The sequence below is a fragment of the Mesorhizobium sp. 1M-11 genome (assembly GCF_001303895.1).
Classification (GTDB): Bacteria; Pseudomonadota; Alphaproteobacteria; order Rhizobiales; family Rhizobiaceae; genus Mesorhizobium.
The window spans coordinates 57,672-146,944 of record NZ_LJSD01000009.1 but is presented as its reverse complement, the minus strand read 5'-3'; the positions used below and the strand labels follow the sequence as shown (position 1 = coordinate 146,944).

The 89,273-nt window shown below is 63.0% G+C and carries 80 protein-coding genes, 1 pseudogene and 1 riboswitch (1 of these 82 only partly in view); of the genes and pseudogenes, 47 read left to right on the top strand and 34 right to left on the bottom strand.

Going from position 1 to position 89,273, the window contains the following annotated elements; all coding sequences use genetic code 11:
* Positions 1 to 1,900: pseudogene (locus AO692_RS03720) on the bottom strand (imelysin family protein); the annotation flags it as partial.
* 440 nt (positions 1,901 to 2,340) lie between these two features.
* Here AO692_RS03720 and AO692_RS03715 point away from each other — a divergent pair.
* The 6 genes from AO692_RS03715 to AO692_RS03690 all read left to right on the top strand — a co-directional run bounded on the left by AO692_RS03715 (position 2,341) and on the right by AO692_RS03690 (position 10,986).
* On the top strand, positions 2,341 to 2,808 hold the full coding sequence (locus AO692_RS03715; protein ID WP_054308693.1) for a MerR family DNA-binding transcriptional regulator: 468 nt from the start codon (positions 2,341 to 2,343) through the stop codon (positions 2,806 to 2,808).
* 596 nt (positions 2,809 to 3,404) lie between these two features.
* Positions 3,405 to 5,201, top strand: coding sequence for an acyl-CoA dehydrogenase C-terminal domain-containing protein (locus AO692_RS03710; RefSeq protein WP_054308692.1), 1,797 nt, complete (start codon positions 3,405 to 3,407; stop codon positions 5,199 to 5,201).
* A 264-nt stretch (positions 5,202 to 5,465) separates the two neighbouring features.
* On the top strand, positions 5,466 to 6,638 hold the full coding sequence (locus AO692_RS03705) for an acyl-CoA dehydrogenase family protein (RefSeq protein WP_082407201.1): 1,173 nt from the start codon (positions 5,466 to 5,468) through the stop codon (positions 6,636 to 6,638).
* A gap of 31 nt (positions 6,639 to 6,669) precedes the next feature.
* Positions 6,670 to 7,878 (top strand): acetyl-CoA C-acetyltransferase, encoded by a 1,209-nt coding sequence (locus tag AO692_RS03700; RefSeq protein WP_054308691.1) that lies wholly within the window; start codon positions 6,670 to 6,672, stop codon positions 7,876 to 7,878.
* A 193-nt stretch (positions 7,879 to 8,071) separates the two neighbouring features.
* Positions 8,072 to 10,291, top strand: a complete 2,220-nt coding sequence (locus AO692_RS03695; RefSeq protein WP_054308690.1) for a 3-hydroxyacyl-CoA dehydrogenase NAD-binding domain-containing protein — start codon at positions 8,072 to 8,074, stop codon at positions 10,289 to 10,291.
* 152 nt (positions 10,292 to 10,443) lie between these two features.
* Positions 10,444 to 10,986: a thioesterase family protein gene (locus AO692_RS03690; protein WP_054308689.1), complete on the top strand. Its 543-nt coding sequence runs from the start codon at positions 10,444 to 10,446 to the stop codon at positions 10,984 to 10,986.
* A gap of 59 nt (positions 10,987 to 11,045) precedes the next feature.
* Here AO692_RS03690 and AO692_RS03685 read toward each other — a convergent pair whose 3' ends face one another.
* A complete protein-coding gene (locus AO692_RS03685; RefSeq protein ID WP_054308688.1) occupies positions 11,046 to 11,855 on the bottom strand; it encodes an SRPBCC domain-containing protein in 810 nt (269 codons plus the stop codon).
* An 11-nt stretch (positions 11,856 to 11,866) separates the two neighbouring features.
* The gene (locus tag AO692_RS03680) at positions 11,867 to 12,451 is read right to left on the bottom strand and encodes a helix-turn-helix domain-containing protein (protein ID WP_054308687.1); all 585 of its coding nucleotides are present in this window, start codon (positions 12,449 to 12,451) and stop codon (positions 11,867 to 11,869) included.
* A 200-nt stretch (positions 12,452 to 12,651) separates the two neighbouring features.
* Here AO692_RS03680 and AO692_RS03675 point away from each other — a divergent pair, with 200 nt between their 5' ends.
* Entirely contained in the window at positions 12,652 to 13,290 is a 639-nt protein-coding gene (locus tag AO692_RS03675; protein ID WP_054308686.1) for a helix-turn-helix transcriptional regulator, read from the top strand.
* Between the two features lie 9 nt (positions 13,291 to 13,299).
* Positions 13,300 to 14,289 (top strand): thermonuclease family protein, encoded by a 990-nt coding sequence (locus AO692_RS03670; protein WP_200911702.1) that lies wholly within the window; start codon positions 13,300 to 13,302, stop codon positions 14,287 to 14,289.
* Here the strand turns inward: AO692_RS03670 and AO692_RS03665 are convergent.
* Both AO692_RS03665 and AO692_RS03660 read right to left on the bottom strand, forming a co-directional pair.
* Positions 14,252 to 15,904 carry a lysine--tRNA ligase gene (locus tag AO692_RS03665; protein WP_054308685.1) on the bottom strand — a complete coding sequence of 551 codons (1,653 nt, stop codon included), beginning with the start codon at positions 15,902 to 15,904 and terminating at the stop codon, positions 14,252 to 14,254. The genes AO692_RS03670 and AO692_RS03665 overlap by 38 nt on opposite strands.
* 224 nt (positions 15,905 to 16,128) lie before the next feature.
* On the bottom strand, positions 16,129 to 16,653 hold the full coding sequence (locus tag AO692_RS03660; RefSeq protein WP_054308684.1) for a DUF6428 family protein: 525 nt from the start codon (positions 16,651 to 16,653) through the stop codon (positions 16,129 to 16,131).
* A gap of 42 nt (positions 16,654 to 16,695) precedes the next feature.
* Between AO692_RS03660 and AO692_RS03655 the strand changes: the two genes are divergently transcribed.
* From AO692_RS03655 to AO692_RS03625, 7 genes are all read left to right on the top strand, one after another.
* Positions 16,696 to 17,049, top strand: coding sequence for a metalloregulator ArsR/SmtB family transcription factor (locus tag AO692_RS03655; protein WP_054308683.1), 354 nt, complete (start codon positions 16,696 to 16,698; stop codon positions 17,047 to 17,049).
* A 14-nt stretch (positions 17,050 to 17,063) separates the two neighbouring features.
* Entirely contained in the window at positions 17,064 to 18,125 is a 1,062-nt protein-coding gene (gene arsB / locus AO692_RS03650; RefSeq protein ID WP_054308682.1) for an ACR3 family arsenite efflux transporter, read from the top strand.
* On the top strand, positions 18,122 to 18,535 hold the full coding sequence (arsC, locus tag AO692_RS03645; protein WP_054308681.1) for an arsenate reductase (glutaredoxin): 414 nt from the start codon (positions 18,122 to 18,124) through the stop codon (positions 18,533 to 18,535). The genes arsB and arsC overlap by 4 nt, the downstream gene beginning before the upstream one ends.
* Before the next feature lie 2 nt (positions 18,536 to 18,537).
* Positions 18,538 to 19,242 (top strand): arsenical resistance protein ArsH, encoded by a 705-nt coding sequence (gene arsH, locus AO692_RS03640; RefSeq protein ID WP_054308680.1) that lies wholly within the window; start codon positions 18,538 to 18,540, stop codon positions 19,240 to 19,242.
* Positions 19,239 to 20,414, top strand: a complete 1,176-nt coding sequence (gene arsK / locus AO692_RS03635; protein WP_054308679.1) for an arsenite efflux MFS transporter ArsK — start codon at positions 19,239 to 19,241, stop codon at positions 20,412 to 20,414. Before arsH ends, arsK begins: the two co-directional genes overlap by 4 nt.
* 106 nt (positions 20,415 to 20,520) lie before the next feature.
* Positions 20,521 to 20,934 (top strand): tellurite resistance TerB family protein, encoded by a 414-nt coding sequence (locus AO692_RS03630; protein ID WP_054308678.1) that lies wholly within the window; start codon positions 20,521 to 20,523, stop codon positions 20,932 to 20,934.
* Positions 20,935 to 21,120: 186 nt separating this feature from the next.
* On the top strand, positions 21,121 to 21,993 hold the full coding sequence (locus tag AO692_RS03625) for a glyoxalase superfamily protein (protein WP_054308677.1): 873 nt from the start codon (positions 21,121 to 21,123) through the stop codon (positions 21,991 to 21,993).
* Positions 21,994 to 22,054: 61 nt separating this feature from the next.
* Here the strand turns inward: AO692_RS03625 and AO692_RS03620 are convergent, their stop codons facing one another.
* Positions 22,055 to 22,858 (bottom strand): transporter substrate-binding domain-containing protein, encoded by an 804-nt coding sequence (locus AO692_RS03620; protein WP_054308699.1) that lies wholly within the window; start codon positions 22,856 to 22,858, stop codon positions 22,055 to 22,057.
* Positions 22,859 to 23,014: 156 nt separating this feature from the next.
* Entirely contained in the window at positions 23,015 to 23,926 is a 912-nt protein-coding gene (gene ppk2, locus AO692_RS03615) for a polyphosphate kinase 2 (protein ID WP_054308676.1), read from the bottom strand.
* 199 nt (positions 23,927 to 24,125) lie between these two features.
* Between ppk2 and AO692_RS03610 the strand changes: the two genes are divergently transcribed.
* From AO692_RS03610 to AO692_RS03600, 3 genes are all read left to right on the top strand, one after another.
* Entirely contained in the window at positions 24,126 to 25,391 is a 1,266-nt protein-coding gene (locus AO692_RS03610; protein ID WP_054308675.1) for an ATP-binding protein, read from the top strand.
* 118 nt (positions 25,392 to 25,509) lie between these two features.
* The gene (gene phoU / locus AO692_RS03605) at positions 25,510 to 26,235 is read left to right on the top strand and encodes a phosphate signaling complex protein PhoU (RefSeq protein WP_054308674.1); all 726 of its coding nucleotides are present in this window, start codon (positions 25,510 to 25,512) and stop codon (positions 26,233 to 26,235) included.
* Between the two features lie 199 nt (positions 26,236 to 26,434).
* The gene (locus tag AO692_RS03600) at positions 26,435 to 27,442 is read left to right on the top strand and encodes a magnesium and cobalt transport protein CorA (RefSeq protein WP_054308673.1); all 1,008 of its coding nucleotides are present in this window, start codon (positions 26,435 to 26,437) and stop codon (positions 27,440 to 27,442) included.
* Between the two features lie 97 nt (positions 27,443 to 27,539).
* Here the strand turns inward: AO692_RS03600 and AO692_RS03595 are convergent, their stop codons facing one another.
* On the bottom strand, positions 27,540 to 28,070 hold the full coding sequence (locus AO692_RS03595; protein ID WP_054308672.1) for a GcrA family cell cycle regulator: 531 nt from the start codon (positions 28,068 to 28,070) through the stop codon (positions 27,540 to 27,542).
* 356 nt (positions 28,071 to 28,426) lie between these two features.
* Here AO692_RS03595 and AO692_RS03590 point away from each other — a divergent pair, with 356 nt between their 5' ends.
* The 3 genes from AO692_RS03590 (at position 28,427) to AO692_RS03580 (ending at position 31,768) form a co-directional block, all read left to right on the top strand.
* Entirely contained in the window at positions 28,427 to 29,623 is a 1,197-nt protein-coding gene (locus AO692_RS03590; RefSeq protein WP_054308671.1) for an aspartate aminotransferase family protein, read from the top strand.
* A gap of 13 nt (positions 29,624 to 29,636) precedes the next feature.
* A complete protein-coding gene (gene argF / locus AO692_RS03585; protein WP_054308670.1) occupies positions 29,637 to 30,548 on the top strand; it encodes an ornithine carbamoyltransferase in 912 nt (303 codons plus the stop codon).
* A gap of 218 nt (positions 30,549 to 30,766) precedes the next feature.
* On the top strand, positions 30,767 to 31,768 hold the full coding sequence (locus tag AO692_RS03580) for an Hsp33 family molecular chaperone (protein WP_054308669.1): 1,002 nt from the start codon (positions 30,767 to 30,769) through the stop codon (positions 31,766 to 31,768).
* An 85-nt stretch (positions 31,769 to 31,853) separates the two neighbouring features.
* Here the strand turns inward: AO692_RS03580 and AO692_RS03575 are convergent, their stop codons facing one another.
* The 3 genes from AO692_RS03575 to AO692_RS03565 form a co-directional block, all read right to left on the bottom strand.
* Positions 31,854 to 32,243, bottom strand: coding sequence for an RcnB family protein (locus AO692_RS03575; protein ID WP_054308668.1), 390 nt, complete (start codon positions 32,241 to 32,243; stop codon positions 31,854 to 31,856).
* Between the two features lie 197 nt (positions 32,244 to 32,440).
* On the bottom strand, positions 32,441 to 34,435 hold the full coding sequence (locus AO692_RS03570; protein WP_054308667.1) for a CocE/NonD family hydrolase: 1,995 nt from the start codon (positions 34,433 to 34,435) through the stop codon (positions 32,441 to 32,443).
* A 76-nt stretch (positions 34,436 to 34,511) separates the two neighbouring features.
* Positions 34,512 to 36,074, bottom strand: coding sequence for an ABC transporter substrate-binding protein (locus AO692_RS03565; RefSeq protein ID WP_054308666.1), 1,563 nt, complete (start codon positions 36,072 to 36,074; stop codon positions 34,512 to 34,514).
* Positions 36,075 to 36,283: 209 nt separating this feature from the next.
* Between AO692_RS03565 and AO692_RS03560 the strand changes: the two genes are divergently transcribed.
* The 3 genes from AO692_RS03560 (at position 36,284) to AO692_RS03545 (ending at position 38,816) form a co-directional block, all read left to right on the top strand.
* The gene (locus AO692_RS03560) at positions 36,284 to 37,093 is read left to right on the top strand and encodes a helix-turn-helix transcriptional regulator (protein ID WP_054308665.1); all 810 of its coding nucleotides are present in this window, start codon (positions 36,284 to 36,286) and stop codon (positions 37,091 to 37,093) included.
* A 295-nt stretch (positions 37,094 to 37,388) separates the two neighbouring features.
* Positions 37,389 to 38,120 carry a class I SAM-dependent methyltransferase gene (locus AO692_RS03550; protein ID WP_054308663.1) on the top strand — a complete coding sequence of 244 codons (732 nt, stop codon included), beginning with the start codon at positions 37,389 to 37,391 and terminating at the stop codon, positions 38,118 to 38,120.
* A 279-nt stretch (positions 38,121 to 38,399) separates the two neighbouring features.
* Entirely contained in the window at positions 38,400 to 38,816 is a 417-nt protein-coding gene (locus AO692_RS03545) for a hypothetical protein (RefSeq protein WP_054308662.1), read from the top strand.
* A gap of 63 nt (positions 38,817 to 38,879) precedes the next feature.
* Here the strand turns inward: AO692_RS03545 and AO692_RS03540 are convergent, their stop codons facing one another.
* Positions 38,880 to 39,464, bottom strand: a complete 585-nt coding sequence (locus tag AO692_RS03540) for a TetR/AcrR family transcriptional regulator (RefSeq protein WP_054308661.1) — start codon at positions 39,462 to 39,464, stop codon at positions 38,880 to 38,882.
* Between the two features lie 84 nt (positions 39,465 to 39,548).
* Between AO692_RS03540 and AO692_RS03535 the strand changes: the two genes are divergently transcribed.
* A complete protein-coding gene (locus AO692_RS03535; RefSeq protein ID WP_054308660.1) occupies positions 39,549 to 41,021 on the top strand; it encodes an MFS transporter in 1,473 nt (490 codons plus the stop codon).
* A 157-nt stretch (positions 41,022 to 41,178) separates the two neighbouring features.
* Here AO692_RS03535 and apaG read toward each other — a convergent pair whose 3' ends face one another.
* Positions 41,179 to 41,571, bottom strand: a complete 393-nt coding sequence (apaG, locus tag AO692_RS03530; RefSeq protein WP_054308659.1) for a Co2+/Mg2+ efflux protein ApaG — start codon at positions 41,569 to 41,571, stop codon at positions 41,179 to 41,181.
* A 290-nt stretch (positions 41,572 to 41,861) separates the two neighbouring features.
* Here apaG and AO692_RS03525 point away from each other — a divergent pair, with 290 nt between their 5' ends.
* Both AO692_RS03525 and AO692_RS03520 read left to right on the top strand, forming a co-directional pair.
* Positions 41,862 to 43,013: a glycosyltransferase gene (locus tag AO692_RS03525; RefSeq protein ID WP_054308658.1), complete on the top strand. Its 1,152-nt coding sequence runs from the start codon at positions 41,862 to 41,864 to the stop codon at positions 43,011 to 43,013.
* Positions 43,014 to 43,046: 33 nt separating this feature from the next.
* A complete protein-coding gene (locus AO692_RS03520) occupies positions 43,047 to 43,409 on the top strand; it encodes an MmcQ/YjbR family DNA-binding protein (RefSeq protein ID WP_082407200.1) in 363 nt (120 codons plus the stop codon).
* A gap of 351 nt (positions 43,410 to 43,760) precedes the next feature.
* Here the strand turns inward: AO692_RS03520 and AO692_RS03515 are convergent, their stop codons facing one another.
* Complete coding sequence (locus tag AO692_RS03515; protein WP_054308657.1) at positions 43,761 to 44,948, bottom strand: O-succinylhomoserine sulfhydrylase; 1,188 nt, start codon at positions 44,946 to 44,948, stop codon at positions 43,761 to 43,763.
* Positions 44,949 to 45,007: 59 nt separating this feature from the next.
* A riboswitch (SAM riboswitch) is annotated at positions 45,008 to 45,085 on the bottom strand.
* An 85-nt stretch (positions 45,086 to 45,170) separates the two neighbouring features.
* On the opposite strand from AO692_RS03515, the gene AO692_RS03510 reads away from it, so the two are divergent.
* Together AO692_RS03510 and AO692_RS03505 are read left to right on the top strand one after the other, a co-directional pair.
* The gene (locus AO692_RS03510; RefSeq protein WP_200911704.1) at positions 45,171 to 46,271 is read left to right on the top strand and encodes a 2'-deoxycytidine 5'-triphosphate deaminase; all 1,101 of its coding nucleotides are present in this window, start codon (positions 45,171 to 45,173) and stop codon (positions 46,269 to 46,271) included.
* 267 nt (positions 46,272 to 46,538) lie between these two features.
* The gene (locus AO692_RS03505; protein WP_244483247.1) at positions 46,539 to 47,267 is read left to right on the top strand and encodes an ABC transporter substrate-binding protein; all 729 of its coding nucleotides are present in this window, start codon (positions 46,539 to 46,541) and stop codon (positions 47,265 to 47,267) included.
* 95 nt (positions 47,268 to 47,362) lie between these two features.
* Here the strand turns inward: AO692_RS03505 and AO692_RS03500 are convergent, their stop codons facing one another.
* Positions 47,363 to 48,349, bottom strand: coding sequence for an MBL fold metallo-hydrolase (locus tag AO692_RS03500; RefSeq protein ID WP_054308654.1), 987 nt, complete (start codon positions 48,347 to 48,349; stop codon positions 47,363 to 47,365).
* A 293-nt stretch (positions 48,350 to 48,642) separates the two neighbouring features.
* Between AO692_RS03500 and AO692_RS03495 the strand changes: the two genes are divergently transcribed.
* Positions 48,643 to 48,930: a hypothetical protein gene (locus AO692_RS03495; protein WP_054308653.1), complete on the top strand. Its 288-nt coding sequence runs from the start codon at positions 48,643 to 48,645 to the stop codon at positions 48,928 to 48,930.
* Between the two features lie 171 nt (positions 48,931 to 49,101).
* Entirely contained in the window at positions 49,102 to 49,812 is a 711-nt protein-coding gene (locus AO692_RS03490; RefSeq protein WP_348271440.1) for a transporter substrate-binding domain-containing protein, read from the top strand.
* A 65-nt stretch (positions 49,813 to 49,877) separates the two neighbouring features.
* Here the strand turns inward: AO692_RS03490 and AO692_RS03485 are convergent, their stop codons facing one another.
* From AO692_RS03485 to AO692_RS03465, 5 genes are all read right to left on the bottom strand, one after another.
* Positions 49,878 to 51,878, bottom strand: coding sequence for a dipeptide ABC transporter ATP-binding protein (locus AO692_RS03485; protein ID WP_054308652.1), 2,001 nt, complete (start codon positions 51,876 to 51,878; stop codon positions 49,878 to 49,880).
* Between the two features lie 2 nt (positions 51,879 to 51,880).
* Positions 51,881 to 52,753, bottom strand: a complete 873-nt coding sequence (locus tag AO692_RS03480) for an ABC transporter permease (protein WP_054308651.1) — start codon at positions 52,751 to 52,753, stop codon at positions 51,881 to 51,883.
* Positions 52,753 to 53,703: an ABC transporter permease gene (locus AO692_RS03475; RefSeq protein ID WP_054308650.1), complete on the bottom strand. Its 951-nt coding sequence runs from the start codon at positions 53,701 to 53,703 to the stop codon at positions 52,753 to 52,755. Before AO692_RS03475 ends, AO692_RS03480 begins: the two co-directional genes overlap by 1 nt.
* Positions 53,700 to 54,365, bottom strand: coding sequence for a dimethylsulfonioproprionate lyase family protein (locus AO692_RS03470; protein ID WP_054308649.1), 666 nt, complete (start codon positions 54,363 to 54,365; stop codon positions 53,700 to 53,702). Before AO692_RS03470 ends, AO692_RS03475 begins: the two co-directional genes overlap by 4 nt.
* A 67-nt stretch (positions 54,366 to 54,432) precedes the next feature.
* On the bottom strand, positions 54,433 to 55,959 hold the full coding sequence (locus AO692_RS03465; RefSeq protein ID WP_054308648.1) for an ABC transporter substrate-binding protein: 1,527 nt from the start codon (positions 55,957 to 55,959) through the stop codon (positions 54,433 to 54,435).
* Positions 55,960 to 56,073: 114 nt separating this feature from the next.
* On the opposite strand from AO692_RS03465, the gene AO692_RS03460 reads away from it, so the two are divergent.
* On the top strand, positions 56,074 to 56,949 hold the full coding sequence (locus AO692_RS03460) for a LysR substrate-binding domain-containing protein (protein WP_054308647.1): 876 nt from the start codon (positions 56,074 to 56,076) through the stop codon (positions 56,947 to 56,949).
* A gap of 54 nt (positions 56,950 to 57,003) precedes the next feature.
* Here the strand turns inward: AO692_RS03460 and hutH are convergent, their stop codons facing one another.
* Positions 57,004 to 58,647, bottom strand: a complete 1,644-nt coding sequence (gene hutH, locus AO692_RS03455) for a histidine ammonia-lyase (protein ID WP_054308646.1) — start codon at positions 58,645 to 58,647, stop codon at positions 57,004 to 57,006.
* Between the two features lie 165 nt (positions 58,648 to 58,812).
* Between hutH and AO692_RS03450 the strand changes: the two genes are divergently transcribed.
* Together AO692_RS03450 and AO692_RS03445 are read left to right on the top strand one after the other, a co-directional pair.
* Complete coding sequence (locus AO692_RS03450; RefSeq protein WP_054308645.1) at positions 58,813 to 60,432, top strand: dihydroxyacetone kinase subunit DhaK; 1,620 nt, start codon at positions 58,813 to 58,815, stop codon at positions 60,430 to 60,432.
* A gap of 228 nt (positions 60,433 to 60,660) precedes the next feature.
* The gene (locus AO692_RS03445; protein WP_152979704.1) at positions 60,661 to 61,314 is read left to right on the top strand and encodes an alpha/beta fold hydrolase; all 654 of its coding nucleotides are present in this window, start codon (positions 60,661 to 60,663) and stop codon (positions 61,312 to 61,314) included.
* Between the two features lie 22 nt (positions 61,315 to 61,336).
* On the opposite strand, the gene araD1 is transcribed toward AO692_RS03445, so the two are convergent.
* From araD1 to chvE, 4 genes are all read right to left on the bottom strand, one after another.
* Complete coding sequence (gene araD1 / locus AO692_RS03440; RefSeq protein ID WP_054308643.1) at positions 61,337 to 62,329, bottom strand: AraD1 family protein; 993 nt, start codon at positions 62,327 to 62,329, stop codon at positions 61,337 to 61,339.
* Between the two features lie 208 nt (positions 62,330 to 62,537).
* A complete protein-coding gene (gene mmsB, locus AO692_RS03435) occupies positions 62,538 to 63,746 on the bottom strand; it encodes a multiple monosaccharide ABC transporter permease (protein ID WP_244483245.1) in 1,209 nt (402 codons plus the stop codon).
* Positions 63,747 to 63,793: 47 nt separating this feature from the next.
* Complete coding sequence (gene mmsA, locus AO692_RS03430; RefSeq protein ID WP_054308641.1) at positions 63,794 to 65,332, bottom strand: multiple monosaccharide ABC transporter ATP-binding protein; 1,539 nt, start codon at positions 65,330 to 65,332, stop codon at positions 63,794 to 63,796.
* 141 nt (positions 65,333 to 65,473) lie between these two features.
* Positions 65,474 to 66,544, bottom strand: coding sequence for a multiple monosaccharide ABC transporter substrate-binding protein (gene chvE, locus AO692_RS03425; RefSeq protein ID WP_054308640.1), 1,071 nt, complete (start codon positions 66,542 to 66,544; stop codon positions 65,474 to 65,476).
* A gap of 256 nt (positions 66,545 to 66,800) precedes the next feature.
* Here chvE and AO692_RS03420 point away from each other — a divergent pair, with 256 nt between their 5' ends.
* The 3 genes from AO692_RS03420 (at position 66,801) to AO692_RS03410 (ending at position 68,669) form a co-directional block, all read left to right on the top strand.
* A complete protein-coding gene (locus AO692_RS03420; RefSeq protein WP_054308639.1) occupies positions 66,801 to 67,766 on the top strand; it encodes a LysR family transcriptional regulator in 966 nt (321 codons plus the stop codon).
* 217 nt (positions 67,767 to 67,983) lie between these two features.
* On the top strand, positions 67,984 to 68,352 hold the full coding sequence (locus AO692_RS03415; RefSeq protein WP_054308638.1) for a hypothetical protein: 369 nt from the start codon (positions 67,984 to 67,986) through the stop codon (positions 68,350 to 68,352).
* 80 nt (positions 68,353 to 68,432) lie between these two features.
* Positions 68,433 to 68,669 carry a hypothetical protein gene (locus AO692_RS03410; RefSeq protein WP_054308637.1) on the top strand — a complete coding sequence of 79 codons (237 nt, stop codon included), beginning with the start codon at positions 68,433 to 68,435 and terminating at the stop codon, positions 68,667 to 68,669.
* A 39-nt stretch (positions 68,670 to 68,708) separates the two neighbouring features.
* On the opposite strand, the gene AO692_RS03405 is transcribed toward AO692_RS03410, so the two are convergent.
* A complete protein-coding gene (locus AO692_RS03405; protein ID WP_054308636.1) occupies positions 68,709 to 69,059 on the bottom strand; it encodes a hypothetical protein in 351 nt (116 codons plus the stop codon).
* Positions 69,060 to 69,648: 589 nt separating this feature from the next.
* Positions 69,649 to 70,620, bottom strand: a complete 972-nt coding sequence (locus tag AO692_RS03400) for an AraC family transcriptional regulator (protein ID WP_152979703.1) — start codon at positions 70,618 to 70,620, stop codon at positions 69,649 to 69,651.
* Positions 70,621 to 70,950: 330 nt separating this feature from the next.
* On the opposite strand from AO692_RS03400, the gene AO692_RS03395 reads away from it, so the two are divergent.
* Both AO692_RS03395 and AO692_RS03390 read left to right on the top strand, forming a co-directional pair.
* Positions 70,951 to 74,133 carry an autotransporter domain-containing protein gene (locus tag AO692_RS03395; RefSeq protein ID WP_054308634.1) on the top strand — a complete coding sequence of 1,061 codons (3,183 nt, stop codon included), beginning with the start codon at positions 70,951 to 70,953 and terminating at the stop codon, positions 74,131 to 74,133.
* A 3-nt stretch (positions 74,134 to 74,136) separates the two neighbouring features.
* Complete coding sequence (locus tag AO692_RS03390) at positions 74,137 to 74,823, top strand: hypothetical protein (RefSeq protein WP_054308633.1); 687 nt, start codon at positions 74,137 to 74,139, stop codon at positions 74,821 to 74,823.
* A 35-nt stretch (positions 74,824 to 74,858) separates the two neighbouring features.
* Here AO692_RS03390 and AO692_RS03385 read toward each other — a convergent pair whose 3' ends face one another.
* Both AO692_RS03385 and AO692_RS03380 read right to left on the bottom strand, forming a co-directional pair.
* Positions 74,859 to 75,089 carry a hypothetical protein gene (locus tag AO692_RS03385; protein WP_054308632.1) on the bottom strand — a complete coding sequence of 77 codons (231 nt, stop codon included), beginning with the start codon at positions 75,087 to 75,089 and terminating at the stop codon, positions 74,859 to 74,861.
* A gap of 120 nt (positions 75,090 to 75,209) precedes the next feature.
* On the bottom strand, positions 75,210 to 75,569 hold the full coding sequence (locus AO692_RS03380; RefSeq protein WP_152979702.1) for a hypothetical protein: 360 nt from the start codon (positions 75,567 to 75,569) through the stop codon (positions 75,210 to 75,212).
* 140 nt (positions 75,570 to 75,709) lie between these two features.
* Here AO692_RS03380 and AO692_RS03375 point away from each other — a divergent pair, with 140 nt between their 5' ends.
* Positions 75,710 to 76,087, top strand: a complete 378-nt coding sequence (locus AO692_RS03375) for a hypothetical protein (protein ID WP_152979701.1) — start codon at positions 75,710 to 75,712, stop codon at positions 76,085 to 76,087.
* On the opposite strand, the gene alaE is transcribed toward AO692_RS03375, so the two are convergent.
* The 3 genes from alaE to AO692_RS03360 form a co-directional block, all read right to left on the bottom strand.
* A complete protein-coding gene (gene alaE, locus AO692_RS03370) occupies positions 76,081 to 76,533 on the bottom strand; it encodes an L-alanine exporter AlaE (protein WP_152979700.1) in 453 nt (150 codons plus the stop codon). The genes AO692_RS03375 and alaE overlap by 7 nt on opposite strands.
* A gap of 70 nt (positions 76,534 to 76,603) precedes the next feature.
* On the bottom strand, positions 76,604 to 77,377 hold the full coding sequence (locus AO692_RS03365; protein ID WP_054308628.1) for a class I SAM-dependent methyltransferase: 774 nt from the start codon (positions 77,375 to 77,377) through the stop codon (positions 76,604 to 76,606).
* A gap of 30 nt (positions 77,378 to 77,407) precedes the next feature.
* A complete protein-coding gene (locus AO692_RS03360; protein WP_152979699.1) occupies positions 77,408 to 78,424 on the bottom strand; it encodes an AraC family transcriptional regulator in 1,017 nt (338 codons plus the stop codon).
* A 138-nt stretch (positions 78,425 to 78,562) separates the two neighbouring features.
* Here AO692_RS03360 and AO692_RS03355 point away from each other — a divergent pair, with 138 nt between their 5' ends.
* From AO692_RS03355 to AO692_RS03320, 7 genes are all read left to right on the top strand, one after another.
* A complete protein-coding gene (locus AO692_RS03355) occupies positions 78,563 to 79,423 on the top strand; it encodes a sugar phosphate isomerase/epimerase family protein (protein WP_054308626.1) in 861 nt (286 codons plus the stop codon).
* A complete protein-coding gene (locus AO692_RS03350) occupies positions 79,420 to 80,931 on the top strand; it encodes a sugar ABC transporter ATP-binding protein (protein WP_054308625.1) in 1,512 nt (503 codons plus the stop codon). Before AO692_RS03355 ends, AO692_RS03350 begins: the two co-directional genes overlap by 4 nt.
* Positions 80,928 to 81,905: an ABC transporter permease gene (locus tag AO692_RS03345; protein WP_054308624.1), complete on the top strand. Its 978-nt coding sequence runs from the start codon at positions 80,928 to 80,930 to the stop codon at positions 81,903 to 81,905. Before AO692_RS03350 ends, AO692_RS03345 begins: the two co-directional genes overlap by 4 nt.
* The gene (locus AO692_RS03340; RefSeq protein WP_054308623.1) at positions 81,902 to 82,879 is read left to right on the top strand and encodes an ABC transporter permease; all 978 of its coding nucleotides are present in this window, start codon (positions 81,902 to 81,904) and stop codon (positions 82,877 to 82,879) included. The genes AO692_RS03345 and AO692_RS03340 overlap by 4 nt, the downstream gene beginning before the upstream one ends.
* A gap of 57 nt (positions 82,880 to 82,936) precedes the next feature.
* Positions 82,937 to 84,067 carry an ABC transporter substrate-binding protein gene (locus tag AO692_RS03335; RefSeq protein ID WP_054308622.1) on the top strand — a complete coding sequence of 377 codons (1,131 nt, stop codon included), beginning with the start codon at positions 82,937 to 82,939 and terminating at the stop codon, positions 84,065 to 84,067.
* A gap of 316 nt (positions 84,068 to 84,383) precedes the next feature.
* Positions 84,384 to 84,620 (top strand): hypothetical protein, encoded by a 237-nt coding sequence (locus AO692_RS03330; RefSeq protein ID WP_054308621.1) that lies wholly within the window; start codon positions 84,384 to 84,386, stop codon positions 84,618 to 84,620.
* Between the two features lie 534 nt (positions 84,621 to 85,154).
* Complete coding sequence (locus tag AO692_RS03320) at positions 85,155 to 86,939, top strand: alpha/beta fold hydrolase (protein ID WP_161808037.1); 1,785 nt, start codon at positions 85,155 to 85,157, stop codon at positions 86,937 to 86,939.
* Position 86,940: 1 nt separating this feature from the next.
* On the opposite strand, the gene AO692_RS03315 is transcribed toward AO692_RS03320, so the two are convergent.
* Entirely contained in the window at positions 86,941 to 89,016 is a 2,076-nt protein-coding gene (locus AO692_RS03315) for a peptidase domain-containing ABC transporter (protein WP_082407195.1), read from the bottom strand.
* Positions 89,003 to 89,273: the final stretch of an HlyD family efflux transporter periplasmic adaptor subunit gene (locus AO692_RS03310; RefSeq protein WP_161808036.1), read on the bottom strand. Its footprint extends 932 nt past the window's final position; 271 of the gene's 1,203 nt are visible here — the last part of the coding sequence; its start codon lies off the right edge, out of view; it ends in the stop codon at positions 89,003 to 89,005. The genes AO692_RS03315 and AO692_RS03310 overlap by 14 nt, the downstream gene beginning before the upstream one ends.

The following is an 89,273-nucleotide window of genomic DNA, read 5'->3' as shown; positions in this document are numbered from 1 at the left end:
CCTTTATCGGCGGCGCCCAACCCGAGACCGAAAGCATAGTCTGCGAGATCGGCAGAACCAGAAAACTGGGACGCACGCTGATCTTGGGAGCTGCCAGCGGCGCGACGCCTTCCAGGGAACCGAGGCGATCGACGATCTTGAGCAGCGTGTCGTGGATGGCCTCAAAAGTCTTGGTGTTGCGCTCGTCGGAACGGCGGGTGAGGCCTTCCAGCGTCTTCAGATCGTCGGCCAGTCCGGCGACGGTCACCGTGTCGCTGTTCGACAGGCCGAGCGCGCGCACGGCGTTTTCCGCCGCCTGCCTTGCCGTCTCCAGGATGGTGTCGCGGTTGGTTGCGATCGATTCCTCGATCTTCTCGATGCGCGGGCCGATGTCTTCGAATTCGGGCAGCGGCGCGCCGGGGCGCGACAGGTGTGCCGAGAGACCGGAAACCTGCGCTTCGAGGCTGCGCAGAAGGTCGGGGTCGATACCGGCTGCCTGCACCGAGCGCGAGTCGAGACGGCTCGAAATGTCGTCGAGCCGGCTTTCCAGGCTGCGGATTGCGTCCTGGCCGGCGCTGTCGACGCCGCGGTTCTCCAGGCGCTGCGCCAGCGCGCTGAAACGGGCATCGATGGCATCCATGATGCCGGAATTGTCGGCATCGGGCGCGCGGCGGTCGAGGCGGTCGGCGACATCGTCCAGCCGGCGCTCGAGGTCGCGGAACAGCATATTGCCCTGCTGCATCGCGTCTTCCTGGCGACGTTCGATGATGCCCGACAGCGCTTCGAAGCGCTGCTCCAGCCCGTGGAAGAGATGATCCATCACTTCGCCGCGCGGGCGCTCGTCGGCCACTTCCTCGATCTGGCTGGCAAGGGCTGCGATGCGCTGTTCGATGCGCTCGAACGGGGCCGGATCGAAAGCACTCGACTGGGCGGCGACGGTGGAGGCGACGATGGCGCGCGAGATCTCGTCCAGACGCTCGTCGATCATGCCATAGACGTCGCCGCCGCGGCGGCCCTGCTGGCTGACAAAATGGTCGACGGCGCCGGCCAGTGTGCGAACCTTTTCTTCCAGCGAGCGCAGCGAGAGCGATTCCGGGAGCTTGTTGACGGCAGTACCGATCTGCTCGAGCCGTTCGGAAAGCGCGGTGACGTCGACGCCGTCACGCTTGCCGGCGCTGTCGTCGAAGCGGTTCTCGAAGGCCGACCAGCGGCGGTCGAATTCCTGCCAGCGACGGTCCACGGCCTGCACGCTTTCCTCGCGCGCCAGCGTGTCCATCGCGTTCCTGACCTGCTCCAATTCGAGCCTTAGAAGATTGACGCTCTTGTCGTCGCTCTTTTCCGCCAGGCCCCGGATGGCGCCCGACAGGCGTTCGAATTCGAGGCCGAGTTCGGCGCTGTCGCGGGAAGAGGGGGCTTCCTGCGCGACGCGCTGGATATCTTTGCGCAGGGCCTGGAACTCGCGCTGCAGGCCGGAGCTCATCTGCTGGCGCAATTCTTCGCGCAGGCCGCGCAACTCGCCGGCGATCTTGCTCACCATCGCGACCCCGTCTTCCTGGCCGCGCATGCGTTCGATGTCGCGGGCGATCGACTGATAGGGCCGCTCGGTTGCGGTACGCTGGCGGTAGGGGCGAGGCTCTTCGTAAGGGCGTTGATGGCCGCGGGCGCCTTCATGATCGCGCTCGCGTGGGCGCTGATCCTCGTAGGGGCGCTGGGCGTAGCGTGGGGCATCGTAAGAAGGGCGTTCCGCGTAAGGCTGGCTGCGGCCATAGCGAGGCTCTTCGTAGCGCGAAGGCTCTTCGCGGTTGCGTCCGAGCCGCTGCTCCAGCTCTTCCATCGACCGGTTGAGTTCTTCCAGCGAGGCATAGCCCCGGCGTTGCCGCCCGGCATTCAGATTATCGAGATAGGACCGCTTGTTGTTCATCGAGCGCCCGTTTTCGCAATTGGCTGGCCTTGGCCAGCGATTCCCCAAACCACCCCGTCGGGTCCGAAGGCGGCCTTGGCCAAGGGAAGGTTAGTTCCCGGACAGGCCCGCGCCTCGATGAAACCCGTGTGAAAAGCGAGACAGGATGGACACGGACCGACAGCCGCACCTTTCGCCCAACGTGGTAAACAACCCGTTAACCAAGCTTAAGAAGCTTCAGGATTCGTTGATGAAAAGCCGGTTCCGGAAATGCCAGGGCATGGCGTTACGGCACCCTACTTGCATTTCCCCAACGATATCGGTATATCCTTTACGTAAACGTAAGTTGTGCGATATCGCTTACGGATTTGTTGAAACCTGGAAACAGGCCCCCTCCGCCACAGGCGACGCCAGGCAGCAACGCCGCGTGCCACAGCCGGGGCCCACAACGGGAAATGTCGATGACTGTGCAGATGAACACCGCTGGCGGGGTTGCCGGCAACACCAACATTGTGTCGAACGAGCCGGCCGAAGAGCTGGTGCGGATCGGCGAAATGGCCAAGAAATACGGCGTGACGCTGCGCACGCTGCGTTTCTATGAAGACAAGGGCCTGCTGAAGCCCGAGCGCGACGGTGCGACCCGTCTCTACACGCATCGCGACCGCGTGCGCCTCAAGCTCATCCTGCTCGGCCGCAAGGTCGGCTTCTCGCTGCGCGAGGTCAAGCAGATGATGGACCTCTACGATCCGACCGGCACCAACACCAAGCAACTGCGCCTGGCGCTGGAAAAGTCGGAAAAACAGCTCGTGCGTCTGCAGAAGCAGCGCGCCCTGATCGACGACGCCATCAACGAGCTGAGCGGCGCGATAAATTCCGTCCGCCAGATGGTCGCGGAACGTGCGGCTGCGACCTCGGCTGCCGCGAACTGAACCCGGCAGGCGTTCGCGCCTGTCCCATGCCCACGCAACGAGAAGGCGCGTCGCTCCGGCGGCGCGTTTTTTCGTTTTGGGGCTGCCGGCTGGACTGTCAGAAGAGAGCCGTCGTATTTTTCGCAGCGACTTACCGGAACTGGGCGCCTGGGCCATTTGTCAGCGTTCCGGAATGGATCCCCGACACTCTTCGGTCGCTTCGCTCCCTACGAGGTCGAGGATGACGAGCTTTCCGTTGCCCAGCGCTAACCACGAACGCCTGCGTTATCACCAACGTCGGAGATTGGCCGAGACGCTCTTTACGTTCGTCATCCTCGACCTCGGAGCGACCGGAGGGAGCGGAGAGTGTCGGGATCCATTCCGGAACGCTGAAGGTGCAAGCTCGTATAGGCGGGATCGACAGGCGACAACTGTCGTGAGACTCTGCCAGACGATCGGATCTCTCCAACCTTCCCACGAAACCTTCCCAAAAAAGTGACCACTCGCGTAAATTGACGTTTACGCAAACGTCAATATTTGCTATCCAGATTCTACAGTCGGCCCGAAAGCCGTTTTGGTGCGGGCCTCGTCGCGTTGTTTTTGTGGAGGAAGACGCAATGCCGATCTATCAGGCGCCTGTCCGCGATACGTTGTTCGTGCTCAACGAGGTGCTCGGCTATGAGCGGTACAGCAATCTTCCCGGCTTTGCCGATGCGTCCCCCGATGTGCTCGAAGCCATTCTCGCCGAAGGCGCCAAACTGGCGGAAAACGTCATCCAGCCGACCAACCGCGTCGGCGACATGGAAGGCTGCGTGCGTCACGATGACGGCTCGGTGACGACGCCGAAAGGTTTCAAGGAAGCCTATCGCCAATATTGCGAAGGCGGCTGGATGGGCCTTGCCGCACCGGCCGAATATGGCGGCCAGGGCCTGCCTTACGCCGTGCACACGGCGGTCGCCGAATACATGGTCTCGGCCAACCTCGCGCTGCTGATGTATCCCGGCCTCACCCAGGGCGCGATCGCCGCTATCCTCACCCACGGCACCGAAGAGCAGAAAACCACCTTCGCGCCGAAGCTGATCGAAGGCGTGTGGACCGGCACGATGAACCTGACGGAGCCGCACTGCGGCACCGATCTCGGCCTGCTGCGCACCAAGGCGATGCCGAACGGCGACGGCACCTACAAGATTTCCGGCCAGAAGATCTTCATCTCGGCCGGCGAGCACGACATGTCCGACAACATCATCCATCTGGTGCTCGCCCGTATCGAGGGCGCGCCGGAAGGCGTGAAGGGCATCTCACTGTTCATCGTGCCCAAGCTCAAGCTCGATGCCGACGGCAATCCGGGCGAGCGCAACACGCTGTCCTGCGGCTCGATCGAGGAGAAGATGGGCATCCACGGCAATTCCACCTGCGTCATGAATTATGACGAGGCGGAAGGCGTCCTGCTCGGCGAGGCCAATGGCGGCCTGCGTGCTATGTTCACGATGATGAACGAGGCGCGTCTCGGCGTCGGCCTGCAGGGCCTGGCGCAGTCGGAGGTCGCCTACCAGAACGCCGTCGCCTACGCCAAGGAGCGTCTGCAGGGCCGTTCGATCTCGGGTGCCAAGTCGCCCGACAAGAAAGCCGATCCGATCATCGTGCACCCGGACATCCGCCGCAACCTGATGACCATGCGCGCCTTCAACGAGGCAGGTCGCGCGTTCACGCTGTGGACGGCGCTGAAGTCCGACATCGCCCACCGCTCGGGCGACGAGGCCGATCGCCAGGCAGCCGACGATTATATGGGCCTGATGACGCCGGTGGTGAAGGGCGTGCTCACCGACAAGGGGTTCGAGCATGCCGTGATGGCGCAGCAGGTCTTCGGCGGCCATGGCTATATCGAAGAGCACGGCATGAGCCAGTTCGTGCGCGATGCCCGCATCGCCATGATCTATGAAGGCGCCAACGGCATTCAGGCACTCGACCTCGTCGGCCGCAAGCTCGGCGCCAATGGCGGTCGCGCCATCCAGGCCTTCTTCAAGGAAGTCGGCGAGTTCTGCGAGGAAAACCGCGCCGACGAGAAGCTGACGCCCTTCACCAAGGCGTTGAAGAAGGGCCTCAACGACCTGCAGGCCGCCACCATGTGGCTGATGCAGAACGGCATGAAGAACCCCGACAACGCCGGTGCGGCTTCCACCGATTACCTGCATCTCTTCGGCCTCGTCACGCTCGGCTACATGTGGGGCCAGATGGCCAAGGTCGCGCAGGCCAGGCTTGCCGAAGGCGCCAACGGTTCGTCATCTTTCTATGACAACAAGCTGGTCACGGCCCGCTACTACATGGATCGCATCATGCCGGAGACGGCGGCGCATCTCGCCCGCATCTCGTCCGGCGCCGATTCCATGATGGCGCTGTCGGCCGACGCGTTCTGATGGTGGACGCCGGAGGCTTTCGGTTAGGGTAGGGTAATCGGATATGGTGCTAAGGCCCCCTCTCCGTCTCGGCTTCGCCGAGCCACCTCTCCCCCGCCTTCGGCAGGGGCGAGGAACCGCGGTTGCCACGCCGGCGCTTTTCCAGCTTGGGTTCCTCGCCCCCATGAAATGGGGGAGAGGTGGCTCGGCGAAGCCGAGACGGAGAGGGGGGCATAGCGCTACAGTCGACTACGTTCCCCTCGAGGGGAACGAAGGAGCCACTCGATGACCACCAACCCCGCCGACATCCTGTCCTTGCCGAGAGCCGGCTGGGCTGGCGACGAAGTTGCCATGCTCTACGACATGTCGACCCGCTTCCTCTCGGAAGAGATCGCGCCGCACTACGACGAATACGAGAAGAACGAGATCGTCGACCGTTCCGCCTGGGAAAAGGCCGGTGCCGCCGGCCTGCTCTGCGCCTCGATGCCGGAAGAATATGGCGGCTCCGGTGGCACCTACGCGCATGAAAGCGTGATCGCCGAGGCGCTCGGCCATGTCGGTGTCGACGGCTTCGGCATCGCGCTGCACAACGCCATCGTTGCCCCTTACATCCTGCATTACGGCTCGGAAGAGCAGAAGAAGAAGTGGCTGCCGAAGATGGCGACCGGCGAGCTGATCGGCGCCATCGCCATGACTGAGCCCGGCGCCGGCTCCGACCTGCAGGGCATCAAGACGCGGGCCGAGAAGGACGGCAACCAGTACAGGATCAATGGTTCCAAGACCTTCATCACCAATGGCCAGAACGCCAATCTCATCATCGTCGTCACCAAGACCGATCCGACCAAGGGTGCCAAGGGCACCTCGCTGATCGTCGTCGAGACCGACGAGGTCGAGGGTTTCACGCGCGGCCGCAATCTCGACAAGATCGGCCTCAAGGCCAACGATACCTCGGAACTCTTCTTCAACGACGTGCGTGTTCCGACCGCCAACCTGCTTGGCCATGAAGAAGGCCAGGGCTTCGTGCAGCTGATGCAGCAATTGCCGCAGGAGCGCCTGCTGATCGGCGCCCAGGCCATCGGCATGATCGAGCGCGCGCTCGCCATCACCGTCGACTACGTCAAGGACCGCAAGGCGTTCGGCAAGGCGGTGGTGGAATTCCAGAACACCCAGTTCAAGCTGGCCGAGCTGAAGACCGAGGCCACCATCGGCCGCGTCTTCTACAATGACTGCGTCAAGCGTCATCTCAATGGCGGGCTCGATCCGGTCACCGCCTCGATGGCCAAGTATTGGCTCTCCGACCTGCAGTGTAAGGTCGTCGACGAATGCCTGCAGCTGCATGGTGGCTATGGCTACATGAACGAATACCCGATCGCCCGCATGTACCGCGATGCCCGCGTGCAGCGCATCTATGGCGGCACCAACGAGATCATGAAGATGTTGATCGGCCGCTCGCTCTGAGCAGCCGGTCCAAATAGCAAGGAGCACGAATATGGCCGACGCTTATGTCTATGACGCCGTGCGCACGCCGCGCGGCAGGGGCAAGAAGGACGGATCCCTGCACGAGGTGCCGGCGGTGCGTCTTGGCGCCAAGGTGCTGGAAGCGCTGCGCGACCGCAACGAGCTCGACACCGGCGCGGTCGACGACATCATCTTCGGCTGCGTCGACCCCGTCGGCGAGGCCGGTTCGGTGATCCCGCGCGCCGCCGCCTTCGAGGCCGGCTACAACACCAAGGCGCCGGGCATGCAGCTGTCGCGTTTCTGCGCCAGCGGCCTCGACGCCATCAACCTGGGTGCGGCCAAGATCGCGCAGGGCGCTGACGACATCGTCATCGCCGGTGGCGTCGAATCGATGAGCCGCGTCGGCATGGGCGCCTCGGGCGGCGCCTGGTTCATGGATCCTTCGGTCGGCTTCCCGGGCTGGTTCGTGCCGCAAGGCATCTCGGCAGACCTCATCGCCACCAAGCACGGCTTCTCGCGCGACGACGTCGACGCCTATGCGGTGGAGAGCCAGAAGCGCGCCGCCAGTGCCTGGCAGAAGGGCTATTTCAAGAACTCGGTCGTGCCGATCAAGGACCAGAACGGCCTCACCATCCTCGACCATGACGAGCACATGCGGCCAACGACCGACATGCAGTCGCTGGCTTCGCTCAACCCGTCCTTCGTCATGCCCGGCGAAATGGGCGGCTTCGACGCGGTCGCCGTGCAGCGTTATCCGGAGCTGGAAGAGGTCAATCACGTCCACCATGCCGGCAATTCGTCGGGCATCGTCGATGGCGCCGCCGCCGTGCTGCTCGGCTCCAAGAAGGGCGGCAAGGCGATGGGTCTCAAGCCGCGCGCCCGCATCCGCGCCTTCGCCAACATCGGCTCCGAGCCTGCGATCATGCTGACCGGCCCGGTCGACGTCACCGAGAAGCTGTTGAAGCGCGCCAAGATGAAGCTGTCGGACATCGACCTGTTCGAACTGAACGAGGCCTTCGCCTCCGTCGTGCTGCGCTACATGCAGGCCTTCGACATCCCGCACGACAAGATCAACGTCAATGGCGGCGCCATTGCCATGGGCCATCCGCTCGGCGCTACCGGCGCCATGGTGTTCGGCACCGTGCTCGACGAGCTCGAGCGCCGCAACCTCAACACCGCCCTGGTGACGCTGTGCATCGGCGCCGGCATGGGCACCGCCACGATCATCGAGCGGGTGTAGCACCGCTTCCTTCTCCCCGTTCACGGGGAGAAGGTGCCCCGAAGGGTCGGATGAGGGGCAGAGCCCGCCTTTGAAGGTTCGTGCCGCCCCTCACTGTCCTGCCGGACATCTCTCCCCGTGAACGGGGAGAGAGATGCAGCTTCACCGTCGCGCTCATGCGTGGACGAAAACAGATTTCAAGGAGGGTACTCCAATGAGCTACAAGAACTTTTCGGTCGATATCGACGGCGACGGCATCGCGCTCGTCACCTGGGACATGCCGGGCCGTTCCATGAACGTGTTCACCGAAGAGGTGATGCGTGAACTCAACGCCATCATCGACCAGGTCGTGGCCGACGCCGCGGTCAAGGGCGCGGTCATCACTTCGGGCAAGGACAGCTTCTCCGGCGGCGCCGACCTGACCATGCTGCAGCAGATGCTGGGCCTCTTCGCCAAGGAAAAGGTGAAGGACCAGGAAAAGGCCACCCAGACGCTGTTCACGAATGTCGGCTTCATGACCGGCCTGTTCCGCAAGTTGGAAACCTGCGGCAAGCCGTGGGTGTCGGCCATAAACGGCACATGCATGGGCGGCGCCTTCGAGATGTCGCTGGCCTGCCATGGCCGCGTCGCCGCCGATTCCGACAAGGTCAAGATGGCGTTGCCTGAGGTGAAGGTCGGCATCTTCCCAGGCGCCGGCGGCACGCAGCGTGTGCCGAGGCTGACCGACACGCAAGGCGCGCTGGAGATGCTAACCTCCGGCAGGAACCTGACCGCGCAGAAGGCCAAGGCCATGGGGCTGGTGCACGAGATCGCCGAGCCGGCCAAGCTGGTCGAGACCGCCAAGGCGATGATCAGGAACGGCCTGAAGCCGGTGGCCCCCTGGGACGAGAAGGGTTTCAAGCTGCCGGGCGGCCCGGTCTATTCGGTTGCCGGCGCGAACCTGTGGCCGCCGGCCATCGCCATCCTGCGCCGCGAGACCTATGGCAACTATCCGGCCGCCATGGCGATCCTGAAATGCGTCTATGAAGGCCTGCTGGTGCCTTTCGACACCGCGCTGAAGATCGAGACCCGCTATTTCACCGAGATCCTGCAGAGCAAGGAAGCGGCGGCGATGATCCGCTCGCTGTTCGTATCGCTGCAGGAGCTCAACAAGGGCGCGCGCCGTCCCGAGGGCGTGCCGGATGCGAAGTTCAAGAAGATCGGCGTGCTGGGCGCCGGCTTCATGGGCGCCGGTATCGCCTATGTCACGGCCAAGGCCGGCATTCCGGTCGTCCTGCTCGACCGCGATATGCCGTCTGCCGAAAAGGGCAAGGCGCATTCCGATGCTCTGATCTCCGAGCAGGTCAAGAAGGGCCGCGCCAAGCCTGAGGAGAAGGAAAAGCTGCTGTCGCTGATCACGCCGACGGCCGACTATGCCGATCTCAACGGCTGCGATCTCGTCATCGAAGCGGTGTTCGAGGATTCGGAAGTCAAGAAGGCCGCCACCGAGAAGGCCGAGGCCGTGCTGAAGTCGTCGGCGATCTTCGCTTCCAACACTTCGACCATCCCGATCACCGCGCTGGCCAAGAACGCGTCGCGGCCGAAGAACTTCATCGGCCTGCACTTCTTCTCGCCGGTCGACAAGATGATGCTGGTCGAGATCATCCTCGGCAAGAAGACCGGCGACAAGGCGATCGCCACCGCGATCGACTATGTGCGCGCCATCAAGAAGACGCCGATCGTCGTCAACGACACGCGCGGCTTCTACGTCAACCGCTGCGTGCTGCGCTACATGTCGGAAGCCTTCCAGATGCTGATCGAAGGCATCCCGGCACCGATGATCGAGAACGCCGCCAAGGCAGCCGGCATGCCGGTCGGCCCGCTCGCTCTGACCGACGAGACGGCCATTGACCTCGCCCAGAAGATCATGAAGCAGACCATCCGCGACCTCGGCGAGAAGGCCGTCGACAAGGACCAGTTCGCGCTGATCAACACACTCGTCGACAAGCACGAGCGTCTCGGCCGCAAGAATGCCAAGGGCTTCTACGATTATCCGCCGAAGCCGGCCAAGAAGAAGCTGTGGCCGGGCCTGAAGGACCTCTATCCGCAGCTCGATCCCGACAAGGTCGACTATGAGGAGGTGCAGCAGCGCCTGCTGGTCACCATCGCGCTCGAAGCGGCACGCGTCATGGAAGAAGGCATCGTCACCGACCCGCGCGAAGCGGATGTCGGCTCGATCCTGGCGTTCGGCTTCGCTCCTTATACGGGCGGTGCGCTGTCCTACATCGACGGCATCGGCGCCAAGGCGTTCGTGAAGATCGCCAAGGGCCTGCAGAAGAAGTACGGCGCGCAGTTCAAGGCGCCGAAGCTGCTTCTCGACATGGCCGAGAAGGGCGAGACCTTCTACCAGCGCTTCGACCCCTATGCGAAGGGCGAGGTCAAGGCAGCGGCGTAAGCCGGAACAGCGTTCCTCGCCCCGTTTACGGGGAGAGGATGCCGGCAGGCAGGTGAGGGGCAGCACCTGCTTTGCGATTGTTGGAGCTGCCCCTCATCCGACCTTCGGGCCACCTTCTCCCCATGAACGGGGAGAAGGAAGGAAGTAACAGCATGTATGTCTGGGCACGTTTTGCGCGCATGGCGCTAACGGCGAAGTCGCGCGGTGCCTACCGCGTCGGAGATGAAAGCCGGCTCACGTTCCGCTGCCTGCCGACCGACATCGACTTCAACATCCATCTCAACAATGCGCGCTACATGATGCTGGCCGATCTCGGCCGCATCGACATCTTCATCCGTGCCGGGCTGATCGCGCTGGCCCGCAAACGCGGCTGGGCGCCGATGCTGGGCGGGCTGCAGACGGTTTATGTGCGCGAGATCAAGCTGTGGCGCAGTTTCCAGGTGCTGTCCTCGATCGAGACCTGGGACGGCACCCAGGTGCTGGGCAGCCATCGTTTCGTGCTGGAGAATGGCGAGACCGCCGCGCTCATGAAGACAACCGCCGGCGTCTATGACCGCAAGGCCCGGCATTTCGTCGACATCCAGGAACTGGTGCACGCGCTCGGCTATGACGCTTCTCCGCGTGCACCGACCGAAGCCGAGAGAGCCTTCATGGCTTCGCACCAGGGGTTGCGCGCGGCGGCGAAGGGCAGTTAGCGAGGCAATAGGGGAATGGGGGCAGTAAATTGCCCTGCTGCCTTACTGCCCGATTCTTTTCAATGCGGAGTCTGCCCGACGGTAGCGCGGAGCCAATCTTTCCATCTCCGTGCGCCCACCACGACGCGTTGCTCGGCGTCGTCACCATACAAATACAAGGTTATGCCGGCGTGGGTGGCATCTCCGAACCCATAGGTTCCGATCAACGCGATACCGGGCGATGGTTGTGTCAGGCGCAGGAGCACGTAACGCTCCTTGTCGCTCTGTTGCACGCGCTCGACAACGCCCGACAGTTGCTCTGGCGTTCGCGGAGCCGTCCTTGTCTCGCCGGCATCGGCGCCTGCTAGACCAAGGCTATCAACCAGACGCTTCCAGACATCAAGTTGGGGCGCTTTCACACTCGCCATGGTGGCGGACACAGCTGCTTTCTTGCCGGCGAAGAGCGAGAGGTAAAGACGCAAGACCTCGAAGAAACCGGGCCAGCCGCTCTCGAAGCCTTCGATCTGGTCGTCCCAGTCGTCAGTCGAAGCGAACAACGAATGGACCATGCGCACGACGCAGCGGTTTCCCGATCTGGCCGTCACCGTGATTTCTGTTGCAAGAGGTGGCGCGCCCTCGGCCCAGTCGCGTTCGACATAGCCGAACTGGAAGGGAGGTTCCCATAGGGTCACCTCTCCAGTGGATTCGCCATTCTCGCCCATGTCGAAACGGAGTGCACCGCCGACGCGCTCGTCGATGGTCGCCGGAGTGAACCAGGCCGTATAGCCGGGACCAGTTGCGATCGCCTGCCATACCTGCTCAGGCGTGCCGGGCACGCTCAACTCCATCTCGACCCAGCGCTTGCCCGTTTCGTCCTTCTTGATCGGCATCGAACTTCCTTTCAGGCGTCGCTGGGAGCGGGATAGGCCGCCACCACAAGCCGGTGCGGTCGTCCTCCGGGTGCCGTGTCGTCGTGATAGCGAGCCGCCAGCGCGGCGACCGTGTTGGTCAGATCGGCTGCGAAGGCGGCGCGATCGGCGGGTGATCGGAAATGGATGGTTGTGTCGATCGACAGGGTGGCAAGCCGCTTCCCCTTACCTTGGGCTCTGCGCCACAAATCTCCGACTTCGCGGATGGCACGCCCCGCGAGCGCGATGAGGTAGCCGGCCGAAAGCCGATCCTGATTCCGTGAAGGATCGGCTCCAATCGACCCCAGTGCTGCCGGGGAAATGAGATAAGACGAAGCGGTCGCGATCACCAGCCGCTCGGTAAGCCCACCCCACTGCCGTTCCTCGACCGGAACAACCAGTTTGTGCTCCTCCAGTGCGCGAAGGTGATAGTTCACCTTCTGACGTGTGAGACCCACCCGTACAGCCAGAGTTGCCGCGGAGGCGGGCTGCGTGAGTTCCGCCAGAAGCCGGGATCGGATCGGATCTAGGGCGGTTGTGGCCACAACAGCGGTTTCGATGACTTCCACTTCGATCATCACTGCAGATTAGCATTGACAAAAAAAATTGTCAATGCGGGATACGGCTGCAAACCGGCCATGCCATCCAGATGTCTTCGGTTTACGGAGCTGACGAGGGAGTGCTTGTCTGTCCATAAAGGCGGCTTGCGTCTGGACAGCACGGGGAGCCAAGGTTAGAACTCGGAAAGGTATTTTTTCCTGTTCGAAGGGAGCGAGCCGTGCTCTCGCATGATCGTGTCTGGGCCGCGATAGATGCCCTGGCGGAGCGCTATTCGCTGTCGGCCTCCGGGCTCGCCAGGCGCGCCGGCCTCGACTCCACGGCCTTCAACAAGTCGAAGCGGCAGTCGTCCGACGGACGCCCGCGCTGGCCATCGACCGAATCGCTGGCCAAGATCATGGAGGCGACGGGCGCGACGCTGGATGAATTCATGGGACTGATCCAGGACAGGCAGGCGCGTCCACGCGGTTCAGGTACTGGGGTGCCACTGGTCGGTTTCGCGCAGGCCGGCGCCGGTGGTTATTTCGACGATGCCGGCTTCCCTGTCGGGCAAGGCTGGGATCTGGTCGAATTGCCGGCGCAATCCACCGATACGGCTTACGCCTTGAAGGTCCAGGGCGATTCGATGCTACCGCTTTACCGCAATGGCGATGTTTTGATCGTGGAACCGGGTGCCACCGTGCGCCGGGGCGACCGCGTCGTCGTCAAGACCGGTTCCGGCGAAGTCATGGCCAAGGTGCTGGAGCGCCAGACGGCACGCACCATCTCGCTGCTCTCGCTCAATCCGGACCATCCCAACCGCGATCTGCCGATGATGGAAGTGGAATGGGTGGCCCGCATCGTCTGGGCAAGCCAGTAGGATGGCGGCGTGAGACCGCTTCCCGCAGTGCTTGCCGTGCTGGTGCTCGGTGCTTCCGCCGCGGCCATCGTTGCGGGAGGCCGCATCGCCACGGAAGGCAGCAAGGTCGAGATATCCGACGAAGACGTGCCGACGCTGGACATGCTGGGCGATCCTCCGGCTGTCGACGAGCCGGCCGGCAATGATGCCCCGCTTCCGCCAGAGCCGCAGCAGTCGGGCCAAACCGCCGCGCAGCCGGACCCGTCGCAGGCCGCACCCCAGCAAACCGATCAACTGCAAGCCATCCAGCAACAGGCGCAGGCCGCGTCGCGGACGATCGATCCGATGATGGCGGCGCCTCCGAGCGATCCGACCGCCTTGCAGCGCATCGAACCGCGCGCGCCGCTGAGCAAGCTTTCGCAGGCACAGCCGAAGAAGCTCGCCATGCCGGACAAATGGAAAGGCACGCCGCTCTACCAGCCGGTGGCGCCCGCTGCCGGCCGCATCGAGGCCAAGGGCTATTCGGTTGCCGTCTCGGGCGTCGATATCACGCCGGAGAACGAGACCTGTACCGATGAGGCCGGCAAATCATGGCCCTGCGGCATACGCGCCCGCTCGGCTTTCCGCGCCTTCGTCGGCCATCGCGCCGTCAACTGCGTCGTGCCGCCCGAGGGCGGGCGGGACCTGATCTCGGCTTCCTGCCGCATCGGCAAGGTCGATGTCGGCCAGTGGCTGGTTTCCAACGGCTGGGCGCGGCCCGTTGCCGGCGGTCCTTACGTGGAAGCAGGCGAAAAGGCGAAGACGGAGAAGAAGGGCATTTTCGGCAAGGCGCCGGAAATGACCGGCCTGCCGCCGGCACCGCCACCGGTCTCGGCACCCGCAGCGGTGCCGAGTTCCATCATCGACAGTTCCGGCCTGGTTGCCCCGCCGGCGATCAACAATCAGCCGCCAACTGGACCGGGCCAGGTTCCCGGTGGCGACCCTACGCTGCGAGCTTTCCCTCCAGCGCCTGGGCAATGAGCGCGCGCGTTTCGGCTATGCCGTAGAGTTCGGCAAACGAGCCGAAGCGCGGGCCACGTTCCTGGCCGATCAGCACCTGGTAGATCATCTGGAAGAAGGCCACCGACACGCCGGGGCCGCCTTCCGGGCTCTGCTTGCTGTGGTCCTGATAGCGCTCGATCTTGCGCGCGACGTTGAGCGCGCTGTTCTGGATCGCCTCGCCATTGGCGCCGGCAGGCAGCGCAGCCAGCGTATCCGAAAGCTTGGTCAGCGCCTCGCGCTCGACGTCGTCGGGGGCCCGATAGACCTTGGTCGGCTTCACGAAATCGTCGAAATAGCGGATCGCGTAGCCGGTCAGCTTGTCGAGTTCGGGATGCGTGGCCGGCGTCACACCCTGAGCGTGGCGCGAGATGAAACCCCACAGCACATCCTTGTTCTGGGCGTTCGAGGCGCTGACCAGATTGAGCAGCAGCGCGAACGACACCGGCAGGTCGATGGCCGGCGGGTTGCCATCATGCATGTGCCAGACCGGATTGCCGAGCCGCTCCTTCCACTCCTGGCGCGGATACGCCGAGAGGAAGGAATAATATTCGTCCACCGCCTTCGGGATGACGTCGAAATAGAGCTTCTTGGCCTGCCTTGGCCGCTGATACATGTAGAGGCCGAGGCTCTCGGTCGGCGCGAAGGTCAGCCACTCGTCGATGGTCAGGCCGTTGCCCTTCGACTTCGAGATCTTCTGGCCGTTCTCGTCGAGGAACAGTTCGTAGACGAAATGCTCCGGCGCGCGGCCGCCGAGGATGTTGCAGATCTTGTCGTAGACCACTGCATTGGTCTGGTGGTCCTTGCCGAACATCTCGAAATCGACGCCAAGCGCTGCCCAGCGCATTCCGAAATCCGGCTTCCACTGCATCTTCACCGCGCCGCCGGTCACTGGCAGCGTCGTCTCGGTGCCGTCCTCGTCGTCGAAGGTGATGGTGCCGGCCTTGGCGTCGACATGCTTCATCGGCACGTAGAGCACGCGGCCGCTCTTCGGCGAGATCGGCAGGAAGGGGCTATAGGTCGCCTGACGTTCTTCGCCCAGCGTCGGCAGCATCACCTTCATGATGGCGTCGTACTTCTCGGCGGCGCGCAGCAGCATCTCGTCGAAGCGGCCGGCCTTGTAATACTCCGTCGCGCTGGCGAACTCATAGTCGAAGCCGAACGTGTCGAGGAAACGCCGCAGCATCGTGTTGTTGTGGTCGCCGAAGCTCTTGTAGTCGCCGCCGAACGGGTTCGGCACGACAGTGAGCGGCATCTGAAGGTATGGTTCGAGCGCAGCGCGGTCCGGCACGTTTTCCGGGATCTTGCGCATGCCGTCCATGTCGTCGGAGAAGCAGAGCAGCTTGGTCTTCACCTCGCCCCTGGTCAGCACATGGAAGGCATGGCGCACCATGGTCGTGCGCGCCACCTCGCCGAAGGTGCCGATATGCGGCAGGCCGGACGGGCCGTAGCCTGTCTCGAACAGCACGGTCTCCGGGAACTCGCGGCCTTTGTAGCGTTCGACGATCTTTTTGGCTTCCTCGAACGGCCATGCTTTGCTCTCGACTGCGGCGGCAAGGAGTTCGGGATTGAGATCGATCGAATTGGATATGGCCATAACGGATGCCCTGAAACAAAGCCCGGCCACGGTGCCGGACGGCCTGCTCTAGAGCATGATCCCGCAAAGTTGAAGACTTTTCGGACCAAGATCATGCGCAAGGGGCTCCGTGACGCACCAGGTCGTCAACGATTTCGGGCATTTTCCTGGGCTGGGGCGACGTAACCTCCCTTTTCCCGCTAGGAGACAGTGGCTGCACCCAGCGGTGCGGGTGTCCAATCCGGTTACCCGCAGCATTGCGAGCTTGTCGGCCCGCAGCAGGAACTCATCGCCTGCTGTTCCGCCAACCAGCGGTCGCGTGGCTTGCAGCTTGCCGGTCGTGGCGACAGCTCGACGACGATCTCATCGGCGACCATCGAAGGGGTGGCTGCGCGGTGCAACTGCATCGGCTGGATTCCGTCGCTCACCTCGAAGGTCAGCCGGGCGCTGCGGTCGAGTGAAAGGTGGTCGGCGACCTTGCCGATGATGGCGGCGAACTTCCCGACCGTCATCTGCTCCGGCGCGTCGTCGACATCCCAGAGCTGCACGAAGATTTCCGTCCAGGCTTCCGGATTGGCGCCGCAGTCGAGGCCGGCGAAGTTCCCGGCCTTCACTTCGGTCACATGATAGCCCTTGCGCAGCGGCCGACCGCCATAGCGGAAGGTGAGGCGGCTGGACGGATGACCGCCAAGCGCCTCCAGCAAGTCACCGATCGTGATGTCGTCTGCGATTGCCGGCGCCGAAACATCGACGTTGCCAAGAGCGTTCATCTGCGCTAATCCTCATTTTGATATTTTTAGGATTATTGAAATATGGATGAACGTCAAGCCCTCGCGGCATTCGGAGCCTTGTCGCAGGAAACCAGGCTGCGCATCCTGCGCATGCTGGTGGTTGCTGGTCCCGACGGCATTGCCGCCGGAGCCATCGCCGGGAAGGCCGAAGTGTCGGCTTCCAACGTGTCTTTTCATCTGAAGGAACTCGAGCGGGCGGGATTGGCCACGGCCCGGCGCGATGCCCGCTCGATCATCTACAGCGCCGAATATGATGCATTGAGCGGCCTGATCCGCTTCCTCATGGAGGATTGCTGTGCGGGTCATCCGGAGGTCTGTGCGCCTGTCGTCACCGCAGCGTCTTGCTGCGCGCCAGCCAAAGACATCGTTCAATGAGAAGACCCTGACCGATGACAACATTCGAACGTTACCTGACCCTGTGGGTCGGCCTGTGCATCGTCGCCGGCGTCCTGCTCGGCCACCTCTTCCCCGGCCTGTTCCAATTCGTCGGCGCGGCCGAGATCGCCAGGGTCAATCTGCCGGTGGCGGCGCTGATCTGGCTGATGGTCGTGCCGATGCTGCTCAAGATCGATTTCGCGGCACTTGGGGAAGTCGGCCGCCACTGGCGCGGCATCGGGGTTACGCTGTTCATCAACTGGGCCGTCAAGCCGTTCTCGATGGCGCTGTTGGGCTGGCTGTTCATCGGCTGGCTGTTCCGGCCCTATCTACCGGTCGGTCAGATCGATTCCTACATTGCCGGCCTGATCATCCTGGCGGCCGCGCCCTGCACGGCCATGGTCTTCGTCTGGTCGAACCTGACCCGGGGCGAGCCGCATTTCACGCTGTCCCAGGTTGCCTTGAACGACGCCATCATGGTCGTCGCCTTTGCGCCGATCGTCGGCCTGTTGCTCGGCCTTTCGGCCATCACCGTGCCGTGGGGCACGCTGGTACTTTCCGTCGTTCTCTACATCGTCATTCCGGTGATCGTCGCCCAGCTGGTGCGCCGCCAGCTTCTGGCATCCGGCGGCCAGCCGTCCCTGGAGCGCCTGCTGAAGACGCTGCAGCCTCTGTCGCTGGCAGCGCTTTTGGCAACGCTGGTTTTGTTGTTCGGCTTCCAGGGCGAGCAGATCATAGCGCAGCCGCTGGTCATCGCGCTGCTGGCCGTACCGATCCTGATCCAGGTCTATTTCAATGCCGGGCTCGCCTATCTGCTCAACCGCGTCAGCGGCGAGCAGCATTGCGTGGCCGGTCCCTCGGCGCTGATCGGCGCTTCCAACTTCTTCGAGCTGGCGGTTGCCGCCGCCATCAGCCTGTTCGGCTTCAACTCCGGGGCGGCGCTCGCCACCGTCGTCGGCGTGCTGGTCGAGGTGCCGGTGATGCTCTCGGTCGTCTGGATCGTGAACCGCAGCAAAGGCTGGTACGAACGCGGTTTGAAAGTCGCGCGCACCATCGAAACGGAAAGAGTGCAATGACGGTCACCATCTATCACAATCCGGACTGCGGTACGTCCCGCAACACGCTGGCGATGATCGAGGCCAGCGGCGAGAAGCCGGTCATCCTCGAATACCTGGCCCACCCACCGTCGCGCGAAAGGCTGGTCGAGCTGCTCGCCTCAATGAAGATCACGCCGCGCCAGTTGCTGCGCGAGAAAGGCACGCCCTATGGCGAGCTCGGCCTGGGCGATCCGAAATGGTCGGACGATGAGCTGATCGACTTCATGCTGACGCACCCGATCCTCATCAACCGGCCGATCGTCGAGACGCCGAAGGGCACAGTGCTTTGTCGCCCATCGGAGGCGGTGCTCGATCTGCTCGACAACCCCGTTGCCGCCTTCACCAAGGAAGACGGCGAACATGTCGCCTACGAACGGAAGCCGCGCTGACGATGGATCTGCCCGGTCTTGACCGCGACTCCTTCCGTCTGCCGCGGCCAGACGCCTTGAGGGAGGCCTTTCCGGCGCACAAGCCGCGCATCCTGCTGCTTTACGGCTCGCTGCGCGACCGCTCCTACAGCCGGTTCCTTACCTTCGAAGCGCAGCGGCTGCTCGATGCCATGGGAGCGGAAACGCATGTCTATCACGCCAATGGCCTACCCTTGCCGGACGATGCCTTTGCCGATCATCCGAAGGTGCAGGAACTGCGCGAGGCCATGCTCTGGTCGGAAGGGCAGGTGTGGACCAGCCCGGAGCGGCATGGCGCGATGAGTGCGGTGATGAAGGCGCAGATTGACTGGATCCCTCTGCCCGGTGGCGCGATACGTCCGACACAGGGGCGGACCCTTGCCCTGATGCAGGTATCCGGAGGCTCGCAGTCCTTCAATGCCCTCAACCAGATGCGCGTCCTTGGCCGCTGGATGCGCATGGTCACCATCCCCAACCAGTCCTCGGTCGCCAAGGCGTGGCAGGAATTCGACGAAGCCGGGCGCATGAAGCCCTCCTCCTTCTATGATCGCGTCGTCGATGTGATGGAAGAATTGATGAAGTTCACGCTCCTTACCCGCGGCGTCACCGACCATCTGACCGATCGCTACAGCGAACGCAAGGAAAGCGCCCGGAAGCTGGGCCAGCGCGTCGGCCTGTCCTCGCAATGACGACTGCGCGGACGCCGTTCGCTGCTGTGGTGGCGCTCGGCGTCACGCAGATCATCGCCTATGGCACGCTGTATTACAGCTTCAGCATTCTGGCGCCGGATATGGCCCGCGACCTTGGCTGGTCCAGGGAGTGGGTGTTCGGTGCGCTGTCGGCCGCGCTTCTGGCTGGCGGTTTCGCCGCCCCCTGGTTCGGTCGCCTGATCGACCAATATGGCGCCGGGCGCATGATGTCGGCCGGCTCATTGCTGGCCGCGGCAGCACTTGCGGCCTGCGCTGCGGCTCCCAACGGTGGCGTCTTTGTGGCGGCATTGATTGCCTTGGAACTGGCTTCGAACCTCGTCCAGTATGGTGCGGCGTTTGCGCTTCTGGTGCAATTGCGCCCGCAGGTGGCGGCGCGCAGCATCACCTATCTCACCTTGATCGGCGGGTTTGCCTCCACCGTATTCTGGCCGATAACGACGGCGCTGCACCAGGTGCTGACATGGCAACAGGTCTATCTGGTCTTTGCCGCGCTCAATCTGGTCGTCTGCTTGCCATTGCATGGGTGGTTGTCCACCGGTCTGGCCCGCAGCCGGGCCATGGCTTCGGCGATGCCGGCGCCTGTCGTGGGACAATTGCCGGATGACAGGAAACGGATCGGCTTTGCCTTGATGGTCACCGGCTTTGCCCTGCAATCGCTGGTCGGCTCTGCCATTCTGGTGCACATGGTGCCGTTGCTCTCAGGCCTTGGCCTCGGGGCTTCGGCGGCACTCATCGGAACGTTGTTCGGACCCTCGCAGGTGGTAAGCCGCCTCATCAATATGGGGTTCGGCCGCAACCTGTCGCCGGTGATATTGGCGGTGATAGCCGCCACATTGATGCCGATTGGCGTGGCGGTGCTGGCTTGGACCGCGCCATCGGTCGCCGGTGCCATGGCATTCGCCATCCTGTTCGGCCTGGGCAATGGGCTGCTCAGCATCGTGTCGGGCACGCTGCCGCTTCATCTGTTCGGCAGCGAGGGCTATGGCAGGTTGCAAGGCAAGGTGAACTCGGCGCGACTGGTCGTTTCGGCAACCGCGCCCTTCGCGCTGGCGTTCGGTATGATCCGGATCGGTGTCGTCCCATCGCTTGCCATAGCCGTCATGGCCGGCGCGCTCGCCGTGCTGGCCTTCCTGATGATCCGTCGAGCCTGATCTGTCCTCAGCGCGCAGCATCGACGATTTCCGGCATCTCTCCTTGTTGCGGCCCTGCTTCGCTCTTAGCTTCAACCTGTCCAATGGCGAACCAAACGGAGACACGATGCCAGGCCTCAACCCGCACGAAGCCCTGATCCACCTGATGGTGATCACCTCGGCTTCCGACCGCGACATGACCGACGTGGAATTGGCGCGCATCGGCGACGTGGTCTCCTCATGGCCGGTCTTCGAGGACTTCAACCGCGGCAAGCTCGTTGCGATCGCGCAGAAATGCCAGAAGTTGCTGCATGAGAAGGATGGGCTGGACGGCGTGCTCGCCAAGGCGGCCAAGGCTTTGCCGGAACGGCTCCATGACACCGCCTATGCGGCTGCCTTCGAGGTCGCCGCCGTCGATCTCGAAATGCGAATGGAGGAAGTGCGTGTGCTGCAACTCATCCGCCGCGCGCTCGACCTCGACACGCTGACGGTCGCGGCCATCGAGCGTTCGGCCAAGGCAAGGCATCGTATGCTGACGTAAGCCTCGATGGCTTGACACAGCGGCCGCCACGGCTCAGCTTGAGTGAAGGTTGATACGACCTGCTGGTTGCACCCGCCAGGGTACGGTGAACGTATCGCGCCTCAGTGGCATTTCCTTTGCCCGAGCGACCAAGTCAGCAACGCAACCACCTGACGACCTTGGTTCGCTCATGCAAAGGACGTCTCCATGCGTGACTATCACGATGCAAAATCCATGGCCCAGACCCTGCGGGGCGCTTTGGGGTCAAAGGCAATCGCCATAAGCCATGGCGAAAGCCTGGAACTGGTTTCGAAGATGTTTGGATTCGCCGACTGGAACACCCTGTCGGCCAAACTGCAGGGTGAGCGCGAGCCATCGCGCAATGGCAATATCACCGAACCGGAGGTTCCGGTCGATGAGCGCGGCCGAAAGCTGGCAGAACAGGCCGTTCCACGGGTCGCCATCCCCTTCGACCCCAGGCGGTTCGATGAATTCGCAGGATATTACGAGCAGCATCCCGGCATTCTGTTCAAGATTTATCGCGAGGGCGGACGATACCTTTCCCAGATCACCGGCCAGGGTCCGGTGGAGATATACCCGGAAAACGAAACGAAATTTTTCGCCACCGTCGTCCAGGCCCAGATCAGCTTTGTGAAGGATGCCGGTGGCCGCGTGACCGAACTGATCCTCCACCAGAACGGCCTTGAGATGCCCTGGAAACGCATCGACAAGGCGGTCGCGGATCGTGCGGTTGCCGCACTCGAGGAGCGTATCAAGGAAAACAGACCACAGGCCGGATCGGAGGATGCGCTACGCCGCCTCATCGACGGCATCGTGTCGGGCCATCCGAATTATGACGAAATGGGAGACGAGTTGGCTCAAGCCACGCGCGAGCAACTGAGCAGTCTCCAGCAGCTGATCCGCACGAAGGGCGGTATCAAGTTCATCCGATTTGTCGGTGTCACCGATGCAGGCGACGACGTTTTTCACGTCGAACACGAGAATCGCCTGTTCCGGTGGAGCATTGGGCTCGATGCCGGTGGCAAAGTCGTCAGAAGCTGGGTGTCGTCCGGCGGATAATCCGTGCCTGGAAATGATGGCTGAGGATATCGATCGGAGCCCGATCCAACGCTCCGATCGATCAGTAGAAGCTCACCGGGAAATAGCGCAAATAGAGTTCGGCGAAGGTGCCCTTCAGCGCGATCTGCTGCAGCGCGTAGTCGAGCGCGGCGGTGAGATCCTTGTTGTCCGGCTTGACCGCGATCGCCAGGCCGGTGCCGAGATATTCCGGCGCGAGATAAGGTCCGCCGGCGAAGCGGCAGCAGTCGGCCGCATCCGTCCCAGCCAGCCAGAAGCCGAAGCGCATCCCGTCGCCAAAGGCGGCATCGACCTTGCCGGCCTTGACGTCGGCGAACAGGGCCTCCTCGGTCGGATAGGGAGCCGTCGTCACCATCGGGAAGTCGTCGCGCAACATGCGTTCATGCGCCGAGCTTGCCACGACGCCGACGCGCTTGCCCTTGAGCTTCTCATAAAGCGGTTCGCTCGCCGCCTTGGCCTTCGGCATGATGAAGCGTGCCGGAAACTGCAGGTAGGAGCGCGAGAAGGCGTATTTCTCCCGGTTCTCCGGCGTCACCGCAACGCCGGCCATGATCGCTTCGCCTTCGTCCTTGGCCAGCGCGCCGTCGAGCTCCGCCCAGGGCAGCGCCTGGATCTGGCATTTGTCGGCAATGGCAAGCTCGGCGCAGATGGCCCGCGCAAGATCGACGTGGAAGCCCGAAAGCTTTCCGGCGCTGTCCAGGAAGTTGAACGGCGGAAAATCGGTGGTGGTCAGGAAGCGCAGTCGCGGCAGTTGCGCAAGGTCGGGCTTGGGCAGCCGCTCATTGCCGTCCCAAAGCATCGGCGGCTGCGGCTCGGCTGCATGTGCGGCCGGGCCGAAAGCCAGCATCGCCAAAAAAGCCAAGGCGAGACAGCGCAATGTCAACTTGGAACTCCTATTAAGGGCAGTAGGGAATTAAGGCAGTAAGGCAGTGGAGCGTGAGGGCACAGCACATGCGCACGGTGTCCTATTCCCTTACTGCCTTAATCCCCTATTGCCCTAATCCTACTTCTTCACAAACCCCAACCCTTCCCCGATGATCTTCTTGTCTTCCTTGCCGATGACATCGAGGTCGCGGCCTTCATAGGGCAGGGTGAGCAGGATGCGGCGGATGACGGCGAGGCGTGCGCGGCGCTTGTCGTTGGCGCGCACGATGATCCAGGGCGCGTGTTTGGAGTGCGTGCGCTTGACCATCTCGTCGCGGGCCCTGGTGTAGTCATCCCATTTGTTCAGGCCGGCGATGTCGATGGGCGAGAATTTCCAGTTCTTCAGCGGGCTGTGGCGGCGGTCATGGAACCGTGAGAGCTGCGTCTCGCGGCCGATGTCGAGCCAGATCTTGAAGAAATGGATGCCGTCATTGACGATCATCTTTTCGAAATGCGGCACCTCGTCGAGGAAGTTCTCGTGCTGCTCGGGCGTGCAGAAACCCATCACCGGCTCGACGCCGGCGCGGTTGTACCAGGAGCGGTCGAATGAAACGAGCGCGCCGGCTGTGGGGAAATGGTTGACGTAGCGCTGGAAGTACCATTGTCCGATTTCGGTTTCGGTCGGCTTGGTCAATGCCACGTTGTGGGCACTGCGCGGGTTGAGGAACTGGTGCAGCGCGAAGATCGTGCCGCCCTTGCCGGCGGCGTCGCGTCCTTCGAACAGCGCCATCACCCTGTGGCCCGTCGCCTGCAGCCACGCCTGCGCCTTCACCAGCTCGATCTGCAATTGCTCCAGCGTTTCGTCATATTCCTCGCTCTTCAGTTTCTTGTCATACGGATAGCCGCCCGCCGACAGCTTGTTCTCTTCGATCCATACCGGCAGCTCCGGCGCATCGATGTCGAAGATGCGTTCCTTGCCGTTGACCAGGATCCTCAACGGTTCCGGGATCGGAATGCCGGCAACCGGGACGGCGGGCTTGTCTTTTTTCATCGATACGAACCTCTCCAACTTTCAAACTCATGCTATGGGGAGCCAGTAAAGGGGTCCAGCGGGAAGTTGGCACGAGAGCGTTTCCGTTTTTCACGAAAACGCCGAAACGCTCTATTCTTTGTTACGCAATTCCGGACGGAAAAACGTCACACACTTTTCCTGAAATTGCGGTAGGCCGCCCGGATGGATTGGAGTGCATATGAGCGACGTTACGGGTGAGGATCGCCGTTCCGGGACGAGCTTGCCGGTCAGGCTGTGGGAGGCGCGCTGGTATCTCCTGGCGGGTCTTGCCGCCGTGCTGGTCGCCTATGGCTTCGGGCCGGGCCGGGCCTGGGCCTTGCCGTTGGCCGTCCTGCTTCTGTTTGCGGCGCTTTTTAGCGCCAAGCCTCGCGCGGTCCGCATCGCCGAGAAGGCGGGGGAAGTGGATGCCGCGGGCCTGCAGCGCCTTTCCGGCGAATACCTTGCCGCGGCCGTCGCCGATCCGCTCATCATCTTCGACCGCAACACCACGGTCGTGCATGCCAATGCCGCCGCCTTTGTCGCTTTCGGCGGCATGTCGCCCGGCCTGTCGCTGCCGCTGAAATTCCGGGCGCCGGAGATGCAGGCGCTGCTCGACAGCGTTGTCTCGGGCAGGGTCGCCTCCGACGCGCTCGATTACCTCGAGAAGCTTCCTGTCGAGCGAGTCTACCGGGTCAGCGCCTCCTCCGTTGGCCACGGCACCGAACTGTTCGTTCTGGTCTTCAAGGACCAGAGCGAGGCACGTCGCATCGACCGCATGCGTGCCGACTTCATCGCCAATGCCAGCCACGAGCTGCGCACGCCGCTCGCCTCGATCGCCGGCTTCATCGAGACCTTGCGGGGACCGGCCCGCAACGATGCCGCCGCGCGCGAACAGTTCCTGCAGATCATGCAGAACCAGACCAGCCGCATGGCTCGGCTGATCGACGATCTGCTGTCGTTGTCGCGGCTGGAGATGAAACCCTATCTCAAATCAGGCGCGCGGGTCGACCTGCGCCAGACGCTGGAGAGCGTCATCGATTCCCTCAGCCCCCTGGCCCGCGACAGCAACCTCGTCGTCGAGCGCGATTTCGCCGAAGGACCGCTCGATGTTCCGGGCGACCGTGACGAGCTGTTCCAGGTGTTCGAGAACCTTTTGGAGAACGCCTGCAAATATGGCCAGGCCGGCGGCCGCGTCGCGGTGAGCGTGGCACGCAGCCAAGCTGGCCCCGAGCCGACTGTCGATGTCACCATCCGGGATTTCGGCCCCGGCATCGCGGAGGAACATATTCCCCGCATCACCGAGCGCTTCTACCGTGTCGATGTCGAGACCAGCCGCGCCCAGAAGGGAACCGGCCTCGGTCTTTCCATCGTCAAGCACATCCTGACCCGCCATCACGCGCGCATGTCGATCCGTTCGGAACTGGGAAACGGGGCTGCATTCACTGTTCATTTGCCAGCAAACTAGATTTCGGCGGAAACGCATATTATGTCTAGGAAAAGCGTTTCGTCTTACTGTCACATGGCTGGCGTATCAGCAGTCAATTGACATGCGAATCGCCGCATGATTCCAGAAGGCCGCGCCCATGCAGTCCGTGCACATTGTCAGCGCTTATGACGAGGAACTGAAGTTCCTGGCCAAGCGTATTGCCGCCATGGGCGGTCACGCGGAGCGTATGGTCGAACAGGCGGTGGCGGCCCTCGTCAGCGCCGACCAGGATCTGGCCCAGAAGGTGATCCGCGACGACATCGTGCTCGACGAAGGCCAGCGCGAGATCGATGACAAGGCCATCCTCATCATTGCGCGGCGCCAGCCGATGGCAACCGACCTGCGCGAGATCGTCGGCGCCATCCGCATCTCCGCCGACCTGGAACGGGTCGGTGATCTCGGCAAGAACGTTGCCAAGCGGGTGATGTCGGTAACGGATGGCCGCGAGGCCACCAGCCTCTATCGCGGGCTGGAGGCGCTGGCCAATCTTGCTTTGATCCAGCTCAAGGACGTGCTCGACGTCTATGCCTCGCGTTCGGTCGAAAAGATCGGCATCGTGCGCGACCGCGACGAACAGATCGACGCCATGTACACGTCGCTGTTCCGCGAACTCCTCACCTACATGATGGAGGATCCGCGCAACATCACCTCCTGCACGCATCTCCTGTTCTGCGCCAAGAACATCGAGCGCATCGGCGACCACGCCACCAACATCGCCGAGACCATCTATTACATCGTCACCGGCGACCAGTTGCCGGCCGAGCGCCCGAAGGAAGACAAGACGGATCGGGTGGTGGTGCAGCAGCCGGAAGTGGTGAAATAGGGGAATAGGGGAGTAAGGCAATAGGGCAGTATGCCGTTGCCTTGTCTTGCCTCTCCCTTCACCCGCTACTGTTCCCAACGCGGTGCGACAGTCGGCATATTGCCCTATTCCCCTACTGCCTTACTCCCCCATCTCCCTTGCCATCCTGCCAAGCCAGGTTCACTCTACGTCGGAGAGTGAGGTTCCTCGGGAGGCGACGATGGACCAGACCCGCGATTTCACGCCGGGGCCGCAGGATTCGCGGATCGTTGCCTCGAGTGTCTACGTCGCCGGGCGGCGTGTGGCCGACATCCCGATCGAGGAAGCCGGTGAATGGTCACGCAAGAAGGATCATGTCGTCTGGATCGGCCTGCTTGAGCCCGACCGCGAATTGCTCCGGCGCGTGCAGACGCAGTTCAACCTGCATGATCTTGCCATCGAGGATGCCGAGCATCCGCATCAGCGGCCGAAGCTCGAGCAATATGGCGATGCCCTGTTCATCGTCGCCCGTACGGCGCAACTGGTGGAAAGGCGCGTCAGTTTCGGCGAGACGCATCTCTTCGTCGGGCGAGGATATCTCGTCAGCGTCCGGCATGGACCCTCGACTTCCTATTCAACCGTGCGGCAGCACTGGGAAAGCTGTCCGACGTCGCTGGCCAAGGGCGAGGATTTCGTCCTCTATGCCATCCTCGATTTCATCGTCGACAATTACTTCCCGGTGCTGGAGCAGATCGAGGATGAGGTCGAGGAGATCGAAGACGGCGTGCTGGTCAAGCCGATGGATGCCAAGGCGATCGAGCGCCTCTACATGCTGCGCCGCGATCTTCTGCGCCTGCGCAATGCGGCGCTGCCTTTGGTGGAGGTCTGCCGCCGGCTGACCAGTTCCGAATTGTCGCAGATCGATGCCGACATGCACCCGCTGTTCCGCGATGTGACCGATCACATCCGCACCGTGCAGGAAAAGATCGATTCCTTGCGTGAGGTGCTGGCCTTCGCCTTCGAAGCGAGCCTTTTGGTCGGTCAGAGCCAGGAAACGGCGATCTCGAAGAAACTCGCCTCCTGGGCCGCCATCCTGGCGGTGCCGACGGCCTTCGCCGGCATCTACGGCATGAACTTCACCGACATGCCGGAACTGAGGATGGAATATGGCTACCCGACGGTGCTGGCAGCCATCGCCGGCATCTGCGTGTTCCTGTACTGGCGTTTCCGCCAGAACGGGTGGTTGTGAAGGGAGGGACTAGGGGAATAAGGCAGTAGGGAATAGAAAAAGGGCAGCGGCGAAATCGCCAACTGCCCTAATGCCTTAATCCCCTATTCCCTTACCCTCAGCGCAGGCGCCGCCGTTCCGAAGCCGGCTGGAAGGCGATGCGGGAGTGATAGGTGCAATAGGGCCCGCTCTCGCCGGCGTCGTTGCCGCAGAAGTGGAATTCTTCCGTCAGCGGATCGCCGTTCGGCCACTTGCAGGTGCGCTCGGTGAGTTCGGTGAGCTGCAGGCGCCGCGAGATCGGCACCACCACGTTTTCGACCGGGCGCAGATAGTGCCGCGCGACCGGTTCGGCGTCGAACTGCACCTGCAGCGCGGTCGCGCCGACCGAGGCGGTGACATGGCGATGCGTGCTGGCGGCAGTGCGTGTCGTCGACTTCGCAACCGATGCGCCGCCGCTGCTGGTCGCCGCCTTTTTCTGGCGCGCCGGTGCCGCCGTCGTGCGGCCGCGACCGGACAGCTTCAGCCGGTGTACCTTGCCAATGACCGCATTGCGGCTCACTCCGCCGAGCTGGGCTGCGATCTGGCTGGCGCTCAGACCCTCCGACCACAGCTTCCTCAAGAGTTCTACTCGCTCGTCAGTCCAGTTCATAAGACCGCGCTCCTTTGAACCGTCCGGTGTTTTCGGAATCCAAAACCGTTCCGGCTCGCGCCGGGCGGGCACCACATATGTTGGGTGATTGAATCCGCCGTACGAAATCTAGCTATTTCTCACTCAACAATTACCGATGCGCTGACTCGGTGACAAGAGTCCCGGCTGCAACACGAATCGGATTTCGCAGTTTTCCCCAACTTGGCTGCGCCCCAACTTGTCTGGGCACGGAACAGGTTGGGCCAGGCAAGGCTCTAAAAGAGCTTTTCGTTGACTTCATGGCCGAAAAACACGATAAGCTGCGAACAGCCGCCGCTTGGGCGGCTTTTATTTTTTCGGTTCCGGAGCAGCATATAATGAGCGGTTCGGCGCTTTACGAGACCTTTGCTCGTGCACCCCTGGCTTTCGAGCGAGGAGAGGGGACCTGGCTGGTTACGGAAAAGGGCGAGCGATACCTCGATTTTGCTGCCGGCATTGCCGTCAATTCGCTGGGCCACGGCCATCCGCATCTGGTTGCCGCGCTGAAGGACCAGGCTGAAAAGCTCTGGCACGTTTCCAATCTCTATGAGATTCCGGGACAGCGGCGCCTGGGCGAGCGCCTGGTCGAAGCGACCTTTGCCGACAAGGTGTTCTTCACCAATTCGGGCGCCGAGGCCCTGGAGTGCGCGATCAAGACGGCGCGCCGCTACCAGTTCGTCACCGGCCATCCCGAACGCTTCCGCGTCATCACCTTCGAGGGCGCCTTCCACGGACGCACGCTGGCGACGATCGCTGCCGGCGGCCAGTATAAATATCTGGAAGGCTTCGGCCCCAAGGTCGATGGTTTCGACCAGGTGCCATTCGATGATATCGACGCCGCCGAAAAGGCGATCACGCCGGAGACCGCTGCGATCCTGCTGGAGCCGCTGCAGGGCGAGGGCGGCATCCGCTCCTTCCCGCTGCAGTCGCTGAAGCGGCTGCGCCAGCTCTGCGACAAGCACGGCCTGCTGTTGATCTTCGACGAGGTCCAGTGCGGCATCGGCCGCACCGGCAAGCTGTTCGCGCATGAATGGGCCGGTGTCACGCCGGACTTGATGGCTATCGCCAAGGGCATCGGCGGCGGCTTTCCGATGGGCGCATGCCTGGCAACCGACGAGGCCGCGCGCGGCATGACCGCCGGTGTGCATGGCACCACCTTCGGCGGCAATCCGCTCGCCATGGCCGTCGGCAACGCCGTGCTCGACGTCGTGCTGGAAGAGGGTTTCCTGGAGGACGTCAACCGCAAGGCGCTGCTGTTCAAGCAAGGACTTGCAGCGGTTGCCGACGAATTTCCGGATGTCATCGAGGGCATTCGCGGCGATGGCCTGATGCTCGGCATCAAATGCGTGATGCCCAACGGCACGGTCAACGGCGCCCTGCGCGACCAGCATCTGCTGGCTGTGCCGGCCGGCGACAATGTCATCCGCCTGTTGCCGCCGCTCACTGTCACCGACGCCGACATCCAGGAAGGCCTGAAACGCCTGCGCAGTGCTGCGAAAGGCCTGTCGGAAGCCGTTGCGGCCGCGGCGAAGTAGACCGGACGACATCATGAGCGTTCGTCATTTCACCGATCTGTCCACCGTTTCCGCAACCGATCTGCGCGCCATGCTGGATGACGCGGCCGTGCGCAAGGCCCGTCTCAAGGCCGGCGAGCGCTCCAAGCCGCTCGACGGCAAGGTGCTGGCGATGATCTTCGACAAGCCGTCGACGCGCACGCGCATCTCTTTCGATGTCGGCATGCGCCAGCTCGGCGGCGAGACGATCATGCTCACCGGCACCGAGATGCAGCTCGGCCGTTCGGAATCCATCGCCGACACCGCCAAGGTGCTGTCGCGTTATGTCGACGCGATCATGATCCGCACCACGGCGCACAACCGGCTGCTGGAACTGACCGAGAATGCCACGGTTCCGGTCATCAACGGCCTGACCGACGACACCCATCCGTGCCAGCTGATGGCCGACATCCTGACCTTCGAGGAACATCGAGGGCCGGTGGCCGGCAAGACCTTCGCCTGGACCGGCGACGGCAACAATGTGCTGCATTCGTTGATCGAAGCCTCGGCGCGCTTCTCGTTCAACCTGAACGTCGCCGTGCCCGAGGGCAGCGAGCCGGAACAGAAATTCGTCGACTGGGCCAAGGGCCATGGCGGCAAGATCCGTTTCACCCGCGCGGCCGAGGAAGCGGTCGATCAAGCCGACTGCATCGTCACCGACACCTGGGTTTCGATGGGCCAGGAGCATCGCGCCCGCGGGCACAACGTGTTCGTGCCCTATCAGGTCAATGCCGCACTAATGGCGAAGGCCAAGCCCGACGCCCTGTTCATGCACTGCCTGCCGGCGCATCGCGGCGAGGAAGTGACCGACGAGGTGATCGACGGCCCGCACTCCGTGGTGTTCGACGAGGCCGAGAACCGTCTGCATGCGCAGAAGGCGGTCCTGGCCTGGTGCCTCGGCGCTTGATACCAAAGCAGGTCCCGCAAAAGTGTCTCGCGGTTTTGCGGTCAGGGTTTGCGACTTGATACCAAAGCAGGCCCCGCAAAAGTGTCTCGCGGTTTTGCGGTCAGGGCTTGCGACTTGATACAACGCGGCGTGATGCCTATCTCCCCGGCATCACGCAAATCATTGGCGTTGGAAGGCATGCCCGGAAAGGTGGTTATGCCGCGCCGGGAGACTTTGTCATGTTGGATACGACGCAAGTGACTGAACACGGAACCAGACTCGGCGAATTCGGCCATGCCGGCGACGACCATGTCGTGCCGTTCGAGGTTGGTCCGCTCGACGTGCGCGGCCGCGCCGTGCAGCTCGGCCCGATGCTCGATGCCATCCTGTCGCGCCACGACTACCCCGAGCCCGTTGCCCGTCTGCTGGCGGAAGCCTGCGTCGTCACGGTGCTGCTCGGCACGTCGCTGAAGTTCGAAGGCAAGTTCATCCTGCAGACCCGCACCGACGGGCCGGTGGACATGCTGGTCGCCGACTTCTCGACGCCGAATGCGCTGCGCGCCTATGCCCGTTTCGATGCCGACAAGCTGGCGGCGGCGACCGCCTCGGGCGACGTGAAGGCCGAAACCCTCCTGGGTTCCGGCGTGCTCGCGCTCACCATCGACCAGGGCGCCTACACGCAGCGCTACCAGGGCATCGTCCAGCTCGACAACACCTCGCTGGAAGAGGCCGCGCGCACCTATTTCAGGCAGTCGGAGCAGATCCCGACCGACCTCAGGCTGACCGTGGCCCAGCTTGTGCTGCCGGGCGGACGCAAGCAATGGCGCGCCGGCGGCCTGCTTGCGCAGTTCCTGCCCGAGGCGCCGGAGCGCATGCGCGTGGCCGACCTTCCGGGCGGCGATGGCGATGTAGCCGAAGTCGTGCTGGATCCGACCGACAATTCCTGGCAGGAATTGCTGGCGCTGCTGGCAACCGTCGAGCCGGCCGAGCTGATCGACCCGACCGTCGGAACCGAACGGCTGCTCTATCGCCTGTTCCATGAGCATGGCGTGCGCGTGTTCGACGATATCCATGTCGCCGACCGCTGCTCCTGCTCGCCGGACAAGATCCGTGGCATCCTGGACGGTTTCACCGCCGAGGAGATCAGGGACAGCACCGAAGAAGGACGCATTCGCGTCGACTGCGAATTCTGCTCGACTCGTTACGAGTTCGACCCGGCCGATTTCGTGGCTGTCGAATAAGGACATCGGCCCCTGCTTCTCGAAGCCGGAGCAGTCTGATGAAAAAGGCGACCTCCGAGGGTCGCCTTTTTTTGTTTGCGGCTCGTTACCGGGCCGCGATCACGCCGGCTATCAGGCCGGTGGCAATACCGACCAGCAGATAGTCGTTGCCGGCGCGGACCCAATGCTGGCCGGGTCCCGGACGGCGCAAGCCATAGCGGCTATAATCCTTCACGCCCTTCGCGCTGCGCCAGCTGTCGTAACGCTGGCCATTTTTCCAGCGCTTCTTGACCACCACCTGCTTCGTGACGACCTTTTTCTTGACGATGACGCGTTCGTTGACGATGCGGCGTTCCTTTCGGACCGGCTCCCGGTACTGCGCTGAAATCACGTTCGAGTCCGGGACGCCGGGAACGGCGATCGGCGCGGCAAAGCCCTGCAGGCTCGATGCGGCGAGCATCGAAATCGCCAGGCCGGAGAGAATAAGACGTTTCATCTGTGTAGCTCCTCATGTGTTCGCACAAAGAGGATTAGGTCCCGAAACATGAACCAAAACTGAATGGAAACATTACAATTATGTAACAAATTCAATCTGTTATATTATCCGTATCGAATGGATGAGATGCGCCTGCCTGGTGGCTTTCCGCGCAGGTCGGGGACCGCGCGGAAAGCGGGCGCATCAGCGTCCATCCCTCACATGTGGTCGCGCGGGATACGCGCGCTGCGTTCGCGTTCGAACACCGTGCTTCCCTCATGGATGGCCTGCATATGCTCGGAGATGACCCACTCCGTTTGCGTGCAGGAGAGTTTCATGACACTGCGTGTCGTGGCTTCCCAACCTTCGCGGGCAAGAATGCACACCGAGGTGATCTCGGCGGCCATCGACAGTGGGTCTCCCGGCATGATCGACCAGACCTGTTCGGTGATGTCGCGCGCGCTCAGGCCATTGCCGGGATGACGGTTGAGGCCGGTGTCCTCGCTGACCTTGTAGCGGGTGACGCCGTTCAGCATATCGCGCTCCACGACGCGGCCGGCCGATCCTCCCTCAAGCGTCTCATAACGCGGCAGCGGATCGGGATTGGCCGGTTCGGCCAAGTCGATGCGGCGATGTTCGCCGAGCAGCGGCAGCTTCACCTCGATCGACGCAAGGTCGATGTCCAATGTCGTGTCATGCGGCGGCGGCAGGATCATCGGCCAATAGGCGCTGGACAGCGACAGCCGGATGCGGTGCCCCGGTCCGAAGCGATAGCCGCAGGCATCGAGCGCCAGCTCCACCTCGACCGTCTTGTCGGGCTCCAGCGCCTTCGGTTCGGCGTTGCCGTCGCGATGCGCGAGGTTGAGCACGCCGAATGAGACGCGGGTGGCGCTGCCGTCGGCATGCACATCCACCAGTCGCGCGGCAAGGTTGGCGAGCGGCGCGTCGCTGGAGAGGCGAAGCTTCAGCACGGGCTGGCCGAGGATGACGCATTCCTCCGCCAGGATCTCGGTTTCGAAGGTCAGCGAGCCGGCGTCGTCGAGGCGCTGGTCGCCCGGCATTTCCGTATCCGGCTTCAGCGTGAAGAATTCGCCGGCCGCCGTTCCGGTGTGCAGCGGTGAACGGAGCAGGGTTTTGCCGCCGGCGCGCGCTGCCGGATCGCGTTCCAGCCGGCCGCCGGAGCCGACCGCCAGGACCATGGTTTCGGGGTCGCTCCACGCATCCTTGGCGATCCAGTAGCCTGGATCCGCCTCGCGCCAGCGCGCCGGACGGGGACCGTCGAGGATATAGGCGCGCACCTGCGGTATCGCCTCGGCGCCGTTGTTCTCGTCGCACAGCCAGCGGCGCCACCAGGCGATCGCTTCGGCGTGGAAATCGGCGCGCGGCTTCGGGTAGGCGAAATGCGGATATTTGTGTACCCACGGGCCGACCAGTGCCTTGGCCTTGCCGGGCATGCCGGCCACCGCTTTCAGCGGCGTGTTGCGGTAGCCGTCGGCCCAGCCGGCAATCACCAGTGCGGGCACCGGGAAACTGTCGAAATCCTCGCCGATGGAGCCGTGCCGCCAGAAATCGTCGCGGCGTTGGTGCGACAGCCACTCCTCCATGAAGAACGGCTCCTGCTCCAGCCGCTCCAGCCACATGGCGCGCCAGCGGTCGCCGACGATCTCCGGATCCGGTGAACGCGACTGATAGGCGCTCATCGTCGCCGCCCAGGACAGCTGCGCCGACAGGTGCGTGCCGTTCTTGTAGTGGATGTCGTCATTGTAGCGATCGACCGTGGAAGCGATGGAGATCACCGCCTTCAGCGCCGGCGGCTTCAGCGCCGCTACCTGCAGGCAGTTGAAGCCGCCCCAGGAAATGCCCATCATGCCGACATTGCCGTTCGACCAGGGTTGCGCCGTGATCCATTCGATGACTTCGATGGCGTCGGAAAGCTCGCGCGGCGTGTATTCGCCGTCGATCACGCCGTCGGATTCGCCGCTGCCGCGGATATCGACGCGCACGCCGGCGATGCCGGCGGCGGCGAACACCGGATAGGTGGATTCGTCACGCGGTGCGGTGCCGTTGCGCTTGCGGTAGGGAAGAAACTCCAGAACCGCAGGGACAGATGCTGCCTGGCTTGCGTCGTCTGGCATCCAGATGCGGGCCGCAAGCCGGGTGCCGTCCTTCAGCAGGATCCATTCGTTCTCGATGACATGAAAATTGTTCGGCATGAAACCACCATGAAAATGCGGGCGGCACGGTATGCGTGCCGCCATTGTCCCCGGACGGGCGAAGATCAGCCGGCCGTCAAGCCTGGAGCCAGACCCGGCTGGCGATGCGGCCGTTGGAAAGGTCGTTGCCGATGTCGTCGACAAAACCCTTCAGCTTCTTCGACGACGCGTTCAGATAGTCGTTGAACACCGGCAGGATCAGGCCGCCTTCGTCGTGCACGGTGACCGCCATCTGACGATAGAGGGCGCGTCGCTTGGTCTCATCGAGTTCGCCGCGCGCTTCCGCGACCAGCTTGTCGAAGTCCGGACGCTTGAAGCGTGTGTCGTTCCATTCCGCATTCGACACATAGGAGGTGGAATAGCGGGCATCCTGTGTCGGGCGGCCGCCCCAATAAGAGGCGCAGAACGGCTTCTTGTTCCACACCTCGGTCCAGTAGCCGTCGCTCGGCTCGCGCTGGACGTCGAGCTTGATACCAGCCTTGGCCGCGCTGATCTGGAAGAGCTGCGCGGCATCGACCGCGCCGGGGAAAGCGGCATCGGAAGTGCGCAGCAGGATCGGTCCGTCATGTCCGGACTTCTTGTAGTGGAAGGCTGCCTTTTCGGGATCGTAGGGGCGCTGCTCGATGTCGGTCGGCGCCAGCGCATAGCTGGCATTGATTGGATAGTCGTTGCCGATGGTGCCGAAGCCGCCCACCACCTGCTTCAGGATCGCCTCGCGGTCGATCGCCAGTTTCAGCGCCATGCGCAGGTCGTTGTTGTCGAAGGGTGCTGTGTCGCAATGCATCAGGAAGGCGTAGAAGCCCTTGCTGGGCGTGCGCAGGATCTCGACTTCGGGCAGCCGCTTCAGCAGCGGCACGACCTTCGGCTGGATGACATTGATGAAGTCGACCTGCCCTGACCGCAGCGCGTTGATGCGCGCCGTCAGGTCGTTCATGACGGTGATTTCGACGGCATCGACATAGCCGCGGTCCTGGCGCCAGTCGTCCTTGTTGCGCTCGAAGGCGGTGCGCACGCCCGGCTCGAACTTGACCATTTTGTAAGGGCCGGTGCCGATCGCCGCATTGGGATTGTCGTTGCCGCCGTTCGGCTGGATCTGCAGATGATAGTCGGTGAGCACCAGCGGCAGGTCGGCATTGCCTTCCTTCAGCGTGATGACCAGGTCTCCGGCCTTGTCCTCGATCTTGTCGATGCCGGTCAAAAGGCCGAGCGCGCCCGATTGCGACTTCTCGCCGGCATGACGCTGCAGCGTGGCGACCGCGTCGGCGACGGTCATTGCCTTGCCGTCATGGAATCGCACGTCCTTGCGGATCTTGAAGGTCCACACCTTGGCATCCGGCGAGGGCGACCAGGATTCCGCCAGCGAAGGCACGGCGGCACCGGTCTTGGGATCGGACTCGACCAGGGTGTCGCCCCAGCAATGCGCGATCACGAACAGCACGCTTGCCGATGCCAGCGCCGGGTCGAGCGCGTCGGCGGAAGCGCCGCCTTCGAGGCCCATGCGCAGCGTGCCGCCACGGACCGGCTCCTCGGCTCTGGCCGGCAAGGCAAACGTGCCCGTTGCCGCCGAAAGGCCGAGAAGCGTGCCCCCTTGAAGAAAGGTGCGGCGCGAGAGATTCAACGTATTGCCCAGCTTGATCATCCAGTCCCCCGTCGGTCGGCGTTCCCCGCCGCATTGGTGTCTGGGGAGAGATAATGATCCTGGCAGGCTCCAGCGCAATTTCGCTCGTTGACGCGATTTTAAGCGAGTTTACACTGAGGTGACCGCAGTGTTCACGTCCCACACTTCAGCTTTTGATTCTGCATGTCCCTATCCCGAAACCGGTTCTCACCTTCGCAAGACATGCACTGATGCAAGACCCTCTGGCCAACTTCCCAGCCAACCTCAAATTCGCATGCAGCACCAGGAGGTCGATCTCCGACCTGTGCCGTGCCATCGGCGTCAACAGGCAGCAGTTCAACCGCTATCTCAACGCCGGAACCTTGCCCTCGGCGCACAACCGGTTACGGATCGCGGCCGCGTTCGATCTCGATCCGGCGGATTTTGGCCTGCCCCCGCATGCCTTTCAGCGCAAGCTTGCCGAGAGACGTCGCCCGGCAACGAGCGAAGGGCCGCTGGACGATGCCTTTCCCGGCGATCTGCGGGCATTGCGGCCGCATCTCGGCTTCTATCAGACCTGGCACGTATCGCTTTCCTGGCCGGGCCAGGTCGTCTGTTCCTGCGCCCACATGCGCGAAAGGGACGGCCAGGTTCTCGTCACGTCCCTGGAGCGCATCGTGGATCATGAAAGTGGCATCGCGCAGCGTTCGCGCTACGTAGGCCTCGCCGCCTATCAGCGCCAGCGCATCTTCCTGACCGAACTGACCCGTGGCGAGGCGCCGACTTTCGGGCAGACGATCCTGATGCCCTTCGAACTCCATCAGCGCCGCTACCTTCGCGGCCTGACGATGGGCGTGTCCTGGCGCAACAACAACATGCCTTATGCCACGCGCACCATATGGCGCCATCTCGGCATCACCACCAACAGACGCAGCCTGCTTTCCGCCTGCGGCGTCTACGCGCCGACCTCCGCCACCTTGCCTTCCGCGGTCGCGTCTTTCCTGGCCGACGTGCAGCCCTTCACGGCCGCCGCCGCGCCATCGCGGGATGCTTCACGGTAGCGTCCAAAGGCGGAAACGCTTGCGTTGACCGTGGAAAGGGTCCGCCCCTTGCGCAAAGAGGACACTCGCATCGAAGGAGTGCTTGATTTCCGTGCAAGCGTGGTCGATGCTTTCGCCATGGTTGAGAAGGATACCCATATTGTCGCCCGGCTGGCCGGCATCCCTCAGGCGGGATGTCGGGACGCTGATCGCGCAAGTTAACAACGCGGATCGTATTTCCCGACCTCGCCCCAATCGGACGAGGTCTATTCGCGCGGAAAGTTGCCTCGTCCTCCAACTGCTTAAGGAGATGACCATGGCACAAAATATCTACGACAATTCTGATTTCTTTGAAGGATACAGCCAACTGCCCCGACAGGTGAATGGCCTGGACGGCGCACCCGAATGGCCTGCCATTCGAGCCATGCTGCCCGATCTCGTCGGGCGGCGGGTAGCTGATCTTGGCTGCGGCTTTGGCTGGGCGTCGCGCTGGATGCGTGAACACGGGGCGGCGTCGGTCGCCGGCTTCGATCTCTCGCAGAACATGATCAATCGGGCGCGGGCGGACACGCATGATGCGGCGATAGAATTTCACATCGCCGATCTGGAATCCCTTGCGCTGCCGCAGGCTACGTTCGATTTGATCTTCAGCGCGCTGACCTTTCACTATGTAGAGGATTTCGGTCGTCTGATCGGGACGATACACGCCGCACTGGTTCAAGGCGGCGATCTCGTTTTCACGATCGAACACCCCATCTTCATGGCTGCCGCTCATCCGCATTGGACGCAAGATGAGGACGGACGGAAGACCTGGCCGGTGAACGGCTATTCGATCGAAGGGGAGCGGCGAACGGATTGGTTCGCCAAAGGCGTCCTGAAGTATCACCGGACGCTCGGGACGACGATCAATACCCTGATTGAGGCAGGCTTCGACATAGGCCGAATCGAGGAGTTTGCCCCTACATCAGAACAGATCAGGCAAACACCGGCGCTCGCGGAAGAATTGGAGCGGCCCATGATGGTGCTGGTTTCAGCGCATAAGCCGTAAACCCGGACTGCCGACCAGTCTCAGGGCGGCAGTTATCGAAGCTCGCGGCCGTGACCTCGCTATTGTCCAATGCACCTCGGATCGTCTGCGGCTGCGCGCCTGTGAGATAGGCGATCTAGTGCATTCTTGCGCTGGCTTGTTGCCGGCTGGCCGACTATTGCTGAGGGCGACCGGGAGGCGAGGCCCGGTCGCGCAAGAGCAGTTCCAGCAAAAGTGCGCAGCGGTTTTGCGTCCGGAATTGCGCAGAGAGACAGAGCAATTTCAGGCACAGGTTTTTTCATGATCAGCAAGATTTTTGTTGCCGCGGCGGTTTCCCTGCTGGCGGTCTCGGCGGCGAACGCTCAGTCCTGCCAGAAGAACTTCAAGACCGAGGGCGTGCCGATGGTAACCGCCGTCAACTACAAGAGCTCCGGGGTCTTCCCGAAACTCGATTCCAAAAAGGCGCTGGACAATGCCCATCGCGCCATGCTGGCCGAGGGCTTCGAGAACATCAAGGTCGACAAGGCGATGGGCTCGCTGACCGCCAAGCAGGAAACGTCCGGTTCCGGCCGCGAGCAGACCCTGCGTGTCGTCGTGCGCAAATCCGGCAAGGGCAGCCGCGTCGACGTGGTGTTCATGGTGCAGGCCGGCCAGGTGGCTCCGGAAGGCGCCACGCGCGACGCCATCTGCCGCGTCATCGAAGGCGCCGCCGGCTAGACGTCAAACAGCCTCATGTTTCCTGACGCCCCGGAGGCCACAGGCTTCCGGGGATTTTTCTGATCAGGACTCCGCTCCATCACACACCGGGCGGCTGCACTTCCCGTCGCCGCGCGTCAGCTTCAGCATATCAGTGAACAGCGCGTGCCAATCGGCCTCGTTCAGGCTGATCAGGCCGAGCGCCTTCAACAGGAAGGCGCCTTCGCCGGCCAGGAAGGCGACGGCGATCTGGCGGTCCGCCGGCTTGGACAGGTCAAGCCTCGCCAGAAAGCCGTTGTACCACTCCCGGCTTTCGGCCACCCGATCGGGTGCCTCCAAAAGCGCCGTCATCATGACGGCGGAGCGCGAGTGCTCCTCCTCGTCCTCGTCTCGCGTCACCGAAAGATGTGCCCGGATCACCGCCGCCGCTGACGGTTCGGGGCCCGCCTCTTCCATGACCTTGTTTTCGTAGGTGTCGGCCCAGCGAGCGATCATCGCGCGGATCAGATTATCCTTGGTTCCGAAGCAATACTGCACGCCGCTCTTGGTGATGCCGGCGGCCTTCGCCACGGCATCGAAGCTCAGCCCTGATGCTCCGAGCTCAGTCACCACCGTCTCGGCGGCGTCGAGGACCTTGTCGCGGTCGATGCTGCGCGGTCTTCCTGACATCTGACCCCTTCCATTTCAATACGATCGTATTTATATGCGTGGCCGTGGCCGTGCAAGGCCAGCAAGACAAGTAAGGAAAGTATCATGTCTTCGAGCAACCGGTGGCTGGTCCTGGCCGTCGTGTCCAGCGCACTGTTCCTGATCGTCATCGACATGACGGTACTTTACACCGCGCTCCCCACGCTGACGCACGAGCTCCGGGCGACGGCGACGGAAAAGCTCTGGATCATCAACGCCTATCCCCTGGTGGTCGCCGGTCTGTTGCCGGGCGTCGGCACGCTGGGCGATCGGCTTGGCCACAAGCGCATGTTCCTGGCCGGCCTCGTCGTGTTCGGCCTGGCGTCGCTGGGTGCCGCGTTTTCCCCAACCTCAGTCTGGTTGATCGCGGCGCGGGCGCTGCTCGCGGTGGGTGCCGCCATGATGATGCCCGCCACGCTCTCCCTGATCCGGCTGACCTTCACCGATGAGAAGGAGCGAGCCTTCGCCATCGGCGTCTGGGCCGCCGTGGCCTCCGGTGGGGCCGCGTTCGGCCCGGTCGTCGGCGGCGCGCTGCTGGAGCACTTCTGGTGGGGCTCGGTCTTCCTGATCAACGTGCCGGTGGTGTTGGTTGCCCTTCTTGCCGGCGCCACCTTGCTGCCGTATCGGCCGGGCAACGGCGATCATCCCTGGGATCTCGTCGGCTCCTTGCAGATCATGGTCGGGCTGGTCGGCCTGACCTATGCCATCAAGGAAATCGCCAAGCGCGATCCATCCTGGCTTGCAGCCGCGCTCGCCTTCGCCGTCGGTCTCGTCGCCATGATCGTCTTCGTTCGCCGCCAGCTCGGCAGCCGTGCGCCGCTGATCGACTTTTCGCTCTTCGCCAACCCGCGCTTCTCAGCCGGCGTCGTGACAGCCATGGTGGCATCGGCGGCATTGATCGGCGTGGAGCTGGTGTTCAGCCAGCGCCTGCAACTCGTGCTCGGCCTCTCGCCGCTGCAGGCCGGCCTGATCATCCTGCCGATCCCGCTCGCGGCTTTCATCGCCGGTCCCGTCACCGGCCTGGCGCTGCCGCGGGTTGGCGCCGTGCGCGTGCTCTGGGCCTCGCTGCTTCTGGCAGGCGCCACGCTCGCCGCGTATCTCCTGGTCTATCAGGGCGAAACCTGGCTGTGGCTCACGGCGCTGTCGGCCATGGGCTTCGGCTTCGGCGCGGCCATGACGGCGGCCTCCAGCGTCATCATGCTGTCGGCCCCGGAGGAGAGGGCTGGCATGGCGGCCTCCATCGAGGAGGTCTCCTTCGAACTCGGCGGCGCGCTTGGCATCGCGTTCCTGGGCTCGCTGATGTCGGCGCTCTACACCTACGCCCTGATGCTGCCCGAAGGGATCGCCGCGCAGGCGGGCGACAGTCTGGACGAGGCGTTGCTGATTGCCGAGAAACTGGCGCCTGCTCAAGCTGCTGAGCTCACGAGCCTTGCCAGTGCCGCCTTCGACCAGGCCTTTGTCGGTGTCATCGCAGGCGCGGCGATGCTGCTGATCCTCGTCAGCCTGGTGATCTGGAGGAGGACCACGACCGTGTGGTGAGCGCCGCATCGAAGCTGCCTTTCTCGCCCCGTTCACGGGGAGAGATGCCCGGCAGGGCAGTGAGGGGCAGAGCCGGCTTCTGCCTACTTGGTGTCGCCCCTCATCCGGCCCTTCGGGCCACCTTCTCCCCGTGAACGGGGAGAAGGGAACCACGCCGCTAATTCACCACCCGCCTGGCATTCGGCAGATCCAGCGAGAAGGCCGGGATGGCGATGTCGAACTGCTCGCCGCGTGCATTGCGCATCGTGTAGTGGCCGACCATGATGCCGGACGGTGTCGAAAGCGGGCAGCCTGAGGTGTATTGGTAGCTGTCGCCGGGGTTGAGTTCCGGCTTTTCGCCGACGACACCCGGGCCGCGCACCTCCTCCACCTGTCCGGCGCCATCGGTGATGTGCCAGTAGCGCGACAGAAGCTGGACGAATTCGTCCGAACGGTTGTCGATCGTCACCCGGTAGCCCCACACGTAACGGCCCTCGTCGGGGTCCGAGCGGTCCTCGAGGTAGAAGGGTTCCACCTCGACCACGATGTTGCGGGTGACTGCACTGTACATGGGTAACCTGGAGCGACTCGTACCAAAACCGCTGCGAGTTTCCGTCCGCAGACCGTCGTGGTCAACCATCTGTCATGTACACGACATGAAACGGTGATGGTGTGCGCCGATCGCGTCCGGTCCCGTGATGATTCCTGGACGCAGCCTAACAAGGCTAGCGCATGATCCCGAAAATCGGAATCGATTTTCGGAAAGGATCATGCGCCAGATCAAAGTCTTAGAGCGTCCTTGCGCGTCCAAGAGGACGCGCGGCGCTCTAAAGCCCGCGTTTCCAGGAGTGACCTGACTTCATGGACCTGACCATCGCAGCCGCTTCCTTTTCCGCCGCACTGCTTCTCACCAATTTCGTTTCCGTAGGGCTGGCATGGTCCCAGTTGGAACGCCGCCGCACCGTTGCACCGCCGCGTGGCGATGCGCCGCCGGTTTCCGTCGTCATACCGGCGCGTGGCGTCGAGCCATTCACCGCCGAGACGCTCGAACGCGCCTTTCGGCTCGACTGGCCGGACTATGAGCTGATCTTCTGCGTGGCGCACACCGATGACCCGATTGCCCTGGCCATCCGCACCACCATGGCGCGTTTTCCGGACGTGCCGGCGCGCCTCCTGTTCGGCGATGACCGCATCAGCGGCAACCCCAAGCTGAACAACTGCGTGAAGGGCTGGGAGGCGGCCCGCCACGATTGGGTGATCCTGGCCGATTCCAATGTGCTGATGCCGCGCGACTACATCCAGCACATGATGCATGCCTGGCGCACCGACAGCGGTCTCGTCTGCTCGACGCCGGTCGGCTCGCGTCCGGATGGCTTCTGGGCCGAGGTCGAATGTGCTTTCCTCAACACACTGCAGGCGCGCTGGCAGTATACTGGGGCTGCCGCGGGTCTCGGCTTCGCGCAGGGCAAGAGCATGCTGTGGTCGAAGCCACTGCTCGATGCCAATGGCGGCATCCGCGCCCTGGCCGCCGAGATCGCCGAGGACGCCGCTGCAACCAAGCTGGTCAACGGGCTCGGCCTCAATGTCCATCTGGTGGCCTCGCCGTTCGAGCAGCCACTCGGGCATCGCAGGCTCGAAGCGGTATGGTCGCGCCAGGCCCGCTGGGCGAGGCTGCGCCGCGTCACCTTCCCGTTGTTTTTCGCGCCCGAACTTTGTGTCGGCGCGGCGATGCCTCTGCTGTTCGCGCTGATTGCCGCGGCCGGCTCCGGTGCCGATATGGTCTCGACCGCCTTTCTGGTGCTCTGTGCCGTCTACCTGCCGGAATATGCATTGGCGCTGGCCAAGGGCTGGTATGCCTCGCCGCGCCTGATCCCGGCGATGGTGGTGCGCGATATCATGGTGCCGGCGATCTGGCTGCGCGGCTGGCTCGGCGGCGCCATCGACTGGCGCGGCAACACCATGAACATCACCACCAAGTCCGACGAAGCCGAGGAAGTGCTCTCGGGCGCCTGATCTGATCTGTATCGCTGCCGGCTGGTTTGCGGCATGATCGCTGCAGCCGAAACGCTTGAGGGGAGGGTGGTCGTGCTGTCCGAGGATCGCTATTGCCAGATCGCGCTCGGCTTCCCCGAAGCCGTGCAGAGCAGCCATTTCGACGTCACCGATTTCCGCGTGCGCGGCAAGATCTTCGCCACGCTGCGGCCCAAGGACAACCGCGCCGTCATCAAGCTGGCACCGGACGAGCAGCGGCTGCTGCTCGAAACATCGGCCGGCCAGTTCGAGCCGATCCCGGGCTCCTGGGGCCAGAAGGGTTGGACGCGGGTCTGGCTGGAACAGGCGGACGAAGAGACTGTCCGCCACGCCATGACGATGAGCTGGCGCTCCGTCGCGCCGAAGGCGCTGCGGTAGCGGGCGGGCAGTCGACTTTTCGCTTTTTTCTGCGGCGTTCCGGAATGGATCCCCGACACTCTCCGCTCCCTGCGGTCGCTCGCGAGGTCGAGGATGACGGAGTTCCCTTTTCGCCTCCGCCAACCACCAGCGTGGAGGCGATGGTGACAATTAGCGCTGGCAGGAAATGAAGCCCGTCATCCTCGACCTCGCAGGGAGCGAAGCGACTGGAGAGTGTCGGGGATCCATTCCGGAACGCTGATCGGGATGAGCTCGCCGAGGCATGGTCAGCCATAGATGCTGACGGACCAGCACGGATCCGGCAAAGAGAAACCAAGGCCCGCCCTCCAGGGACGGGCCTTTTCTCGGACTTTACGCCTTCGCCAGCGCCTGTTCGATGTCTTCCAGCAGGTCGTCGGTGTCTTCGAGACCGAGCGACAGGCGCAGCGTGCCGTCGCCCATGCCGAGTTCGGCGCGGGCCTCGTCGGTCAGGTTCTTGTGCGTCGTCGTTGCCGGATGGGTGATCAGGCTCTTGGCGTCGCCCAGATTGTTGGAGATCAGCACCACGTCGAGCGCGTTCTCGAAGGCGAAGGCCGATTTCTTGCCGCCTTTGAGGTCGAAGCAGATCAGCGTCGAGCCGCCGGTCATCTGCTTCTTGATGATGTCGGCCTGCGGATGGTCGGCGCGGCCGGGATAGATCAGCCGCCCGACCTTCGGGTGGTCGGCGAGGAAATCGGCGATCTTGCCGGCTGCTTCCGTCTGCTGGCGCACGCGCAGCGGCAGCGTCTCCAGGCCTTTCAGCAGCACCCAGGCGTTGAACGGCGAGAGGCTCGGGCCGGTGTGGCGGAAGTAATCGTGCAGGTTCTCGTCGATCCACTTCTTGTCGGACAGCACGATGCCACCGAGGCAGCGGCCCTGGCCGTCAATGTGCTTGGTGGCCGAATAGACGACGATGTGCGCGCCGAGTTCCAGCGGCTTCTGCATCAGCGGTGTGGCAAAGACATTGTCCACCACCAGCCTGGCGCCGATCGAATTGGCGAGCCTGGCGACGGCGGCGATATCGACCACTTCCAGCGTCGGGTTGGTCGGGCTCTCCAGGAAGAACAGCTTGGTGTTCGGCCTCACCGCGGCTTCCCAGTTCCCGATCTCGGTGCCATCGACCAGCGTTGCCTCGATGCCATATTTCGGTGCCAGCGTCTCGACCACCCAGCGACAGGAGCCGAACAGCGCGCGCGCAGCCACGATATGGTCGCCAGCCTTGAGGCTGCACAAAACGGCGGCCGTCACCGCCGCCATGCCGGATGCGAAGGCACGGGCGTCTTCAGCGCCTTCCAGCGCGCACATGCGCTTTTCGAACATGTCGACGGTGGGGTTCGCGTAGCGCGAATAGATGAAGCCCGGCTCCTCGCCCTTGAAGCGGGCCTCGGCGCGCTCGGCGCTGTCGTAGTGATAGCCCTGCGTCAGGAACATCGCTTCCGACATCTCGCCGAAGCCCGATCGCAGCGTGCCAGCGTGGACGAGCTGGGTTGCGGGTTTCCAGTTGCGCTTTTTCTCGGTCATGGTTCCGTTCCGACACACAAAAAAACCGGCCGCGAAGTCGCAACCGGTCCATAGGGGCTTTGTCGGGCCCTGCGGTCCTTTAGCGACTTGTTTAACGTGGCTGCAAGCCGACCGGCCAAATCACCACGGGATAAAGTTCCCTTTAGACCCGGGGGCGGCTTGCGTCAATTGCCGGCTTCATTAAGAGCATGGAGGGCTGGCTGACTTGAGCCACCTGTGGAGTTGTCATTGCGCAAGACAGGCATTCTTCCCGATCAGGATATCGCGGCGCTGTTCCAGGCCGGCGCCCTGAAGTCGCCGCGTCCGCTCGATGCCGACCAGATCCAGCCGGCGAGCCTCGACCTGCGCCTCGGCGAAAAGGCCTATCGCGTGCGCGCCTCCTTCCTGCCCGGCCCCCACAGCACGGTGGAGGCCAAGCTCGACCGGCTGAAGCTGCATGAGATCGACCTTGCCGAAGGCGCGGTGCTTGAGACGGGCTGCGTCTACATCGTGCCGCTGCTGGAAAGCCTGGAACTGCCGGGCGACATTTCCGCCTCGACCAATCCGAAGAGTTCGACCGGCCGGCTCGACATCTTCACCCGCGTCATGACCGACCATGGCCAGGAGTTCGACAAGATTGCCGCCGGCTATCGCGGCCAGCTCTATCTCGAAGTCAGCCCGCGCACCTTCCCGATCGTCGCCCGCACCGGCTCGCGCCTGTCGCAGATCCGCTTCCGCACCGGCAATGCGCTTCTGTCGGAAGAGGAGCTGCATGCCTTGCACCGTGCCGAGACGCTGGTGGCGATCGACCCGCCCAACATCTCCAACGGCGGCATCGCGCTGTCCATCGATCTGGCCGGCGACAAGGACGGGCTGGTCGGCTATCGCGGCAAGCATCACACCGGGCTGGTCGACGTCGACAAGCGCGCCGCCCAGGACATCGTCGATTTCTGGGAGCCGCTCTATCGCAGCGGCGCCGGCGAACTGGTGCTCGATCCCGACGAATTCTACATCCTCGTCAGCCAGGAGGCGGTGCATGTGCCGCCGCTCTACGCCGCCGAGATGACGCCATTCGATCCGCTGGTCGGTGAATTCCGCGTGCACTATGCCGGCTTCTTCGATCCGGGCTTCGGTCATTCCGCCGCCGGCGGCACCGGCAGCCGCGCGGTTCTGGAAGTGCGCAGCCACGAGGTGCCGTTCATCCTCGACCACGGCCAGATCGTCGGCCGGCTGGTCTACGAGCACATGCTGAAGCGGCCGACCGCGCTTTACGGCACCGACCTCGGCTCCAATTACCAGGCGCAGGGCCTGAAGCTGTCGAAGCATTTTCGGGCAGCAAGATGAGGGAATAGGGGAATAGGGGAATAGGGGAATAGGGGAATAGGGGAATAGGGGAATAGGGGAATAGGGGAATAGGGGACAAACACCCACTCCCTTACTCCCTTGCTCCGCCTTCCCAAAAGCCCCCCATCTAAAGCAGCAACACCACGTCGCATCCCGCGCTTGCCTGCCTCCCGGCGGCGTGCTTGGCTGTCTGCGGACAACAAGACCAACCCGAGGGGAAACATGATGAGAATGTCCAAGTGGTTCGCAACGGTCGCAGCCGCAACGATGATGGTGGCGGGCGCCAGTGCTGCCTTTGCCGCTGACAAGATCAAGATCGGCACGGAGGGTGCCTATCCGCCTTTCAACACCCTCACAGCGGACGGCAAGCTGGAGGGTTTCGACATCGACATCGCCAATGCGCTGTGCGCACAGATGAAGGCCGAGTGCGAACTCGTCACGCAGGATTGGGACGGCATGATCCCGGCGCTGCAGGCCAAGAAGTTCGATGCCATCATCGCTTCGATGAGCATCACGCCCGAGCGCAAGAAGCAGGTCGCCTTCACCAACAAATACTACACCACGCCGCTGGCGCTGGTTGCCTTGAAGGACAGCGCGCTGGCCGGCACGGATGGTGAGGCAGTCAAAGGCAAGACCGTGGGCGCGCAAGCTTCTACCACCCAGGCCGACTATGCGCAGGACGTCTATGCCAAGGCCGGCGCCGACGTGAAGCTCTACCCGACGCAGGAAGAAGCGGTGACCGACCTGGTCAACGGCCGCCTCGACGCCGTCCTCTCCGACAAGTTCGTGCTGGTCGACTGGATGAAGAACGGCTCGGCCAAGGATTGCTGCAAGATGATCGGCGACGTCAAGGGAACCGAGACCGAAGCCGGAATCGCGATACGCCAGGAGGACAATGAGCTGCGCGAGAAGTTCAATGCGGCCATCGACGCCATCGTGGCCGACGGCACCTACAAGAAGATCCAGTCGAAATATTTCGACTTCGACATCTATTGAGCAGCTGTTGCTGATGACGGATAGCCAGCCGCCTCGTTGCTGAAAAGGAAGGCCGGGAGCTCTCCCGGCCTTTTATCTGTCCAGCGCCACGCGGCTCAGATCGCGCTGCTCCACTGCACCGGCACCAGTTCGAAGCCATTGCCGGATTTGGCGATGTGACCGGTCGCGGGGAAGGGGGCGTGGTAGAAGGCAACCTGCATCTTCTCCGCCGCCGCCATGTCGAGCAGCTTGCGCCGGGTTGCCGTCGCCTGCGGCCCGTCCATGTCGAACACCGCCGTCCAGTCGGGGTTGCGCACGAACAGCGCAGGATGATTGGTCGTATCCGACAATGCCATCAGGCTGTCGTCGCCGGAGGCAATGGCGAAGACGGTGTGGCCGGGCGTGTGGCCGGGAGCAGCGATCGCGGTCACGCCCGGCACCAGTTCCTTGTCGCCTTCGTACTGCTTGACGTCCTTGGCGACGGGGCCGAAGACGCGGCGCACGGTGGCGAATGCGTTCTTCGCGGCTTCCGGCGCGGCGTTCATCTTGGAATCGTCCATCCAGAAAGCCCATTCGGCGGCCGGCACCATGACCTCGGCGTTTGGAAAGACGGCGGTGCCGTCCTTGAGCCGGAAGCCGTTGATGTGGTCGCCATGGAAATGGCTGATGATGACGGTCGAGACATCCTCTGGCTTGAATCCGGCAGCCTTGAAATTGTTCATCCAGACGCCTGAGGTTGGCGCGCCGGAATCGCCGTTGCCGGTGTCGATCAGCACCAGCCTGTCGCCGATCTGCAGCGCCAGCGTGGTGTAGGAGATGGAAATCGCATCGCTCGGCAGATAGGCATCCTCCATCGCCTTCTTGACGTCAGCGAGCTCGGCATTGCGGATGAAGCCGTCGAGCGGGCGCTGGCCGAATCCGTCGTTGAGTGCGGTGACGGTGATGTCGCCCACCTTGTAGCGATAGAAGCCGGGATTGTGGCTCACGGGTGCGTCTTGCGCCCGCGCCGGCGCGATGCCGATGGGCAGGTCGAGGATGGCAGCGGTAGCGAGGGCGCCGGCGCTTGCCATGACGGTGCGACGGGAAAGGGCAAAACTGGCCATTGATCGGACTCCAAGGGTCAGCGGGCACGGCCTTGACCGGCAGCGCTCATCGCCGACCGGTTCCGCGCCCCGGGGACAACCCGAGAGCAGGCTACCAGCAAGGCTTGCGGCTTCAACCTGATGCGGCCGAGGGGAGGTCACCTTTGCGTGAGCCGGGTGTTATCGAGCGAGGATGTCCGGTCCGGATTATTCGCGTGCTGATGGTCACTCGTCGTCGATCATTCGGGATCGTCGTTTGAATTTCCTTGCGTGCGGTTGGTCAAAGCGGCCAAGTAGTGGTCAATGGAGGGGCCATGGTTTCGGCGAAGAAAGCCTTTTGGCGGATGTTCAAGTACGACTACGGCTACGACGTTTATGTGCGGGAGAAGATATTCGATGCCAGGGGCAAGGACATCGCCAATCTGCTCCTGGCAATGGACGATGAGGAGAAGATAATCTGGATTCAATACGCACGAGGTGAATCCGAGGTTTCGCGGATGCTTACGATCGAGAACCTGAAAAGACTCCGCAAGTCCTGCGATATCATCATCCAAAAATACGAAGAGGGTGTTGTCCAACCTTCGCAAGAGGCGGGATCGTAGCGCCCTAAAGAAACCATCCTCCGAGCACCAATCGAAGCCCGGCGCTGGCGCTTTCTCGCTTTGCCGGCACATGTTTGGCAGGGCCCGGCCGTTTCGGCCGAAGTTGGAGGGAAAACAGGAATGCAGATTTCGAAATGGCTCGTCTCGGCTGCGGCCGCGACGATGTTGATGATGGGGACGGCTGCCGCCGAAAAGCTGAAGATCGCCACGGAAGGGGCTGCGCCGCCCTTCAGCACGGTCACGGCGGACGGCAAGCTGGCCGGCTTCGACGTCGACATCGCCAATGCGCTGTGCGCTGAGATGAAAATCGAATGCGAGATCGTCGCGCAGGATTGGGACGGCATGATCCCGGCGCTGCAGGCCAGGAAGTTCGACGCCATCATCGCCTCGATGACCATCACCGAGGAGCGCAAGAAGCAGGTCGCCTTCACCAACAAATATTACGCGACGCCGCTGGCGCTGGCCGGCCTGAAGGACACCACCGTGACCGGCACCGAGCCGGCGGCGCTGGAAGGCAAGACGCTGGGCGCGCAAGGCTCGACCATGCAGGCCACCTACGCGCAGGATGTCTACGCCAAGGCCGGCGCCGACGTGAAGCTCTATCCGACGCATGAGGATGCCGTCGCCGACCTCGTCAACGGCCGGCTCGACGCCATCATCACCGACAAGTTCGTGCTGGTCGACTGGGTCAAGAATGGCAACGGCAAGGATTGCTGCAAGCTGATCGGTGACGTGGAGGGTACCGAGGCCGAGATCGGCATCGCCATCCGCCAGGGCGAGGACGCGCTGCGCGAGCGCTTCAATGCGGCGATCGACGCCATCGTTGCCGACGGCACCTACAAGAAGGTGCAGGCGAAGTATTTCGACTTCGACATCTATTGAGCGGTTGCGGTTCGCGCCGCGTCAAAGCCGATCAGATCGACGGGCGCCGCTGGCGCCCGTTTTGCTCAGGCTGCAGCCAGCTCGTTGCCTCGCACCAACTGGCTGCCCGGTATGTGGCAGCGAATGAAGCCTGTCTCCGTGCTGCGAACTGGCGGGCGGCTCTCCGCACAGATCTTTCCGATCTGCCGATGGCAGCGGCCCGCAAGAGGACATCCTTGCCCGCCTGTCGACGTCTCACCCGGTGTTGCCGGCGACCTCGAGACGTATTGGTCCTTGCGCAGGCCGGGTGCAGCCTCGAGCAGTATCTGGGTGTAGGGGTGCAGAGGGGATTCGAGCAAGGTGGCCGTGTCGGCCATCTGCAGGAGCTCGCCCCGATAGAGTACCGCTACCTTGTCGGCCAGCTGCTGCACGACAGCCAGATCGTGCGAGATGAACAGCATCGCGACGGAATGCTGTTTCTTCAGCGACTGCAGCAGCTCGACGATGCGCGATTGGACCGACACGTCGAGTGCCGACAGGATCTCGTCGCAGATCAGAAGCTTCGGGTTGACCAGCAGGGCGCGCGCGATGGCGATGCGCTGGCGCTCGCCGCCCGAAAGCTGTTCGGGAAAGCGATTGAGATAGCCCGCATGCAGGCCGACGCTTTCCAGCACGGTTTCGAGCGTCTCGCCATCCGATTTGATGCCGAAATGGCGCAGTGGCCGCTCCAAGATCGACCGGATGCGCCGGCGCGGATTCAGCGAGGCATCGGGGTTCTGGAAAATGTACTGGATCTGTCGCAGCTGCTCGACAGAACGGCGCCGCAACACCGGCGCCAGTGCGTTTCCATCAAGGTGGATTCCACCCGACCGGGGTTGCAGCCGGCCGCTGATCGCGCGGGCGATGGTCGACTTGCCGCTGCCGGACTCGCCAACGAGGGCGACGACCTCACCCGGCTTCAGCTCGAAACTGATGTCGCGGGCAACGATGCTGTCAGCTTTGCCGAGAAACGTCCGAAGGACGCTTGGAGACTGGTAGGACAAGGCGAGATCCTCGACGCTGAGCACCGCTCCCACCTCGGTGTCCGGCTGTGGTGACCGGGCCGCTCTGGTCAGTTCCGCGGCGGCGGGTTCGATATCCTTCCAGCGCATGCAGGCGACGGCTCTCTCCTTGCCGACCGGCTCGAGTGTCTGTGGTGTGCCTTTGCAATCCGCCTTTGCGAAGTCGCAGCGCGGTTCGAACTTGCAACCGCTGGGGATCTGGTCCCGCCTCAGCATGCCGCGCAGGCCTCGACCGCTGCTTGCGCCGTCTATCGTCGGGATCGACGCGATCAGGCCGCGCGAATAGGGATGCACCGGCGCCGACAGCAACGCGTCGCAAGGTGCGATCTCGACCAACTGGCCGGCATACATCACGCCGACACGGTCCGCGATCTGACTGAGCAAGGCGAGATCGTGCGTGACGTAGAGCATCGCCATGCCGATGCTGCTTCGAAGACTTTGCAACAGCTGGATGATCTGGCGTTGCGTCGTGACGTCGAGGCCGGTTGTCGGCTCATCCAGAACCAGCAGGTCGGGATTGCACGAGACCGCCATCGCAATCGTTACGCGTTGCTGCTGACCGCCGGAAAGCTCGTGCGGATAACGATGGCCGACATCCGGCAGGCCGACCAGGGTGAACAGCTCCGCGAGGCGGCGCTCCATGGTCATGCCGGCGGGAAGCGCCCGGTGCGTCGTGATCATCTCGCGGATCTGCGCCCCGACCCGCATGCCGGGGCTGAGCGACGTCGTCGGATTCTGGGGGACAAGGGCAATGCGGTTGCCGCGCAGGCGCGCCAGCGATCTGGCGTCGAGTTTCAACAGATCGACGCCATCGAAAAGCACCTCGCCGGTCTGTGCCAGGCTGTTGACCGTGCCGTAGCCGAGCAGGCGATAGGCGACGGTGGATTTGCCGCAGCCGGACTCACCCACCAGCCCGAACGCTTCGCCTCGTGCAAAGTCGAAGGAGACGCCCTGGACAACACTCGTCCAACTGCCGGGGCGGCCATAGGCGATGCCGAGATTGCGGACCTCGATCAGCGGTTTCATCGTCAAGCTCCCATGACCGGCCGCTGGCCGAGCATGCGCGACAGGCCGTCGGTGAAAAGATTAAACCCGATGACGAGGGACGCCAGGCCCAGTCCCGGCCCGAAGACAGTCATCGGCGAGGCGATTAGAAGGTTGCGGTTTTCGCTGATCATCAGGCCCCATTCCGGGGTCGGCGGGCGGATGCCGAAGCCCAGGAAGCCGAGGGCTCCGATCAGGATCGGCGCATAGCTCAGCCGCAGCGAGAACTCGACGAGCAGTACATTGGCGGTGTTGGGCAGGATTTCGCGGAAGACGACGGACAACGTGCCTTCGCCGCGCAGTTCCGCAGCGGCGACATATTCGCGGGTCGCGACTTCCATCGCCGCCGCACGCGCGATGCGCGTGATGCGGGGTGCATAGACGATGGCAACCACGACGATGATGAGGGCCGGCTGTCCGGCGAGGGCGGGGCCGGCGGCAATGATCATGACCAGCGCCAATGCCAGGAACGGTATGCTGATCATCGCTTCGACGACACGCTGCAGGATGTCGTCGAGCCAGCCGCCGACATAACCTGAGATAAGCCCTATCGCGGCACCCGTGACCATTCCAAGCACGGTGCCCGCGAAGGAAAGCAGAAGCACGATGTGGGCGCCGTACATGAAGCGGCTGAAGACGTCGCGGCCGATCTGGTCGAGGCCCATCGGGTGTTGCCAGGATGTGCCGGAAAGCGGCAGTCCCGCCCCCATTTCGGCATAGCCGTACGGGGTCCAGAACACGCCGACGATGGCAAACAGCAGATGGACGCCAAGGATGACCGCTCCGGCCTTGAATGGCCCGGGTGTGGTGTGCCAGCCGTGAAGGGATCTGGCCGGACGGGATACGATCGCGGTCATCAGCGTGTCCTCAGGCGCGGTTGCAGCAGGACCGCACAGATGTCGGCGACGAGATTGGCTGCGACATAGACGGCAGCACTGATCATCACCGTTGCCTTGATCAGAGGAATGTCGCGCAGCTGCAGCGCATCGATGAGCAACGTGCCGAAACCCGGATAGGAGAAGACCCGTTCCACGATCACCACGCCGCCGATGAGGAAGCCGAGGTTCAGCGCCGTCACGTTGAGGGCCGGCACCAGGGCGTTGGGCAAGGCGTGCCGCCACAGCACGGCCGCGGGGCGCAGTCCCTTCAATTCGGCAAGCCGGACATAGTCGGAGCGCAGCACCTCGATCAGGCTGTCGCGCAACACGCGGATCGCATAGACGGCCATCATGATGGCAAGTGTCGTCGCCGGCAGGATCATTGCGCGCAGCATCTCCGGCCAGGTGCTGTTTTCCGAGACCGTTGCCAGCGCCGGCAGGATCGGGATGGCAACGGCGAACAGGAAGAGCAGGATCGTCGCCAGCAGGAAGTCAGGCAGCGACAGCAACACCAGCGTGATCACGGAAATAACGTTGTCGACAGCTTTGCCCCGGTTTGTCGCCTGGATGATCGCAGGAACCAGGGCGAGGACCAGATAAAGCGCGAAGGCGAATAGCGAGAGCAGCAGCGTGTTGACGATGCGGGGACCGAGCACGTCGGCGATCGGCCGCCCGGTCGCCAGCGAGGCGCCGAAATCACCGTGAAGCAGATTACCGAGCCAGTGGAAGTAGCGGGTCAGCGGCGGCTGGTCGAGATGCAGCTGGCTGCGGAGCACCTCCAGCGCCTTTGCCGTCGCGTCGCGCCCGAGGATGCGGGTCGCGATGTCGCCGGGCAAGGCTTCGAGGATCAGAAAGATCAGGACCGAGACGATCAGAAGCGTCAGGGCCGAGAGCAGGATCCGGCTGGCGAGGAGGCGCAAGATGCTCATTTCAAATCCAATCCAACTGGCGGCGGGGCGGCATCCAGTGGCAGGTGGTCCAGGATGAACGCCGCGTCGGTATCGAGGTCGCCCTCCCAGATGTAAAGCAGGACCAGTGGTCTTTCAGCGGAGAGCGTCGCGTGCGGCATCCATGGCGGATGGTGGATGATAGCCTCGGTCCCGCGCGACACCCAGTCTGCGTTGCCGGCGCGCCAGAACGATGGGCCAGTAACCGTGTAATAGAGCTCATCGGCCGGGTGATGATGAAGCGGATAGTGGGTTCTGGGCCCGAGGAACATCAGGCCGAATGCGATGTCAGGATCGGTGATCAGCGCTGGCGGGCCGCCTTGCGGGCCACAGATGATGCCGTAGCCATAGTTGTCACCGAAATCGTTGGAAGGCGGGTTCGCAAGATATGTCTTGCTGCGGGTGATATGAAGCTGCGGCAGCAGTTCGGAAAGCGACCGCGCCAACTCCGACACGCCGTGGCGGGAAGCCAGCTCGCTTTCGCAGGCTTCCTGTATCGGCACGCGTGCCGTCGGTACGGACCTCACCGGCGGCAGGCTGGCCTGCAATGCACGCAGCCGGGCCACGTGCGAGCGGGACACCGGCAGTGCATCGCCGTCCAGCGCATCCGCGAAGCTTTGCAGGAAGGTCGTCAGGACTTTCATAAAAGCATCCTTTTCCGCGGAGCAGGTCTGCCCCGCGGCTCCAGTTCAGTTGATGGCGAATTGCCCGCTATTGGCTGCAGGTCAGCTCGGAATAGTCGATGCGGTTGACGTCGACATTGGGCTTGAAGCCGGTGCAACCCTTGCGCAGGCCTGCAACGATCGATGTGAACACCGGCAGGATCATGCCGCCTTCGTCGGCGACGATGCGCTGCGCGTCGCGATAGAAGCCGATGCGCTCCTGCTCGTTGGTGGTCTGGCCGGCCTTGACGACGAGCGCGTCGAAGTCATCGCGCTTCCAGTGTGTCTCGTTCCATTCGGACTTGCTGTTGAGCGACAGTGTCAGCGCTTCGGCTGGTGGACGTGCGCTGGTGTAAGAGATCACCGCCGGCTTCTTCAGCCAGATTGTGTCCCAGTAGCCTTCCGCCGGCGATGGAATGACGTTGACCTTGATACCAGCCGGCGCCGCCATCTGGGCGTAGACCTGGGCGAGCAGCAGCATGCCGGGATAGGAGTCCGAGGTGTAGAGATCGAACTCGATGCCGTCGGCGTGCCCTGCCTCCGCAAGCAGTGCCTTGGCGCGCTCGATATCGGCTGTCTTGGCCGGGGTGCCGAGACCGAGCGGCGAGCTTGGCGGGATGGGCGCGTCGTTTCCGATCTCGCCATAGCCGAGCAGCACGGTGTCCAGGATCTTCTGCCGGTCCATGACGAGCTTCATCGCTTCACGGACCTTGGGATTGTCGAAGGGCGCCGTGTCCGTCCACACGGCGACGTAGAGCGACGTCGCTCCCGGCGTCGAGACGAGTTCAACGGCGGGATTGTCCTTGAGCGTGATGAGGCTGGTCGGGTCTACTGTCAGCGACAGGTCGACCGAGCCCGACAGCAGCGCGGACAGCCGCGAGGTCGATTCCAGGCTCGTCGTGATCTCGAGGCACTCGGCTTTCGGCAGGCCGGCGCGCCAGTAATTGGCGTTGCGCCGCAGCACACGGACGGCACCGTTGATGGTGAAGCTCTCCTGGACGAAGGGGCCGGTGCCGTCGCCCTTGACGCGCAAATCTTCCGCCTTGGCGCCATCCGGAACCATCAGGGCGTATTTCGTCGCGATTAGCATCGGCAGCTCGACGACTGGCTGCTTGACCTTGAAACGCACGGTGTGATCGTCGACCGCCGTGATGCCGTCGGCATCGAGGAAGGCAAGCGTCGAGAAACCGCCGGGCGAAACCGCTGGATCGAGAAGGCGGCGGTACGAATAGACGACGTCGGCGGCATCGAAGTCCGAACCGTCGTGGAATTTGACGCCCTTCCTCAGGTGGAATGTCCACTCCGTCGCGTCGGCATTGGATTCCCAGGATTCGGCCAGCACGGGGATCGGCTGCATCGCATTGTTGCGGTCGACCAGCGGTTCGTAGACCGCGCGGATGTGATAGACGCTGTCGGTGCCGATCAGCGCTGCCGGATCCATCGTCTGCTTTTCGCCGTCGGATTCGTAGCCCAGCACGCGCATGCAGCTCTGCTGTGCAAAAGCCGCGGTGGCCGGCAGCGAACAGGCGCCCAGAAGCAGCGCCAGGGCGGTATTTTTCAGAAGGCTGGTTTTCATATCCGTTCCCCCATTTTTCGGGCTTATCGGGAGACTATGAAAACGCTGCCATTCGCTTGCAAACGATTAGAATTAACGTCTACATGAACAGAATTCATGTGGCATTTTTGAGAGATGGTCCGGCGTACATTACCACCCCTGACGACCCTGCGGGCCTTCGAAGCCGCGGCACGATTGCTGAGCTTCAAGGGGGCGGCAGAGGAACTGCGGGTCACGCAGTCGGCGATCAGCCATCAGGTCGCCTCGCTCGAGCGGAACCTGGGCAGGCCGCTGTTTCGGCGGCTGCCGGGCCGGGTCGAACTAAGCGAGGAGGGGATGCTGTATTTCCCGGTCGTGCAGGACGCGCTCGACCGCATTTCGCTGACCACGGACCTGATCCGGCAATCCAGCGCGCCGGCATCGCTGACGCTTCAGGTCTATGTCACGGTGGCGGTGCGGTGGCTGATCCCGCGGCTGCAGACGCTGCGGGAGACGTCGCCCGAGATCGCAGTCAGTCTGGACGCGAGCCTGCTCGACTGGGAATTCAATCCAGACCGGGCCGATGTCGGCCTCATCTACACGCGCACGCCGAACCGTCCGAACCTGACTTATGTGCTGCTGCGGCGTGAGAAGCTGGTGGCGGTGTGTTCCAGGGACATCGCCAAGGCGATCAAGTCGGTCGATGACCTGCGCCATTTCCCGTTCCTGGCGGTTTCCGGCAGAACCGAGGATGTCTCGATCTGGGCGGAAAGCGTTGGGATCTCCGGTCTCTCGCAGAAATCGTCGCCCCTGTTCGACAGCAATCTGCTCGCCATCGAAGCCGCCGTCAGCGGGCAGGGGATCGTGGTGGTTCCGGAGTTCCTCGTGGAGGCGGATCTCGTCAGCGGCAGCCTGGTTGTGCCGGTCCAGTCCGATATCATGCAACCGGGCGGATGGTATCTCGCCTACCTCCAGCGCCGGGGCGACGAGAAGGCGATACAGAAATTCCAGAACTGGATTAAGTCCCTGTGACGGAAGCCCGCGAGCGGGCTTCCGGTGGTTTGCTTCGGACTGGTGGCTTGCCGCTCAGTCGGCCTTGCCGTCATAGGTCTTGAGGAAGGTGGCTCCGGCGGAGATATCGGGGGTCATCGAACGATCCTGATCGAGGAAAGGCACCTTTTCGCGGAAGGCATCGTGAAGCTTTGCCGTCGCGGTGGCGAGCCGCCGTTCCGGATGTTCCTTCAGGCGCAGGTCGGCGGCCTGGGCAGCGTGCATCAGTTCCATCGACAGCACGGTGAAGCTGTCATCGATCTGCTGGCGCACCCGCTCGACGACGTAAGGGGCGTTGGTGCCGACGTCTTCCACGCCGCCCGCGATGGGACGTGAGTCGAACGAGGTCGGCTGCGCCAGCGAGCGGGCTTCCGCGGCAATCGCCATCAGCGGCGCTTCCACGACCAGGAAGGCATGATGGGTGTTTTCCGTGCCGAGATAACGCGGCAGTTTCGTGTGGGTTGGATTGTTCAGCTTCAGGACGCGCTCGGACGATGCCGTGGCATGATGCGCCAGCACGATGCCCAGCTCCTCGAACGAGATGACCCACGGCAGCGGCTCGAAATTTGCCGTGGGCAACACCGCGCCGCCCTGGACGTAACCCCTGCGGGCCTGGGGCAGGTCGGACTTCGGCTCGACACCTATGGCAATGCCTGGATTGTCATCCGACGAGTTGATCTGGATCTCAACAAGCGCCTTGGTCCTGGCCAGGCTGTCGGCAAAGCTGCCGAGCAGGTATGGCGCAGTGCGGAAGCTCAGCGGGTCCTGCAGGATGCGCTTTTCATCCGCCTGCCACAGATAGCTGCCGGCGAGCACATCGCGAAGTCCGGCAGTCGAATTCACATAGCTTGGAAACGGCCTCAGGGCCGCGACGTCTTCCAGAAGCGGGGAAACGTTTCCGTTCAACCCCTCCAGGCTGAGACCGTAGACCAGCTGCGAGGTTTCCAGCAGCTGTTCGGCATCGTGGATGGCGATGGAGGCCAGTGCCGCGGCGTAGGCGTTGGAACTCAGGATCGCCAGCCCGTCCTTGCCGAACGGCTTCAGCGGTTCGACGCCGGCTTCGCTCAGCGCTTCCTTGGCGGGCACGCGGCGGTCCTTGTAATAGACCTCGCCTTCACCCAGCATGGCCAGGCCGATATGGCTGAGCAGCGTCATGTCTGCCTGGCCGACGGAACCGCGCGACGGCATCACCGGCGTGATGCCTTTGTTCAGGAATGCGACGAGCATTTCGGCGACATGGGGCTGAACGCCCGGACCGCCCGTCAGGATGTTGTTCAGGCGGACCGCCATGGCGGCGCGCACGACCGGAACCGCGGTGTCCGGACCGACGCCGACGGAATGGGCGCGCAGCAGCCCCTCGTTGAACTCCCGCGAAGCCTCCATCAGTTCAGGCGTCAGCTCGCCCTTGGCGTCGACCATCTTGCGGTCCTTGTTCCAGCCGACGCCGACAGTCAGGCCGTAGATTTCCTGCCCTTCCTTTGCGCCCTGCAGGAGCACGGCATAGGCACGCTTGACCTTGTCGAGGCTTTCGTCGCTGACCGAGACGTTTTCTCCGTTGGCCACGCGAACGATCATTTCGGGCGTGGCGTCGTGGCCGCTCAAGGCCACATCCGCGAGGGCAGTGCCGGACAGGAGCAGGACGATGCCGATCGTTCCGGATAGAAGGCGCAGACTTTTCATGAGTATCCCCTGAAGTTGTTTCGGGGGGACTATCGAAAGTTAGAAACACGCCCGCAAATGATGAGTTTTTACGTCCACTTGAACAAAATTCATGACCTTGGCAGCTTATGCTGACCCATCCGTCAAGTGTCTAGCCTGCCCGCCAGGCTTAAGGAGAGCATTTTCATGGCCCAGTTCATCAACAGGCGCGAAGACGTCGTCACCGAAGCGATCGACGGCGTGCTCGCTCTCTCCGGCGGCGCGCTGACCCGTCTCGACGGCTATCCGCACATCCGCGTCGTGCTGCGCAGCGACTGGGACAAGTCCAAGGTGGCGATCGTCTCGGGCGGCGGCTCCGGCCACGAGCCGGCCCATGTCGGCTTCGTCGGCAGGGGCATGCTGACGGCCGCCGTCTGCGGCGATGTCTTCGCCTCGCCCAGCGTCGATGCGGTGCTGGCCGGCATCCTGGCCGTCACCGGCCCGGCCGGTTGCCTGCTCATCGTTAAGAACTACACCGGCGACCGGCTGAATTTCGGCCTCGCCGCCGAGCGCGCGCGGGCTTTTGGCCTCAACGTCTCCATGGTGATCGTCGGCGACGACATCGCGCTGCCAGACCAGCCGCAGGCGCGGGGCGTCGCCGGCACGCTGTTCGTGCACAAGATCGCCGGCGCGCTCGCCGAACGCGGCGCCGACCTTGACGCAGTGACGGCCGCCGCCAAGCACGTCATCGCCGGCACGCGTTCCATCGGCATGTCGCTCGACACCTGCCGCGTGCCCGGATCGCCGAAGGAAGACCGCATTCCCGAAGGCAAGGCTGAACTCGGCCTCGGCATCCATGGCGAGGCCGGCGTGGAGCAGATCGACTTCTCCGGCGCCCGTGCCTCGGTCGCGAGCATGGTCGACCGGCTGGCGGCCGTCATGGGCGAGGGGCAGCATGTGGCGCTGATAAACAATCTTGGCGGCACCTCGGTCTTAGAAATGTCGGTGCTCGCGCATGATCTCCTCGGCTCCTCCGTGGGCGCAAGGATCAGCCACGCGGTCGGTCCGGCTCCGCTGATGACCTCGCTCGACATGCAGGGCTTTTCGATCTCGGTCTTTGCCGCCAATGCGGCCGAGCTGGAACTGTTGAAGGCACCCGTGCCGATGGTTGCCTGGCCGGGCGTCTCCGAGGTCCGGCCCATTGCCGTTGCCGCCTTGCCGGACGGGTTGACGCCGATCATGCCGATGCCGTCCAACCATGCGGCGACACGCGCTTTCCTGCTCGACTGCTGCAACGTACTGATAGCCGCCGAGCAGGACCTGAATGCCCTCGACGCCAAATCCGGCGACGGCGACACCGGTTCGACCTTGGCCGGCGCGGCGCGTGCGTTGATCAACGCCATCGACCGCCTGCCGCTGTCCGATCACACGCAACTGCTGCGTGCCATCGGCCTGGAACTCAGCCAGACGATGGGTGGCTCGTCCGGCGTGCTGCTTGCCATTTTCTTCGCCGCTGCCGGTGATGGCGCATCGAGCGGCCTGCCGATACGCGAGGCGCTGCGGGCCGGGCTCGCCCGCATGCAGGAGATCGGCGGCGCCCATATCGGCGACCGCACCATGGTGGATGCGCTCGCGCCCGCGCTCGAAGCGCTTGGCGAGGGCATGACCGCCGCCGCAGTTGCCGCCCGCCAGGGCGCGAACTTCACCGCGACGCTCACCCGCGCCAAGGCGGGCCGCGCCGCCTACGTCAACGCCCGGCAGCTCGAAGGTCACGTCGACCCCGGCGCCGAGGCGGTGGCAAGGCTGTTCGAGCATCTGGCGGCCTAGCCATCGCCTGCTGGTCGCTTGTGACCGAAGTCACGCTGCCGGCGATGTTGTCGAGGCATTCAATTCGGCAGTCTTGATTTCCACCCTGGAGATGCCGAAGGTCCGCGAGAGCGTTTCCGTTTTTTACGGAAACGCGGAAACGCTCTAACTCTTTGTTTTTGCGTAAATTCCGAACGCAAAATCGCTACGCACTGGAATTACTCCAGCGTCGAAACAGGGATGAACGACATGGCCACCTTTATCCTGATCGCCGGAGGCTGGCAGGGCGGCTGGGTCTACCAGAAGGTGGCCGAATTGCTGGCCGCGCACGGGCACAAGGCTTTACCGGTCACGCTTTCGGGGCTTGGCGACGTTCCCGCCCCGACGGCCAATCTTGAAACCCACATCGGTGAGGTGGCCGACATCGTGAAAGCGCAGCGCGACGACGTGGTCCTTGTCGGGCAGTCCTACGGCGGCATGGTGGTCAGCGGCGCGGCCGATGCCGAGCCATCACGGATCAGGGCGTTGGTCTATGTCGACGCCTACGTGCCGGATTCAGGCGACTCGGTCTGGTCGCTGACGACGCAGCATTTCCGGGACATGTTCATAGCGGGTGCGAAGACTGACGGACTGAACTGCATGCCGCCGCCCAATCTTGATCCGCGCTGCCGGCCGCACCCGATGGGGACGTTTCTCCAGTCGATCTCTCTCAGCCGACGTTGGCGTGAGGTGCCGTGCAAGACTTTCGTCGGCGCACATGGCTGGCAAGGAAGCCCGTTCCTCGACCTTTATCGGCGCTTGAGCGGCGATCCGGAGTGGTCGACCTTTTCGCTCGATTGCGGGCACAATGTAGCCCGCCTGCAGCCGGAGGCCCTGACCGAGATATTGCTGGCTCAGGCCTGACCAGCAGAACTCATTTGGGGACCTAAAGCGCCTTCACCACCACCGCCTGCGGCTGCTCGATCTCGAGCGGATTGCGCAGCGGCAGGCCGAATTCCGGCGCCTCGATCTCGAACACGTCATCGGCCTCGGCGCGTATGCCGTCCGCAAAGGAGAGCGTTGCGGTGCCGAACATGTGCACATGCACATCGCCCGGCCGGCGAAACAGCGCATATTTGAAATGGTGGTGTTCGAGATTGGCGATCGTGTGCGACATGTTGGTTTCGCCCGACAGGAACGGCTTCTGCCATAGCTCCTTGCCGTCGCGCAGGATGCGCGACGTGCCGCGGATATCGGCCGGCAGGTTGCCGATCAGGATTTCCGGGCCGAAGGACGCATTCCTCAGTTTCGAATGGGCGAGATAGAGATAGTTCACCCGTTCGGTGACGTGGTCGGAGAACTCGTTCGACAGCGCAAAGCCGACGCGGAACGGCTGGCGATCGTCGCCGATCACATAGATGCCAGCGATCTCCGGCTCTTCGCCGGCGTCTTCGGCGAAGGCTGGCGAGAGCAGGGCCGCCCCCGGCGCCACCGCCATCGTGCCGTTGCCCTTGTAGAACCACTCCGGTTGCACGCCGGTCTGGCCCGCGGCCGGCTTGCCCGCTTCCAGGCCCATGCGGAACATCTTCATGGAATCGGTGAGTTGCTCTTCGCCCTCCGCGTTGAGCTTCTTGTGCATGGCGTCGCGTGCGGCGGCAGAGCCGAGATGCGTGAGGCCGGTGCCGGTAAGATGCAGATGCGCCGGGTCGGGATGGTTGATCGGCGACAGCAGCCGGCCCTTGCGGTAGAGCCCTTCGAGGTCGACCGTGTCGGCGAGGCCTTTCTTCTCGATCAGTGCTTCCAGCCCGGTGCCCGTGCGCGCCGCTTCCGTCGCCAGCGAATAGACGCTGCGGGCGCCTGTGACGATGCGGGCCTTGCCGCCGTTGCGCGCCACGACACGGATGGCGTCGCTCTCGTCGAGGAACTGGGAGATCAGCATGATGGCCCTCTTTCTGTCGCGCCGGGTCCTGAAAACCCGACGAAATCCTTCCTTCACGGGCCGGTTGGCGGCCCGCGTTCAAGTCGTCCGTTCGGATGTTGCCCGCGGGGCTTCGCTGCCCCGACTATGCGGCCGGTTACCGGCCCGCGAGCTGTCCCGTCTTTCGGTAGGAGCGGAAGATCCGCTCTGTTTTCTTTGTTTGCCCTGCCTAGGCCTTCTTCTTGTTGTAGAGGTCGAAGGCGACAGCGCCGAGCAGCACCAGGCCCTTGATGACCTGCTGCCAGTCGATGTTGATGCCCATGATGCCCATGCCGTTGTTCATGACGCCCATGATGAAGGCGCCGATGACCGCACCGGCCACTTCGCCGACACCGCCCATAGCCGAAGCGCCGCCCACGAACACCGCCGCGATCACGTCGAGCTCCATGCCGGCGCCCGCCTTCGGCGTCGCCTGGTTGAGGCGCGCGGCATAGATCAGGCCGGCCAGTGCCGCCAGCATGCCCATGATGACGAAGACGTAGAAGGTGAGCCGCTCGGTCTTGATGCCGGAAAGGGCTGCCGCCTTGATGTTGCCGCCCATGGCGAAGATGCGCCGGCCGAAGGTCATGCGCTTGGTGATGAACACGAACAGCGCCGTCAGGATACCCATCACGATCAGCACGTTGGGCAGGCCCCGGTAGGACGCGAACTTGTACATCAGGAACATGATGATGACGGCCATGATGGCGTTCTTGACCAGGAACAGGCCGAAGGGCTCGGTGTCATGGCCGTGGCGTTCCTGCGCGCGCCGCGTGCGCATGGCGAGATAGAACATCAATGCCACGATCAGCACGCCGATCACCATGGTGGTCGAATGCAGCGCGATGCCGGTGTTGGGGATGGGGTTGCCCGAGGCATTGAGCGCAGGCGCAACGATCGTCCATCGGCCGATGAGGTCGGGGATGAAGCCGGCCGACAGCATCTGGAATTCGGTCGGGAAGGGGCCGACGGAGCGGCCGCCGAGCAGGGCGAGCAGCAGACCCTTGAACACCAGCATGCCGGCCAGCGTCACGATGAAGGACGGGATCTTCATATAGGCGACGAAGTAGCCTTGCGCCCCGCCGATGACGGCGCCGACCGCGATGCAGGCGACCGCGGCAAGCAGCGGGTTCCACCCGTAGTCCACCATCAGCACCGCAGCGACTGCGCCGACGAAGCCGGCGACGGACCCGACCGAAAGATCGATATGGCCGGCGACGATGACCAGCAGCATGCCGAGCGCCATCACGATGATGTAGGAGTTCTGCAGCACCACATTGGTGAGGTTGACCGGCAGGAACAGGATGCCGTTGGTCATCACCTGGAAGAACACCATGATGATGATCAGGGCCAGCACCAGCCCGTATTCGCGCAGGTTCTCCTTCAGCGCATCGCGCATGGACTGCCTGGCCGGAGCCGCTTCGGCGGGCGTTGCGGTTTCCGTTGTCATGATGCCGCTTTCTCCTCCCCGCGGACGATCGCCCGCATGATCTTTTCCTGGCTGGCCTCGTGTCCGGCGAGTTCGCCGACGATGCGGCCCTCGTTGAGCACATAGATGCGGTCGCAGATGCCGAGCAGCTCCGGCATCTCGGACGAGATGACCAGTATGCCTTTGCCCTCATCGGCCAGCTTGTTGATGATGGTATAGATTTCGTATTTGGCGCCGACGTCGATGCCGCGCGTCGGCTCGTCGAGGATCAGCACGTCGGGATTGGAGAACAGCCATTTCGACAGCACCACCTTCTGCTGGTTGCCGCCCGAAAGGTTGCCGGTGACCTGATAGACGCTGGAGGAGCGGATGTTGGTGCGCTTGCGGAATTCCTTGGCGACTTTCAGCTCGTTCATGTCGTCGATGACGCCGGCTTTCGAGGAGACGCCCGGCAGATTGGCGATCGTCACATTGTGCTTGATGTGGTCGATCAGGTTGAGGCCGTAGGTCTTGCGGTCCTCTGTGGCATAGGCGAGGCCGGCGGCCACCGCCTTCTCCACTGTCGTCGTGTCGGCGGTCTTGCCGTGCAGCAGCACCTCGCCGCTCACCTTGGTGCCGTAGCTGCGGCCGAACACGCTCATGGCGAATTCCGTGCGGCCGGCGCCCATCAGGCCGGCGATGCCGACGACCTCGCCTTTGCGCACCGACAGGTTGATGCCCTTGATGATCTGGCGGTCGGGGTGCAGCGGATGGTGCACGACCCAGTCCTTCACCTCGAAGATGGTTTCGCCGATCTTCGGCGTACGGGTCGGGTAGCGGTCTTCCATGGTGCGGCCGACCATGGAGGTGATGATGCGGTCCTCGCTGACGTCGTCGCGGTCCATCGTCTCGATGGTGCGGCCGTCGCGGATGACGGTGACGCGGTCGGCCACCTTCTTCACTTCGTTGAGCTTGTGCGAGATCAGGATCGCCGTCATGCCCTGGCGCTTGAATTCCAGGAGCAGGTCGAGCAGCGCCTGGCTGTCCTTCTCGGAAAGGCTGGCGGTCGGCTCGTCCAGGATCAGCAGCCTGACTTCTTTCGACAGCGCCTTGGCGATCTCCACCAACTGCTGCTTGCCGACGCCGATATTGGTGATCAGCGTATCCGGGTTTTCGTTGAGGCCGACGCGCGCCAGCAGCTTCTTGGCGCGGCTGCGCGCCGAGTGCCAGTCGATGACGCCGAAGCTGGCCTGTTCGTTGCCGAGGAAGATGTTCTCGGTGATCGACAGGAGCGGCACCAGGGCGAGTTCCTGGTGGATGATGACGATGCCGACACGCTCGCTGTCATGGATGCCGTTGAAGCGGCATTCCTGGCCGTCGAAATGGATTTCGCCTTCATAGCTGCCATGGGGATAGACGCCGGAAAGCACCTTCATCAGCGTCGACTTGCCGGCGCCGTTCTCGCCGACGATGGCGTGGATCTCGCCTTCCTGGACGTTGAGATTGACGTCCTGCAGGGCTTTCACCCCGGGAAACGTCTTGGTGATGCCGCGCATCTCCAGAATGGTTTTTGCCATCGCCGAACCCGATGCCTGTGGAGCCAGCCCGAGGAGAGCCGGTTTCCCATGATACAGAACGGCCCGAGAGCCTGAAAGGGGCTGCTGAAAAGGGGCTCCGCGCCCCGGTGTGACCAGCGCGCGGAGCCAAGCCGAGCCTGATTATTTCAGGTCTTCTGCCTTGATGTAGCCGGACTTGACCAGCAACTCTTCGTAGTTCGACTTGTCGACTTCGACCGGCTTCAGGAGCACGGACGGAACCACCTTGACGCCGTTGTTGTAGGTCTTGGTGTCATTGATCTGCGAGGGCTCCTTGCCCTGCATTACCTGGTCGACCACCTCTGCGGTCACCTTGGCGAGTTCGCGGGTGTCCTTGTACACGGTGGAATACTGTTCGCCGGCGATCATCGCCTTCACCGAAGGCACTTCGGCGTCCTGGCCGGAAATGATCGGCCATGGCTGGTCGGCCGTGCCGTAGCCGACGCCGCGCAGCGAGGAGATGATGCCGCGCGACAGACCGTCATAAGGCGCCAGCACAGCATCGACGCGGCTGCCGTCCGAGTAGTTGGCCGACAGGATGTTGTCCATGCGGGCCTGGGCTACCGCCGCATCCCAGCGCAGCGTGCCGACCTTCTCCATGCCCATCTGGCCCGACTTCACGACGAGGTCGCCCTTGTCGATGAGCGGCTGCAGCACCGACATGGCGCCGTCGTAGAAGAAGAAGGCGTTATTGTCGTCCGGCGAGCCGCCGAACAGCTCGATGTTGAACGGACCCTTCTTCTCCGGATAGCCGAGGCCCTTGAGGATCGAGTTGGCCTGCAGGACGCCGACCTGGAAATTGTCGAAGGTGGTGTAGTAGTCGACGTTGCCGCTCTGCTTGATGAGGCGGTCATAGGCGATGACCTTCACGTTCTGTTCAGCGGCTTTCTTCAGCACGTCGCTCAGTGTGGTGCCGTCGATCGAAGCAACGATCAGGGCCTTCGGCCCCTTGGTCACCATGTTCTCGATCTGCGCGAGCTGGTTGGGGATGTCGTCTTCCGCATACTGCAGATCGGCCTTGTAGCCCTTGGCTTCCAGCGCCTTCACCAGCTCGTTGCCGTCGCTGATCCAGCGCAGCGAGGACTTGGTGGGCATGGCGATGCCGACAAGGCCCTTGTCTTCGGCGTGCGCGCCGAAGGTCATGGCCGCGAAACCGATCGCCACCGTGGCGACCAACGTCTTCATGAGCTTCACTGTTCTCTCCCTAAGTTGAAGAATGCCGCGCGACGCTTTCCCGTCCGCGCAATCCCGCCGATGGCGGGTCTGTCAATCCCTGCTAACCTCCCAATCGCCTCGTGCCGCCATCAGCCGTCCTTTGGCGCCGGCTAAGGGCGCGGCAACGAGCGCGCGAAGGGTGGTTCCCTTTGACATAACTGTCAAATTCGATCTTCGCTGTTTGATATATCGAAAATGGTATATCTCTTCGGCAGTCGGGAAGGAGGAGGGGCGTATGGATAGTCAGCGGGATGGCATTGGCCGTGGAGAGGGCGCGGCACTCCTGCACAGCGGGCTCAGCCTGCGCCACATGCGCATGATCGTCGCCCTCGACGATCATGGCCGCGTCAGCGCCGCGGCCCAGGTGATGAACATCTCGCAGCCGGCCGCTTCGCGCATGATCGCCGAGATGGAGGCCATTCTCGATGTGACGCTGTGCGAACGCCTGCCGCGCGGCATCGCCATGACGCCTTACGGCAGGACGCTGGCCAGGCGCGCGCGCATCATCCTGATCGAGATGCGCGAGGCCGACCGCGAGATCGCCGAACTGAAGGCAGGCAAGGGTGGGTCGGTGTTTCTTGGCGCGGTGACGGCGCCTGCCATCGAACTCGCCGTGCCGGCCATCCGTGAGATCCGCCGGCTCTACCCGCGCATGGAGATCACCATGCAGGTCGAAACCAGCAATGTTCTGGCGCGCGAGCTGATCGCCATGCGCCATGACTTCATCATCGCCCGTGTGCCGGACGACCTCAATCCGCGCCTGTTCGAAAGCCGCGTCATCGGCATCGAGAAAGCCTGCCTGATCGTGCGGCGCGGCCACCCGCTGATGGCAAACAAAACGGTGCGGCTCGAGGAGACCGCCGGTTACGACTGGGTGTTCCAGTCGGGCTCGTCGCCGTTGCGCCAGGCGATGGAAGCGAATTTCCTCAACCGCAACATCACCTTGCCGGAGCGCATCTTCAACACCAGCTCGCTGCTTCTGACGCTGGTGATGGTGGCGCAGTCGGATGCGATCGCACCTGTCTCGGTGCAGGTGGCGAAATTCATCCAGGGTCCCGAAGGCCTTGGCGGCGCGATCGACGTGCTGCCGACGGATTTCGACATCGAGGTCCGGCCCTATTCGCTGATCACCATGAAGCAGCGCGTGCTCTCGCCCGCTGCCAAGATGCTCTACGACTTCATCCTGCGGGAGGTCAGCTGAGAGATCGTTTCAAATCGATGATGCCGGGCTGCAAATGATGAACATCTGCGCTCCGATGCTCACGTGTACGCTCCGCTTCGGTGCTCGCTTCTCGTCATTTTCGCTCCGGCCTGATCGATGTGAAACGATCTCTGCGGCGCTGGTAGAGGTTCGGGCCGGGAAACCTCGTCCGCCGCCTGACTTGCCTGCGAGCCGCTGATGCCGTAGCGATGCCTGCATGACGACAACGCGGCACGGCACACAGGCGCTGGCGCAGAGACTTCTCTGCGTCCTCCTCGTGCTGTTCTTCTGGCAGTACGGACAGGCTGGCGTATCAGTCGCCTCAGAGGGGCTGCCGCAAGTATCGGTGGCCAAGCCCGACCTGAAATTCGGGTTGCTGAACAAGGCGCCGGCGCTCGCCCTGGAGAGTGCGCGGTCGATCCGCGCGAAGTTCCATGCATCGGCCTTCGATGCGATCGTGCCTGGCCCGGATGCGCTGGAAGCGCCTGCACTGTCTTCCCGCATCGCTCTACTGGCCTCGTATGACGTCGGCGGACAGAAGCCCGAGCGTCCGCAGGTTCGCGACCCGCCAGAGACAGCGGCCTAGGCCTTCAGGGCCTGCATCCCACATTTTCGATTTTCATGCGCGCTGCTTTTCCGGCAGCTGCGCAAACACGGGCATTTCGAATGAACCGTATCATCACTCCGTACTCGCTGTTCGGCGTCGCGGTCGCGACGCTGCTTCTCACAGCCAAGCTCCTCATCTCGGTCGGCGTCATCCACTGGGTGATCGCAGCGTTGCTCGGTCTACCGTTGTGGCCGCAACTCATCCTGGCCGGCATCCTGGCCGTTCCGACACTGATCCTGATCTGGAGGATCGTCTGGCTCTGCTACGAGGCCGAGACCAGTCCAGAGAACAACTGAAGCAACTTCCGCCCCGGTTCGCCGGGGCGGGCTTTTGTACTACAGGCCCCACGGATGCTTCGGCGCGGGATCGCCGAGTGGGTCGTGAAGGTCATCCACTTCCGGAAAAAGTTCCTTGAGTCCCATCTGGCTCATCGCAGCCGAAGACTTTGCCTCGAGTTGCGCGGCATTCTCTCTTGCCCAGTCGACCAGGCGAGCGATTTCGGGTTCGCTTTGAGTTGCTGGCGACGTCCATTCGGCCCATTCGCGGATTTTTGCCGCTCTTTCGTAGTCCGAGATGCAGGCATCCAGAAGATTGAGACGATGCTCGTCGCGTTCCTTGCGCCGCAGGGCGAGAAACCTGCGCCGCTGCAGTGCGGTTTGTTCGATCGTAGGGGATAAGGCTTCCATAGCGCGCTCCTGCTAAGACATTGCAGGATCTAGTTCAGCAATTCTGGGTTAGGCAGCCACCCGTTTCTTGCTCGAATTGGGAAACGCCAAGTAGACCCCTTTGCCGAACGCATGTTGCATGAAACGGGTGGGTCGTCGGATGAATTCTTGCGATGATTGCTTCCATTCAACTGAGGAGGCTGCGCAAATGATACCGTTCCTTTTGGCAATCAACAGTCATGCCGCCGCGCGTGGCGAAGGGCTGCATACCGAATTCACCAAACACTATGCGCAGTTGCTCCGAATGGCAGAGGTGCGGCCCGAAACTCAACGCTTCGTCAGGTTGCCGAAACCGACAGCGCGGCAAAGTTCCTGACAGTCAACATCATCCGCCCGGTCAGATGCCGCGGGACCGCCCCTTAAACAAGGCGATATGCGTTCGACGTCGGTGCTTCGACGAGGGCTACAGGTCACGCAGTTCCGGACGCAACCTGTGCCTTTCGCTTGCGCCAGGCGGCGATAGGCAGTGCGTTGGCTGGCGAGTTCTCTTGGATTTCGACAATCGTCATCTCGAAGACCGGCGAGACTTCAAAGAAGGAGCGACCTTGGCTCAGCCGTCGGCGAGCGCTGCCGTCATGGCCATGAGCCGCACGTCGCTCGGTGTCATGGCATAGCGAAGCCGGAACTGTCGGTAGAATGTCGACGGTTCCGTGAACCCGTTTTCGAATGCGATGTCTGCAATCCTTCGCAACGCCTGCCTCCGGTCGGTCAGGCAGCTATGGACATGGGCGAGCCTCTGGTCCGTCACGTAGTCGGAAAAGCTGGTGCCGTCCTCGGCAAACAACTGGCGGATATACCGGCTGCTGATTGCGAATTTTCGCGATACCTGCTCGGCGCTGAGACCGGGATCCTGGAGGTTGCGGGCGACATATTGCTTGATCGCCGCCAAACGGGCGGCGCGCACGCCGGGCGGCATGGCGCTGCGAATGGCGCCTAGCGAGACTGCCAGCAGATCGGTCACATGCCGGGTGATCATCGGAGCCAGTGCTGCCGGCGCGTCCATCTGCTGGAGCGACCAGAGATAGTTGAAGAGCAGGCGATGGGCCGGCTGCGACTTGCCGATGCTGTCGGGGGCAACATCGTCGAGATGTTTCACCAGCGGCGCCAGCAGCGAACGCTTGAACTGGAGCGCCATCGTCCATCTCGAATCCTCGGTCCAGATCGAGAACCTGCGGTCCATGGGCACCAGTGCAGCTGTCCCCGGCCTGGTTTCGAAATCTCCCCGGCCCGGCATGCTGAGACGATAACCGCCACGATTCCACGTCAGGATGATGTCGTCATTGTTGTCGTCCATAAGCTCGGGTGTCCGCTCCCACGTCATCGGAGAGACCGAACCCTTGGTGCACATCATGCCGGGCATGATCAGCGTCTTTGCATTGAACTGCAGCGACTGGTCGCGCTGCGGCTTGAGCAGCAACCGCATCTGGATGCGGCCGTAGAAATCCCGGATGAACTCGTCCCGATGCCGTTCGGGAAGATCATCCGCGCTGAACGTCGCAACACTGTCCGATTCTGGCGGCACTGCCCTGTCCCCCTCAGGATCCGCGGGCGAAAGGTGATCGAAAGACTTCGAAGTTGCAAGAGCCGCCGCTTCGAAGTCGGCGCACAGTTCCGTCCTTGCAACAACGACTTCCGTCTCCCCGACACGGTTGCGGATTTTCTTTGCTAGCACTGCCGGAAAGCGGCGCCCCAAGCCAGGAAGTGGGGATCCTGCGGTTGTCGATCGCTGGGTGGAGCGCTGCAGGGGACACAGAGAATCATTCGAGGGTCACATATGACGCAGCCATGTCGGGCAGTTGAACCGGCGAAAGCCTTGACGGGTGCCCGTCCACGGGACCGGGCGAGCCTGCTGTTGAATGCAGCTCGCAAGACGGCCTTGCTGGCAACGAGCGCGCTTGCCGTGACAGCGCTTTCGGGCATGCCTGTTCTTGCGCAGACGGCCTGGACCGGAGCGAGCTCGCCGGACTGGTTCGATCCCGGCAACTGGAGCGCCGGCGTGCCGAACAATGCAACCAATGCCGAGATCGACACGGTGGCAAACTACCTTCCGTTCATCGGGGGCGGTCCGGCTCAGGCGCTCAACACCTTCGTGGGGCTGTCGGCGCACGGTGTTCTGACCATCCAGAACGGCGGCAGCCTCGCCGACGAGCGCGGCATCATCGGCCACAACGCGAATTCGCTCGGGGGGCTTACCGTCATCGGCAATGGCGCGTCCTGGACGAATTCTGTCTACCTGATCGTCGGCAATTTCGGAGAAGGCTCCCTGTCCGTCGTCAATGGCGGCGCCGTCTCCGCCAATGATGCTTATGTCGGCCTCGGGGCCAATGCCTCCGGCCTCGCGACCATTACCGGAGCCGACGCGCTGTTGACCGTCACGGGAGGCTTCGTGATCGGCAACTCCGGCTTCGGCACGGTCAACATCGACACGGGTGGCAAGGTCGTCTCGTCCGGTGCCGATATCGGCTATTTTGCCGGCTCATTGGGCACCGTCAACGTGACCGGCAACGGCTCGCTCTGGGAAAGTCTGGGCATCCTCACCGTCGGCAAGTCGGGAGAGGCCGTGGTCAACGTTCAGGACGGTGGCCAGATAAGCAGCGAACATAGCTTCCTCGCCGACGAGGCCAGCAGCACTGTCGACGCGTTCGTCGGCGGCCCGGGGGCGAAGTGGACCACGACCGGCAATTTCCTCGTCGGTGTCAGGGGCGAGGCGGATGTCGTCGTTCACGGTGGCGGCATCGTGGAAGCCACCAGCAGCGTCGTCGGCTTCGATGCAGGCTCGTCCGGTCTGGTCGTCGTCACCGACGCGGGCTCGGCCTTCTCGATCGCAAACGGCATCCATGTGGGTGGCGACGGCGAAGGCGGTCTCGTGGCGATTGCCGGCGGCGTGGTGCAGAGCAGTGAAGGGATGCTGGCGAACACGCAGGCTTCGTTCGGTGGTACGCTCATATCCGGCAACGGTTCGGCCTGGTTGAACAGCGGTAAGCTGGTCGTCGCCAATAGCGGTTCGGCGGAGCTTTATGTCGAGGACGGTGGGCGGCTGACCAGCGTCGGCGCCGAGATCGGGCGTTTCAGCGCGAGTGTTGGGAGCGTCAGCGTCACCGGCGCGGGCTCCACCTGGGAAAATTCAGGCGATCTCCATGTCGCCGGCGAAGGCGAGGGCGAGTTGAGCATAGCCGAGGATGCCCTCGTAAAAGTGACCGGCACGACCTTCGTCGGGACGGCCGCCGGCTCTTTCGGCATCGTGAATATCGGCGCAGCCTTAGGGCAGGCACCGCTGTCTCCCGGCAAGTTTGAAACCTCAAAGGTCGCCTTTGGCCAGGGCAATGGCGCTCTCGTTTTCAACCACACGGCTACGGACTACCTCTTCGCACCGGCGATCGAAGGTGCGGGCACGATCGCGGTGTTGTCGGGCAGTACGACCCTCAGCGCCGACTCGAGCGGGTTCACGGGTCAGGCGATCATCGACGGCGGCGCTACCCTTGTCGTAAACGGCAGGCTGGGCGGTACGCTCCACGTGCTCGCCGCTGCCAGGCTCATGGGTTCAGGTACGGTCGGTTCCACCACGATCGCCAGCGGCGGCACCGTCGCCCCCGGCAATTCCATCGGCACGTTGAATGTTGCGGGCGGCGTGACCTTCGGCGCGGGGAGCATCTACGAGGTGGAAGTCGATCCGGCAGGAACGGGCGCGGACTTGATCCACGCCACCGGCAAGGCGAGCCTCAACGGCGGAACGGTCAGGCATGTGGGCCTTGGTGGCACCTACAAGCCTTTCGCCACTTATGAAATCCTCGCCGCCGATGGTGGAGTTTCCGGGACCTTCGCCGGCGTGGCTTCGGATTTCGCCTTTCTCGACCCGCTGCTGACTTACGATCCGGACAGCGTCTTCCTCACCCTTGTGCGCAACGACACGTCCTTTTGCGGGATCGGGGTGACCCCGAACCAGTGTGCGACGGGCGACGGTGTGGAAAGTCTGGGAGCGGGCAGCCAGCTCTATGACCACGTGGTCATGCTGGACGAAGGCACCGCACGCGACGCGTTCGATCAGCTTTCCGGCGAGATCCATGCCTCGGTCGGTGGCGCCCTTCTCGAAGACAGCCGCTTCGTCCGCGACGCGGCCACCGCCCGGATCCGCGCCTCGTTCAGGGATGGCCCCCTCCTGTCGCGGCATGGCATTGGCGAAGGAAAGGGCACGCTGGCGGCTGCCGGCACGGATGAGCCGGCCGCCTGGATCCATGCCTTCGGCGCATGGGGACAGATTGACGGCGACGGGAATGCGGCTGCGCTGGATCGCAATATGGGCGGCGTGCTGATCGGTGCCGATGCGGCCGCGTTCGAGAACTGGCGCCTCGGCATGCTTGCCGGTTACAGCCGTTCCACCTTCGATGTCGACGCCCGCGCCTCGTCGGCCTCTGCCAACAGCTACAGCCTTGGGCTCTATGGCGGCAGACAATGGGGGGCGCTCGGCCTGAGAGCGGGAACTGTCTATAGCTGGCACTCGATCGAAACCAGCCGCTCTGTCGCCTTTCCGGGTTTTGCCGATCAACTCTCCGCCGACTATGACGCGGCGACGGTCCAGGCCTTCGGCGAGCTCGGTTACCAGATCGATCGCGGGCCTATCGCCTTCGAACCTTTTGCCGGTGTCGCTTATGTGAATGTCCATGCCGACGGCTTCGATGAAAAGGGCGGGGCAGCCGCCCTGACGAGCTCCAGCTCCGATGCCGGTGTCACCTTCACCACTCTTGGCCTGCGGGCTTCGACCGTGTTCGGGCTCGGCGGGATAGAGGCCACGGCCCGGGGCATGCTCGGTTGGCGCCATGCATTTGGTGATGACGCGCCGGCATCCACCTTCGCCTTTGCGGGAAGCGATGCCTTCGCAATCGCGGGAGTTCCGATTGCCAGGGACGCTGCCGCCGTCGAGGCCGGGCTCGACTTCGCCCTATCGTCGTCCGCTACTTTGAGCGTATCATACAACGGTCAGTTCGGATCGGCCCTGAGCGATCATAGCGCGAAGGCCAACTTCGCGGTCAGGTTCTAGGCGATGGCGGAACAGAGCTCCCTCTCCCCGCAACTGGAAACAGAACAGGCAAGCCTCGTCGTTCGGCGCGTCGCCACCATCGCATTGCTGGCGGTGCTGCTGGGATTTGCCATGCAGGGCCTGATCCTTGGCGCCAAGCTGCTCGCTGGCGGTCCCTTTCCGGGAACGAAGCTTTTCGTCGACCTGACGCAAGGGGTCACATGGTCCCTGCTTGTCTGCGCCGGCGTCGGGATCGGGACCTCGATCATGAAAATCCGGGCGGCGCTGGCCGGGTTGGTCGCTGCGCTGTTTGCGCCGATCGCCCTGGCGGTCGCGAAATCGGCCCAGAAGGTGATGGCCAGCGCCATCGGAGTTGTCGATCAGCCGGCTGCGCTGTCGCTGGTCACCATCAGCGCGATGAGGGCGGTGGAGTACGGCATCCTGGGCTGGGTGTTGGCTTCACTGGTGCAGAAGGAAGTGAAGAGCGCTTCCGCCTATCTCGGCACCGGCTCCACCGTGGGTATCGTCTTCGGAGGAGCGATCGCGGTGCTGGGTTATCATGCGGCGAGCCTCGGCGGGCAGAGCCCGAGCAGTGCCCAGGTTGCAGCCAGCCTGGTCAACGAGATCGTCTCGCCGATCGGGTGCGCCCTGGTGATCTATTGCGGTCAATTGGTCGGTCGCAATGTCAGCATGCTTTCTGGCCGCGGCTGAGGGCCAGGCCTCGCATCAGACGCGCGGCATGCGCCCTATGCCTGGAGGGCATCTTCCGCGACCCGCGCCAGATGCCGCTGGTACGAATAGCCGGATGAGACAGCCAGGCGCGTCAGGTGCAGCTCATGTTCCTGCAATTTGTTTACGATGAGCAGGGCTACGACCGCAGCGCGGGCATCGCCGTCCGAAGCCGCTATGAGTTCATCGGCCGCGTTGTCGATCTCGAGACGTGCATCATCGTTCGGTATTTTCGCCGCTTCGGTCATGGTCGTGTTCCAATCGTTTCCAGAGCGGTTCACCATTTCATGGAACGGCGACCCGCTCTGTCTCTTTGTTTTGACGCAGTTCCGGATGGAAAACCGCTGCGAACTTTTGCTGAGACTGCTCTAAGCGGCCTTGCGGGTGCGTAAATCGACTTCGCAGTTGGCCGCAACGGGCAGGGTGTTGGCAGGCGAGCCTTCCTTGATCTCGACAACCGTCATCTCGAAGACAGGCGAGACTTCGAAGAAGGATCGGTTCTTGCTCAGCACGAGGATCGCGGCTTCTTCCGCGTCGATCCAGGCCAAGGCGTTCCTGGCGTCTTCGTCCGTATAGTCCGGATCATCTTCAACGCAGCCACGGTCATCCCAGCCTTCAAGCTGGCAACGTCCTTCCATCCCCTTCAGCGGATGTATCTTTTTGCGGATGAAGACGGCTTCTGCTGCTCTCAACGCGCTTTGGAGTTCTTCCCCGGTCGCGTCATCCATCCTGATCTTGAGAACCCACATTCCAGCCTCCTGCGGCTTCGATGGGAACAGTGAACAAAATAAGAACAAAAATGTCAACCGGAGTCTTGACGACGTAGGAAAATGATCCTTTTCATGTGTCGGCAGGGTTGGAGGGGCAGATGAAGAATTGGGCGGCGTTGACGGTGCTGGCATTGACGACCTTGGCGGGTTGCCAATCCAAATCACCCGCGGAAATGAACTATTCCGAACTCAAGCAATACGGCACCTCCCTCATGGAGCGATGCAGGAAGCAGGGTGTCAAACGTGACGCCGAGATGCAGGCATGCATAAACCAGGAAGCGCTCTCGGATCACGCAAAGCGCCAACAGGCGAATGAGACGAGGCAGGCAATAGGCATGGCGATGGCCGGCGTGGGCCAAGGCATGCAAGCTGCCGCTGCCCAACAGGCAGCCAACCGCCCGGTGACGTGCAGCTCCGTTCCCTCGAGCACGTGGGTCGGTGGCCCTGTCAGCCAGGTCAGGACAACCTGCTACTGAAGCCTGTCCGGTTCGACGGGACGGCTTTCTCCTTGGGTCATGGCCTTGACCCGAAACAGCTTCCGACACCACACCAGAAAGAGACCGTACGGCCGGCCGGAGAGCGCGGAGATTACAAGGATGCTGCTCGCGGCTGAAACGATCTGCGAAACCGTCGCGCCGTTGATGGCAAGAAGCGCGCAGTAGATCGGAATCTGGAAAGTGACGTTGGCAAAGGTGTCGACGGCGGTGGCCTTCAACTGGCTCGAATTGCCGGCTGTCAGCCTGAAAAGCCAATCGCGGTAGAGGCCGTAGGGGCGGCCGACGAACAGTATGACGGGGATTGCGGCCAGGCGCACGCTGGCGCTCTGCCCGAGCGACAGCCTCGCCACGAAAATTTCAACGAATGCGCCGACGATCGTGGAAAACACGATCTGCGCGAAGGTATCTGCGAAATATCTGCGCATGGCCAATTCATGGAGTTTCGGCCACACAGTGTCGGAACCGTCCGGCCTGCGCAATCGAGGGCTCCGGCAGCTATCCACGGCGAGCGGTGATGATCCACGCCCGCGAGTCGAAGAACACGCCCTCGGGCGTCAAACGCGCCTCGAGCAGATCGCGCAGCCGCCGCGATACCGTGGCGGCTGGCTCGGCCGCGCGGGCAAGCGCGTCCTTCACCATCTGGAAGCCGTTGATGGCCTCGAACGCCGCATCGACATCCCGTCCGTAGAAGACCGGCTCATGCACGCCGGCTAAGTCGACTGATGTGAAACCGGCCGCACCCAGAAGATCCGTCGCGACGGCAGGATCGCCAAGCGAAAATGCCATGGGGACGTCGCCGGACGGCATGCTCCCCGGCGCGAGCGCTTGCCGGATGGCCCCCGACCACTCGTTGCGCTCCTGGCTCTGCCACACCATCCACACAAGACGCGCGCCGGGCTTCATCGCCCGCGCGATATTGGCGAATGCCGCCGCCGGATCGGCAAAGAACATCACGCCGAAGCGGCTGATGCACAGATCGAAGCTGGCAGCCGGGTATGGGTGTGACTGTGCGTCCGCCAGCGCGAACGTCACGTTGCGCAGCCCGTCTTCGGCGCAACGCCGTTGGGCGATTTCCAGCAGCTCCGCCGACGTATCCACGCCGAGCACTTCGCCTTCCACCGCGGCGCGGGCGGCCTCGCGGCTTGTCAGTCCTGCACCGCAACCGATATCGAGCACCCGGTCATTGATCCCGACATTGGCAGCGACCCGGAGATGCCGGTTGTGCCGGGCGAGTTCGGCATCATAAAAGTCGGCGAAGGCCGAAGTCATTCCACTCACCCGTTTTATCCGAGGCGATCTTTATCGAGAGCTGCTTGGCGAGGCGCCGTAGCGCTTCCTGAAGGCGTTCGAGAAATACTGGCTGGAATTGAAGCCGCAGGTCAGCGCGATCTCGGTCACGCTGTTTCGTTCCGGCTCGCGCAGCATGCTGGATGCTTTCTCAAGCCTCAGATGCTGCAGATATTGGCGAGGCGCCATGTTGGTCAGCTTCTTGCAGTAATCGGAAAAGCGGGTGCGCGAGAGCCCGCATTCTTCGGCCATGCCTTCGAGCGACCAGTCTTCGTCCAGCGCATAGGCAAGGCGTCGCAGGAAGATCGCGACCGTATGCTGCGACGTGGACAGGTCCGGATCGAGGGTCGGCACCTGCTCGCCCATCCGGTCGATCAGGTTGAGCATCATGGCGTTGATAGCCACCTTCAGCCGCGTCTCGCCATCTTCCGGGCTGCGATCGAGCAGGATGGAGGGGATGGCCTCGAAGGCGCGGCAAAGTTCTGTGCCACCGTCCCAGACCGGCTGGTTGTTCTGCGTCAGGATATCGCCGAGCCGCGCCGCCTCGGCCTTGGAGAAGACGAGCCAGTCCGGCCAGTCGGGCGTCTCGCTCGGCCGTCGCAGACCCGCGTCGAGGATGATCCACAGCAGCCGGCTCGGGCCGACATTGGGGTTGCCGATCGAATGAAGCTGCCAGGGGCGGATGACGATGAACTGGCCCTGCTTGAGCGCATAGGTCTTGTCGTCGACCACGAGATCGAGGCTGCCTCGCGCGAGATAGGCGATCTTGAAGCCTTCGTTGCAGTGGCGGCCGAGCCCCCAGGGCTGGCTGTGGCGCGCATCCCAGAAGCCGACGGTGCGGATGCCCGGCAGGCGCTCGCCGAGTGAAATGCCGGGATAGCTGCCGCGCGTCCAGGCGTGCAGTTCGACCTCGCCACGCCTGGCCGCGGCCTGCAGTTCCTTGCAGTTGTCCGCATACATCACCGAGTCGGGCTGCCGGAACACCGAGGGCCGGCAATCGCCCGGTGAAATCACTGCGTGTCTGTTCACTTCGCGCCTCCCAACACAAAATGACTTAAGAAATCTACCACTGTTGTTGTCCGCAAGAATTGTCGAGTCAAGCCTGCCATTGTGCCGTGCGTCGCGAAGGCCTGACGGGGGAGGCCGCGCGACGCGGGGAGGACGTTCTTGAAAGTCGCATTCAATTTGCTCGTCATCGGCGCCGACATCGGCATGCAGCACGCGCGCCAGCTCGAAAGGCTGAAGGCGCTCGGCTATGACGCAGTGGAGGTCCCGGTCTTCTCCGGCAAGGCGGAGCACTACGCGGCGCTCGGGCGGCTCCTCGCCGATATCGGCCTCACGGCAGGCGCCGCCGCCGTCGCGACACCCGACGCCAATCCCGTCAGCCCAGATGCGGAAATCCGCGCCAGGGCGCGCGATCATCATCGCTGGATCGTCGACTGCACGGCGGCCATGGGCGGCGAGATCATCGCCGGCCCGATCCATTCGCCCGTAGGCGTCTTCACCGGCTTCGGGCCGACCGGCGTCGAGTTCGACCGCTGCGTCGAGGCGATGCGTGCTATGGCGGAGTATGCCGCACCTGCCGGCATCCGCATTTCGGCGGAAGCCGTCAACCGCTTCGAATGCTACATGATGTCGACCATCGCCCAGGCATCGGCCATTTTCCGCGCCGTCGACCACCCCAACTACGGCTATATGTTCGACACGTTCCACGCCAACATCGAGGAAAAGGATCCGCCGGCCACCTACGAGCGCTATCACGGCGAGATCAACCACTTCCATGTCTCGGAAAACGACCGCGGCGTACCTGGTTCCGGTCACGTGCCTTTTGCCGCGCATTTCGACGCGCTGCGCCGCTGCGGCTATGACGGCTGGCTGACCGTGGAATCCTTCGGCCGCGCCTTGCCGGAACTTGCGGGCGCGACCCGCGTCTGGCGCGACCTGTTCGACGATCTCGACGGCCTCTTTGCCGAGAGCGTCGCCTTCATCCGCCGCGAATGGGCGGCTGCCGGAGAGCGGCTGGCATGATGGCTGCCCTCAGCATGTCCGGCATCAGCAAGGCCTTTCCGGGCGTGCGTGCGCTGGACAATGTCGACTTCGACTGCCTGCCCGGCGAGGTCCATGCGATCTGCGGCGAGAATGGCGCCGGCAAGTCGACATTGATGAAGATCCTCGGCGGCAGCTACCGGCCGGATGCCGGTACCATCCGGCTTGCTGGAAACGCCGTGCATTTCAGCCATCCTCGGCAGGCGGCGGAAGCCGGGATCTCGATCATCCATCAGGAACTGAGCCTGCTGCCGCACCGGAGCGTTGCGGAGAACATCTTCATGGGCCGCGAGATCGCCCGGCATGGCCTTCTGGACAAGGCGGCGATGCGGGACAAGGCGGCCCGGCTACTCGGCCGCGTCGGCGCCAGGATCGACCCGCAGGCGCTCGTCTCCTCGCTCTCCATCGCCATGCAGCAGCTTGTCGAGATCGCCAAGGCGCTCCTCCTTGATGCGCGCATCCTCGTCATGGACGAGCCGACGGCGGCGCTGGACGAGCGGGACAGCCGCACGCTTCTCGCACTGGTGGAGACCCTTCGGCGCGACGGTGTTTCGATCGTCTACATCTCCCATCGCATGCCGGAAGTCATGGCGATCGCAGACCGCATCACCATTCTCAAGGACGGCAGGAAGGTCTGGACGCGGCCGCGCGACGCCGCCCCGGTCGGTGAGATCGTACGAGCGATGGTCGGCCGCGACCTCAAGGATTTCTATCCCGCCCGGCCCGCTTCTGCGTCGGGTCAGCTTCTCCTGTCCGTCGAGGGCGGGGCGAACGCCGCGCTGCGCGATGTCGCCTTCGACGTCCGTGCCGGCGAGATCGTCGGCGTGGCCGGTCTCGAGGATTCGGGCAAGGCGGCGCTGGCGCAGGCACTCGTCGGTGATGCGCCATTTTCCAGCGGCACGGTCACGCTGCGTGGCGAGCCTGTCACCTTGCGCGCGCCCCGGCAGGCCACGGCCGCCGGGATCGGTTACCTGCCGGGCGACCGCAAGCGCGAAGGGCTCGCGCTGCGTCAGTCCGTGCGCGACAACGCGCTGCTGACGTTGCGCTCCATGGCCGGTCTTTTCGCACGCCCGCAACGCGGTGCCTTCGCGTCAGACGTCATCGACGGGAAGCTCCGCGAGATGGATGTGCGCGCCGCGGATTTCGGCCAGGAAGTCGGCACGCTCTCGGGCGGGAACCAGCAGAAGGCGATCATCGTGCGCTGGCTGGCGCAGGCATCCGACATCCTCGTCTTCGTCGAGCCGACGCGCGGCATCGACATCGCGGCCAAGGCGGCGATCTACGAGACGATGCGCGGTTTCGCCGATTCCGGCCGTGGTATCGTCGTCGTCTCGTCCGACATGCCCGAACTGATCGGTATCGCCGACCGCATCCTCGTCATGCATCAGGGCCGTATATCCGGCGCGTTGCCGAGAGACGCGAGTGAGGAGGACATCATGCATCTCGCCCTCGGCCTTGCGGACCAGCCGCACCGGGAGGCCCGCGCATGACGACGGACGTCGCGAAGCCTGGACCGGCCCGATCGGGTCTGCCCATCTCCATCCTGCTTGCGGGACTTTCCATCGGATTTTTCGTCGTGGTCGCGCTTGCCACCGGCGAGATCGCACAATTGAGCGGGCAGGGGATCACCGGCCTGCTTCAGCGCATGGTGGCGCTGGGGCTGGTGGCGATCGGCCAGACCTTCGTGATCCTCGTCGGGTCGATCGATCTTTCGGTCGCGGCGCTCATCAGCGCCGTCGCCGTGCTGGCCTCGCACATCATGCAGGGCGATCCGGCGATGATCCTGCCGGCGATCCTCCTGTGCCTCGGCCTCTGCCTCGCGGTTGGCCTCGTCAATGGCGCGCTGGTCGCCTATGGCGGCATCAATCCGCTGATCGCGACGCTCGGCACCGGCCTCATCGTCCAGGGCGTGCTTGCCGCGTCGTTCGGCTCCCTCCAGGGCGCCGTGGCGCGTGAGTTCCAGGCAATCGCCTATGGCGGCCTGCTGGGGGTGCCTTATTCCCTCCTGCTCCTGGCCATCTTGTCTCTCGCTGCCGCCTTCGTGCTCCACCGCACGCTGTTCGGCGCACGCATCTATGCGGTCGGCGGCAATCCCGATGGGGCAAGGCTCGCCGGCATCCGCACCGAAAGGGTCACCCTTTCCGCGCATGTCGTCGCTAGTCTCTTTGCCGGTGCGTCAGGGCTCTATCTCGCCGCGCGGCTGCAGTCCGGCACCCCATGGGTCGGCCGTGACGGGATCTACGACCTCGAATCCATCGCCGTCACGGTTATCGGGGGCACGATCCTTGCCGGCGGCAAGGGCGGCATCGCGGGCACGCTCGCAGGCGTCCTGCTCTTCGCGTGCCTCGATGCCGGCTTCAACATGCTCGGCATCGACGCCTTCCTGAAACAGGTGCTGCGCGGCGCCATCGTGATCGCCGCCGTCGCCGTCCATGCCGTTCGCACGAAGGGGCACGTCGCATGACGACCGTTCCGCTTCCCTCCCTTCGTCGCCCGGCGCGCATCGCGATCAATGCCGGCCTGGTGATCTTCGTCGCGCTCTATGCGGCCATCGCCTTTCTTCAGCCCAACTACCTCGAGCCGGGCCTCTTCATGAACTTCCTGCGGCGGGCCGCGCCGCTGCTCATCCTCGCCTGCGGGCAACTCTATGTCATCCTCACGGGCGGCTTCGATCTCTCGATGGGGGCAGTGGCGACACTGGTGGTGCTGGCTGCGTCCATCCTGATCAATGGCGATCCCGAAGCCACCTGGGCGGTCATCGGCACACTTTACTTCATGGGCATCGCCGTCGGCCTGGTGAACGGTCTCGTCGTCGCTTTCCTCAAGGTGCCCTCGATCATCACGACGCTCGGCACCATGCTGCTCGTCAACGGGCTGGCGCTCGCCTGGTCTGGCGGGGCGGCGCGCGGCGACCTGCCGGACAATTTCCGCAATCTCGGCCGGCTGGTCTGGCGCGACATTCCCGTTATCGGCACGCTGCCGCTGGCGGTGATCGTTCTCGCCGGCTTCGTGGCGTTCGCCTGGTGGGGCTTGGGTGGCACCGTCTATGGCAAGCGGGCGCTCGCCGTCGGCGACAACCCGCGGGCGGCGGAGCTTGCCGGAACGCCGGTTGCCGCAACGCGCATTCTCGCCTTCGTGGTCTCGGCGGTCTCCGCCGTCACAGCCGGCATCCTGCTCGGCGGCTTTTCGGGTGTCTCGGTCAATGCCGGGGAGGGGCTTGAGCTGCAGGCCATCGCCGCCTGCGTCATCGGCGGTGCGCAACTGCTCGGTGGGCGCGGCTCCATCTGGAGCGCGGTCTTCGGGGCGCTCAGCCTTTTCGCGCTTTTCACCCTGCTCAACATCCTGGGACTGCCGCAGGCACTGCGCGACAGCGTCCAGGGCCTGATCCTGATCGCCGCGGTGGGCGCCAGCATGTGGCGCAGCCGCAGGCGGATCTGAATTCGACTTTCGATAGCAACCGCCGGGCGCAACCGGCTTCGTGGAGGAGGAGATAAAATGAAACTCAGGACTGTTCTGGCAACGACCGTGGCGCTCACATTCGCCGGTCAGGCACTGGCGCAGGATTTCAACGATCCGGCCGAGTTCAAGAAGCAGCGTGAGCAGCTGTCGATGAAACCGCAGGGGCCGGAAGGCCAGCCCTGGGCGCAGCATCTCGGCGAGGGCATGGTCGACACGGCGAAATACAAGAAGGACGGTCAGGTCACGATCTGCTTTTCCAATGCCGGCGTCTTCAATCCCTGGCGTGTGGTCGGGCTCAACAACCTCAACGCCGAGGCCGAGTTGCACAAGGATCGTCTCAAGGAGCTGATCGTCGTCGACGCCGAGGGCAAGGACGACAAGCAGATCTCCGATATCGAAGCCCTCGTCAACGGCGGCAAATGCGATGCGCTGATCGTCTCGCCCAACACGACGGCGGCGCTCACCCCTGCGGTCGAGGCGGCCTGCGGCAAGTTGCCGGTCATCGTCTTCGACCGCGGGGTCAACACGCAGTGCCCGGTGACCTACATCCATCCGGTCGGCGGTTATGGCTTCGGCATCACCTCAGGCGAGTTCATCGCCAGCAAGCTGAAGAAGGGCGCCAATGTGCTGGCGCTGCGCATCATGCCCGGCGTCGATGTGCTGGAAACCCGCTATTCGGCGGCCAAGAACATCTTCGACGAAGCCGGCATCAAGGTGGTCGGCTCCGAGTTCACCGGCAGCGACCGGGCCAAGACCAAGTCGGTCGTCGAGGACTACATCAATCGCGGCGAGAAGATCGACGCTGTCTGGATGGATGCCGGCGACACCGCGACGGCAGCGCTGGAGGCCTTCGAGGATGCAGGCCTTCCATATCCGGTGATCAGCGGCGAGGACCAGCAGGACTTCCTGCGCAAATGGCAGTCGGAAAAGCTGACGGCGATCGGCCCCTCCTATCCGACCTACCAGTGGCGCACGGCCATCATCGCCGCTCTCGACGTGCTGGATGGCAAGCAGGTACCCGGTCCGGAATGGGTGTTGCCGCAACCGGCGATCACCGAGGACGTGCTGGCCAAATATGTCGACGAGCGCATGCCGCCGCTGCACTACAGCCTCTGCGGCTGCCAGGAACTGCCCGGTTATCCGGAACGCTGGGGCGGCAAGAAGTAATTTCGGCTGCTGCAAACAAATCCAGCGTTGTGATCTTGCCGTCGCAACGCTGGAGTTCGGTTCTGTTGCGTCAGCTATCGTCAATCTTCGAGAGTTTTGGCCAATATTCACGAGTGTTGTAGGTTGTGAAATATTGCTTGGCTAAAAGGATATGCATTGATCTAGACTAGAAGGAATAGAGTTCAGCACATCACGACGTGTGAACAGGGTCACAATTATTGATCGGCCTGCCGTGTCGGTGCGACATATTTCGATTGCGCCCATCCGCCTCGTTTGGAAGCCTGCATTGGCAGCGCTGCTAACTGAGGAGAGCAAGATGCAGACTTCACCGGAAATTGTCGAACTGAACGATGACGAAATCGATGCCGTGTCCGGCGGATGGAGCTGGGGCGGCGCCGCGGCCGGCGGGATCGGTGGCTATGGTCTCGGACGCACGATCGGCCATGATGTCGCCGAAAGCAGAGGAGCCAACAAAGGGACCTACGGTCTTGTTGGCGGCGGCATCGGTTTCGGCGTCGGCTTCGGTATGGGCGGCGCCGGCGGCGGCAAATAATGAATGTCGATTTAGCCCCTCCCCAACGGGAGGGGCTTTTTGAGGTTTGATCCATGGACAAATATAACTTGTCGTCGGATATCCTGGAGGCAGTCGGCTTTGTCCTGAAGTTTTTTGGTATTTGTTTTATTCTTTCTTCCTTGTCCCCGTCTTTGCAAAGCATATCGTTGATAAAAAAGATCGTCGCATTCGTGGTTCTTTGCGCCATATATGTCGTCGTCAACGCCGCCGTTCTGAAAGCGTGATCTGTGTTTGCGAACAGGGATTTTTTGCTGGAAAGCGGGCAAGGTCATCACCTGTTATGATTGCGGTTCTGCAAAATATGTTGCTGCGATAAGATCATCGAAGCCGGTGAAACTTGCCCGGTGGCGGGAATGAAGTCAGACTTGCGCTTGTCAAATCAGACGGATGAGACATCGGTTCATGCTCCATCAATCGCCACGTGCCGACTTGTCGCCCCCGCTCATTCCAGCTCGCGATTTCTTCGCAAATACAAACAGCAAGTGGGGTTACGCACCGTCCTGCGATGGGGCGATGGTCGCATGGTACGGGATCAAGTGGACCAGGACCGTTCTGTATGTCGGCAAGACCGCCGACCGGCTGCGTGCGCCCGTCGCCATAACCGTTCCCGGTGTAGACACCTTTATCTGGCACCCTTTTGAGCCTGTTTTGCTCGTCTTCGCAGGCGGGCGCCTGTTGAGGATCGACCCTGCCAAGCCCCAACGGGTCCATTGGGTCGACACAACGCCCCAGGGGTTAAGAAACTGGCGGATAGACAAGCTGCCGGGCCATGCCGATGCGCCGCTGATCGTCGCTTCGAATGACAGGGATCCGGCTTATTTCGACCTGTTCACGGTCAGCCAGGATGGCCGCTCCCATGCCGTCCTGGTCGAAAATGACGGACGGACACTCGGTTGGCTGCTGGACGATCAGTCCGTGCCCCTGGCAAGGATCGATCGTCTTCGAGACACAGGAACCGCCATTCTCCTGCGTGATGGACAAGACGAGCCTTGGCGGACGCTGCTCACGGTCGAACCCGGCGATACATTCAGCCTGATCGGTGCGGTTGAAAGAGGTGCGCCGCTCATTGCCATTTCCGATCGTGGCCGCGATCGGACTGCCCTCGTCAGCGTTGATCCCAAGAGCGCTGAAGAGACTGTCATTGCCGATCATCCCAGGGTCGACGTGAAGGATGCCGTTCACCTGAGCAAGGATGCCGGCCGGCCGGATTTCGTCGTCTTCGACGACGACCGCCCGCGGCTGCGCGCGTTCACGCCAACCGGAGAGGCTGTCGATCGCCTGATGCTGGACGGAGACAATCCCGTCGATCTCGAATTGCTGGGGCGATCGCGTGACAGCCGCTTCGTCACCGTCGCCCGGTCCTGGCGCGAAAAGCCGTTCGAATATCGGCTCTACGATCTCGAGAGTGGCACTGAAACCGAACTCGCCAAACATCCGCTTCACAAGCACAGGGATGTTTTTGTCGAGACGCAGGCGGTCTCCTTCACGGCGCGTGATGGCCTGGAAATTCCGGCTTTCCTCACTTTGCCCTCAGGGGTGGGGCAACAAAACCTGCCGTCGATCGTCGTGATCCACGGCGGACCGGCGGAACGCCAGGGCTGGAGCTACAATCCCGACCTGCAGTTCCTGGCCAACCGTGGATACGCGGTCCTGTCGGTCAACTTCCGGGGGTCCACGGGTTATGGAAAGTCATTCAGGGCAGCGGGATATCGTGAAGTCGGAAAGGCGATGCAGGACGACGTCGTCGATGCCGCGAACTGGCTGATCGCCAAAGGCATTGCCGACCAGCACAATCTGGCCGTGATGGGCGCCAGCTATGGCGGCTATGCGGCAGCCCTGGCGATGGCGCGCGACCGCGGCCTGTTCAAAGCGGCGATCATCGAAAATGCGATCACGGATCTGGTGCATTGTATGCAGAACACTCCTTCGGCCTGGGGGCTGCACGTGGAGGAGGTGAAGCGTTACTTCGGTGACGTCGACGACCCCGCCGACCTTGTCGAGATGCGGGCCAACTCGCCGCTGACGCGCGCCAAGGACATCACGGGCCCCATCCTGATCCTGGCGGGAAAGCAGGATCAGGTCGTTGGTGTCGAACATTCCATCATGTTTCAACGCGCCCTGAAATCCCTGGGCAAACCCGTCACGGCCATGTACTTCGCCGGCGAAGGCCACATCTACACGAAATGGCAAACCAAGCTGCGCCGCGCGCTCGCCATCGAAAGGTTCCTGGCAAGGAATCTTGGCGGCCGGGCCGGGTCCTTTGACATCTACGGTGTGGCTGCCAGATATCTGAGATAGGCTATTTGATATGCCACACCTGGTCTGCGTGACCGCCCACCAGGTTCGAGTGGGACGCGAAGATGATGGTCTTGTTGAGCTGTTTCAGGTTCGCAAGAATGCTCTCTTCGATTTCTGAATTCAGGTTTGCGGTCGCCTCGTCGTAGATCAAAATCGGCGGATCGCGGTAGAGAGAGCGGGCAAGCAGGAGGCGCTGCTGCTGGCCGGTGGACAGGTTGGAGCCCAGGTCGCCAACCTCGCTTTGATATCCGAGCGGCAGCCGCGCGATCTCATCGTGGATATGGCAGAGCTTGCAGCATTCCTCCACGCGGCCGAGGTCGAGCCGGTCGTCGAACAGCGAGATGTTCTCGACGATACTGCCTTTGAAAAGCGTGTCTTCCTGCAGGACCACGCCCACGCTGTTTCGCAGCACCGAAACATTGCCTTCCGAAATGGGGATCTGGTCGACAAGGATGACGCCGTTGTCAGGCCTGATGATGTTCAGGATGATCTTGAGAAGCGTCGTCTTCCCTGCCCCCGTAGGTCCCGCGACGTGGACGAATTCTCCTGCTTTCGCGGATCCAGAGAAATTCTCAAGGACGGGCAGTCTTCTGTTGTCGACCGCGTATTTGATCCCCTCGACGGCCACCGCGCCCTTGAAGCGCATGAAGAAACCGATGTCGACGCTTTCTTCCGTGCCTTCCTCAACCTGAAAGGCTTCCTGCAGCCTATCCTTGTGGACTTGCAGGTTCAGCACGTCTCCGACCGACTCGACGAAGTTGGAAAGACGCTGGTCGAGGAATTGTCGGTATGCATAGAAGGCATACATCATGCCGACGCTCATCATGTTCTGCATGACCGCAAGCGCGAGGAAATAAAGGACGATTATGATTTCGAATGCTTTTACGACGCTCAGGAAAAGCGCATATCGCGTCGTGAACAAACCAAGCCCGAACGACGCGTTCGTTGATTTGATCGTCCTGTCGAGATTGCCTTCGAGGCGAAGGAATTCCAGTTTGTTGGCCTTTACGGAAGAGATTCCTCGTATGGATTCCACGAAGAAGGCTTCCTCTTTCGACCGTTCGAGGACGTCGTTGTCCTGGAGCCTGCGGGCCTGATTGAGCAAGGCGATCCGCATCCCGACGACGGCCAGATTGATGACGAAGACGATCAGCGCGATCTTCGGCTCGATCAGGAAAAGAATGATGCTGACGACGGAAATGAACAGCGTATCGGAAATAAGGGCGCCGACGCTTTTGACGACGAAGCTCACCAGGAAATGCAGCGAGTTGTATTGCGCAACGAAGCTGCCCAGGTTGCGCCGCGAGAAATAGGACCATCGGTGCGAGAGCAGCCTTTCCAGGAATCGATAGGTGATTTGCGACCTGGTCAGCGCCGAGTATCGAAGCAGATGCAGGCTTTGCGCGTATGTCGCGATGGCGCCCGTGACATTGGCGAATACGAAAGCGAGGCACACCAGCATCAGCAGATCGCGATCGTCCTTCAATATGACTTCGTCGACGATGATCTGTACGGCCAGTGGGGAAACCAGCGAGAAGGCGAGCGCAAGGATCGAGATCGCGACGAACTGGACGATCGGCTTGGCGAAGGCCTTGACCGGAATGAAACTGGCGCTTGGCTTCCTGGAATCCGCATCCTGGGCGGCGTCGTTGAATTGCGGCGAAGGAACCAGCTCCAACGCCACACCGGTATAGTGCTGCGAGAAAATTGCGAGATCGATCGTCTGCCGCCCTATTGCCGGATCGACGATCTGAACTTTCTGCCGGTTGACCTTCTCCAGAACGACGAAATGGTTGAAATCCCAGTGCACGACGCAAGGCAGGCGCAGCCCTTCCAGGGCTGACAAGTCTGCCCTGACCGCGCGCGGGCTCAATTCGAGACGGCGCGCTATTTCCATCATGTCGCGCAACGTGCCCCCACGCCCCAAAGAGGGGAATTGGGTGCGCAGCTGCGACAGCGTCAGGCGCCTTCCATAAAATCCGGCGATCATGGCAACACAAGCCAGGATACATTCGTGGCTTTCAGCCTGTCTGATGGGCGTAATCCTGCGCCGCCAGGAAAGATCAGGCTGAAACACGGGACTGGAACCGAAGCAATGGCTTTAGAAGAAGTCGCCAGATCGCGACCTTCTCCTTGCGGATATGGACGGTGACTTCCATGCCGGGGACGATCGCCTTTTCTTTGAGGAAAGCCTTGAATGAAGCCGGATCGGGCTCGACGATCAGGCGAAAATTCGAACCGGTGGGCAAATTCGTGCTGAAGCTGATCGGCTCATTGGGTGCGCGCGTGAAGTAGCGAACCCGACCATCGACAAACCCGTATTCCGAAAACGGG

Excerpts from the sequence above, each read along its gene's own strand:
- AO692_RS03715 (WP_054308693.1), top strand. The coding sequence starts at position 2,341 with ATGACTGTGCAGATGAACACCGCTGGCGGGGTTGCCGGCAACACCAAC.
- AO692_RS03710 (WP_054308692.1), top strand. The coding sequence starts at position 3,405 with ATGCCGATCTATCAGGCGCCTGTCCGCGATACGTTGTTCGTGCTCAAC.
- AO692_RS03705 (WP_082407201.1), top strand. The coding sequence starts at position 5,466 with ATGACCACCAACCCCGCCGACATCCTGTCCTTGCCGAGAGCCGGCTGG.
- AO692_RS03700 (WP_054308691.1), top strand. The coding sequence starts at position 6,670 with ATGGCCGACGCTTATGTCTATGACGCCGTGCGCACGCCGCGCGGCAGG.
- AO692_RS03695 (WP_054308690.1), top strand. The coding sequence starts at position 8,072 with ATGAGCTACAAGAACTTTTCGGTCGATATCGACGGCGACGGCATCGCG.
- AO692_RS03690 (WP_054308689.1), top strand. The coding sequence starts at position 10,444 with ATGTATGTCTGGGCACGTTTTGCGCGCATGGCGCTAACGGCGAAGTCG.
- AO692_RS03685 (WP_054308688.1), bottom strand. The coding sequence starts at position 11,855 with ATGCCGATCAAGAAGGACGAAACGGGCAAGCGCTGGGTCGAGATGGAG.
- AO692_RS03680 (WP_054308687.1), bottom strand. The coding sequence starts at position 12,451 with ATGATCGAAGTGGAAGTCATCGAAACCGCTGTTGTGGCCACAACCGCC.
- AO692_RS03665 (WP_054308685.1), bottom strand. The coding sequence starts at position 15,904 with ATGGCCATATCCAATTCGATCGATCTCAATCCCGAACTCCTTGCCGCC.
- AO692_RS03660 (WP_054308684.1), bottom strand. The coding sequence starts at position 16,653 with ATGAACGCTCTTGGCAACGTCGATGTTTCGGCGCCGGCAATCGCAGAC.
- AO692_RS03655 (WP_054308683.1), top strand. The coding sequence starts at position 16,696 with ATGGATGAACGTCAAGCCCTCGCGGCATTCGGAGCCTTGTCGCAGGAA.
- arsB (WP_054308682.1), top strand. The coding sequence starts at position 17,064 with ATGACAACATTCGAACGTTACCTGACCCTGTGGGTCGGCCTGTGCATC.
- arsC (WP_054308681.1), top strand. The coding sequence starts at position 18,122 with ATGACGGTCACCATCTATCACAATCCGGACTGCGGTACGTCCCGCAAC.
- arsH (WP_054308680.1), top strand. The coding sequence starts at position 18,538 with ATGGATCTGCCCGGTCTTGACCGCGACTCCTTCCGTCTGCCGCGGCCA.
- arsK (WP_054308679.1), top strand. The coding sequence starts at position 19,239 with ATGACGACTGCGCGGACGCCGTTCGCTGCTGTGGTGGCGCTCGGCGTC.
- AO692_RS03630 (WP_054308678.1), top strand. The coding sequence starts at position 20,521 with ATGCCAGGCCTCAACCCGCACGAAGCCCTGATCCACCTGATGGTGATC.
- AO692_RS03625 (WP_054308677.1), top strand. The coding sequence starts at position 21,121 with ATGCGTGACTATCACGATGCAAAATCCATGGCCCAGACCCTGCGGGGC.
- AO692_RS03620 (WP_054308699.1), bottom strand. The coding sequence starts at position 22,858 with ATGCTGGCTTTCGGCCCGGCCGCACATGCAGCCGAGCCGCAGCCGCCG.
- ppk2 (WP_054308676.1), bottom strand. The coding sequence starts at position 23,926 with ATGAAAAAAGACAAGCCCGCCGTCCCGGTTGCCGGCATTCCGATCCCG.
- AO692_RS03610 (WP_054308675.1), top strand. The coding sequence starts at position 24,126 with ATGAGCGACGTTACGGGTGAGGATCGCCGTTCCGGGACGAGCTTGCCG.
- phoU (WP_054308674.1), top strand. The coding sequence starts at position 25,510 with ATGCAGTCCGTGCACATTGTCAGCGCTTATGACGAGGAACTGAAGTTC.
- AO692_RS03600 (WP_054308673.1), top strand. The coding sequence starts at position 26,435 with ATGGACCAGACCCGCGATTTCACGCCGGGGCCGCAGGATTCGCGGATC.
- AO692_RS03595 (WP_054308672.1), bottom strand. The coding sequence starts at position 28,070 with ATGAACTGGACTGACGAGCGAGTAGAACTCTTGAGGAAGCTGTGGTCG.
- AO692_RS03590 (WP_054308671.1), top strand. The coding sequence starts at position 28,427 with ATGAGCGGTTCGGCGCTTTACGAGACCTTTGCTCGTGCACCCCTGGCT.
- argF (WP_054308670.1), top strand. The coding sequence starts at position 29,637 with ATGAGCGTTCGTCATTTCACCGATCTGTCCACCGTTTCCGCAACCGAT.
- AO692_RS03580 (WP_054308669.1), top strand. The coding sequence starts at position 30,767 with ATGTTGGATACGACGCAAGTGACTGAACACGGAACCAGACTCGGCGAA.
- AO692_RS03575 (WP_054308668.1), bottom strand. The coding sequence starts at position 32,243 with ATGAAACGTCTTATTCTCTCCGGCCTGGCGATTTCGATGCTCGCCGCA.
- AO692_RS03570 (WP_054308667.1), bottom strand. The coding sequence starts at position 34,435 with ATGCCGAACAATTTTCATGTCATCGAGAACGAATGGATCCTGCTGAAG.
- AO692_RS03565 (WP_054308666.1), bottom strand. The coding sequence starts at position 36,074 with ATGATCAAGCTGGGCAATACGTTGAATCTCTCGCGCCGCACCTTTCTT.
- AO692_RS03560 (WP_054308665.1), top strand. The coding sequence starts at position 36,284 with ATGCAAGACCCTCTGGCCAACTTCCCAGCCAACCTCAAATTCGCATGC.
- AO692_RS03550 (WP_054308663.1), top strand. The coding sequence starts at position 37,389 with ATGGCACAAAATATCTACGACAATTCTGATTTCTTTGAAGGATACAGC.
- AO692_RS03545 (WP_054308662.1), top strand. The coding sequence starts at position 38,400 with ATGATCAGCAAGATTTTTGTTGCCGCGGCGGTTTCCCTGCTGGCGGTC.
- AO692_RS03540 (WP_054308661.1), bottom strand. The coding sequence starts at position 39,464 with ATGTCAGGAAGACCGCGCAGCATCGACCGCGACAAGGTCCTCGACGCC.
- AO692_RS03535 (WP_054308660.1), top strand. The coding sequence starts at position 39,549 with ATGTCTTCGAGCAACCGGTGGCTGGTCCTGGCCGTCGTGTCCAGCGCA.
- apaG (WP_054308659.1), bottom strand. The coding sequence starts at position 41,571 with ATGTACAGTGCAGTCACCCGCAACATCGTGGTCGAGGTGGAACCCTTC.
- AO692_RS03525 (WP_054308658.1), top strand. The coding sequence starts at position 41,862 with ATGGACCTGACCATCGCAGCCGCTTCCTTTTCCGCCGCACTGCTTCTC.
- AO692_RS03520 (WP_082407200.1), top strand. The coding sequence starts at position 43,047 with ATGATCGCTGCAGCCGAAACGCTTGAGGGGAGGGTGGTCGTGCTGTCC.
- AO692_RS03515 (WP_054308657.1), bottom strand. The coding sequence starts at position 44,948 with ATGACCGAGAAAAAGCGCAACTGGAAACCCGCAACCCAGCTCGTCCAC.
- AO692_RS03505 (WP_244483247.1), top strand. The coding sequence starts at position 46,539 with ATGATGGTGGCGGGCGCCAGTGCTGCCTTTGCCGCTGACAAGATCAAG.
- AO692_RS03500 (WP_054308654.1), bottom strand. The coding sequence starts at position 48,349 with ATGGCCAGTTTTGCCCTTTCCCGTCGCACCGTCATGGCAAGCGCCGGC.
- AO692_RS03495 (WP_054308653.1), top strand. The coding sequence starts at position 48,643 with ATGGTTTCGGCGAAGAAAGCCTTTTGGCGGATGTTCAAGTACGACTAC.
- AO692_RS03490 (WP_348271440.1), top strand. The coding sequence starts at position 49,102 with ATGGGGACGGCTGCCGCCGAAAAGCTGAAGATCGCCACGGAAGGGGCT.
- AO692_RS03485 (WP_054308652.1), bottom strand. The coding sequence starts at position 51,878 with ATGAAACCGCTGATCGAGGTCCGCAATCTCGGCATCGCCTATGGCCGC.
- AO692_RS03480 (WP_054308651.1), bottom strand. The coding sequence starts at position 52,753 with ATGACCGCGATCGTATCCCGTCCGGCCAGATCCCTTCACGGCTGGCAC.
- AO692_RS03475 (WP_054308650.1), bottom strand. The coding sequence starts at position 53,703 with ATGAGCATCTTGCGCCTCCTCGCCAGCCGGATCCTGCTCTCGGCCCTG.
- AO692_RS03470 (WP_054308649.1), bottom strand. The coding sequence starts at position 54,365 with ATGAAAGTCCTGACGACCTTCCTGCAAAGCTTCGCGGATGCGCTGGAC.
- AO692_RS03465 (WP_054308648.1), bottom strand. The coding sequence starts at position 55,959 with ATGAAAACCAGCCTTCTGAAAAATACCGCCCTGGCGCTGCTTCTGGGC.
- AO692_RS03460 (WP_054308647.1), top strand. The coding sequence starts at position 56,074 with ATGGTCCGGCGTACATTACCACCCCTGACGACCCTGCGGGCCTTCGAA.
- hutH (WP_054308646.1), bottom strand. The coding sequence starts at position 58,647 with ATGAAAAGTCTGCGCCTTCTATCCGGAACGATCGGCATCGTCCTGCTC.
- AO692_RS03450 (WP_054308645.1), top strand. The coding sequence starts at position 58,813 with ATGGCCCAGTTCATCAACAGGCGCGAAGACGTCGTCACCGAAGCGATC.
- AO692_RS03445 (WP_152979704.1), top strand. The coding sequence starts at position 60,661 with ATGGCCACCTTTATCCTGATCGCCGGAGGCTGGCAGGGCGGCTGGGTC.
- araD1 (WP_054308643.1), bottom strand. The coding sequence starts at position 62,329 with ATGCTGATCTCCCAGTTCCTCGACGAGAGCGACGCCATCCGTGTCGTG.
- mmsB (WP_244483245.1), bottom strand. The coding sequence starts at position 63,746 with ATGCGCGATGCGCTGAAGGAGAACCTGCGCGAATACGGGCTGGTGCTG.
- mmsA (WP_054308641.1), bottom strand. The coding sequence starts at position 65,332 with ATGGCAAAAACCATTCTGGAGATGCGCGGCATCACCAAGACGTTTCCC.
- AO692_RS03420 (WP_054308639.1), top strand. The coding sequence starts at position 66,801 with ATGGATAGTCAGCGGGATGGCATTGGCCGTGGAGAGGGCGCGGCACTC.
- AO692_RS03415 (WP_054308638.1), top strand. The coding sequence starts at position 67,984 with ATGACGACAACGCGGCACGGCACACAGGCGCTGGCGCAGAGACTTCTC.
- AO692_RS03410 (WP_054308637.1), top strand. The coding sequence starts at position 68,433 with ATGAACCGTATCATCACTCCGTACTCGCTGTTCGGCGTCGCGGTCGCG.
- AO692_RS03405 (WP_054308636.1), bottom strand. The coding sequence starts at position 69,059 with ATGGAAGCCTTATCCCCTACGATCGAACAAACCGCACTGCAGCGGCGC.
- AO692_RS03390 (WP_054308633.1), top strand. The coding sequence starts at position 74,137 with ATGGCGGAACAGAGCTCCCTCTCCCCGCAACTGGAAACAGAACAGGCA.
- AO692_RS03385 (WP_054308632.1), bottom strand. The coding sequence starts at position 75,089 with ATGACCGAAGCGGCGAAAATACCGAACGATGATGCACGTCTCGAGATC.
- AO692_RS03380 (WP_152979702.1), bottom strand. The coding sequence starts at position 75,569 with ATGGATGACGCGACCGGGGAAGAACTCCAAAGCGCGTTGAGAGCAGCA.
- AO692_RS03375 (WP_152979701.1), top strand. The coding sequence starts at position 75,710 with ATGAAGAATTGGGCGGCGTTGACGGTGCTGGCATTGACGACCTTGGCG.
- alaE (WP_152979700.1), bottom strand. The coding sequence starts at position 76,533 with ATGCGCAGATATTTCGCAGATACCTTCGCGCAGATCGTGTTTTCCACG.
- AO692_RS03365 (WP_054308628.1), bottom strand. The coding sequence starts at position 77,377 with ATGACTTCGGCCTTCGCCGACTTTTATGATGCCGAACTCGCCCGGCAC.
- AO692_RS03350 (WP_054308625.1), top strand. The coding sequence starts at position 79,420 with ATGATGGCTGCCCTCAGCATGTCCGGCATCAGCAAGGCCTTTCCGGGC.
- AO692_RS03345 (WP_054308624.1), top strand. The coding sequence starts at position 80,928 with ATGACGACGGACGTCGCGAAGCCTGGACCGGCCCGATCGGGTCTGCCC.
- AO692_RS03340 (WP_054308623.1), top strand. The coding sequence starts at position 81,902 with ATGACGACCGTTCCGCTTCCCTCCCTTCGTCGCCCGGCGCGCATCGCG.
- AO692_RS03335 (WP_054308622.1), top strand. The coding sequence starts at position 82,937 with ATGAAACTCAGGACTGTTCTGGCAACGACCGTGGCGCTCACATTCGCC.
- AO692_RS03330 (WP_054308621.1), top strand. The coding sequence starts at position 84,384 with ATGCAGACTTCACCGGAAATTGTCGAACTGAACGATGACGAAATCGAT.
- AO692_RS03320 (WP_161808037.1), top strand. The coding sequence starts at position 85,155 with ATGGTCGCATGGTACGGGATCAAGTGGACCAGGACCGTTCTGTATGTC.